The sequence below is a fragment of the Erysipelothrix aquatica genome (assembly GCF_009828825.1).
In the GTDB taxonomy this organism is placed as follows: domain Bacteria; phylum Bacillota_I; class Bacilli_A; order Erysipelotrichales; family Erysipelotrichaceae; genus Erysipelothrix; species Erysipelothrix aquatica_A.
In genome coordinates this window covers 1-115343 of record NZ_WTTA01000004.1, presented here as the reverse complement: position 1 = coordinate 115343, position 115343 = coordinate 1, and the positions used below count along the sequence as shown (strand labels likewise).

Genomic DNA, 115343 nt, shown 5'->3' with positions numbered 1-115343 from the left:
AGTATACCTACGCATAGATAATGCCCGTATTTTAATGCACCGCAAAGATAACGGTGTTTATACGCACACGATTGCACAAAATCTTCATGGGATAATTTATAACTATGAAGTGCATGTCAACGGGGACGTCAATATCACGACAGATATTTACGCAAAAGCATCGATGCCGAATGGTTCTGCCAGTGTAGTGGTTGATTTTAATCAAATGCATCTTGAAACGAATCCAATTGAGTCTCGCTCAGGGGTCATTTTGGAAACTCAGGTTCGTGATTTTTCAATGGACCCGAATGTTGCATTTAAGTATCGTGGTAAGTTCCTTGGCATGCTGGAGTCTTATGGCGACTATGGGATGCAACATATCCTCGATATGGGAGTCAGCCATATTCAGTTAATGCCAATCAATGATTTCGGAAGTATTGACGAACTCAATCCTTTGGAAAACTATAACTGGGGCTATGATCCAATGCAGTATATGGTATTGGAAGGATCATACAGTACCGATCCCAATGATCCACTTCGTGTCATTTCCGAGTTTTCCACATTGGTGAATGGTTATCACAAACACGGTATAGGAGTTAATGTTGACGTTGTTTTTAATCATGTCTATGAAGTCGCACCATCAGCGTTTCATCAAACGGTCCCATACTATTACTTCCGTTACGACAATGTCTTTGAACTTTATAATGGAACATTCTGCGGAAATGAGGTTGCCTCAGAGCGTCCTATGGTTCGAAAAATGATCGTCGATGCATGTCGCTATTATGTTGAGACATTTAGAATTGATGGTTACCGTTTTGATTTGATGGGCATAATGGACATCGACACCATGCTCGCAATTCAAGAAGCCATTCCGAATACAGCGTTATACGGAGAAGGATGGCATATGGCATCAGGACTCCCTGATAGTCTTAAAGCGAGTATGGAAAATACTGCGAGCTTGCCAGGTATCGGCCATTTTAATGATCAATTCCGTAATCTTGTAGGCGGCGATACTGATGCTCGTAATTTAGGGTATGTAGATACAGGGCTAACACCGCTTATTAAAGAAAGTATTCTGGGGAGTGGTAATCTTTTTGCTGATGCTGCTTTAAGTATTAATTACATTGAATGTCACGATAATTATGCACTTGCGGATAAAGTCGTTTTAAATCATAAACAGGTTGAAGCAATCGATGTCTTAAATGCATTGGTGATTTTATCGAAGGGTGTTCCTTTCATGCAAATCGGTCAAAGTTTCTTCCGAAATAAACAACAAAATCATAACTCCTATAATTTATCAGATGCGGTCAATCGGATTGATTGGTCTTTTGTGAAGACATATCGTGATTATCATGAAAATGTGAAGCGATTCATTGAATTTAGAACAAAAAACAAAAATTATTCTATAAATTTTGTAGGCGATGAAATTGTGTTCAAAGGTACTCATGGAGCGATATCTGTGACACCCAATAATGTTATCTTCATAGACGAATAATGTAAACGTATACATTTCCCCCTTTACAAATGCAAAAGTCTTGCTATAATAGGTTTAAGAAAACGATTTCCTAAATCGTGAGGAGGAAGAAGTAGTGAAACGATTTGTTAAAGTTATGACGGTACTTATGGTATCACTAGCACTAGCAGGATGTTCATCAGGCAAGCCAGCATCCGAAACAATTAATCTGAAAGTATGGGGTTCCCAAGATTCTCAAGAGTTCCTATCAAAACGCATTGAGAAGTTTAAAGAACTAAACCCGGACAAGACATACAAGATTGAATTAGGTGTTGTTGGAGAACCTGACGCACGTGATTATGTAACACAAGATATCGAAGCTGCAGCAGATGTCTTCGCATTTGCTAATGACCAAATCACAGACTTGGTTGAAGCAGGTGCATTATATGAAATCACTAAAGACAAAGAACGTATTGTTAAAGACAATGTTCCCGGATCAGTCGATGCAGCAACAATCGATGGTAAACTTTATGCTTACCCAATGACTGCAGATAATGGATACTTCATGTACTATGACAAAAATGTCTTTACAGAAGAAGATGTTAAGTCATTGGATTCAATGATCAAAGTTGCTGAAGCGAAAAATAAGAAAATCTTCATGGATGTTTCAAATGGCTGGTATAATGCATCATTCTTCTTAGGAGCTGGTGGAAAACTTGCTGTTGAAAATGGCAAACAAGTCACAGACTTCAACAACGCACGTGGACTTCAAGTTGGAGAATATATGCGCTCATTTACAGCTTCACCAGCATTCTTAACGGGTGATGATACAGTCTTACAAGCAGGTATGGGTGACACAATTGCAGCTGGTGTATCAGGAACATGGGTTGCAGAATCAATGGAAAAGACATTGGGTGATAACTATGCAGCGACAAAACTGCCAACATTCAACATTGGTGGTGAAGACGTTCAAATGGCAAGCTTCGGTGGCTACAAACTCATGGGTGTTAAAACAAAAACAAAACATCCAGTTGAAGCAATGGCTTTAGCAGACTTTTTAACCAATGAAGAAAGTCAATTAGAACGTTTCAACACATTGAAACTTGGACCATCAAACATTAAAGCTGCAGAAAGTGAAGCAGTTCAAGCTAACGTTGCATTAAGCGCTTTAGCAGAACAAGCACAATTCGCACACAGTCAAAAGAGTGTCCTTTCAAACTACTGGACACCATCTGAAGCATTCGGCCTTGCACTTGAAGATAAGAATCCTGCACCTATGCAAGAACTCTTAGATCAAATGGTCAAACAAATTCAAGAAGGTGTAATAGAGTAACAATTAGGGGCGTAAGCCCCTTTATTTATTAAGGAGAACGTGAAATGGAGAAACTAACTCTACCGTTTAAAAGGTATATCAACGGATTTGGTAAGGGTGATACAGCCACACGATGCGCATACTTTATCATGGGTTCGGGGGCCTTCTTAAGAAAGCAATTTATAAAAGGATACCTGTACCTATCGGCACAAATCTTATTTGTGTTGTATATGCTACGATATGGTGTAAACCAGCTTTCAGGACTCGTGACATTAGGAACTAATGTCCAAGGAAAAGTCTTTGACGAAGCATTGGGGATTTATATTTATACTGAGGGTGATAACTCGATGCTTATGCTTCTATTTGGAGTATTTTGTATCTTTATCATTTTAGGATTCTTACTGATTTACTTTACTAGTGTTAAAGGTGCAATTAACAATCAAAAAATGATTGAAGAAGGGCACCCTTTACCAACATTCAAAGAAGAACTTAAAACACTTCTTAACGAACGCTTCCACATTACAATTTTAGCATTACCAACAATTTTGACTTTCGCATTCACAATTGCACCGCTAATTTTTATGATTTTAATTGCATTTACGAACTTTGATAAAAATCACCAACCTCCAGGTAATATCTTCGGATGGGTTGGAATCAAAAACTTTACGGATATGCTCTATAATAATAAAATCATTTCTGGAACATTCTTTGCATTATTGAAATGGACCTTTATTTGGGCAATCTTTGCAACATTCTTGAACTATATCTTTGGAATGCTGTTAGCGATGCTTATCAACGCCAAAGGCATTAAAATTAAAAAATTCTGGCGAACAATTTTTATTGTCTCGATTGCGATTCCGCAATTTGTAAGTCTAATGATAATGAGTCAACTTTTACACGATCTTGGTCCTGTTAATGTCTTGCTTCAGAACTGGGGTATCATCAACGAACCGATTCGCTTCTTAACGAACGGTACACTGGCCAAGATAACGGTTATTGTAGTTAACTTATGGGTTGGGGTTCCTTATACAATGTTAATAACATCTGGAATCCTAATGAACATTCCGCAAGATATGTACGAAAGTGCACGAATTGATGGTGCCGGACCGGTCCGCCAATTCTTTAGTATTACGTTACCGTACATGTTAAGTGTTACGACACCCTATCTTATTACACAGTTCATTGGTAACCTCAATAACTTTAACTTAATTTATCTATTAACAGGTGGTGGTCCATTATCCTTGAACTACTACCAAGCTGGTGAAACTGACCTCTTAGTAACGTGGCTCTATAAGCTAACGCTTACAGATAAAAACTACGCACTTGCGTCAACGGTCGGTATTATTATCTTCATTATCAGTGCAGTATTATCATTAGTAGTCTTTAGAAGGGTTACATCGAAGGAGAGTGATTTCCAATGATCCGAGGTATAAAAGCAAAACGCCGTGCAACAAGTGCGGCAGGCCATACTGTCCTAACAATTCTGAGCTTTATCTGGTTACTACCAGTAGCATGGGTTGTCATGACATCGTTCCGTGGAGAAGGCGGAGCATTTACAAGTTATATTATTCCGAAAACATGGACATTCGATAACTATACGCGTCTGTTTACAGATACAACATTATTTAACTTTCCACGTTGGTTTATGAACACGTTGATTGTTGCGATCTTTACCTGTGCGATTTCGACTGTTATTACGCTCGCAACATCGTATGCATTTTCTCGATTACGCTTCAAATTGCGTAAACCCATGATGAATGTGGTATTAGTTATTGGGATGTTCCCTGGTTTTATGGCGATGATCGCAATTTACTATCTCATCAAAGCAATTGGGTTGGACCAATCACTAGCGGCACTTGTACTTGTTTATTCAGGTGGAGCAGCGATGGGTTACTATATCTCAAAAGGATTCTTTGATACGATTCCAAAGGCTATCGATGAATCAGCGATTATTGATGGTGCTACCCGTAACGATATTTTCTGGAAAATTACATTACCACTTTCCAAACCAATTATTGTCTATACAGTCTTAACATCATTCTTAGCACCATGGGTCGATTTTATTTTTGTAAGTTTTATCATGCGTGACAACTACAATAACTATACAGTTGCTCTTGGACTCTTTGAGATGTTGAAACGTGAGAATATCTATCAATACTTTACGCGCTTCTGTGCGGCAGCGGTATTGATTGCGATTCCAATTACAATTCTCTTTATCTTTATGCAAAAATACTATGTAACAGGTGTTACCGGAGGCTCTGTTAAAGGATAATGAAAAAATTGAGTTTACTTCTAATCTTAGTCTTAATGATTTCAGGATGTGCATCGTCACAGACATCGTATGTCCATCCTGAAGTACCTTCAGTCTATTACGAAATATTTGTTGCATCGTATTATGACAGTAATGGTGACGGTATGGGTGATCTTGATGGTGTTCGTGAGAAACTACCATATATTCAAGAGACATTGGGGATTTCAAATATATGGTTCATGCCAGTTATGCCCTCACCGTCATATCACAAATACGATGTCACCGATTATAAGACAATTGATCCTCAGTATGGGGATATGGAATCAATGAAAAATTTATTAATCGCGATGGAATCTCGTAATATGACCTTGATTCTCGATTTGGTACTCAATCATACATCTATTGAACATCCATGGTTTACCCAGGCAGTTGCTGCGAAACAGACCAACACATGTGATACAAACAAATACTGTGATTACTATAATTTCAGTGATACGTGGCAAACGGGGTACCGTGAATATGCACCGGGTATCTGGTATGAATCTGTGTTCTCTGAACATATGCCAGATTTAAATTTGGATAGTTCAGAAGTACGCCGAGAAATCTCGGATATCGTATCATTTTGGCTCGACATGGGTGTTAAAGGCTTTCGCCTTGATGCAACCAGTCATTACTATGCTGATGATGTAGCACGTAACAATGAATTTTTAGATTGGCTCAATACTGAAGTGAAAACACATACAAAAGATGCATACATCGTTGCAGAAGCATGGATTCCGAATGCTATTGTAACGGATATGTATGCATCAAATATTGACTCTTTCTTTAATTTTGGACTTAGTCAAGCAAACGGTATGATTGCAAAGAGTGTGAAAAAAGGTGACGGTCAATCACTTGCACAGTTTGTTGCAGAATATAATCAAGCAATTAAAGCTAATAATGAAAATGCTTTAGATGCGCCCTTTTTATCGAATCATGATCAGGGTCGATCCGCAACATACTTTAATGATGTCGATCAGCAAAAAATGGCTGCATCATTATACTTGATGATGCCAGGAAATCCGTTTGTTTATTACGGAGAAGAGATTGGGATGAAGGGAAGCGGTGTTGATGAGAACAAACGTTTGCCCATGGTCTGGTCTCAAAAAGATGCAACGGGTCAAACGAAAGCACCACAAAATGCGGACTACACAGTACCTTTTGATTCATCAGTTGCTGATCAAGAAAAGGACAAAGCATCGTTACTTAATCATTATGCACACGCAATTAAAATTCGGAACAAGTATCCGCAACTGGTTACGAGCTCACCCACTGCGGTGACATCCAGTGCAGCATTATACGTCATGAAACATGACGATATTACGGTTATTCATAATTTATCGCAGGAATCACAAACACTGCCAGGGTCGTATTCCATCCTAGATACCATTCAAGGATCTGCAAAAGCATCATCAGATGGATTGCAAATCGAAGGTATGAGTAGTATTATCGTTAGAGACAAATAAAACAAAAGATATGTGATACTTGCTGAAAAAAACGTGATTTTCCACGTATTTACAGTTAGAATGCTATAATTAAGCAGTGTAAGGGAGGCAACACATGGCCAGTATAAATGATGTCGCTAAAAAAGCAGGCGTAGGAGTTTCAACTGTTTCAAAAGTTTTAAACAACTACAATAATATTAGTGATGCAACACGTGCAAAAGTACTTGCAGCAGTTGAAGAACTCAACTATGTGCCAAACTCCATTGCATCTGCCTTATCATCTAAGCAAGGTAAAAGGGTGGCGTTGGTCATCTTCATCAACAACCACCGCCAAGCAATTGATGAAATTAATATGCAGTATCTCTTCGGGGCGATGAATCATTCCAAAGAACTTAAAATTGAAGTAATACCTGTCTTTTCTAATCTTCTTGAAGGAAAGAATGCGAAAGAAATTCTTCAGCATTTTAATTCACTTCGAGTGAGTGCAGTTATCTACTATGGATTATCGAAAGAAGCTGTCTCGTACAAAGAATTGATAGATATGGATGTGTTCCCAAGTGTTGTGGTTGATGCACCAATCATTGGTCCACGAACCAGTTATGTCATGGTTGATCATGAAAAGGCCCAATACGATATTGCAGTCAAAATGATTAAACGTCATAAAGCGAAACGTATTTTGTATTTGGCTGGACGTCGTGATGGTTATGTTACAGACTTAAGGATGCAAGGCGTTGTGAATGCTTGCGATGAGTTGGGTGTCACCATGAATGCGCAGTATGCAAACTTTAGTGAGAAACGGGCACGTGAATTAGCGAAACAACACGCACTAAAATCAGATCTTGTGATCTGTGCTTCAGATCTTACTGCCATTGGGGCTGTACATGGACTGAAGGAAATCGAAGAATTCCGCCCAGTTTGCGGATTTGACGGGATTACACTATTAGGGTATATTAACTATAAAATTGATACGGTACGTCAAGATTTCTACCAGGTATCGGTAAATGCGATGAATGCAGTGAGCCACTTACTCCAAGGAAACCCATCTGAGGAAATCTTAATGGACTATGAACTGACTACGATATCATACGATGATGTCATCATGTAATAACTAGGGCGAAAGCCCTCATTATTAACATCTTTTAGAAAACGTTTTCGGAGGAAACCCATGATAAAACAAGAATTAGAACATATTTTAGATACGGATATGCGTACTGTGTCGGTCGATAAATTATACGAAGCTGTGCTAGAAATTGTACAAAATCGTATTGCTAAAGTACCAGCTGTGACGGGCGAACGCAGCGTTTACTACATGTCGGCAGAGTTTCTAATTGGAAAACTATTATCCAATAATTTAATGAATTTAGGCATCTATGACGAAGTTCGCGATGTGTTAGCTGCGAATGGTCGCGATATTTCTGAAGTTGAAGATTATGAACCAGAACCATCACTAGGAAATGGTGGATTAGGACGACTTGCAGCTTGCTTTATGGATTCAATCGCAACATTAGGACTGAATGGCCAAGGGCTCGGTTTAGTCTACCACTACGGTCTGTTTCGACAAGTATTCCGGAATCGTCTTCAAGCTGAAGAAAAAGATACGTGGTTGGACAAACCAGGTTGGTTACGTAAGACTGATTTTACAGTGCCCGTTCAAATTGGCGATGTCGCAGTAACGGGTCGTATGTATGAAATTGACGTACTCGGATTCAACGGTGAAAAAGCACCGCTTCGTTTATTCGATCTTGAGTCAATTGATGATTCAATCATTACAGAAGGAATTCGTTTTGATCAGCGTGCTGTCGACAAGAACTTAACATTATTCTTATATCCAGATGACTCAACCGAAGAAGGTTTACGTCTTCGCTTTGCACAACAGTATTTTATGGTTTCGGGGGGACTTGCGTGGATCTTAGAAGAACACAAGGACCATCTTGACCGTTTAGATTCTTATGCAACCATTCAAATTAACGATACACACCCATCGATGGTCATCGTATTACTTTTAAAAGCCTTGTTGGCAGATGGTATCGCATTTGATCGTGCCGTTGAAATTATTTCAAACACCTGTGCGTACACCAATCATACAATTTTGGCAGAAGCACTTGAAAAATGGCCACTCGCATACTTTGAAGCAGTTGACGCAAGTTTAGTGCCATTATTACATCAACTTCAAGATCTTGCGGCAGCTCGAAGCAATGATGCTCGTACTGCAGTTATTGATCACGAAGGACGTGTACATATGGCGTCACTCGCAATCCATTTCAGTAAATCAACGAATGGCGTTGCGGCCCTACATACAGAAATCTTAAAAAGCAGTGAACTCAAACCGTTCTATGATATGTATCCTGACCGTTTTAATAATAAGACTAATGGAATTACATTCCGTCGTTGGCTCCAACATACCAACCGACCACTAACTGAATTTATCGAAACACGTATTGGTGATGGGTTTAAACAAGATGCTATGGAATTACTGAAGTTAGAGCGTTTTGTGGATGATGAAGCAAGCCTTCAAGAATTATTAGCAATCAAACATACGAAGAAAGAAGACCTTGCAGCATATATCGAAAAAACGGAAGGTATTAGCGTTAATGCGGATGCTATTTTCGATATTCAAATTAAACGTCTTCATGAATACAAACGCCAACAAATGAATTTACTCTACGCAATTCACATGTATCATGAAATTAAGGCAGGATATGTTCCAACACGTCCACTTACAATGTTCTTTGGTTCGAAAGCCGCACCTGCTTATACTATCGCTAAGGATATTATTCATGCACTACTCACTCTATCCAAAGTGATTGCGGATGACGAACTCGTAAGTCAATACTTACAAATTGTCTTTGTGGAAAACTACAATGTATCAAAAGCCGAAATGTTGATTCCTGCATGTGATATCTCTGAGCAAATTTCGCTCGCATCTAAAGAAGCAAGTGGAACAGGAAATATGAAATTTATGTTGAATGGCGCTTTAACATTGGGAACTATGGATGGTGCTAACGTTGAAATCAGCGAGCTTGTAGGCGATGAAAATATTTATATCTTTGGTGAATCCAGTGATACAATTATCGAACACTATGCGAAAGCTGATTACGTATCAAGAGACTATTATGAAAAGAGCCCTCAAATTAAACAGGCCGTTGATTTTATCAATGGACCATTAATGCTTGCAAGTGGAACAAAAGAAAATCTTGATCGCTTGCATCACGAACTAATTAGTAAAGACTGGTTCATGACTTTGATTGACCTTGAAGCATACATTGCAACTAAAAACACTATGATTGCGGACTATGAAGACCGCATGACCTGGGCTAAGAAGACATTAATTAATATTGCACGCGCAGGTTTCTTCTCAAGCGACCGTACGATTGCGGAATACAATCGTGATATTTGGAAGGTATAGTATGACACAGATAAGACGTGCTGGTGTCCTGATGCCGGTGTCCAGTTTCGAAGGGACACTTGGCATCGGGGACTTTGGATCAAGTGCTTATACTTGGATTCAAAATCTCGCAAAAACAAACGCAACTATTTGGCAAATCTTGCCACTCAATCCTGTCGGATATGGAAACAGTCCATACCAAACGTATTCATCATTTGCAGGCGATGAAATTTATATATCGATCGAGAAGTTATATGCAACTTTGCAACTCGAGTTTGACCAAGAACCTGTTTTTGGCAAGCGCGTCAATTTTGGAGCTGTTCGCACTTTGAAAACAGCATACCTTCGTAATGCATTCCAACATTTTAAGAAAGACGCATCTTATAATGACTTTCTTGAAGTGGCGGCAACGTGGCTTGATGAGTATGTGACATTTATTGCTCTCAAAAAATTGAACGATAATGCGTCATGGACAGAATGGAAAGTCCTGGAAGTTTCAGAGTCCGAGCTCGAATACGAACGCTTTGTTCAATATGTATTCTACATGCAGTGGATGGACCTTAAAAAGTATGCGAATGACTTGGGCATTCGTGTCGTTGGTGATATCCCGATTTACTTAGGTCATGACTCTTCTGAGGTGTATCATCATCGTGATCAGTTTTTATTGAACCGCGATGGTACACCAGCTTGGGTTGCTGGTGTACCGCCTGACTATTTCAGTACTGAAGGTCAGTTGTGGGGAAACCCTATTTATGATTGGAAAGCGATGGCGCGTAATGACTATGCGCTTTGGGTAGATCGTTTACGATGGAATCAAGAAATGTTTGACGTGATTCGGATTGATCACTTCCGTGCTTTTGATACCTATTGGACCATACCGGGAGAAAGTGAAACGGCACGCATTGGCAAATGGAAAATTGGTCCACGCAATCATTTCTTCGATGCTATGTACCGTCAAATTGAAAATTTGGAACTTGTGGTTGAGGATTTGGGTGATTTACGACCCGAAGTCCTTGAACTTCGTGATGACTACGATCTCATGGGTATGAAGATAATTCAATTCAATCTCAACCCGCATGAGCTTGAAGCCAATGCCCTAGTTGATTCGAATATTCTTGTTTACACAGGAACGCATGATAATCAAACCATGGCAGGTTGGACAGACGAACTCACCATCAAAAAATACAAAGAAATTACCAAAAATCTTAAAGATCTCGGCCACGATTACCCATCGTTATGGCAACAAGTCGCATCGTATACACTCTCATTAAATGCGAACTGGGCGATACTGCCGATTCAAGATCTTATGGGACTTGATAATGAAGCACGAATCAATGAACCAGGAACAATTGGGTCTCCTAACTGGGAATGGAAACTCGATTTAAATACCGACCTCACTGATGCCTTTCAATTTCTAGCAACGCTTGTATCAGCGTTTGACAGAGTTGTTGATTAAAAATATACAAACTCCTTAAAAGACCTACACCTGTAGGTCTTTATTATTCCCCGCATAAACTATATAATATAAAAAAAAGGGGGCTTTATTTATGTGTACAAGCGTTTCATTAAAGAGTCGCGATGATTTGCATTTACTTGCACGAACCATGGACTTTTCCTATGATCTCTCACCAGAGATGACGATAATTCAGCGTGATTATCCACTGAAATTTGGTTTGCTTGATCAACCATTGACCAATCATTTCGCATTCTTAGGTTTATCTAAAAATATCGGCGATCATATCATGGCAGACGGATTGAATGAGCATGGACTTGCAGCTGCAGTACTATATTTTGAAGGGTATGCTCACTACAATGATCAAAAAGAGGGTGCACTCAACCTTATGTCCCATGAAATTGTAAACTGGATACTTGCGTCGTATACTTCGATTGAAGAAGTGATAGAGGCTTTCGGTCGTATTAATATTACCAATGATGCCAATCCGATGTTAGGGATTGCGTCGCCATTGCACTGGGTATTTACCGATGCAACAGGACGCAGCATTATCGTAGAACCGTTAAAAGATGGGCTTAAAATCCATGAAAACAAACTGGGTGTTATGGCTAACAGTCCGGATTATGACTGGCATAAAACCAATATTCGTAACTACATAGGCGTTAATCCAAAACAAGTAGAACCTGTTGAACTCTTTGAAGAAACCTTTAAGCCATTTGGTCAAGGATCGGGTACCTTTGGGTTACCTGGCGATTACAGTCCACCTTCACGATTCATTCGTACGCTCTTTGCGAAATTAACACGCGTGCCAAACTATGGCGAGGAAGATCTCGTCAACAGTGCGTACCATATTCTTAGTGGTGTTGATATTATGAAAGGATCCGTTGTGACACAACGAAACTCCTTAGACTACACGCAATACACAACATGTATGATGACAAATACTTGTACGTATTACTTTAAGATGTACAACAACTCACAAATCGTTCGCGTAAATCTAAACGACTACACGTTGGATGGGCAAGATGCCTTAAGTCATCCTGTACCAACCCAACAAGTATTTGGTTCAATAAAATAACACAATACAGACAAAGGCCACACGGCCTTTTTGTATGTCTCTTTATATGAAAGTATCATTAGACATTGTTTATGGTAAGGACACTGTCGTTAAACTATTAAAAAAAGCAACACATGTCGCTGTGTTGCTTTTTTTATATTTATGAATCTATAAAACTTTACTGAGGAATTCTTGAGTACGAGGGCTTGTTGGATTATCGAAAATTTGTGAAGGTGTTCCCGCTTCTTCAATAATACCGTCGTCCATGAACAATACGGTATCACTGATGTGTTTCGCAAAGTTCATTTCGTGTGTCACGATCACAATCGTCATTCCTGAATCTGCTAATTGATTGATAACATCCAAAACATCTTTTACCATTTCAGGGTCTAGGGCACTGGTTGGTTCGTCAAAGAGCATGACGTCAGGATTCATCGCCAAGGCACGCACAATCGCTAACCGTTGTTTTTGACCACCTGATAGTTTCGTAGGGAAAGTATCGGCCTTGTCAGCCAATCCAACGCGCTCTAGGAGTTCTAATGCTTGCGCTTTAGCGTCTGCCTTAGAAATACCTTTCTCAAGTGTAGGAGCTAATGTAATGTTCTCAAGTACCGTTAAATTGGGGAAGACGTTGAAGTGTTGGAAGACCATTCCAATTTCTTGACGAATTTTGTCTAGTGATTTCCCTTTAGCACTTAAGACTTGTTCTTTAAATTCAATCGTTCCATCTGTCGGAACTTCGAGAAGATTCAAACATCTTAGAAACGTCGATTTACCCGATCCTGAAGGTCCGATAATTGAAATAACTTGACCTTTATTGATGGTGAAGTCGATGCCTTTGAGGACTTCGAGGTTACCATAGTTCTTTTTAAGATTTTTAATTTTGATGAGTTCGTTAGTCATGGTTTGTTTGTCCTTTCTTTTCAAAGTATTGAACAACTTTTGAAAGTGAGAATGTCAGAATAAAGTAGATAACCCCAACAATCATTAATGCTTCAAGTTTCATGTGCGTTGCAGCTGAAACAATGGATTGTGATGTCATTAAACTGTTAATAAAGAAGATAGATGCCAATGATGTTTCTTTGATCATGGTGATAAATTCGTTACCGAGTGCTGGTAAGATATTTTTAACAGCTTGTGGCATGATTACTTTAATCATCATGTTGCGATCAGAAAGACCCAAACTCTTCGCAGCTTCAAATTGTCCTTTGTCAACAGCTTGGATTCCAGCACGGAAGATTTCTGCAACGTAAGCACTGGAGTTGAAGATTAAGGCAAAGATGACCCACATTTGATCACTGATTCCATTAGGGAAGAATTGTGCCCCTCCAAATACGAATAAGTAGAGTTGTAAGAGAATTGGTGTTCCACGTACCAGCTCGATATAGGCGGTCGCAAACCATTGTAACGGTTTAAATTTCGACATTTTAGCGAGGGCAAGTAATGCTCCGCCAATTGTCCCAAAGAAAACAACGATTAAGGATAGCCAAATTGTTCCCAAAGTTCCTTGCCAGAAGACATTTCCATAGGCACCTAATAATGTAAAGACATTTGGTTTTGCAGCACCCAGTTCACCAACCTGTGCCGATAATGCTTTCGCATCACTTAACCATTGTGTATAAAGACCAGCGTCTTTTACTGCGATAATACTTGTATTTACGGCTTCAAGTAATTCTGGTTCACCCAACGGCATGATAACCATTGTTCCGATGGCATCACTAACCGCGAAGAGTGTATCACTAAGTTTAAGTTCTGGATTGTTGGCAAGGAAACCTTCACCGGATTTACAGCTTACCGCGACAGCGTCTGTCTTGCCAGCTTTTAGTTCTAATGCACCATCTTCTAGCGCTGTAACGAATCGAACGTTAGCCCCAGGGAGTTGTTGCTCTGTATATTGTTGTTGGACCGAACCATTTTGAACAGTAACGGTCGCATTGTTGAAATCATCAAGGGATGTGAATGTGTTGTCGGAACGAACGAGGAAACCTTGGCAAAGGGATTCGGAGTTATCGTAGGGTTCACTGAACTGAATAACTTTAGCCCGGTCATCTGTATACGTAAAACCGGATAATCCGATATCAAATTTACGTTCTTTGACAGCTGTCGGGATGTCATCAAAATTCATCGCTTTAACAGTTAACTTAACCCCTAAGTCATCCGCAATTTGTTGGGCCAGATCGATGTCAGCACCCACGTATTGATCTTGACCTAATTTGGAAGGATCAATAAATTCGAATGGTGCATAGTCAGGGGACGTTCCAACAATGAGTTCTCCACGTTGTTGAATTTCCTCAAGCATATTTTGAGGTGGTGCGGTCTCAGTTGATGTTGTATTAGCACCACACGCTGTGAGGACTAACACCATGATGAGACTTAATAATAGTTTCTTCATATTCTTTCTCTCCTTATAATAAAAAAACTCTAGACAAGATTTGTCTAGAGACGAAGTTATCGCGGTACCACTCTAATTGCTAAATAGATTATTTAGCCACTCTTTTTGGTAACGCAGTATCTGCGGGTTGTGCTACTTCAGTTCACATAACCATCTCCCAAGTGCGGTTCATTATTGTTGAGTCACTAAGCTTCCACCATCCTTAGTTCGCTATCACATCCCAATAATTACTCTCTTGTTCCTTGATGTTATTGATGATCTAGAAATAAAAAAATCTCTAGATATATGTATCTAGAGACGTCATTAACGCGGTGCCACTCTAATTGCTTATCATGTATGATAAACCACTTTCCTATAACGCTAGGTTGGCGATTAGACCTACTAAGTTCAATCTAATATCTCCCAAGTGCGGTTCAACTTATTATTTCCTACCAGGCTTCCACCATCCCTGACTCGCTTAAGGCATTTTTAAGTTTACTCTCTTGTTCAACGATTTAAGAGTAATATACTAGGTTTCACTTGGATTGTCAAACTTTATTATTATTTATTTTGATGTGATTTTTGAGATGACGGATCGAACCATCTCTAAACGAACCTCTTGGTTGGCGATATCTTCGTTTGAATAATGTGTTAGATCAATGCCAATCACACGGTAGTGATGCTGCAAGTAAAAGTTAATTGCAGGGACATTACACGTCTGTGTTTCTAATACCACTTCTCGACAACCACAGGCTTGCGCAAATTCGTATGCGGTGTTCATAAGCAGTGTTCCGACACCTTGTCCACGAGCGTGTTCGACTACCAAAATTTCGGATAATCGTAATCGTTGATGCCAAGGTTCTACACCAATTTCGAGATACCCAACTATCTGCTCATTGTCATCTACTGCCGCAAATACATGGGCATCTTCAAGATGATCTGGAAACAGCGCACCTGTAAATGATTTATTTACTGGGTTCGGAAACTGTTTTTTTACCAAGCGCACACTGAATAGTTCTTGTGGTTCCACGAGAACATCATAATAGGCATCTGTAGTGTAGTTAAAGTGTAAGACAACGCCTTGATACGCTTGACGGTCTAAGGAAATTATTTTCATAGGGACGCACCACTTTCTATCTGTACAATCATCATACCAAAAGTGACGATTTATTCACACGTATTTAAGTGTCCTCAGTTATAATGAGGGTATGAAAATATTTCTATTAGAGGATGACGCAGGCATCGTATATGGATTGCGCAAGTATTTTAAAAATAACAACTGGGATCTTACAGTTGCTTTTAGTATTCAAGAGGGAGAACGGTTATTAAACAATGCTTTTGATATCATCATTTTAGATGTAGGCTTACCGGATGGGAATGGGCTTGATTTTGCACGATATGTTCGAAGCCAGTTTGAAACGCCAATCGTCTTCCTAACAGCTTTGGATGACGAAATTACCATCTTAGAAGGATTCAGTATTGGGGCTGATGACTACATTACAAAACCTTTTCGCTTAGCGGAATTAGATAGTCGTATTCGCGCTATTGCGAAGCGCTCTTTGGCACTACGGATTCATGATGGCGATATAACCATTAACTTGAGTAACGCAACAGTGTATCATAACGAAACACTTATCATGCTTAGCGTTCAAGAATATCGATTACTTGTAATGTTTGTGGAGCATAAAGGAGAAATTGTAAGTCGAGAAAAGCTAAATCAGATGTTATGGCAAGGGTCTCAATTTATAACGGACAATGCGCTTACAGTTACGATTAAAAGGCTTCGTGAGAAACTTGCGAATATACGGGTTATCGAATCCGTTCATGGAAAGGGATACCGCTACTTATGAAACAACTTCGAAATCGTGATGTAAAAAAATTTCTGACCCAAGTGAGCATTGGATTTCTTGTTGCAGTTGTTATTGAATATCGATTTCCGTTTGTGGGGCTCGTTTTTTTTGCAATACTCTCGATAATCTGTTTCTACCAGTTTGTACGCCAACGAAACCAAGCAATCGAAGGCGTGGTCGCATACTTGCGAACATTGAATAACGGTGATTATCACCACGATATTCAGGCTTATGAAGAAGGGGAGTTGTCAACATTGCATGCCGAGTTGAATAAAACAATGATTGCGATGAAAGGAACAGCATATCAACTACAACTCCAAAAACAAGGATTGAAGAAAGCGATGGAAGATATTTCGCATCAGCTAAAAACGCCGCTAACTGCCTTATCTATCATGGTGGAGGTCGAAGCATTAGAACCAGAACTTTCTGAGACTATGACTCTACAACTTCGTCGTATGGAAAACCTCGTTTTGTCTTTAAATAAAATCGTTCAATTAGAGACACATATGATTGCATTCAAGATGGAACCCATTTCGCTAAATAATTTAATGGCACAATTACTTGCGGCAATAGAACCGCAACTTTATGAAGCGAAACTGACCGTCAATAATTCAATCAATGACACGTTGATTCAGTGTGATTACAATCAAACGTATGAGGCAATATCGAATGTTCTTGTAAACAAAATAAGATATGCGCAAACGATGATTACGATCCAGACCCGCAAGAGTGGAAGGACAATAGAAGTTGTCATTAAAGATGATGGTGTTGAAATTTCGCCGCGAGATCGCGAACGGATTTTTGAAAGATTTTATAGTGGAATGAATAAGGCGCCAGATAGTGTTGGTATCGGACTATCTATGGCTCGAGAAATTATGCACCAGCAACACGGGGCTCTTTATGTAGAAGCAGATAATGCATTTGTTTTTCGTTTTTTAAGTGTGACGGAAGCGTCATAACTAGAGGCGTTTGATTGATTTAAGATTGGGGTACCAGGAGGGAATACAATGGAAATACTAAAAATTGAGAGTTTGGAAAAAGTATACAAGACCCCAGAGTATCAAGTGGATGCGTTACGATCGGTATCATTCTGCGTACAAAAAGGAGATTTTATCGCAATAACTGGTCCGAGTGGTAGTGGAAAATCAACACTACTTCATATTTTAGGCGGCGTTGATCAACAAACGGGGGGAACCGTAACCATTGATGACTTACAAATAGAAACTTTGGATGATACCAAGTTGACACTTTTTCGTAGACGTCATATCGGTTTGATCTATCAGTTTTACAATCTTATTCCGATGTTGTCTGTAGAAGAAAATATTCAACTACCTATTTTACTGGATGAAGGAATTGTGGACAGCGACTATTACAACGAACTCATTACCCTGTTACAACTTGAAGATCGACTTAATCATTTGCCCAATCAATTATCAGGAGGACAACAACAGCGGGTTGCGATAGCACGTGCGCTAATGAATAAGCCATCTTTATTGCTGGCAGACGAACCGACCGGAAATCTTGATCAGGAAAATTCGCGAAGAATTATGACCATGTTACGGTATGCGAATGAAACCTACAATCAAACAATCATTTTAGTCACCCATGATATCGATATTGCGCGAATGGCTGATCGTACAATTCATATCGAAGATGGGAAGATCGTTTATGATGGTATCAATCAATGACCATTCTTAACAAACTTATGAAACGTCAGTTGGGTAACAATTCGTTTACAGCCGCTATGACCATTTTGAGTGTCGTACTGTCAGTCGCTTTACTGACAATGGTTGGGATGATCACACAGACAATTTATGATGCTCAAATGCATAATCAGTTCAGTTACACCGAAAAATGGAATGCCCAATTAAGCGGAACGGATTTACCCACTACTATAAGTCAAATGGAGCCATCAATTGATACAGTTGCTTATAGTAGACCGCTCTTAATCAAGCATGGTAACAATATTATTCGGGGCGTAATGAGTGATGCTAATTTTGATTTAATCCGATCTGATAGTGATATAAAATACAATGGCAATCGGAACTTTGTATCGGGTCGTGCTCCGCTTAATGAAACCGAAGTCGCTTTTGGTTCTTACTTTGTTGACTCTATGACTCTTGGGGATACGGTTGTCGCAGTGTTGGATAATGGGGAACCAATTGACATAAGTCCGCTCACAGTTGTCGGTTTCTTTGAGAATGATGCGGGTAAGGGTTATAGTTACTACAGTCAATTAACCGACCCAAAGATTGCAACGAAAGCAGATATTATCTTCAAGTCGGATGTTCGAAACATTGATAAATTGGTTGCGTCTGCAATCGACAACAGCGGTGAAAATACACATGCCACGTATAACCAGAGCTACAATCAAGAACTCAAAATGATGGATGGCGTCGCTCAAGAAAAAATACTGGCGATTGGTATTGCTGCGGTAGTGATGAGTTTCTTCAGCCTTGCCACTTTCACGATGGTTCAGAATGCATTCTTTGCCAATATGAGTCGTCGGCAAAAGGACTTTGGTTTACTTCGAAGTATCGGTGCGAGTAAGAAACAGATTCATTCAATGATGCGAAAAGAAAGTTATGTGCTTGCCACTCTAGGAATCATCTTGGGAATTGGTGTAGGAATCTTAATGACGCGAAGTATTCAGCTTATTTATAACAATGCATCTACACTCACAGCAACTCTGAATATGGAAAGTTATGCTCCCTTTCATATCAGGTTATCATGGCAATTAATTGGGATCTTGATGCTTATTGGTTTCATTTCAGTCATGATACCGATTGAATTCATGGTTGCTAAAATATATCGGATGACAGCATTAGAAACAATAAGAGAATCGACACGTTATAAACGCAAATGGCATTTACCCCTTTGGGTGCGATTGAGCCGTAAAGAACCCATTCGTCTAGCTGGAAAATCAATGCAACGTGACGGTCATAAGTATCGAGGAATTCGAGTCGCAATTGTGATTGTAGTGATGCTTACAGTTTTTGTTGTCTCATTATTCCAAACGGTATTGAGACACGCAGTTCCCCAACCGGTTGTTTATAATATGTTCGCTCAATGGGATAATATCGGTGAGGGACAAGATCTAGATACGCTTGTGCAACAAGAGTCTTATGTTCAAGAAATTGTCAAAGTCTTGCATGAGAGCGATCATACCAATCAAGTAGTGATTACAAGAACACTTCCAATCAATATATCAGAACTGATGAAGGGAGACATCGACTACTCTGAATCCATTTATAATGCGGGCTTAAGTGAATCTTATACTGTTGTAAAACAAGTGAATCCGATGGAGATGACAGTTCTAGATGATTCGTTTTTTGCGTCGTTATTCCAGGAGGCTTCATCAAACGAACCAATGATTGTGATTGATAATTATTATGAAGGTTATCTGGAAAAAGAATCTAGATATGTTCAATATGCGGGTCCGATTTTGGATTTTGAAGGCATTGAAACGGTGACATTGACAAACAGCGATTATCAAAATGTTAATGTTAAAATTCATCAAGTTATAAATGAGGACAATACAAATTTAAATATACTTAGAAAAGGTCATGGACAAATGGCTAGCCCTATCATTTTGACAAACATGACAACATTCAATGAGATTAATAAAGTGCTTGCAAGCCCCTCAACGTATGAAGAGAACTACAAAGCGACATCCGAAACGATATTTAATATATCCAGTAGTGATGCGATGGCGACCGAGGAATTATTAACGAAACATTTTGCGGAGCTTCATATTGATAATAATCAAGCGCGTTATGAGTCTCGTGAAATCGTACTTTCAACTGTGGATAATATCACAAAATTAATTACAGGAATGATTGGATTTATCGTTTTTACAAATTTAATAAGTATGTCAATAATTCTCTATCGGGAACGTCGCAGTGAATTTGCAATGATGCGATCGATGGGCATGACGCAAGCACAGCTAAGTAAAACAGTAATGGTAGAATGCGCAATCGTAACAGTGCGTCCCATGATGATCGGATTAGTGCTCGGTGTGCTTGGGTACTCTACAATGATTTACATTATAAATAAGGATCTGCCTGTGATGGATCAGATGACATTTTATCTCGATATGCGAAGTATTGTGTTACTCGCAATTGCAATTTTAGTGATATGCATAATTAATGCTAAAGTAGCCATGCGCACTCTTGAACGACATAGTATCATCGAAAATTTGAAACGACTTTAGTCGTTTCTTTTTTATGTCATACTTTTGCCCTATTTGATGTGTATGCTATTGGCGAGGTGAACTATGAAAAAAATAACGACAATACTATTACTAATGGTTTTGCTGGTGGGTTGCACCCCAAGCCAAGAAACGGAGCCTATAGAAGCACCAAAGCAAGTGGTTCAAACAAAGGAACATGATCCATATCGAATTGATTATGATACAGTCTCTGAAACAGATACAACGCATGACATCAAAGTGATTGAAACAACGCAAACATTCAATTCGCAAACGTTGAATCGTTATATGTATACCGATAAGGACAATAATGACTATCCGGCTGGTTATCCGATAGTTGTAAAAAAAGATACTGCATTAACATTGAATGTGGAGAATCAAACGCAAACAGATACGAATATTCACTGGCACGGTTTATCCTTACCCAATGATCAAGACGGTCCTGCTTTACTGATAAACCCTCAACAGTCCTTTCAATATCAGTTCACGCCTGACTATCAGGGGACCTACTGGTACCATTCGCATAATCGCCCGGTTCGAGACCAAGTTGATTTTGGGATGTATGGGCCGTTGGTTATTTTAGAACCAGAAGATGCAAAATATACGATAGATCAAATCCTAGTGATAGATGACTGGGCTGTAAATCAAGTCAGTGGACATATGCAAATTGAGGGTGATACGGATACAGTTAATGGAAAAACAGGATCTGAAATTGAGCCGATTGCTTTTAATAATACGGATTTAGTGAAGTTACGATTTATTCAGGCAGCAACTGCGAAGAGTACAGTCATCAACTTTCCATTTGAGGTTAATGTAACGCATACAGATGGGATGCCACTTGAAGCTCCTTTTAAAACAACCGTATTGGAAATTGCACCAGGAGAGCGCTATGATATTGAAATAACCCATCAAGGAAATACAGATGAAACATTTGCAATCACCAATGATCGTAATCAAGGCTTTAAGATTCCTTTGATTTATGAGGCAAAGGAAGGGGGAAATCCTCATACAATCACAAATCAACAACCATCGCTTTATCAAATCGATGAAACTGCAATTCCACAACAACCCAATGTATCAATACGAATGGGTTCAACCATGAGTCGTGGTATGGGTCATGAGTGGACATTAAATGATGAGGTTTTCCCCAATACGGAATCGTTCAATCTGCAAAAAGATACTGTTTACCGTATACGTTTTACCAATGAAAATCGTATGAATAACCATCCGATGCATATCCATGGTGCTCATTTTAAAATCTTAAGTGTGGATGGCGAATCTGTTGAAAAAACAGTGTGGAAAGATACCATTGACGTACCAGCGGGGAGCTATATAGATGTTGCAATCCAATTTAAAAATCCAGGAGAGTGGATGCTTCATTGTCATATTCTAGATCACGAAGATGGGGGTATGATGACAAGTATTATTGTGGAATAAAAAGTACATGAGTGTGTTACTAAAATATAGTAACAAGCTTAAATTTGTGGTATGATACTTCTACTATGGGTCCGCTTCTCGGTGTGTAATGACCCTTAATTTTGATTTAGAAATTAAGGAGGCATTATGATACAAATAGAGCATATTTCTAAAACTTATAAAGTACCCATCCGTGAGGGTGGCATCAAAGAAGCAATCCGTGCCCTTTACAATCGTCAGTACCAAATCATTCAGGCTTTAGACGATATTAGCTATACCATTCCCAAGGGTCAAATTGTTGGTTACATCGGTCCAAATGGAGCGGGTAAAAGTACGACGATTAAAATAATGACAGGCATTCTACAACCAGATATTGGATCATGCACCATCAACGGTCGTGATCCTTTTCGTTCGCGAAAAGAGCACGCCCAACAGATTGGGGTTGTCTTCGGCCAACGGACACAGTTATGGTGGGATATTCCCGTTATCGATTCGTTTGAACTACTCAAAGATATATATGCGATTTCGGATGAAGATTACCAGCACCGATTGGCGGAACTTTCGAGCCTCTTAGACCTCGATCCGTTATTAAAGATACCTACTCGACAATTAAGCCTTGGGCAACGCATGCGATGTGATATTGCTGCTGCATTAATTCACAATCCAAAGGTGCTATTCTTAGATGAGCCAACAATCGGTTTGGATGCACCTTCAAAAATAGCAGTTCGCCAATTTATTAAATCAATCAATAAACGCTTTGAAACAACAATCGTTCTAACAACTCACGATATGCAAGATATCGAATCGCTAGTCGACCGAATTATATTAATAGGTAAGGGTCGTATTTTATTTGATGGTACGATGCGCATGCTGAAAAATCAGTATGAACTCGAAAAGCAAATCAAGATTCGTTTCAATGGCAGGCTCATGGAGCATTCGAGCTATGTTATTGAGTCGCAAGATGGCCAAGCAGCAACGCTTCGTGTTATCGGTGCCGTCAGTGATGCGGTCCGTGTTCTAAGTGATACCGTTGATATCGTGGATATGGAAATTGTAAGCACATCTTTAGATGATATTATCGTCAAGGCGTACGAGGCATATCAAATATGAAACTGTATCTATCGTTTTTTAAAATACGTTTTAAAGCGGGTCTTCAATACCGTGCTGCAGCCCTATCGGGAATGATAACTCAATTTGCATGGGGCTTTATGCTTATTGTGATGTTAGGGGTCTTTAACGGTAGTACGATGACACCCACTGATTTATCAACGTATGTGTGGCTTAATCAAGCGTTACTTGCCTTAACTGCGATTTGGGCCATGGATAGTAGTGTCTTCGAAACGATTGAAAATGGTGATGTCGCTTATGAAGCAGTCAAACCGGTGAATCTCTACACACTGTGGTTTGTTCGCAATGTGGCCCATCGCCTGTCTCGTTGTGCATTACGATTTGCGCCAGTTCTTCTGATTGCAGTGTGGTTACCAGAACCCTTCACATTACGGTTACCATCAACACCTACCCACTTCTTAGGGTTTCTTCTCTCACTAGCACTTACAGTCACAATTGAAGTCGCGATAACAATGTGGATGTATGTCTTTGTTATGCATACGAAGTCATCATTGGGCATCCGAACATTCTTTGTTGCTTTGTTTGAAATGTTTTCTGGAAGCAGCATTCCCTACGCATTCTTTCCGATTGCATTCCAAAATATCCTCAAATTAACCTTCTTTTATGGTTTGCAAACAGCTACATTTAATCTTTATCTTGGACTTGTAAATCCACTTTCAACACTGAGCATTCAATTCTTTTGGGCCTGTGTCCTGATTGGTACGGGGTATGTTGCAATGCAGCACAAACTCAAGTCATTCGAAATCGTGGGAGGATAACATGAAACTGTATTTTAAAATCGTTGCAATGCACGTTAAGTCACAATTACAACATCGAACCGCATTTCTTGCGTTATCTTTAGGGCAGGCTTTGTTAACGTTCAGTGGCATTTTTGCAGTTATTATTTTAGCGACCAATGTTACGACCGTTGCGGGGTTCAGTACACCAGAAATTTTGCTCGCGGGTGCAGTTGTAACTCTATCATTCGCAATTGCAGAATGTGTCTTTCGAGGGTTTGATACCTTTCCACGGTTGTTGGGGAACGGTCAATTTGATCGTATCCTCGTCCGGCCTCAAAATGTGCTGCTTCAGGTCTTAGGGAGCACAATGGAATTAAGTCGGTTGGGAAGAATTGTGGTTGCGAGTATTATTCTTGTGGTGGTCTCTCAGACTGTAGTGCTGTACCATATCTGGTTGCTGGCAATCATGGTTGTATCTGGGGTCGTTCTTTTTGGTTCTTTATTTATAATTTATGGATCCTGTAGTTTTTTTACGACTGATTCTTTGGAAGTGTTTAATATATTAACGGATGGTGGCCGTGAGTTTGGACAAGTGCCGTATGGTTTGTATGGAAAAAATATTCTGAAAGTACTGACGTTCATACTCCCTTTGGCATGTTTCCAGTATTATCCATTATTGGTTGTGCTTGGACGCGATGTTCCGACATACTTTCAATGGACACCGCTTGCGTGCTTTCTTTTCGTAATTCCCGCATTGTTAATGTGGCGCTGGGGTCGCCATCACTACCGATCAACGGGCTCATAAAAAAAGACTGGTATCACATTATTGTGATTGCCAGTCTTTTAATAAATAACCAAAGTAGTGAATATCGTACCAAACATCATCATAGCGGAATGCTTCCCGTTTGGTTCCTTCATGCGTGAAGCCTAGTTTCTCATAAACATGACGAGCTCTCGGGTTAAAGTCAAAGACATCCAACTCAATACGATGCAGTCCTAAAGTTCCGAATGCATAGTCTAATAGAAGTTGAATTGCTTCGCTTCCATAACCAAAGTTTGCATGTGCTGGGTCTATAAGAATTCGAAGATTGCAAATATTTAGGATTTCGTCCCATTCGTTCAAGACGATTTCCCCAACAACAATGCCGTCTGCAACAATAGCTAAATCAAGTCTGTCTGTTGCACTTGGTAGTGATTGATACCATGTTGTATACCGTTGAAGATCTGCTTCGGTGGGTGTTCTTTCAGCATCCTTGGATGTAAAGGCACTTCCGGTTAAAAAGGTCACTTCCGGAATGTTGATGATTTCAATCATTCGTGAAATGTCCTCAGTTTGAAAACGACGAAGTTGAATATTTTTGCCGATTAGTGTTGGTTTATTTTCGAAAATAGTTTCGGTTGTTTCGCCATCCATCCGTTTTGATAACGTTAAGATGTCGTCGATGGATTGAGCTCTTATATCCATAAACAGAATTGTTTGAAAGACCGATAATTCTTCTGCACTTAAGACATTAAATTCTGTCGGATAAGTGGGTGCAGTGTCCGGTGCTTCAAGACACTGTTGTTTGAGGACGAGATAATGATACATTAAATTGGGTTCGATATGAGCGCCTTGTTTGATGCGTGTATCCAGTAAATCTCTAATTGTTTTTTGATGAATTTCTCCGAAAGGGAAAACGTGCTTGAAGTAATCTTGAGCATCTTGCTCTTGTTGCTGTTTGGTTCGAAATAGTTTTTGTAAGTCCATAAGGTCACCTCTACCTTAAGTATACAAATTATGCGCTATACGCTGCAACATATTCTTGTGCATATGTGTTTAAGCGATTGAGTGTACTTATAATGTCGTGTTCAGATGTTGCAGGGTTGGTGCTGCACATACGAACTACTGTTTTTGATTCCAACTCAGTTGTGAACACGCCCGCATAACCAGAATCAACGATTGACTTAGCGATGCTTGCATTTAATGCATCGTTTGTTTCTTTTGAAAACTCTGGATGGTTGTAACGGAAGTTAATGATTGCAAAATGTGGTCCAGAGACAAGTTCCCAGTTTTCCATGGTACTAAGTGTTAAGGCTCCAAGTTCTGCTAAAGTTTGCCCATAGTCAACACGACGGCTAAACTCATCCGTACCAAGAACTTGCAAGGTAAGCCATAGTTTTAAGGCGCGTGCAGGGCGAGTTAGCTCAATTCCAAGTGATGAAAAGTCAACTGAGCCGCCATCAATATCTTGAAGATATTCCGGTGTTGCACTAAAACTGTTGAGAAGGTCTTGTTTATCTTTGACGATAATCATGGCACAACTATAAGTTTGAAAAAGCAATTTATGAGCATCCCAACTGACGCTATCCGCACGTTCAATACCTCCTAGGTGATGGCGTTGCGTCGTGGATAACAAGAACGATGCACCGTAAGCACCATCAACGTGGAGCCAAATGCCATATGATGCTGCAATATCAGCGATGGCATGAAGTGGGTCAACAGTACCCGTGTTAGTTGTTCCTGCAGTTGCGATAATTGTCGCTGGGACAAGGCCGTTCGATAGATCTTGTTCAATCATTGTTTGAAGCTGATGGACGTCTATTTGGAAGGCATCATTTGTGGGAACAAAACGTAATTGTTTGCGCGTGTATCCGGTAATGTACAACGCTTTTTCGACGGAGTGGTGGGTTTGGTCGGAAAGGTATACAACACCAAGATGACGATTATCTTCGGATAATACTTTATCACGGCCAACAATTACGCCTGTCAAGTTGGCCATTGAACCGCCAGAGACAAAGACACCACCCGCTTTTTCAGAAAAACCAATTTGTTGCGCTAACCATTGGATGACGTTTTCTTCGATAGTACTTGCAGATGAACTGTTAATCCAGTTACTTGCATGGACATTGAACGCTTGCGTCATGACATCGCCTAACCATGACAATTTTGATGCAGGTCCGGGGATAAACCCAAATGCACGGGTATGGTCTTGCTTTAGAATGTGTGGGTAAACGTCTGTGAGTAATTCTTGAACGACTGCATCGACGCTTCGTCCTTCTTTGCTAAAGGTTTGGTTGGTAAAGTACGCAATGATGTCGTCAGGTGCAACACTACGCGCCGGTGCATCGGTTGTATCATTAAAATAGGCGTTAATAAACGCAAGCGCTGCCTCATAGACTGCTTGATCTTCAGTTAGATTTAAATTTTTCATAGGAACTCCTTTACAATGCTTTCGATTAAATATACCATGTCCGTATACATAAGAAAAATTAAACAAATTAATGTGACATATAAATTTCGTTTATGGGAGGTGCTTATGGATTTACGACACATTCAATCTTTTGTTAAGGTTGTGGAAAAACAAAGTTTTAGTAAGGCAGCTCAAGAATTAGGTTACACACAAGCAGCTATTACGATACAAATTAAGCAACTCGAAGAAACACTCGGTACGAAGTTGTTTGACCGTATTCATCGTAAAGTTCGGTTAACAGAAGATGGGGAAGCATTTATCTTTTATGCGAATGATATTTTACGTACTTTTAATCGTGCACGATCATTCAAAAATGATGAAGAATCAGTAAAGACGATTATCCGTGTTGGAACTGTTGGATCGTTAGGAAGTCATTTTTTTCCAGATTTTATATACACATTCAGTCAACAATATCCGTTGGTTGAATTAAAAATAATTATAGGAACGACTAAAAGTTTGACAGATATGATTCACCGCAACGAGATAGATATCATGTACACGATTGACGAACTCATTTATGAGCCCGAACTTGTAAACATGATGCGAGAACCGGAGCCCATTTACTTTGTGACAAAAGATCCAAACATTAAAGCACAAAAATATTCTTTAGATGAAATTAGTGATTATCCGTTTTTACTCACAGAAAAAGGCGAAGCGTATCGGTATGAACTCGAACGTCATCTTGCTCATGAATCCGTCGATTTGAATGCGATTGTGGAAGTTGGGGAAATTGGCATCATTACAAAAGTTCTCAAAAAAGGACTCGGAATTGCATACCTTCCATATTTTTCTGTAAAAGATGATGTTGATAGTCATGCGTTGAATATTGTGGATGTTGATATTCCCAATGTCACGATGTGGCGTCAAGTTATGGTACATGAAAAGAAGTTTTTAAGTAAAGGAATGAAAGACTTCTTAGAAACGATTACAAAAATATAAAACACCACGATAAGTGGTGTTTAGTCATGCTTGCTTTCACGATATGTGAAGTAAGATCCAATTCCAGCTAATGCAGAAAGGACAAGTAATCCTTTTGAATTAAAGAGGACGCCAGTTCCGAGCAGAACAGCAGCAACTGTGCCATTGATTTTTGCGTGTTTTCGAAGGCTTTCGCTATCATCTTTAGGAAGCGGCATCGTAATTCCTAATTTCTTGTTAATTGCATGTACTTTTTGGTTTATTTCGCGGATCATTATTTCTTCTCCTTTGTGATGTGTGGTAACGTGGCCCGAAGCATGAGTTCATATATATCGGCTTTATTTGTTGTGGTCTCATGACCACTTCTAAGTGTAGATAGTAGTGTATTCAATGTGTCAAATGTAAAGGTATCCGAGATTATAGAGGTAAGTCCGCAGGTTTCAAGGGCATCTTCAAAACTTGAGTAGTTGCTTTCGAAGAGACGATTCACTTGTAGCGGGTCAAGTTTCTTCAAGAACAGTTTAAAGTCGTGGTCGTTAAACGTATACAGAAAAGGCTTTGAGTCATATTCATGATAGAGCATCACATTGAGAGCAATGAATCCTTCAAGCGTTGGTTGGCGGTGGGTGATGTCATGCGCACGTTCAGATAAATCGCTTTGAATACTCAAGAATGCCTCATAAAAAAGTTCTTCTTTATTCTCAAAGAGTAAATAGAATGATCCCGTAGCAATATTGGTTGCTGAGGTAAGGGCAGCGATACTTGTCTTTGTGTAACCTTTGTCAATCCATGATTGAATACACGCCTCTACTAAGCTTGAGCGTAGTGCTTGTTTCTCTAAGTCGGTGAATCCTTTAGGTCCAGTTTTCATTGTTCCTCCAATTGTGAATATATCAATAACAATATTCATAATTAAAGTATACGTTGTAATAGAACACAATTCAAGTATAAAAAAACCACCATGATGTGGTGGTTGTGTTGATTATTGGTGAGTGATTGCAGGTGTTGCGCTGTATTCATATAAGTAAGCGACACCATTGGCAGTAAATGTGAATGCGAGAGGATACGAAGAGTCTTTAACGACCTCGATGTCTTGAATATCACGAAGCGTAACATTAAGTGTGTTTATAATGTCATTGAGGATTGGACTATCTGTTGTTTCGAGGTATCGTGAGTCAAACTGTTGGAGCTCGTGTAAGGCATCAAACTCCTGAATGACACCATCTTCATAGTGCTTGACACGAAGATCGAAAGCATCGATATGTTGAATGTAGAGTTTTTCCCATAGGTTTTCACGCGTTTCGAGTTTTTCATACTCTTTAACGAGCAGCTCGGCGAACGCTGTTGAGAAAGCACGGTCATAATAGACATGACCTAACATACACCATGTTCCTTCACCGATGATGACATCAAGAATTTTTCCATCTGCATCAGCGTTGACATAGTACTCGCCCGCTTCAGAAACGTCATGTTTAACGACAGGATATGTTGCATGAAGTTCATATGCGTGAAAGACGTTTTCTGTAAAATAGTTATCGGATGAACAAATATAGGTGTTTTTCAATTGGTCCAAGACAAGCATGAGTGTGGATGTGTTGTTGTAGCGATTGAAATCATGATTTATGATAATCTTGACATTGAACATTTCAGCGAGGTATTCAAACAATTCATGTTTATAACCGAGAACCAGCGTAATATCTGTAATGCCAACTGCCTGAAGTTGCTTTATTTGACGTTCGATTAGAATTTCATCCTTAACATTTAGAAGTCCTTTTGGTTTTTCAAAAGAAAGTGGTGCGAATCGTGATGCCATACCCGCAGCCATAATAACGGCGTTATCGACTTTATAAGGTTCGAGTGCATTTAAACCAGCATCTGTAATGTTTAGATCAGCATCGATAAATCCCAATTCAAATAAGTGTTGCGATTGCGAATCGGAAGTATGAAGTTTGTTCTCATAAGCATTTCGTAAGTATGTAAATTCTGTAACGTTCATAGTAACTCCTTGAGGCAGTGCCTTTGTATTCTATGGATATCTTACACCAATCAATTATGAACTTCAATCACGCATCACATGTCTTATTTGATATACTGTAAGAAAGGAGCCTATCATGAAAATTAAACGTATAGAAACTTTGGACCAACCGCAAATTGCGATGCTTGTTAGGATTTGGGAACGGTCAGTCTTTGAAACTCATGACTTTCTAAAGGTCGGAGATTTTCGAAAATTTAAAACGATGATTCCGACATATTTTGAACACACAGATAGTGTGATTGGTGCGTATGTGGATACGCAGTGTGTAGGTTTTGCAGCACAGAAAGGTGATAACTTGGATATGTTGTTTGTTGATCCTGATCACTTTGGTAAAGGTATCGGCAAAAAATTACTCTCGGTCATGGAAACGATGGGCGTAAAAACACTGGATGTGAACGAAGACAACCCCAATGCACACGCATTTTATGAAGCGATGGGCTATCATGTTGTGCGTCGTAGTGCGGTAGATGATAGCGGTAATCCATACCCAATTCTTCATATGGAAAAATAAGCAGATTCTGCTTATTTTTTTATTGCTGTGGAAGATTTTTATGTGATTTAATATTTGTCAAGATTTTGTGATATGATTAGCATACAAATTAATAGTAAGTATTGGGGTAAGAATATGGGTAAAATACTGAATTCAAAAGGACGCACTGAATTTTCATTCAATGCCTTTAAAAAATGGGTTACGAACTATAAGCTTTTTAATATGCTGCTGGTTGTTGCGCTGGTGTTAGTTGGATATACATTCTGGGATGAACGTCCCAATTCGATGCGAACACCGTTTTATAAAAATACCCGCGACTACAATAATGTCACGGGAAGTTACGATTTTAATGCGTTTTACGAATTATTGTCACAAGAAAAAGGTGCAGCCGTCAAAGATGTACACTTTAAGCTCGAAACACCTTATTGTTACGATACCAACGATGTTTCCCTGTGCATTAAGGGATATGAACTATTCCAAACAGAGAAACACGTTCCGTTAACATCAGTCTATAAATATAATAAAGCCAGTTACTTTGTAATCGTACGTTTAGAGATTGCAAATAGGCGCGATAAGCCAATATCAATAGACAACTTTTACCAACATTATGGTGATGTTTCAGATTTCACCAGACCATTAAGAAATGAAGAATTCGAGATCCCTAACAATTTAGGAAACTTTGGCCGAGACGACAAACTAAAAGTCGACCAGCATCAAAGCTATGAAGGCTATTTGCTATATCCACTCACAGCGGAAGCATATCGCCAACTCTATTTTGAGGGGAGTTACTGGCTCAGTATGCCAGATGTTGTGGATACATCCAAATTAGATGCTCGAAACCTGATGGGACTATCTGAAGTCATTGAGTTACCGATGGTCGAACCTGTCATGGCGTCCCATTTCGAAACAGTTACGAATTTACCAACAGAACAAACGAAACGGACATCGAGTTTTTCAAAAGTATCCACTCATTATGAACCTAATGTAACAATCACCAATAGTCAAGAAACTTTGGCTGTTGAAGTACAGGTAATTGAAGAAGGATATACTGAATACCGTCCGTATTATATTTCGAAACGTAAAAACAGATCGTATTTATATGGGAAGACAAACTATCAAACCGTGAAGGTTCGCCTCACGAATTTAGGAATGCCTTCGATTGATACACAAGTTCTCACTGCATCATTGGACTTGGCATCGAGCAATTTCAAATCAACGGGTTATTTGGTTTCAACGCGAATGCAAGTTGAAGCGAATGGTACCGCAGATTTAATTTTTGAGTTTTCTAGGGATGAACGTGGAACCAATGCCCTCATTCCGAATGAAACATACCGTTTTATTTTATCAAATGACAGAAAGGACATTCTGCTTGAAGGTGAAGTCAAGCTAGAGCAATAGGGGGAAAATAATATGGCAATAATCGATATCGTAAAATACGCGGGTGATAATCAAGAATTCGCATGGAAGTTTCCAAATGATGCACTTTCAACAAAATCACAACTCATTGTGAATGAGTCACAAGTGGCGGTGCTTTTTAGAGGTGGAAAGGCCTTTGATATTTATGAACCAGGACGTCATACGCTCAATACTGAAAATATTCCGTTGTTGAATGCAATCATCAATTTACCATTTGGTAAAGAATCACCATTCAAAGCTGAAATATGGTATGTCAACATGGCACATGTATTGGATGTAAAATGGGGAACGCAGACGCCTGTGAATATCCAAGATCCGAAATATGGAATTTACGTACCAGTAAGTGCTTATGGACAGTTTGGGATGACAATAAACGATCCGAAGACATTCTTGAAAAAGATGGTTGGAACAGTACCAAGTTTTGGTCGAGAACATATCACCAAGTATTTCAGAGGGATGTATACCAGTCATGTTAAGGATGAAATTTCGACCTACTTAATTGAAAAAAGAATTCCCGTTTTAGATTTAGGTGCATACCTGACAGAATTGTCTGCCTTTATGAAACAGCAAATGATGTCAGAATTTGATACGTACGGCATCGAATTATTGAATTTTTATGTGGAAGACATTAGTACTGATGATGACGATGAAGGCGTTGTGCGTTTGAAACAGGCTTTATCAAAACGTGCTGAAATGGATATCATTGGTTATGAATATAAAGAAGAAAGAACCTTTGATGCTTTAGTTGGCGCTGCACAAAATGAAGGCAGCACCGGCGGCTTCATGGGAGCCGGTATTGGCTTGGGCGTAGGAAGCGCGGTTGGACAAAATCTGGGTGCCGCAATGAATGAAGTTACGCAAAGTGTTTTGAAAACTGAGACCCGAACATGCAGTAACTGTAACCACCCTGTGAACGAAGACGATAAGTTCTGTGCTAATTGTGCTCAAACTCTACAAGCTCCAGAACATCGTTGCGCATGCGGCGCTGTCGTAGGTGAACACCAAAAATTCTGTCACGAATGTGGACAAAGTTTGCACAATAAATGTACGGCATGTGATGCACCCCTCAAGCAAGATGCAAAATTCTGCCCTGATTGTGGGAAAGCGGTGGTAGATGATGAAGCGTAAAGCAGATGTAGCGTTGATTGCGGGTATCATATGTATTGCGTTCACGGTCCTCGTGGGTGTGCTCACTGATTTACTTGAATCCAGTTTCGTCGTTTGGGTGCTGGTTGCCGAATTCCTTGCGACAGGTCTGACATACCAATCCCTACAAAAAACTACACTTGCCAAAATAGCAGTAATGCCAGTAATGCTTGTATATGTACTATTCGCAATTGTCTTTTCGGCAATTATATACGCCATTCCAAATGTTAGTGAAGCTGTTTTACATATTGGCGAAGCAGCACTGCTTGGTGGTGTCATTATTGCTTATTTAGTCATTAATACAACCGGGAATAAAGAGGTATAGCTATGGCAAAACTCATTGATCGAAAAAAACATTTACGACGGAGTGAATCAGGCAAGGTTCTAAAAAAACAGGCCCTGAGAAACTTAGGAATCGGTGTCTATGCGTTTGGTATGTTTACATGGTATCAACAAGTATTTGGTGATTATTACTATAGTTATGAGATCGGAAGATATTTTGCATTTGTGTTTATTGCAGTGGGCCTTCTCATGATATACCGAGCAACACGCTATAACTTACAAATCGATATGTACAATCAGTATTATTATTGGATTTATCAAAATGAAATGTTTACACTTCAAGAACTTGCGACTGCTAGTGAAAAATCAGAAACAACAATTATTCGTGAGATTAACACTTTAATTAATGATGGCTTTCTCAAAAATATTCATTTGAACACGAAAGAACGAACGATTGAAGGTGCTTTCGTAACATCGGTTAAAGAACAGATTCAACGGAAAGTAATTCGTTGCAGTGGCTGCGGTGCGCGAAATGAAGTTGTAGAAAATGAAACACGAGAATGTGAATATTGTGGTCGTAAACTTGTGTATGATCATCAATAAAAAACAACCCACTCAATACCTTGAGTGGGTTATATTTTTGCTAGAATATAAAAAAACACGCAAATTATCGCGTGTTTGGATTTCATCATGGGGCGACCGACGGGACTTGAACCCGCGAGTGCCGGAGCCACAACCCGGTGCGTTAACCAACTTCGCCACGATCGCCATGTGCTTTGACATTATAGCCCAAATACGTTCCGGTGTAAACAAAAAATAGTAAAAAAATGAATGATCATCCATGAATTAAATATTGATCATGTAACGTTCCGCTTTGATGGCAACTCAAACAGCAAAAAAAAGAACAATTAAGCATCCTAATATTTGATACAATAAACGGTAGAATGGGGAATAATTATGACTAATTTTGATTTAATCCAACTTATTAATGAAGGCGTTCCATCAGTCCATATCGAATGCGACCATGACACATTTCTCGAAATTCAGAAAAAACTGCCACAATCCAACCTGATTACTGTTGCATTTGATGATGGCATGTATGAATTTATGAAAGTTGAAAAACTTTTGAATTTTTATAAAGATATTAATAACGCTTCCGTCGATGTATACGATGTTATGACATGTTTTGATTTGCATCGCTATACTCAACAAAAAGTATCGAAACTTGAAGCAGGAGTTAAACGGCGCCTCATGATCGCGCAGGCATTATTCATGAATCCCAAACTCATTCTTATTGAAGACCCTCTCGCCAACCTCGATAAAGAATCGGCCAAAATAATTGTAGGTGCACTTGAAACAATCAGTGAAACAACGCGAGTCATAACCACATCTCCATCATTTCGCAATGTCTGTTTGATGCCCGGGAATTTATATTACAGTCGCAACGAAACAATTATTCCGATTTATGAGTCTGTCCAAAATATCATGCCGACCATCCAAACTAGCAATACACTAGTCGTGAAGAGTAAAGGCAATGAATATGTTATTGATATTCAAGATATTTTTTATGCAGAGAGCATCGATGCAGTGACGCATCTCTATGTAAAAAACTCGCTGATTCCAACCCAGTTCACTTTGGAAGAGCTGGAGACACAACTGCAGGCATATCAATTTTTCAGATGCCATCGCTCTTATTTGGTTAGCATTCCAAAAGTTACGGAAATCCAACAATGGACCCGCAACAGTTATGTATTGGTCTTATCAGGTCAAAGTGATGTGGAAATTCCACTCAGCAAGCGCCGATATAGTGAGTTCAAAGCCGTGCTCCACTCAGGGCAATAATGCGCCACTGAGCGGATCTTCCGCAGTATTCACCGCGATTCTTGCGCCATTCGATGAAATAGCCTTAAAAATGAAAACAGAACCTCTATACTGGATTTAGGCAAACAAGCCAGGAGGTTTATGTATGAACAAAATCGTATCCATTAACGATTTATCAATCACTTTCAACACTAAAAAAGTTTTGAAACACATGTCTTTTGATGTGTACGAAGGTGAAATATTTGGTTTCTTAGGACCGAGCGGTGCTGGTAAAACTACAACGATAAAAGCCCTAACGAAACAGTTACGTGTCAGTCCAAATACAATTGAACTATTTGGGAAGACGTTAGAAAATCATAATGCATCGGTCTATGATCGTCTTGGAATTATGACAGACAGTAATGATGTATATGACGCACTCAGTGTGTACGACAATTTGAAATTCTTCGCAAATCTAAAAAATGTTGATCTGCGACAAGTCGATCAACTGCTTAGAGAAATTGGCCTTTATGATGATCGGAAAACACTGGCTAAAAAACTATCCCGCGGTATGAGACAACGTCTTATCCTCGCTACCGCCCTCATTCATCAGCCAGCACTGCTTTTCCTCGATGAACCAACCGCAGCCTTGGATCCGAAAACAACGTCTGATATTCACATGCTATTTCAACGTATTAACCAAAACGGCACGACGATCTTCTTAACTACACATTCAATGGAAGAGGCAGACAAGTTGTGTGATCGCATCGCATTTCTCGATAACGGTACAATTGTTGAAATGGGAACATCCGAAGCGCTGAAACTAAAATATGCCCAAAATGAAGTTGTTGTTCACTATAACGACGGCACATACAAACGGGTAACTAAAGACCAACAAGGGCTCAAAGAACTTGCAAATGAAACTAAAGTTATTAACACAATTCATTCCGTCGAGCCTAACTTAGAAACAATATTCTTAGCAGTAACAGGGAGAGATAATTATGACAATGCGTAAATGGAAAGCACTCATTCAAAAAGACTTTAAACTAACATTTAGCAATAAAAGTTTCCTGGTCATCATGCTTATGCCAGTAATCTTTGCAGTTTTTTATACAACCATCCTACCGATGCCACCAGGACCCGAAGCCGATATGATTATCTTAATTATGATTACGGTTCTGGGCTTAATGATGCTAGGTTCCTCTTCTATGGGTATGTCCATTGCAGAAGAAAAAGAAAAAAAGACCCTACGATCACTCATGCTATCGGATGTATCAGGATTTGAATTCCTAGTAAGCAAGATGATTGTTGTCACGATCCTCTTTACATTAATACAAGTCGTGTGTTTCATCATTGTGGGAGTCTCCATGAGTTATTTACCTTATTATATATTGTTGGTTTTTATGACAGTACTCTCACTATTGTTTATCAGCTCGATTATTGGCTTGATTGCACCGAATCAACAAGCAGTCGGAATCTATGGATTACCTGTTATGTTATTGACGGCAGCACCAATGTTTTCCATTATGGGTGATAACCCCGTAGTGTTAACAATCAGTAAGTTTTTACCGACAGGTCCTATTACACTCATGCTATTTCACGAAGTAGACCCAAGCTTGGTGTATCCGAGTTGGTTGGGTTTTGGATCAATGATTTTATGGATTATCATCGCAGTACTTGCATTTACGACCTATTACAAACGAAAACAACTCGATAACTAGACATAATAAAAAAGCTCCCTTCTTCAAGGGAGCTTGTATTTTTATCATGGGGCGACCGACGGGACTTGAACCCGCGAGTGCCGGAGCCACAACCCGGTGCGTTAACCAACTTCGCCACGATCGCCATATGCGTTGACATTATAGCCCATAAAAAATCGTTTGTAAATAGGGTATATTAAAAATAACGAAATATGATATAGTTACTGTAATAATGGAGGAAAAACACGATGAAAATTGCAGTGATCACAGACTCATCCGCGGGAATTTCTAAGGCCCAAGCTGAAGAATACGGAATCTACGTGGCACGTATGCCAATAACCATAGATGGAAAAGAATATATGGAAGAAGAAGGGATTTCACGTGAGGACCTCATTGCAGCAATGCGACGTGGTTCAGTTGTTGGGACATCTCAGCCACCTTTAGGTGCTATGATGGAACAATTTGAAACACTTTTGAAGACATATGACCATATTATCTTTCTACCTATTTCGAGTAAGTTGAGCGGAACATTTCAAACGGTCTCAAGTATTGTTGATGACTTTGATCGACGGATAACTGTAATTGATTCGAAGTTTGTGGCAGCTCCATTACTTTTATTATCAAAAGATGTAAAACAGATGGTGGATAACGGGATGACACCGGATGCGATTAAGCGCCAAGTGGAACACAATGCGGATATGTTCGCACCCTTAATTCCGGAAGATATTCAATATTTAAAACGCGGTGGTCGAATTACGCCAACAGCAGCAGCAATTGCGAATCTACTTAAAATCATTCCAGTACTTAAAGTTGCGAATGGCGAAATTGACTTGCTAGAAAAAGTCAGAACCCATAAAAAAGCAGTTAAAGTAGGCGTTGAAAAAGTAACGGAAGGACGTAATCCAGAAGCATACCATTGGGTTGTTTTAGATGGTGACTGCGATCCGAAGTTACTTCAACAAACAATTGATGATGTTGAGAAGATAACCGGCCAAACAGTTATCCGTGAGCTGTTGTATCCAATCGTTTTGGCACACACAGGACCTGGATCGATTGCAATCGCAGCGTACAAAAAAATTATTTAAAAGGAGTAAATCATGAATTTAATTGAAACAAATCTAGTTGCAGCACTAGAAAACATCATAGCTGAAGCATTTGGTATCGAAAACGAACCAGGTTTAGTTATGTTAGAAATTCCAAACAAATCAGAAATGGGAGATTATTCATCCAATATTGCGATGCGTTTAACAAAACGAGTAGGCAAAAATCCGCGCGAGATAGCAACAATAATCACAGAAGCAATTGCGGAAAATCCAATGATCCAAAATGTTGAAGTAGCAGGGCCAGGATTTATAAACTTTTTTATGAAACCATCTGTTTTGGGTGATATCATTAATACAGTTTTAGATGCTAAAGATAATTATGGTCGTTCAACGGTTGGTGCCGGACAGAGTGTCTTGGTAGAGTACGTGAGTGCGAACCCAACAGGACAGTTGCATGTTGGACATGCACGCGGTGCTGCGTGGGGTGATTCCTTAACACGTATTATGACATATGCAGGATACGACGTTCTACGTGAATACTACGTAAATGACCTTGGAAACCAAATCACAATGTTGAGTCATTCTTTGTATGCGCGATATCAACAGGCTTATGGTATTGAAGCAGTGATGCCAGAAGACGGATACCATGGTGAAGATATCAAACAAATCGCCCAAGATGTTATTGCACGTGAAGGTGATGCATGGCTTACAAAACCACAAGAAGAATGGGAACCATTCTTTAAAAAAATAGGTATTGAGTTTGAACTGGAGCGTATTGAACGGGATCTTGGCAAATTTGGTGTTTCATTTGATTCATGGGTTAGTGAAAAATCCGTTTACGACAATGGAAGTGTTGTGCGCCGTCTAGAAGAAATGAAGGCTAACGGCGAAACCTATGAAAAAGATGATGCATTATGGTTTGCATCAACAAAATATGGTGATGATAAAGACCGAGTCTTAATCAAATCAGATGGGTCTTACACATATCTTGTACCAGATATTGCTTACCATCTCTATAAACTAGAGCGTGGTTACCAACGCTTGCTAAACCTTTGGGGTGGTGACCATCATGGCTACATTCCACGTATGAACGCAGCCCTCGAATCCTTTGGATATAAAGATGTCATGGATGTTGATATTATTCAAATGGTTCGCCTTGTGGAAAACGGGGAAGAAGTGAAGATGTCTAAACGTACAGGAAATGCTGTAGGTCTTGTCGATCTAATTGACGATATTGGTGTTGATGCAGCCCGTTACTTCTTTGCAAGCCGTGCACTACAAACACCACTTGATTTCGATTTGGGTCTTGCTCGTACACAATCAAATGATAACCCGGTATTTTATGCACAATACGCGCATGCCCGTATTGCATCAATTTTACGTCAAGCAGGAGATGTCAATCGTGTGGAAGTCATTGATCTATTGACACATCAAAAAGAAGTAGAATTACTTAAACACATCAACGAATTTAGTTCAGTGGTTGCAGACACCGCGAAAAACCGTACCGTTCATAAAATTACAAACTATATTCAAGAATTAGCGGCATATTTCCATAGTTTCTATGGAGAACTTAAAGTCAATGACCCAAGTAATCCAGCTTTAACACAACAACGTCTAAACTTACTTGTGGCAACACAAATTACATTAAAAAATGCACTCAATCTTGTTGGGGTTTCAGCACCTGAACAAATGTAGTTGCACATCCTAGTGTATCAGTGTATTATATAAGTATCACAAGGAGGTCATGGCATGTCGTTAAATAAGAGTACGGTAGCAATCTACCGACAAATAATTGACTACTTTCAATATGAAATAGCATCAGGCCGTGCTGTACCAGGGGAACGTATTGATTCGATTCGTAACTTAGCACTTAAGTTTAAGGTGAATCCAAATACAGTACAAAAAGGCTTAACAGAATTAGAACGTGATGGATTTATCATCACAGATAGAACAAACGGAAAATTTGTGACCGAGGATGAAGTTAAAATTCAAGAATTGAAACAGAAACTAACGCACGATTTAACCGTTGACTTTGTTCAAAGGGCGAAAGATTTAAATATAGGCAGCGAGGCACTTCTTGAAGCAGTCACGCTGGTGTGGGAGGAATAATATGAATCAACCATTCTTAAGTATGCGTAATGTATCGAAACAATACGGATCATATCCTGTGCTTCGAGGCATTAATTTAGAATTAGACGGTGGTAAGATTATCGGTTTGTGTGGACCTAATGGTTCCGGAAAAACAACGATGATTAAATCCATTATGGGATTACTCAGAGATTTTGATGGCGAAATTTTAGTCCAAGGTAATGAAATTGGTGCAATTTCAAAAGCAAAAATCTCATATCTACCTGATGTAGAATATTTAGAACCAACACTTACAGGAATCAATGCAGCAAAACTGTATAAAGATATCTACCCTGACTTCGACATGGCAGTGTTAGAAGACTTGTTCTTAAAACTAAAACTGGATCCAACGATGCCAGTATCCAAAATGTCAAAAGGGATGCGTGAAAAATTTCAACTCGCATTGTGCTTGTCAAGAAAAGCTGATATCTATATTTTTGATGAACCGATTGCAGGGGTTGACCCGGCATCACGCGATTCAATTCTAGATACAATTCTTGGTAATTATGCAAACGATGCATTATTGATTATTGCAACGCACTTAATTGCTGATATTGAGCCAGTTTTGGATGAAGTTGTTTTCCTTAAAGAAGGGCAAATTCACCTTCACCGAAACTGTGATGATCTACGTGAAGAGTACAATGCATCGGTTAATGATGTATTCCGTGAGGTGTTCAAATGGTAGTCAAACTTGAAAAAAACGAAATTAAAGCAACAGCAAAATCATTCTTGCCAGTGCTCATTATGACGATTATTGGTGCAGTCTTTGCAGTAATAATTGGATTCCAAATGAAAGATGTAGCAAGTGGTCTCGAACTTACGACATTCGGATCCATATTCTTGGGCGTATCGGTGCTTGTAATCTATGCCATGATTATTGCATCAGTTGTACTTACCTATAAAGCAATTATTGATATGCTTTACAAAGGTATTTATAAAAAAAGTGCCTATCGCTTATTTACATACCCTGCGTCTTCAACAGAGATTTTTATTGCAAAAACAATTACAGCATCATTCTGGAGCCTCGTCTCATTTGCAGGAATCTTTGCTATTTACTTTGGAGCAATCAGTATTTTCTTCATTGATGCTTCAATGTGGCGTCAAATTACCCAAATCTTTAGTTTCTTATTTGGAGCTATCTTTGAAGGAAATGCAACCTTTGCATCATTCCTCATTGTTGTAGGGCAATTTACACAAACAATCCTATGGGTAACCGTATTATTGTTTGCAGGAAGTATTGCGAACTCAAGCCGATTCAGAAACAATCGTGGTTTGTTAACATTTGTATTCTTTGTCGGGATGTACTTCTTAATTTCAATTATGTCAAATTTATTATTACCAGGAACGGGATTTGACATCATCAGTATTGAAAACGGTACAGGTGGTGGAATATCAAATGCATACCAAGTAATATCATTGATTAAAGATGTAATCTTCATCATTGTTAGTGGTGTTGGTACAATTTGGTTCTGGAATAACAAACTCGAAATTTTAAACTAAGATAAAAGAAAACTCCGGTAGCAATATCGGAGTTTTTGTGTGCTTAAAAATCTAAGGTCATGTAAGGTTTGTGGTCCAACGTAAGAATCGATAACGATGAATCGCTAAGATACCCGTAAGAATTGGGGTGTCCGCCCTTAGGGAGTGCAATTGATCCAGGATTATACATCAGTGTATTGCCAGACTTTTCGAGAACGGGAATGTGCGTGTGTCCAGAAACGAAAATATCAGCATTTGATTGAGGTCCAAACGTGTTCGGGTCTACCAAATGTCCATGGGTAATATAGATCTTTTTGTTGTTGAGTTGCGTGAGTGTGTAGTCTTGCATCATTGGAAAGTTCAACAACATTTGGTCGACTTCAGCATCACAGTTACCACGTACTGCTAAAATGGGAACTGTAACAGCATTTAGTAAATCAGCAACCGTTTGTGGATTGTAGTCATCCAAAATTGGATTTCGAGGACCATGATAGAGGGAATCACCGACCAAAATTATTTGATCAAAAGGCAAAGGTGTTGCCAAAACCTCCTGTAACCGCTGGTGACTTCCGTGGATATCGGAAATAATTAATGTATTCATCGTAATACCTCCTAAAACTATTATAAAAGAAAATGTGAAGTCGTGTAACACAATTCACGAAATTGACATAAACTATGAGTCTTAGTATGCTAAAATAACTACAGGAAGTGAACATATGAAAAATACAACCAAACAGTCAAAAGGACTTGTGCTCTTTATAACAATACTATCACTTGCAATAATGGGTGTTGGGGGCTTTTATATTATGAAGGGATTTCAAGGGAACAAAAATAATTCCGGTGTGGGAACCGTAAGTCAAAATAATTTTTACACATTACGTAAAAACGCGACACCGCATCAAAAAGAAATCTATGATCAATTATCGGATGCATTAAACCAAGACGTACGTGACGATCAAAAGACTGCTGGGCTTGTGGCTCAGAGTTTTGTTGCGGACTTCTACACATGGACGAACAAAACAAAATTTAACGATGTTGGGGGACTCCAATTTATTCACCAAGACATTCGTAAACCAGTCTTTGATCAAGCGCTCGATAATTTTTATGGAGATATGAACTATTACCTTCAAAAAGGAGACATTGCCAATACGTTGGAGGTCAGTCAGTCAACGACGAAACCAACAAAGAATGTCAAATTCTTAATGCAGGAAGAAGAAACAGATTCAGACGGTGAAATCAGGAAGGAAGCCATCACAGTTGATGCTTTCCAAGTTGAAATCACATGGACTTACAAAGATGCAACTGCAGTGAAAACTGCAGACTTCCAAAAATCATCAACTATAACAATCGTGAAAGATACCGATGGCTTATACTCAATCGTGGAGGTAACTGATGGACAACCAACAGACACCAACAACCAAGCCTAAATTTTCATTATGGGACAATATATACGTTGGGATGGGAGTTGCGCTCATCAGTAACGGACTTGTTATCGCATTACTCTTTATTGTAGGTAACTATATGAAGATTCATGCGGAGTACTTTACGTGGGCAGTGGGAATTCTTGTAATTCTTGCATTACTTCTTAATATTACATTCCTCGTGGGATATGCAAAAAATAAACGCGTATTTCGCATCGTAACGGTTGTCTTTGGGTTAATTCTAATAACCGTGGGAAGCGTTGCAACATACTACCTTTACCGTACGGATTTCCTCATTAATCAAATTGTTAATACGACAGGTCAAGAAAATGTCGAATATGTCGTTGTATCCATTGATGGTACATTGACAGAAAATGATTTAGATGGAAAACGAGTTGGATTTGTTACAAGTACAAATCCAGGGTTTGCACCACTCATGCAAGATACAGTTCACCGTTACTCACGGACAGTCGAGTTCGTTGAGTATCCAAGCAACAAAGAACTCGTCCAAGCGGCGATTGATAAGGAAATTCCATTTGCTGTATTACCAAAAAACTATACACGTGTCGCGGAAACAGTTGATGCTCCGGTGAATCCGTTTGAACAATCAAAAGCGATTATTCAATTCTCTACATCGATTACATCAGATATTTCTAGTGTCGATGTTATTAAAGAACCGTTTACCATGCTTATGCTGGGAAACAATGACAACTTATCAGACTCAATCATTCTTGCAACATTTAATCCACAGACAATGAAAGCAACGATGACAAGTATTCCACGTGACAGTTATGTTCCAATTGCATGTTACCCTGGACAGTCATCAGATAAAATCAATCACGCCCGAGGCATCAGCCGTGAATGTATGATTGATACTGTAGAAAACTTCTTGGATATCCAAGTGGATTTCTATTTCGAAACAGACTTCTATGCATTAGTTAAGATTGTGGACGCCTTAGGTGGACTTGACATTGAATCACCGCATCAATTTGCGGGATCATTCCCAATTGAAGGGTCAAATCCAGTAGAATACGATGATATCACAGTACCTGAAGGTCTTAATCATTTAGATGGTAAGCAAGTTGTTACTTTTGCGCGTGAACGTCATACGTTCCCTGATGGTGACTTTGCGCGTCAACGAAACCAACAATATGTAATTCAAGAAGTTGCGAAGAAAATTATCAACACCAGAAATCCGAATACACTTGTAAATGTTCTTGATGGAGCGAAAGATAACATCTCGACGAACATGTCAGTGAGTGATATGACAGGTCTTATGGGCTATGCAATTCAAAGCATTCAATCATCACCGCTTGAACCTATGGATACATTTAGAATTACACAATCACAAGTTTTAGGTATTCCAGACTTCGTGGGTGATGCGTCTGTAGTTCGTCCATACTCCACATACGTCAATAACACTCGCACGTTAATCGACCAGAACATGGAAAAAGAACCACGCTTGCAAAATGATACATCCTTTGGTTTTACATTCTTAAAACCTTATAATGCCTTCACTCAGAATCCAGATTTAGAACCATTTGATGGACTTTTCTGGTCACCAAGCGGTCCGACTGGATTGCCAGCGTCAGAACGTGAAGAAACGACACAGCAAGAGCAAACTCGAGAACCGCAAACAAATAATCAAAACGGTTCTCAACAGAATACACAAACAGAACGTCCGACAGACAACGAGGAAGAAGCGGTGGAAGAGACAAAACCGCCGGTTACGAAACCAACAGAACCGGAAACTGATCCCGATACGGACAATGAGAATCAAAAACCTGACGATAACTCAGATACAGATTCAACAAATAATAATTCAAACTCGTCTAATCAAGCACAAAAGCCAACGAATCGTTAGCACAGAAATTGTAATTTAATGAAAGCAAAACCGTCGTGTGCACGTCATTGCAGCGATGGTTTTATTTCTATAAGGAGGCAACCGATGCGACACCGAAAACAACCCAAAGCTAAGCGTTTTTTTGATGCACCATTCTATGGTATTCTCATAACCTTTTCAACCAACATTGTGATAGCGATGATGATCGTTCTCGCAGGTAATTATATGAAAATCCATTCGGAGTACTTTACGATGGGAATTGGAATATTGGTTATTCTAGCACTTGTCTTAAATATCACGTTCTTAATCGGATATGCAAAACGCGTTCGATTCATGCGAACTATCAATGTTTTCTTTGGGATTGCGTTACTGACAGTGAGTGGAGTTGCTACTTATTATCTATATAAAACAGATTCTTTAATAAACCAAATTATCAACATTTCGGGAGAGGAAAGTATTGACTACGTTATTGTCTCAATTGATGGAAAAAAAACAGACAAAGATTTAGTCGGCGCTAAAGTAGGTTACATTCAAAGTGTCAATCCAGAATTTGAAACGCTTATTCAAGAGAATGTACAGCGATACTCACGCACTTCGGAACTGGTCGAATACAAAGATACCAAGAGTTTGGTGGATGCAGCCCTTAACAAAGAAATTCCGTTTGCGGTACTTCCTAAGAACTACACGCGACTTGCTGAAACTGTTGACGCACCCACGAATCCATTTGAACCATCAAAAAGCATCGTAAACTTTTCAACATCTGTATCATCAGAAGTATCTAAAGTTGATGTTGTAAGTGAGCCCTTCACCTTACTCATGCTAGGAAACAATGATAATCTATCCGATTCCATCATTCTTGCAACATTTAATCCGAACACAATGAAAGCAACAATGACAAGTGTCCCTCGTGATAGCTATGTACCTATAGCATGTTACCCAGGCCAAACTTTTGATAAGATAAATCATTCACGCGGTATTAGCCGTGAATGTATGATTGATTCCGTGGAGAATTTCCTTGATGTTGATATCGATTTCTACTTTGAAACAGATTTTTATGCTCTTGAGAAAATTGTCGACGCACTTGGGGGACTAGATATTGAGTCGCCATTACAATTCGCAGGGTCATTCCCAATTGAAAACTCAAATCCAGTAGAATACGAACCAATAACAGTACCAGAAGGCATGAATCATCTTGACGGTAAACAAGTTGTTACATTTGCCCGTGAACGCTATAGCTTCGCTGATAATGATTTTGCCCGTCAACGAAACCAACAGTATGTCATTCGAGAAATTGCGACAGCTATTATTAATACTCGTAATCCCAATACACTTGTAAACATTTTGGACGGAGCGAAAAACAATATTTCAACGAACATGTCCGTTAAACATATGACATCCCTAATGGGATATGCAATCACAAGTATCCAAACATCACCATTGGAACCGATGGAAACGTTTAGAATTATCCAATCACAAATACTGGGAGAACCCGATGAAGCACCGAATGGTGCAAGCGTAATTCGTCCATATACTACGTATGTACATAATACGCGAACACTCATTGATCAAAATATGGAGACAACTCCGCAGCTTCAAGGTGATACAGCCTTCAGTTTCACGTTTTCAAAACCGTATGATGCGTTTACTCAAAACCCTGACTTGGAAACATTTGATGAACGCTTATGGTCGGAGAATGAGTTAAAGAGTAATCGGGATCGTTCAAAAGATAAGTCCCTTGCGAATCAAGAAACCAAGATAAATGGCACCAATGATTCTAAAACCTCACAAACGAACTCTAAGAATCCACAAAGCCCAAAGAGTACGAAAAACGAAAATATCGATAGTATGACGGCAAGTGGAGAAGTCAAAGTACCAGACTTTAGTTCTATGAGTCGCGATGAAATCGAAAAATGGGCGATTAAGCATAAAATTGACATCGAATTTGCACAATCAGAACAGAGTTCAGAAATGTTTAATGACGGCCAATTTTGGTCGCAATCGAGTCTTGAAGGTGATGTACTACCGCAAGGGTCCACAATTGTGATTCATTATGTTGTGAAATCATAGAAATGTGTTCACATTTGTAATCGATCGTGCAAAAATAAATAGAGAAGATAAGGAAGTGATGCCACTTCCTTTCGTCTTTGTTGAAAAGAAAGTCGGACTGTACGATAATAGTAACGTTAAAACAGGAGAAGTTTTATGAAACACGTATTTATTATTAATCCAATTTCAGGACTGGGGAATGTAAAAGATGTTGCTGGTTGGGTTCACGAATATTTTGAAAAATGTAATGAAAGTTATGAAATTCGTTTTACGGAATCTGTTGGTCATGCGCAACGCATTGCGTCTGAATATACAGAAGCAGTCATCTTGTATTCTGTCGGTGGAGATGGTACAGCTCACGAGATTCTGAACGGAATGCACTTTGACTCACAACTCGCAATAATTCCTGTGGGGACAGGTAATGATTTTTGGCGGATGATAGGAGCAGATAAAAAGAATATTAAAGATGTACTTTATCGAACAATCGAAGGTGAAGTCCATAATATTGATATTGGAATCGCGAATGGTCACTATTTCCTAAACTGCTTAAATATTGGAGTAGACGCGGATGTGAACAAACGCGTTAACGCGGTTCGTACAACCATCTTCCCCCGTTCACTTGTATATATCTATAATGCAGTGATTGCCCTTGCGGTAAAAAAGAAAACGCATTTGGATATTACGATGAATGGTAAGACACAACGATTCGATACGCTCCTCACTTCAGTTATGAATGGAAAGTGGTACGGAGGTGGCTTCAAGAGTGCTCCCTTAGCAGATATTGAAGACGGATTGTTGGATGTGACTATTGTGAGTGATGTTCCTTTTTGGAGATTGCCGAAATTATTTCCGATGTACTACAAAGGAAATCACTTGGGATTGGATGTTGTAGAGACGCAAAAAGTTACAGAATTACATATTCATGCAAATCATCCAGTTACAGTCGGATATGATGGAGAAGTCTTTGAATATACGGATATTGCGATCAAAGTATTGCAGGGAAAACTCAAATTTAGAATGCCCGTGGGCAACAACACTTAATTTTTGAGTAGTTGTGGTATAATATACAAGCTTAGGAGGTAATACACATGAAAAACTTAACAAAAGCTAACTTCAATGAAGAAATTTCAGATGGCGTTGTACTAGTAGATTTTTACGCTGACTGGTGTGGACCTTGCAAGATGATCTCCCCGATTCTTGCTGAACTATCAGAGGTACATGCTGATAAAGCTACAATCGTTAAAGTTAACGTGGATGAGGAAGGCGAACTTGCACAACGTTTCGACGTTATGTCAATCCCAACGCTTATCTTGTTCAAGGATGGAAAACCTGTTGGTCGCAAAACAGGATTCATGCCAAAACCAGAACTCGAAAAATTCATCACATCAGCTGAATAATTAAAACACCAACAATTTTGTTGGTGTTTTTTTTCATATGTATTGCATTTCAAAAATGAATATGTATAATAAAACTTGTGTTTAAGGTTACTAATATATTTGTTTAGCAATACTAAACAATCGAGGTGTACATGGAAATCGGGAAAAAACTCAAACAATTACGCATAAAAAACGGATTAACGTTAGAAGAGCTAGCAAGTCGTAGCGAACTGTCGAAAGGCTTTTTATCGCAATTGGAAAATGATTTAACATCGCCATCAATCGCAACGCTTAGTGATCTTGTAGAAGCGTTGGGTACGGACTTATCAGCATTCTTTAAACAAGAAAAAGAGGAACAGATTGTTTTTAAATCAGATGACTACTTTATTGATGAGAATGAAGACCATACAATCCACTGGATTGTTCCCAATGCACAAAAAAATGAAATGGAACCCATCATGCTTGAACTTAAAGCAGGTGGTGTATCAAATACAATCGAACCGCATGAAGGTGAAGAGTTCGGCTATGTACTGCAGGGAAAAATACTTCTTAAGTATGGTGAAGAAGAACTCACTGTATCTAAAGGACAAACATTTTATATTAACGGGAGCAAAACGCACGTGATTGAGAATCCGTACCAACAAACGGCTCGACTCATTTGGGTATGTACCCCACCGATTTTTTAAGGAGGAAACGCATGGAAAACAAACCATTGATTCAATTTCGAAATATTGTTAAGAGCTTTGATGACCAACTCGTCTTAAAAGGAATTAACCTTGATATTTTTGAAAATGAATTTGTAACACTACTGGGTCCATCAGGATGTGGCAAAACAACATTACTGAGAATTCTTGGAGGATTCTTAGAGCAAAATTCAGGAGAAGTTTACTTCGATGAATTAGAGATTACAAAACTTCCGGCCTACAAACGTGAAGTCAATACAGTTTTTCAACGATATGCACTCTTTCCACATTTGAATGTCTATGAAAATATCGCGTTTGGGCTTCGCATCAAAAAAGAAGACGAAAGCATCATTAAACAAAAAGTTGAACGTATGCTTGAACTTGTAGGCCTTGTTGGCTATGAACACCGCAGTGTTACAGCAATGTCCGGTGGACAACAACAACGGATTGCGATTGCGCGTGCGCTTGTAAATGAACCAATGGTTTTACTTCTTGATGAACCCTTGGGAGCACTCGATTTAAAACTACGTAAAGAAATGCAACACGAACTCAAAGCTATTCAGCAAGACGTAGGAATTACTTTCGTTTATGTTACCCATGATCAAGAAGAAGCATTAACAATGTCAGATAAGATTGTAGTCATGAATGCAGGTGAAATTCAACAAATCGGAACTCCAACAGATATTTATAACGAACCAGAAAACCGCTTCGTTGCGAACTTTATTGGTGACTCAAATATCTTTGAAGGTATCATGATTCGCGATAACCTTGTTGAATTTGACGGCACTCAATTTGAATGTGTTGATCACGGATTCGATGAAAATGAAAAAGTCGATATTGTTATCCGACCTGAAGACATCGATATTGTGGATGTTGAACTCGGAAAGTTAACAGGTATCGTTGATTCGATTCTCTTTAAAGGTGTTCACTACGAAATTGTCGTAAAGACAGACAATCGTGAGTTTATTATTCATACAACCGATATATCTGAAGTAGGAAAAGAAGTAGGCATCCACTTCTTCCCCGAAGATATCCATGTTATGTACACGATGGAGTCTTATTAGTGAAAAGCTATCGTAAGTTAATCACACCTTATGCTGTCTGGATGTCACTCTTCGTAGTACTACCGATGTTTATCATCCTAATCTACGCATTGACAACAAAAGGCAATGATGTTGTAACCCTACAATTATCATTTGATAACTTCAAAAAATTCTTTGATCCAGTCTTTATCAAAGTCTTACTCGAGTCCCTAAAAATTGCGACAGTAACAACCGTTATTTGCTTAATTATAGGATACCCGCTTGCATATATCATTTCGCGCCGTAGCGAAAAGATGCAAACCCTTTTAATTCTCTTGGTCACGTTACCAATGTGGATTAATATGTTAGTTCGAACCTATGCTTGGATTAGTATTTTGTCAGATGTTGGTATCATTAATAATATTCTTGGATTCTTTGGTATTCCGCCAATTAAAATGATGTATACCGACTTCGCCGTAATTTTAGGTATGGTATACAACTTCTTACCATTTATGATTATTCAAATTTATACCGTGTTATCCAAGATGGATGAGTCACTCATTCAAGCAAGCCACGATCTTGGGGCAAATCGATTCCAAACATTCAGAAAAGTCATTTTCCCACTATCACTTTCGGGTGTTATTTCGGGAATTACATTAGTGTTTTTACCATCATTATCAACTTTTATTATTCCGAAATTTCTCGGAGGCGGAAGCTACGTCTTGATTGGTAACCTTATTGAGAACCAATTCATTAATATTGGAGATTACAACTTTGGATCAGCCATCTCACTCATTATGGCAATTCTCATCCTCGTTTCGATGCACTTTGCACAACGTGCCGACAAGTCGAATACTGACGAAGTGATGAAGGGAGGGAAAATCTAATGAAAAAAGAACGTAAATTTGGAAGTATCTTCACACTTGCAGCGATGCTAATCTTCTTCTACGGTCCAATTATCGTTATGATTATCTTCTCGTTCAATAGTTCGAAATCGTTGACATCATGGACAGGTTTTTCAACAGACTGGTATTCCAAACTTTTTGAAAGCCGCGATATCATGGATGCAGTCTCTAATTCGGTAAGCATTGCAATTATCGCAACAATCATCTCAACAATCGTAGGAACTCTAACAGCAATTGGTATTTCACGACACAAACCAATAGTTCGTAAAATTTACCTTAACATCAACAACCTTCCGGTGCTTAACCCAGAGATTGTTACTGCGATTGGGTTAATGCTACTCTTTATATCCTTGCCGATGCTCGACAAAGGATATATGACAATGCTTATTGCCCATATTACATTCTGTACACCCTATGTCATTCTAACCGTACTGCCAAAGCTTCGATCATTAGATCCAAGCATCGCAGATGCAGCTATGGATCTGGGTGCAACACCCTTTGCAGCATTACGCAAAGTAATTCTGCCACAACTAACACCAGCAATAATTTCCGCTGCACTAATTGCCTTTACCATGTCATTTGATGACTTCGTGATTTCATACTTTACAACAGGTAATGGTGTCAGCAATATTTCAATTTATGTCTATACAATGTCAAAACGTATTAATCCAATGATTAACGCACTCTCAACAATTATTGTTGTTATTATCACGATAGCTCTCATCTTAATTAACGTTCTCCCACTCATCGTGAAAAAGAAAGATAAACGAAAGGTCGAAACCATATGAAAAAAATTCTAGTAGGACTTGCAGCACTAATTGTGCTTGCAGGATGTGCATCCGGCACATCAAAAGAAACACAAACACTCCGTGTATTTAACTGGGGTGAGTACATTGATGAAACACTTATCACTGAATTCGAGAAAGAATTCAATGCAAAAGTAATCTACGATCGCTTTGAATCAAACGAAGCAATGTATACAAAACTTCAAGATGGTTCAAGTTATGATATCTTAATTCCTTCAGACTATATGACACAACGTATGCGCGAAGAAGGGTTGCTTCAAAAAGTTGATTATTCTAAAGTTCCAAACTACGCAAATGTTAATCCAAGTCTAAAAGGACGTCACATGGATCCAAATGATGAATATACAGTGCCATACTTCATGGGAAGTGTTGGAATTGTTTATAATAAGAACAATGTTGACCAAAAGGATTTAGATACACTTGGATGGAACATTTTCATGGATCAAAAATATGCAGGTAAAACATATTTCTACGATTCAGAACGCGATGCATTCATGGTTGCTCTAAAAGCGAATGGATACTCCATGAATACAACAAACCCAGAAGAATTAGAAGTAGCATACAACTGGTTAGTTGAAATGCGCCAAACAATGTCACCAATTTATGTAACAGACGAAGTTATTGATGGAATGGCTACAGGGGTCAAAGACCTTGCTGTAGTGTACTCAGGAGATGCAAGCTATATTTTATCAGAGAATCCTGATATGGCTTTCTATGCACCGTTACAAGGAACAAACGTATGGTCAGATACAATGGTTATCCCAACCAACGCACAAAACCCAGAACTTGCACATGAGTGGATGAATTTCATGATTAGCGAAGATGCATCGACACGTATCTCTGAAGAAGTCGGTTATACAAGTCCGTTACCTACAGTTGTGGAGGCATTAACAGCACCAGGTGCTAAATATGCTGAGGTAAGCTCATACGTGCCACGTGATGGTTATGAGAAGGATGAAGAGTTCTTCTATGACGCAAACATGAAAGTTATTCTTTCGGATTACTGGCAAAAAATTAAAGCTGTTTAAGTAGTGATGTGAGGGTTATGCACAGGAGTTTATGTGCGTAACTCTCGCTTTTTATTAGCGAATCATAGCTCACCAATTGAATCGCGAAAATAAATGTACAACCTATTAAATGTAATACATACAAATGCGCGTTTGGCTCGCTAATATAGCGGATATATTAAATATTCGAATTCTCAATTTAAGATTGCAAATCTTCACTAAATTATAAAAAAATTAAATAATTATTAATCGTATCAGCATGCTAAAATGCACTGTTTAGCGGGTTATTGATAGTGTTGGGAAAATATTGCAAAAAAACGTAATTCTTTTTCAATAATATGCTTGCATTTTGTTTCTGTTATTGTATAATGTAAAAGCAGTCAAGGAAACGGCAAGTCAATCGCAAGATTAAAAGTCGATCAAATGGTTCCTTAGCCAAGTGGTAAGGCAACAGACTGCAACTCTGTCATCGTCGGTTCGAATCCGATAGGAACCTCCAATATGGGGATGTGGCGGAATTGGTAGACGCAACGGACTTAAAATCCGTTGAAGGCAACTTCGTATGGGTTCAAGTCCCTTCATCCCCACCATTACTTTTAATTGGTGGATCCACAATTCAATAAACGATGTACATTCGCGCTCGTAGCTCAACTGGATAGAGCACTTGATTACGGCTCAAGAGGTTATGGGTTCAACTCCTGTCGAGCGCGCCATATTAGTCGGGATGTAGCACAGCTTGGTAGTGCACCTGGTTTGGGACCAGGGGGTCGCAGGTTCGAATCCTGTCATCCCGACCATTTTTTTAAAAACATATTTATACATGGCGGGTTAGCTCAGTTGGCTAGAGCGTCCGGTTCATACCCGGAAGGTCGCGAGTTCGAATCTCACACCCGCTACCATTTATCTAAAACAAACTACTGTAGTATTGGACCCTTAGCTCAGTTGGTTAGAGCTACCGGCTCATAACCGGTTGGTCGTAGGTTCGAGTCCTACAGGGTCCACCAAATAAAACAAAATTTCCTTATGGAGGAGTACCCAAGTGGCTGAAGGGACTGGTCTTGAAAACCAGCAGACGTGAGAGCGTGCGGGAGTTCGAATCTCCCCTCCTCCGCCATAAATTTTGCTTGATTTGTTAAGTAAATGTGATATAATGGTGTAGCAGTAAAAATTACATATCGCGGGATGGAGCAGTCTGGTAGCTCGTCGGGCTCATAACCCGAAGGTCGTAGGTTCAAATCCTTCTCCCGCAACCAATGGCCCTGTAGCTCAGTCGGTAGAGCAACGGATTGAAGCTCCGTGTGTCGCCAGTTCGATTCTGGCTGGGGCCACCATAACAAATTGACAAACCTTTCTAATTATTTAGAAAGGTTTTTTTGCATTATAGGAGGTGGTAGAAATGCCGAGAAAGCCACTGGTTAGTATGGTTTCTAATCTAGTGAAAGATGAATTTAAGTCATCAGGAATGACGGTAAATGGATTTGCAAACATGGTTCGACTAAACAGGCAGACAATTAAAAGACTGCTTAACGAATCTCAATCATATCTACGTTCTGATATTATAGATCAAATTCTTAACAAATTTGAGGTATCTTACACAGAATTAGAAAAACGTTATGGTGAATATGAAAAAGAGTAAAAGAAAAGAGCCATTAGGCTCTCAGAACTCAACCAGTTCAATTTTACAATCCATATCGGTATTGGAAGTACCAGATAAGGAACGTTCACCATAAACCTTGACAATTTAATAAAATTGCAAAAGAAATATGGTTCCAAGCGCGAGTTTTTTCAACACGTCAACTTTCTAATATATTATACGATAATTTGAAAGTTTTAGCAAATAAAAAAACAAAAAAACATCATGGCAAGCCATGGATGTGAAGTTATCTAAGGAAGGAGTACGCACTTTGCTTACATACAACTACTACACTGATATACAGCCACTTTATGAAGTTCCTATTTTTAATCAAGAAACAATAATTGCTAGTTCAGAATCTATGGAAAATATTGAGTCTTTATGGAAAGAATATATGGATGATGAAACGGTAAGAAGATATAAATACACGGACAGAGAAGCAGGTAAAAAATATGAACATCGTTTTGGGTACACATTGACAATTCTTTTACCACAGTCTATTTTGTTGGAATCGTATAGCAGTATTGCTCATAGTGTTATGAATGAGTTATTGAAGACCCATAAAAAGGTATCATGGATTGCTGAAGCAACTAAACAAGGAGAAGGGACTTATATTACATTTACTTTATGCTTAGCAAAGCGATATAAAGCAGATAAAACAGTTAAGGTGTTTTACACTCATGATGTATATAAGCACAAAACTAAAAAGCACTTTATTAAGGAAGGTCATCCTGATGCCTATCTTACACACAAAGCAGGTGATTTAAAGTCTGAAATTCAAACAAGTTGGAGTAACAAGATTCGATTATTTGAAATGGAGAAAAAGGAATTTATTGATAATTTTATACCCATGCTTAAAAGGGTCGTGTGCAGAGCTATCAATAAGGTGAAAAAGATTAAAACTGGTAAATACCTTAAATATATTAAGCACACACTTCTTGCAAACAAGAAAAAGACAGTCTACTACAACATTAATGTTCGTTATTACAATGACTTCGTTGCTGATGTTAATCTCAAACTGAGGTATTGGGAAAACGCTATATACTCAGGTGCTAAATATTACCAGGAAGAAGACCTAATAAGAGATTGGAATGCATTGAAGCAGCGGTTCATTGCTTATACCAGAAATCGTAAGTTTAAGCTAACTACCTCAGGTAATAGGACAATTAAACTTAGTTTAAATCCTTGGATCAATACAGTTACATTTAGAGAAAATATTCAGTCAATACATGAATTATTTGATGAACAACTAGACAATATACTATCCAAGTATATATCAGCTTAATAGAGAAAGGAGAACTTATGAAAATATTAGTAATTCAAACAACACCAACATCTTGGATACACAAATTGCCTACAAATAAAGAGTTAAATGTCAAAACATTCTGGGATAAATGGGAACTATTAAACAAAATGTGCTTAAAAAAGCATAATCGCAGCCTATCAGATATGATCCGTAATGATAGCCGATTATCAGTTGGGTATGATTCGCTTAATAAAGAGCTAAAAAAATACGACTATAACTGGAATAAGGTTATCAATAATCCAAGAATACGAGTTTTAGAAATCGAATTATAAACGTTGTGAGCAAATTTGCTCACGAGAGGAGAACATATGACACGTGAAGAATATGAGAAAGAACTCAAAGAACTAAAGAAACAGAGAAAATTTAAAAATAAGGTGTTAATTCTAATATTGTTGATGCTGATTGTTGTAGCTTCAATATTAATAATTGAAAATTCATTTAATCAATTTATTGGACTTGGAATGACATTTGTTTTCGTTCTCATCCTTGCTCTTAGTTGGATACAGTATGAAGGTAAACGGATCCGTTTAGAAAGCTATAACAATGAATTTGTGGGGTTATCTTATTCACAATTGGTTCAGATTGAAGAAGAATTGGACTATTCTCACTTAAGAGAAGACAAGCGCTACTATCAAGTCTTACAACATATCAAATATATGGATGAGAAGAAATTTAATAAAGCCGTAGAAGATGCAAGAAATGATGCAGAACTTGTTATAGATAGTATTCTAAACGGTAAAGAAATCAAAATAAGTGAAGAGATTATCGAACAAGAGAACTCTGAATACACTGCGTGGCGTAACGAACTTTGTCATGAGATTCATAAATTGAGACAACTAAAGAATGAAGTAGCAAATTTGCTTGAATTAGACTTATCCCCATCAAATACTCTCGATGAGATAACTCGTCTTATTGAGTCGAACATTAATGAAGATAATCTTCTATTAATTGCCCGTGAAATCAATAACAGTGGATACTTAAAAAAATGGTATGAGGAACATTCAGACACCTTGAATAATAAAGAAAAAAGAGGATAAAATATGGAATTTATAAACAATGTTTTTACAATTTTGATTAATTTAGTGTTTATAGCTGGAGTGATTGCAATGGTTATGGAACGTATATTGAAAGTTATGAATCTAAAAGACAACAACTGACAGGATTAGGACTTCTTGTAGTGATTGTAGCCTATGTCATTAGATGTCTGATGTAAAAAAGGAGAACAAGTACATATGGAATTGAGGAAGGGCAATAAAGAGACAGAAGCAGCAAATATCGCACATATTCTACTTAAACGAATGGATGAACTTGAGAAAGTAATTATTGAGTCAAAAGACTTAGGCGAAGATTGGGAATTATTTGATGAATGTAAATACCTAATTAAACTAATAACCTATGAAAGACAAGGAGATTATCATGAGTAAAACAATAGCACTATTAAACATGAAGGGTGGCGTTGGAAAAACAACATCTAGTATCAATATCGCAACAGGACTTGCAAACAAAGGAAATAAAGTGCTTCTAATTGACTTTGATCCACAGGCAAACTCAACTGACATCCTTCTTGATATTCAACAAGAAGAAATATTTATCAATGATGAAGTATCCAAGGCAATAAACAACTTTGATGCAACAGCTCTTAAAGAAATACTTATGAAGCTCAATAAGTATGAGTATTCAGAAGTGTTTATCGACCAGATGCTCTTTGACCCAAGTATTCGTCAAACATATCAAACACAAGTAGAAAACTTACACATCATACCATCACGACTTGAACTCGCAAATGCAGAAAAAACAATTCGTAATGGTAACGAAGCGATTCACAACAGACTCTGGAATGTTATTAAGGGTGTTAAAAATGATTATGATTACATACTCATTGACTGTCCACCGATTATCAATGTACTAACAATCAATGTTTTGAATGCAGTAGATGAGATCATAGCTCCGATTAAGATTGATCGTGGAGCAGAAAAAGGACTAATAATGACAATTCAAGAACTTATGGTTATTGCTACAAGCTATGACTTGGATATTCTTATCCGTCCACTCTTCACGATGGTAAATAATAACAACACACAGAAACGAAGACTTGAAGTGTTGCGTTCTTTCCAAAACAACATTGTGAGACCTATTGAATCGCAAATTCGTTTCCAAGACAAACCAGTTAATGAATCATCATTTAAAAATAAACTTGTTATAAACGATACTAAAGCAAATGTCGGACAAGATTATCGTGATGTGGTTGATGAACTTATTGAGTTATGGAAATAATCATCTTATCTAAAAAAGAATATATAATGTGTGAGCAAATTTGCTCACGAAAGGAGACCTATTAAATGAGCATATTAAATGAAATGATTAATGATACAACTCGTGATATGCAAGTGTCTAAAGTTATGCAACTTGATATTGATGATATTGAACGTAATCCCTTAAACACTGCACCCATGAATTACTTAGATGAATTAGAAGACTTGATAAGGGTAAACGGTATTATTGAACCATTGATTGTATATAAGGTGGATAATCACCAATACCGATTACTCGCAGGGGAGCGTCGCTATACAATTGCGAAGCGATTAAACTATTCTGTATTACCAACAATTATCGTACCGAAACCTAAAGACGAAGTAGAAGAAATGTTGCTTATTTCTTTACACAATGTTAAACGACCTGATGATATAGAAACAATGCGTGAAAAGATTAAAAGACTTGATGAGATTGCAAGTTTGAAACGAAGTCGTGGTGACGAAGACATGAAGGGTGTTCGTAATACTGAATGGATATCACAACAACTTTCAGGATTATCCGCACGGACTGTACAAGAGTATTTAACAGGTAAGTACTCAGAAGACGCTTTACAAACAGAAGAAACAAAGGCGAAAAACGAAGCAAAGAAACCTAAACTTAAAACTGTTGTGAATCAAATGATGAGGCTAAGAAAAACGTTGGAAAACGTTCCTTTATTGGAAATGGACTATAACTATAAAGATTTGAATGATTTTGAATATGAATGTAGTGAACTCTTTGGATTTCTAAGTCGCAATGGTGCAGACATCCTTAGGGCTAAAAAACAAATGCAAGATAATGCTGACAAAAAGCAAATGCTGGAAGACAATGAAGAACAATTAACTTTACACGACTTTGGTGTGTGAGCAAATTTGCTCACGAAGGGAGATTAGACTATGGTAAAAATATTTGATTACTTGGCATATGTGTTCTATTGGATTTGGGATAGACTCGTCGATGCACTTAGTTTATTTCTATTTATTGACTCGTGGATCACAAAACCATTTTATATGTTTTTCAATTATGAACGACCAGATACCCTTTTAGGAGAAATGTTTATGTTGATTGCTGGTCTAATCTACCTTGTTGTTGTCTATGGATTCATTATCTATGGATTGTATCGATTACAAAAATCAATTCGGAAGTTATTTAGAAAGGGGAAACGATCATGAACTACTTTAAAAGAATGTTACCAGTATTGGGAGCAGCGGTTGTCGCGACTTTAATCTACTTTCTATCATTACTCTTTGATGAGCCAGTCAAAACTGTCATTATTGGCATTGGTGCATTAGTCTTCCTGTCAGCTATCTTTTATACCTTCTTTACTGAATCCATTCAAGCTGCAAGAGATGTGAGGAATACATACAGAAATGCCAAAGGTAAAAAAGATGACTGATCTCATAAAAAAACTGACGCGAAGACTTAGTAATCATGACAGTATTGAATTATCAAGACATGAAATGTTTGCTATCGCACAGGGTATTGAAGATGATTACAGTGCTAAAAGAGCGGTGAGCAATTATCTTCTGAGCTACATAGAGAATGGAAATAAGTACTTAATCGAACAAAACAATACACCATTCAGCAACTTATATCTGAAACTTAAAAATAATGAACTAACAGATTACGAGCTGGCTCAGTTTATTATGATACTATTGGAGGTCATAAAAAATGAAAAATCCATTCATTGATAAAAATGATGATTGGGAAATTATCAAAGCAGTAAGACTTGATATAAAGAAGCCCGAACACGGGGTACGTGAGTTATTTGATCTCATCTTGTCAGGTCACGGACAAGTTGGAGTTCTTGATGGAAAGATAGTGTACATACCAAGCAAAGATTATCACATTTATTATATGAACACGTCTTCTTCTGTAATTCGTATGACAGATGGACATGGTGAACCAATGAGTAATGAAATGAAACTTGCATTATTAGAAGACTGGCAATACTGGGAAAATGAAGTTCTTTCTTTAATTATTGCGAAAATGAACAATGCTTTATCAAAGGTAACTTCGAAAGAAAGAATAATCTATTTAGAGAGCAAAATAATTAAACTAAATAGAAGTAAAATTATTGAAAAGTACACCATAAGTAAATGGACATTTTATCAAATTATAGCAAAAATTGATAAACGTATTATTCATGAATTTAAGTTATACTCTGATAAAAGAGATGAAAATGCATTAGAATTTATTATAAAAACGTTTCAAAAATATGACACAATCACAAAAGAAAGCCCTTGTCAAGAGTTTATTGAAAATACTTTAGCCTGTAGAGAACTCATTAAAACCCTTTATACAGTGGATTAATTCATAAATCACATAATGTGTCCGGTAGTGACCGGACAACATTATATAAAATATGGTATAATATACTTAATAAGAAACGTCAAGAAGCGTGTAAGTAAGTATATTATGCGCTTCTTTTCTGTTCATTAAGGTGTGTGAGAAACTAAAGAAGAACGCATTTCGAAAATTGAATATTCTATTGTAAATGATAGACTATAATTGTAAATATGAAGGAGGAGCACAATGTCAAATCCATACAAAAAAAGAGCCGAGTTCAAATCAGACAAGGATCATATTAATCATGATTAAGAGACGAAATACTGCAATGGTTGAGATACTAAAAATGATTGATCGAGATGGGGGTGAAACTCGAAAGCGCATTTCAGTATATATTCCCGAATCATTTAGAGACAAACGAAAACCAAAACAGATTGTAACACTTCACGATAAAATTCTACTAGAAATCAATAATGTTGAGTATATAGGCTTAGTGGAGGATATCTATTATGAATCAGATGATAGTCTTTCTTTTAAAGGAAAAAACGCTAAAGGCGTGATGAAAGGATTTAGGTATGAAGAACCTTAAAATGTTGCTTAAAACTACAAAAAATAAAGTGTTTGTTGGACTCGTTGTCGTTTTTATGATCGGCGCTGCTGGTTTTATATTAAGAACACTAGCAAAACCCATAGCAGATCCTGTTATCAAATTTAAAGATCACCTTGTACTTGAATATGGCCAAACTTTTTCTGGCGAGACAGATGAAGCAAATGACATGCTACCAGGTGTGAGTGAAGAATCTTTGATTCAAAAAGAACAGTCACATTATGATACACTCTCTTTCAATGAAATTGAAGGGGCTGACCCTTCAGACAAAGCAAATGTGATTCCCTTTGATACTAAAACACTCGGTAAGCATCAAGGGTTTGTATATGCGCGTCTTGATAAGACAGTTAAAGTGTTTCCATTCAACTACGAAGTGAAAGACACCCATGGCCCCATCATTGAAGGTGATGATACTGTGACTCTTACCCATGATGAAGCCTTTGATATCAGTAAATATAAAGCACACGACATTGTGGACGGAACATTAGAAATTAGTGTTGAAGGGATGAAGGACGATGCAGGAACATTTGACATCACTTTAAGAGCGACCGATACTAACGAAAACACAGTTGAGAAACGTGTAAAAGTGACACGTCATGAAAAGCCTGTTGAAACACCTTCCGCACAAAATCCCTTAGAACGTTACGCAAGTGGTGAAACACAGCAAGCCTCACGTTCCGATGCAAACAGTGGAAGAAGTTCTGGAAGCAAGTCAAATGCTAACGCAAGTACCCCCGCAACTCCAAGTAAACCAGCGGCACCCAGCAAACCTGCTGCACCTGCAGCTCCAAGTAAGCCAGTAGCTCCCACAAAGCCAGCACAACCCGATGATGATTTTGATGGTACATTATATAAATCATACGGTAGCTTTGAAGCATGCTTTGCTGTGGCAGATGACCTTCTGATGGAAAAGACTTGGTCAGATGATTGGAACCAAACCTATTGTAATGATCGTGGAGATTTGTTTTATTGGAAGTGGGCTTAACACTAAAGAAACAGTTCAATCATAAAAGAAAGGATTAGATGATAATGATCTACAGGAAGCGTAGTCCGTAATTACAAAGACATATCTTACAGATAAAAAATTAAAGAGCACATTAAGCGAGCCTAAAAGCTCGCTTTTACTTTGCATGCATTTATAGAAACAAGGAGGTTAACCATGCAGAAACTACTTAAAAAGATGGGTATTACCCTACTGACATGTCTATTAATATTGACAGGCTTTGTCACTAATATCGCTGCTGACAGCAGTGAGATGTATCATAACGAAGATACAAGTGTTGTCGTAAATGTAAAGCGGCACCTGAAAAAAGATGAACTACAACTTGAATTTGAGATCACTTCTGATGAAACAATAACTATTGATGCGATTAAAATCGATGATAGGACAATCAAAGGCAATGACTATCGATACTCACATGCAGTCGGTGAAAATGGCCAGTATAAATTTACAGTGAGCTACACGCGTACTGTTCTGTTAGAAAAAGAGAATACGGAAAATCAAACAATTCAAAGACAAGAATCCTTTGATTTTGTCGTAACTGTTGATGAACTCAATCAAAAGGAAACAGAAGCGTCACAGACTCAAGAAGACAACGCTACTGATGAGGATGAATCTGTAGCACTGAGTGAAATTTTGGATATTGATGCACCACTGGATGTGGTAGTCCCTGATTCAAATGAAGTCATCACGCTTCAACCTACAGCGCGAGCACGCTCAGTCTCAGGAGGATATCAATTCAGAGCAGCAGGTGGCCATGTTGTGACGGTACGCTCTCTTGGGATTGGTAGAGCCGGAGCCAAACGTGTGATTGATGGTTATACAATTTGGGATTATCGATACCAGGATATGCCTGCAATCTATGTCGATGGCAAATTAGCGTATTGTTTGGAACCTTTGATTGCACCTGCTAGAACCTCAAATGCTTCAAGTATCAGTTTGAATGATTTGACGACACTGAAAGTAAGTGATGTCTCTTCTAGAAGTCTCACGCTTACAGAAGCACAAAAAAACCGTATCACCTACATTGCAAACTATGGCTATGGGTATGATACCCATACTTCCGACTTATGGATTTGGGCAACGCAAAGAGCGATTTGGGAAGAATTAGGCTGGGAAGTCTTTGCACCGGATGCACCCAATACCGATGGCATGGTCCGTGAGATTTTAAATCTCGTGGCAACACATAATGACAAACCAAGATGGGATAACACAGTATTGGATGTGAAATTAGGAGAGACTATTGATTTATCAGAACGTATCGTATCACAATTTGATATTCATAGCACATCCGGCTTAACGATACTTGAACATCGTGGCAGTACTTTAAAAGTACGCATCGATTCAAAAAATGCCTCATTGCTGCTTCGCAAGAAACAAGGGATTGAAACAGGAACTTCAATTGTCTATTCGGATGGGAATTCGCAAAAGGTAAGTGTCTTCAAATTGTATGACCCATTAATATCAAGAATTCGATTTGAAGTCAAATCAGGACACCTTGAACTTACAAAGACCAATAATTTCAAAGAAGTGCTCTCGGGTGTAACTTATGCATTTAGTGAACATCGTGATATGAGTCATCCTTTCGCAACCCATAAAACAGATGCACAAGGTAAGATTCTCATTCAAGATATCGATGCTGAAAAAGTGATTTACTATCGTGAAACAGACACGGTAGAAGGACATGTTTTGGATGACACAATTCACGGTCTTACGATTGTATCAGGCGAAACAGTACGTAAAGCACATACTAACATCGCCATTGAAGGGCAAGCAAAGCTCATTAAAACCGATGGACATCGTAAACTCTTAGAAGGTGTTGTCTTTGGTATTTACAAACAGGATGGCACACTTGTTGAAGAGAAGACAACGGACGTCAATGGAGAGATCCTTACGTCAAAACTCCGTTATGGGGATTATTACTTTAAAGAACACCAAGCGCTTTATGAATACTGGCCGGATGCAACGCACATTCCTTTTGAAATTAGAGAACATGACGAAGTCAAACATCTTACGATGGCCAATACACTCATTGAAGTCCATGTCGAGTGGCAAAAGACAAATGAAGATGGCGAAGCGCTTAAAGGTGTAGGTTTCAAAATTCGTAACACTAAAACTGGTGAATTTGTAACACTTGCGCATGCCGATGGGAAACATATTATTCAAGAAGACACCTGGTTTACAGATGCTAAAGGTGAGGTATTTATTAAAGGCCTTATTGGTGCTGGAGAATATGAACTTGTTGAAGTGTTACCACTGGATGGGTATCAAACCATTGACCCTATTACATTTAGTGTCGATGCAGATCAAACCTATATTGATTTTGGGACACTGGTAGGTTTATCACTTGATGTAGGCGAGATTGTTAACTATCACAAGAGAGGCCATCTCAAAATTACAAAACTCGATATGGATACAAAAGCACCATTACCTGGATTTGGCTTCAATCTCTATGATATTCAGAATAACCTACTAGGTTACTATGAAACCGGTGATGATGGCACTGTAACCATCGAAAACTTAAAATACGGGGTATATACTGTTGAGGAAATCAAAGTGAATGGCGAGTATGGGATAGATCCTCAAAAAGCACGTCAAGATGTCTTCATCGAAACTCATGGTGAAACCTATGAACTTACCTTTGAAAACAAACGTTCTGATATTAAAACATCCGTCTCCTTTGTGTCGCGTGATCCAAAAGCACCACACATGGTAACGTTGCGTGATCGGGTTTCGTATACTGATTTACAAGTAGGGCAAACCTATACGGTTACAGGCTTCTTAAATGATAAAGATACAGGGGCACCGATTCTAATTGATGGTCAAAAGATTGAAGGGTCTACCACATTCACCCCGACTGAAAAAGATGGGTTTGTGGATGTGGATTTCACCTTTGATGCACGCCGTGTATCTGCAACGCGTATTGTGGTCTTTGAAACATTATGGCGTGGTGATCAAGAAGTTGTGGTTCACCATGATATCAACGATATCGATCAAACCATCAATATCCTTACATACCGTATTTTAAAGAAAGACATTGGTACAAAAGAAATTCTTAAAGATGCAGAATTTACACGTTGGGATCAAGATGGCAATGTGATTGAAGTCAAACGAACCGATGAAAATGGTATTGTAGAGTTTAAGTTATTCCAAGGTGAAATCAATACTGCGAAAGAGACGGATGCACCGCTTGGTTACCTATTAAGTGAGGAAATCGTAACAATGGACACAACAGTTCATGAAGATGGAACGCTTTTTGAGATTGAATACTTTAACACACCAAAACCAGCAGTGATGTTACCTTCAACTGGAGTTGATAACACCACACTCTTGTTTGCCTTACCATTAACGCTATTTGGAATGTTCTTAGTGATTGTTGCAATCATCAAGAAACGTCAAACAAGTACTGCTTTTAGTACATCGACACCTTCATTTAACGGAACATCCAAATTCTATGAACAGTTTATTCATGATAAACCAAGTAAAGAGAATAGTTATGTTGTTGGAAAAACTTCACGAGGAGTTGAAAAGAGATATGACGTAAAAATTATTGGAAATTTAGCCGCAAATCCTGAGCTTACAAAATACGGTGAAGGGGAAGATGATGTGTGTTCGTTTGCAACACTTGCTGTTTCGCGTAGAAGTAATCGTGATCGAGTCGATTGGGTCGAATTTGTGGTTTATGGAAAACTCGCTCGTGATCTTACGAAGTATAAGAAAAAGGGAGACACCATTCTTGTTGAAGGAGAAATCCAAAGCTACAAAAAAGATAAAATGACCGAACAAGGATTTGTTGGTAATCGTATCGTATACCTAAAAAATGTAAGTTCAAATGAAGCAAAACCAAATACAGTTGAAACTAGCAAAGAAGAAAAAGAAGAATTTAAAAAACCGACTCTTATTGAAAAAGCAGCAGGTTTCTTTAAGTAGTGAGCAAATTTGCTCACGAAGGGATGTGATTTAATGAAAAAGATTTTGAGTTTCTTGGCGATACTAGCTTTGCTTTCTGGATGTTCTCAGAACAAATCACTTGAGGTGGAATTAAGTCAAGATACTTTTGAAATTCATAAAGTAAAAAATACGTGCGAGCTTGTAAGCACTGTTAATGGTAAAGAAGTTGAAAGTATCGAAGCAAATAACAATACCTTAATATCCAATGGCAATGTTATTCATTGCTCTGTTGTTGATATGGATGCAATTGGCGAGAAAACAGTCATCTATAAGATGGATGGACTTCAAACAGAAAAGACCTTTCAATTAGTTGATACAACCTCACCATCCATTCACTTCGATCAAGACAGTATCAGTGTAGAAGAAGGTAATGAATACTTTAAACTTTTAGATGTCATTAAAGTCACTGATAACTATGACAAAGATTTTTATGTTGGACTTGATGGTGCTTTTGATATACATCAAGCAGGAGAGTATCATGTAAAAATTCTTGCTAAAGACTCTTCAAACAATGAAGCTGAAAAATCTTTGGTTGTTAATGTCAAACCAAAAGAAAAAGAAGTAGTGACTGTGATTGAGAAGGAAACAGTTTATGTTCAAGGTCATGGCGGAAGTGGTACAACACCAAACCCAGCGCCAGCAACTGCAAGCACAGAAACACCGTCTAAAGGCTCGAAACCATCAAACAAAGACTTCTTACACTCAGATGGTTACAACTTAAATACCGCTTACTCAGCGTGCGTTGCATACGCACAGGAAGTTAACGCAAAAGGATGGGGAGTATCTTGCACATCCATTGATAGTGATAAAGGATACTCGCTAGGAATGCGTGCAACAGTACAATAACAATTCCGTGAGCAAATTTGCTCACACACATGAAAGAGGAGAAATATAACTTATGAAAAAAATCAGTAAAATGTTGTTATCTATTGGTAAAACAATAAACAAGAATAGAAAAGACTTAGTATTTCGCTTAAGTCTTGTTGGAACAGGTCTTTTTTTGAGTACAACAAACGTATTTGCGGCAGGAGTGGATGAACAAGCGTTTAAAGACCTTATTGATTCATTCCTTAATCCATTAAAAAACTCAATACTTTATGCAATTCCAGCAGCGGCAGTCATTGCGATTGCTATAATGGCAATGCGAAATTTCTTTAAAAATGAAGAACAAAAAGAAGAGTTTGATTTAATTGGTAAGATCATTAAAACAGGAATTATTGCAGGGCTTGCACAGAGTGCAGCACTTGTATTAAAAATCTTTGGAGTTGTGTAGTGAGCAAATTTGCTCACTACTTTTCATTAAGAAGGGAGTGATGGCATGAAACTCATTACGGATGTAATCCGAATGTTTATATGGGGTATCGTTTGGGCGGTACTTCAAATATCAGATTGGATATATGGAATTACAATGAATGTAGCCTCCTTAGATGTTGGTGATTTTTCAACGTTATGGCAATGGTGGGGTGCGCTATCGATGCTCATTGGTACATTTGCTACATTTAGAATGTTAATGCTTGTCTTTAAATACTTCTTTGATACAGAATATCAAGATAAGATTGATGTGATTAAAATAGGGTCAAGAGTTCTTATGGTTAGTTTTGCGATTGCATTTATGCCATTAGGAGTTAAAACACTAACAGCAGCAGGAAGTGCAGCAGTTACAAACATGGGAGTAGTGTTTGGATTTAAGGGCGATAGTGTTCCATCAACGATTATCATATCGTCACTACTTGATGAAAAAGCAGAAACAATTGTTGAAGGACAACCCGTTACCATCATGAAAGAATTTAAACTTGCTGATATTGATATTAATATCTCTGGCGAGGGCGACAAGGATTATAAGTTTTTTAATTCTATGGGCGACCTTTTTATAGCGATGATTATGGGTGGAGTTGCTGCCGTATTCATACTCCTAATTGGAGTTGATGTTGGTAAGAGAATTTTCTCAATTGCAATGCTTGTCTTAATTAGTCCCTTGCCAATATCAGCTTTAATTAATCCAGAAGATACAAGTTTTATTCGATGGCAAAAACTAATACTTAGTGATGTCTTTTCAAACTTTGTTCAAGTGTTATTACTTAATTTTGTCCTTGTTGCTTCATCATCACCTTGGTTACGAGAACAAGGTGCGTTCGCTGCACTCTTAGCGTTTATAGGTGGACTCTTTGCAATCCTTGGAGGAGTATCTCAAATAAGCAGTATTATAGGTGGTGAAACGGGGACACAAGGCACTCTTCAACAACTTGCTACCCTACGACAAGCAACTCGTGGAATGGGTGGTGGTCGAAAAGGTGGTGGCGGTATGATAAGTCGAGGACTATCAAGTGCTGCATCACTTGCGGGAGCAGCGGTAGGATATGTAGCAGGGCGTATGCTTGGTGGAGAGTCCATGCGTTCCATGAACTCTAACAAGAATCGAAGTGGTTCATCAAACAAAAATGGATTTAAAGGTTCAGAGGCTCGTAAAGGAACGAACAATTCGAGAATGCAATCCAATGTAGAAAAGGTTGATGGTTCAAAAACACAATTTAATGATTCAAATAATCAAGGAAGTGGCTATGAATTTGGTGCTACCAGCAATGATTCGATGACTCAAGGTCAAGTAAATGAATTTGAGGGTGGCAAAGAAGGAAGAACACAAGAAAGTGTCAACAATTCATTTACTGATGGTTCATCATCAAGTGTTAAAGGCAACTTTGAAGCAGGACACAGTGAAAGTGCTTCTGGTACTAGCCAATCTAAGAGTTCTTTTGAACAATCTGAAAAACGTTCAAGTGCTTCATCAAATCAAGGCACACAAACGGGAACACACACTTCACAGAAACAAAGTTATTCAAGGCAAGGTAGTTTTGCAGATCGTTACGCTGAAAAAGCGTATAGCACTAAAGGTAGTAAATTTGCAAGAGTGGCATCTAATTCTGGAAGGCACGTGTATCAGTCTTCTGTTAATCGATTACAAAGAACGATGCCAGCACGTACTGCAAGAGCATTAAAAAACTTAGCAAGTGTACCAGAACATCACCAACAAGGGGGTGAATAAAAATGAAGTTTTACAATCCCGATAATTTTAAACAAGGAAGTCTTATTTTAGGACGTTTTAAGGCACGAGAGCTAGTATATTTACTTGTTTCAATGATTGTCTCAGTAATACTTATTATCGTGATAGGGCAAGCTCTAATAGGTCTTGTAAACCCAATGATACTTATGTTATTTGTGATTATTGCACTGTTACCCGTTGGACTGGCTTTTTTCTTTACAACAGCCAAAACGGGGTATCACAATGCGCTTTATTATTTCAAAATAAAAATGCGATTTAAAAAGACCCAACGCAAGTATATGTGGGAAGGAATCCAATACGATGATGAAGAGGAATAGTTGTGAGCAAATTTGCTCACGAAACGAAAGAGGTGGTATGTATGGGTCTTAAAATAACATGGGAACCCAAACCCAAAACAGTTAAACGACAGATTAAAGATGCAAAGCGGCTAAAAAAAGGCGTAGCATCAACTTTGAAATGGATGCAAGTAGAATCCATTGAAAGCGACCATATTGTATTAAAACATGGTGGTAAAGAAAAGTTTGTAAAGGGAATTAAATTACAGCCTATCAACATCTTTATTGAACCGCAACACGTGCAACAGATGCGGGTAGGAAGATTAAGAAATGTCTACAACACAATTCCATTCAAACTGTACCATTCGTTTGTTTTCAACCCCGTCAACTTAGATCATGAATTAACCTACATTGCTCGTAAGTTAGAACGGGAACAAGATGAAAGTGTTCGTGAACTCTTGCAAGATGATATAAACAAAATGCTCTTATTCATTGCCTCATGGTATGAATTGGAGTTTTTTATTACTATCCAAGAATCTAGTATGAAAAAACTCAATGAACGTTATGAACAGCTTGAGTATCAATTTGAACACGCTGGCTTTAGTACCACAACATTAAACCGTATCGATTATGAAAACTACACAGCCTATATTTTTGAGAATCAAATGATTAATGACTTCTTGTTTGGACATGGAGCATTTGAAATCCTTAATGATGAAAACATCAGTAAGTTTTCTGATGATAAACTCAGTTCAAAGGATATGGAAATAAAATGGAATGAGGGACAAGAAAGTGATGAGAATGGAAAAGAGGTACAATCATGAGCTTAAAAAACATCTATGAAAAAAGCCGATTAGCACCAACCAACTTAAATATAAAAGATGACTATTATGTGCTGGGTGATCGTTATATTCGTAACTTATTGGTAGTAGGATTGCCAACAGATTTTGATTTAGGAATGTTGTCACTTTATTGTAGCAATCAAAATGTTAAACTCTTTATGATTACTGAGAAACATAAGATAAACATAACTAAAGCACTACGTAAAGAATTAAAATCAAAACGTAAGGCATACAAAGAAACGCGTGATGATAGTGAAGCAAAACGACTTGAAATTGAGATTAACTCATTAAAGGATTTTATTGATGAAATCGCATACTCTCATGACAAATCTCATAACGTAACGATGGTCTATTCAATTGCTGCAAACTCCAAAAAAGAACTCGACCAAGAAGTGAGTGATTTTAAAGAGTCCTTGCATCAAGAAGGATTTAAAACTGCAACACTTCATAGTGTTCAAGCAGAACTGATGAAGAATACAACTCCGCTCTTTATGGATGATGATATTCCAACAGTTATGAAAGAAAATTATGGAGTCGTAACACCATCAACCAGTGTCGCTGGATTATTTCCTTATACCTTCCAAACACTTAAAGATACTCATGGTTTCTTATATGGAAGAGAACTCAATCAATCGGGAATTGTTTTGTTTAATCCACTTCTTTATAATGAGGACAGAAAATCATCTGTATCTCAAGGACGATTGAATAATAACATCGTAATTCTGGGCGGTTCGGGTTCGGGGAAGACAACTGATTTAGGGCTTATTGTCCGTCATGCAATCCGTGAAAAATTCCGTATTGTATGGATCGACCCAGAAAATAAAAATCGTTACCTAACAGAGAAGTATAATGGTAAATACATTCGCTGGGGAACACGTAACGCACGTATCAATATCTTTGATTTAAAGCCTATTTCATCAGAAGAAGGTGAAGATGTAGACCCATATGATACTGAACTTGCTATTTATGCAGCAATTCACGAATTTAAAACAGTCTTAACGCATTACAAAAAAGAAGTAACAGAAGATATGTTAGATAGTCTTGACCGTATTATTATCAGAATGTATGAACGTAAAGGGATTACCTTTGATAAGAGCTTTAAGGAACTGAAAAGCGAGAGTTTTCCAATCGTTCAAGATTTAATTGATGAAATTGAGATTAAAATAAACGAAATTAAAAAAGATGAATCACATAGAGTTGACTATGACACCTTAAGGCGACTGTTAAAGAAACTTGATTCTATGGTTACAACAGACCGATTTTATTTTAATGGACATACTACCTTCAATATTGAAGATGTAAAAAGCGGGATGTTATCATTTGGTGCTAAAACATTTGCTGAAAAAGCAAGTGGGTTGTCTGATGCAATGAACTTTATTATGTTTAGATATGCTTGGAGTTTATGTCTTGATGATACGATGCCAAGTATTTTTATTATTGATGAAGCGCATCATTTCATACTAAAAGGACGTAATGCTGAGGAAGTTTCAACGTTCTATCGCCGAAGTCGTAAGTATACAAATATATCTGTTATTGCATCACAAGAACCGCAAGAACTTGATAGTGATGTTTTAGTAGATGGTGTATCACTGAGAGTTCATGGTCGTGCTATCCTCAATAACTCATGTTATAAAATCATTAAGAAACTGAATCATGGTGCAGTCACAAGTCTAAGTCATTTAATGGAATTAAACCCAACCGAACAAGAAAGAATCAAGGCGTTTGGACAGGGGGACTCCTTATTTGCTTATGGTGATCGACGTATCTTAATGACAACAATTGCTACTGAAAAAGAATTATCGGCAATTCAAAATGAATATTAAACAGAAACTTAAGAAGAAAGCGATGTTGTGGGGGACTTCCGCTGCATTATCGCTCTTGATGTTTGCTTTGCCTATTTTTGCTATTGGAACAGTTGTAGCAGTACCGGTACAAGCAGTATCCGATTTCTTTGATGGTATTGGTACTTTTTTGTTTGGTGATGGAGAAACAGATGCCGATCAGTTAATTATCATCCTACAATCAGCAATGGGTAACTCTGAGACTCAAGCACAAATTAAACAAGTCTATACTTCAAAACTTGAGAATGCAGATGCACCCATTCCACTTCATCAGCTTGTTGTAATTCAGTTCATTACAGGAATAGAATTTGAAGATATGAGTGATGAACTTTTGGATACAATGATCGAAGCTTCAATTACACGAGCGAATAAAACAGAAGTGGATGATGAAGGCAATGAAATTGTCAGTGAAGAAATTGGACTCAATGAACTGAGTCTATATGTCGATAACTTAAAGAGGCATGAGCCTTTTAAATCAAAATTAAGTAGTGTTGATACTTCAGCAATTGTTCAGATTATAGAGCGTGTTGGAAGTGTTGACGTAAACTCGAGTATCCCACAAGAAATCATTGATAAATATAAAGGGAAACTTCTTTATCCTTTCAGACAAAAATATGGTGTAGGGGACAGTGTTGGTATCTATTATCCAAGTGGCGTAGCAGAGATGCACAATGGACTTGATATCCAGGCGCCTTGTGGCGTAAACGCTTATGCAATGGACGATGGTGTTGTCAGCCAGGTAGGTAACTGGGATAACCTAAGAGGAAACTACATCTTTTGGGAAAATGGAGACATGCAATATCGTTATCTTCACTTCCAACAACCCGTACCTCATAGAGTCGGAGATACAATCAAGAAAGGTCAATTCATGGGTATCGTAGGAAATGAAGGGTATTCTTTTGGGTGTCACCTTCATTTGGAAACAAGGCTCAATGGTGAAGTCCTTGATCCATTACAAATACTTGATGCACATAATCCAATTTTTGAGTAGTGAGCAAATTTGCTCACGAGAGAGTTGAATGTGGTATTTAATATGATATAATATTAATAGTTAAGGTATCCGACTACCTGTGAAAATCAAAGGCTCGGCACAGTAGGACTCATTAAAGAGTCACGCGCAGTTTAAAAGGCTGCAAAGGTTATCCGCCTAGAGGGAGTAGTCACTCTAAAGAGTTAGGGTATCGGGATCCCTGGGGAAGCTCCAAAAATCGGCATGTAGTGTCATCTACGGGTGATAAGGGTTAACAATTAAACAAAAGACCCACAAAGAAGGACATCTAAATGGTGTCCTTTTTTCTATTATCTAAACTTGTGAGCAAATCTGCTCACGCCTATTATATTATATATAGATAAGGGGTGAAGTTGTGTGGTATAGAATTGATGAAAACTATTTGAATCATCTCAAAGAAGAAGGTGATGAACGGATACCAGACCAAGATTATGGTATTGACAGCTATAAACCGTTTTTCAAGCTCTTCACAATCAAAGATATGACGTATGTTACACAGATTAATCACTTTAGAAAAAGACATCTTCATATACGTGAAGACTTAGATTTTACTAAATTAAAAGATAATACAGGAAAAATACTTGGAGTTGTCAATCTTAACTATATGTTTCCAGTCTTAGAAAAACATCTCACAAAAATGGAACAAAAAGACATTGAAGCTACCGTCTCCCAGAAGTGGAGTGATGAAAAAGTTCAAAGTTATATGAATATGTTAGAAATAGAAAAACAACAAATCTACGACAGGAATATTCATGAGAAGGCAGTCTTGCTCTATAATGAAAAACAACTCAATCGTTTAGACCCGTTCATGAATAAACGCGTACTCGATTACACACATCTTGAGAATAAATGTGTCGAATATGAACTACATCAACATTTTGATAAAGAAGAAATATCAGTAAGCTCATCAATGGGCTTAATTTTTGCAGATGTAGATGATGAACGCTACACCATCAAATATGATGATATTAACCGACTTCATTTAATAAAAGAAGTTCATGAAATAGCTTTGGAACTTGATAAAGATAAATCGATTGAAATTGACATCTCAAAAGATGGTGGTAAATTATTGTGAGCAAATTTGCTCACGTTTTATTTTGGAAAGGAGAAGTCACGTGTCACTTATTGAATATTTAAACACGGTTACCGTTGAAGAGGTTAGTGAGTCATTATCTCACATCGCTAATCAATTTGGAGAAGTTGTAGCTTTTGGATTTATGATTCTATTTCTAATTATTATCTTATTGTTAGTGGTTTTATGGAATCAACGTAAAAATAGAAAAAACATAGAACTGATTCTAAAAAATCAAATTACAATCTATGAACGAATTGAAAAAAGAGAGGAGCTTAATTCATGAAAAAAGAATCCAAACAAGAAATTAAACACGAAGGTGTAATACTGCTTGATATTTATGACCTGGTTACGAAAGAAGAATATGACACGATTGATGTTCAGGACTCAAGCGTAAAAGAAGAAATTTACGCGCATGAAAGTGGTGAGGAGTCATGACACAAAAAATTAGACTAAATTACGCTCAACAAAAACTAGTAGATCGTATCCTTGAACGTCTTCAAGAAGGTGAGATACCTTGGAAATCACCTTGGAAACACGTTAATGTCGTACCTTACAATGCAACCACCACTACAAAGTACAAAGGATTCAATCAAGTATCTTTAATGATGGAAGCTTTTTCTAAAGGATATCAAGACCCACGCTGGTGTACCTTCAAACAAGCAAAAGAGAAGGGTTGGAGAGTTAAAAAAGGGGAACAAGGCGTAAGCTTGTATTATCCGCTGCTCTATAATCATGAATTGAAACGCTTCTTGACTGCAAAAGACTTTGAAGGATTGGATGATAAACAAAGTGGCAAATTAAAAGCAGCATCAACACTTAGAGATAAATCATTTACAGTGTTTAATGCAGAACAGCTTGTAGGGATTGAAAAACTACCTCAAGCTGAACTTGCAGGTGTTCCATTTATTAATTTGATTGTACAACAAGTGATTACAGACTTAGAAAAAAATATGGATTTAGTAATTGAACATGAAGAACAAGATCGTGCTTACTATAATACAGTTGATGATAGGATTATGATGCCTCATCAAAAACAATTTCTCAGTGAACAAGGATACTACGCAACACTCTTCCATGAAATATCTCATGCAACAGGACATGAGGCGAGACTCAATCGAGATTTAAGTGGTAGTTTTGGAAGCCCTGAGTATGCTCAAGAAGAATTGGTTGCAGAATTCTCATCACTCTTCTTATCTCAAAAACTAGGACTTCCACAAGAACAAAGTGAAATCGACAATGGGAGCGCCTATATAGCCTCGTGGATGAAAGTTTTAACAGATAACCCAGAAGTATTAGCCCTATCTATAAACAAAGCAAATCAAGCTTACAACTACGTCTACGATAAAGGGAATATTAAGTCACTTGAAGATGCTTTAGATAAGATACATGATGATGCCAAGGAAAATCTCAAAAAAGTACGTCACAATTATGATAAGAGCGATAAAGTCGATGTAGAAGTCCTGAAGCGTGATGTATTAATTACAGATTATGCTCAACTTGAACTAGGACTCAATCTAACGCAACATGGAAAAAACAGAGTAAGTACGCAAGAACATGATTCTCTGGTAATTTATACCGACAAAAATGATTTCTTTAGATACTCTACTCAAACTGGAGGCGACATTATTAACTTTGTAATGCACTTCAAAGAACTAGACTTTAAAGAAGCACTTAATGATATTCAAGGTTTTTATCAAAAGTATCAGCCAAGTGTTCAAGAGACAAAGACACTAGATGTACCAAAAGATGAAAACATCATTGGAACAATTGAACTTCCTGAACCTGCAAAAAATAATAAGAAAGTCATTAACTATTTGTCTCAAACTCGTTGCCTTCCAGTAGGACTCATTCAAGATTTTATTGATGAAGGTTATCTTTATCAAGACAGTCATGACAATTGCGTCTTTGTGGGTAAATTTGAAGATATGAATGTTAATGCAGTAAGAAGAGCTGCAAACAAATCAAGTAACTTTAAAGCAGATGTAGAAGGATCATACAAGCAGGGTGGATTCTACTATGGCAACGATTCAAAAACTCTGATTGTTACTGAAGGTGTTATTGATGCAATGTCTTTGATGGCAATCCGAAGTGACTATAAGTCGTTTGATTATTTGTCAGTGAATGGTGTTGGCAATACGCACAATGCACTCAAGTTTCAAATGGACAAACGAGAAGGAAAAGAAAAGTATGACTGTGTAATTTTTGCGCTAGATAATGATGATGCAGGACAAGACGCCACTTTGAGAGCTATCAAGTTTATGAACAATGAATATCCTGGTATCGAAGTAGAATACACTTATCCAGAATCTAAAGATTGGAACGCAGAATTAATCCATCAAACAAAAAAGCACGATGACCCTACATATCAACATCATCACAGTGTCTCTTATGAAGTAGGAGGGAAATCAATGTGCTGAAGGTTGTAGGGTTTGTATCAAAAAGAATCGATTTAGTTTACGCGATTGAAGGGATTGAACCAGTCCCTTTAATTGCTCTTCATGTCTTAACAGATGATGGATTGATAAAATTAATTGCAATGGGAGATCAAGCTCAAGATTTGTTTGAAGAAGCAAAAAAAGGAATGAAGATTGAAGTCTCCTACGATGATACAGAAACATGGAATGCTCTTCCTGATGGAGATACACCATCACGAGGGAAAATACTTAACTATAAATTATTGTCGTGAGCAAATTTGCTCACGATATTTTAAGAAAGGAATTTATTCATGAGAGCGAGCATTAAACAAAGAAACGATTTGATTCAAAAAATGATTGATGAAGGTGGTGAGCTAATGTGCTTTAAGAAGTAAGAAGACTCTATGATATTAATGGCAATAAGATATACTTTGATGAAAACGGAATGCCTGTTAAACGGAGTATATGGATTGCAGCAATAAAAAATTGTGTAGGAATAATAACACCACTTATTTTATTCAGTTTAATGATTCTATTGCTTGGGAATCTAAACAATTACGAAGCAATATTTTCTAACCAAAATCTAGGAAGTGCAGATGAAATTAGGGAAGTAATGAATATCCTAATTTTAGTGATTATAGCAATAGGAATACTTTTAAGATTGATGTTTTATATGTTTATGAAGATTAATAGTGAATACAGATTCCAAGTAACTTTATCAGATGCCCTAATAACAACATTTGCTTTTTTCTTTATTATGACTCTTGCTCCGATAATGACAATGATAACAAAAATCATTTTAGTCGCAGTATTATCGTCATCGATAATATACAAATTCGCTAAACGATTACATGGACTCTCTACTCTTAAAACATGGAATCCTGATAGATTAAAGTATTATGATGGAGGATGAGTGAAAATAATTGACACCATTAGAACCGAATGACACAATCCTATTTTTGTTTGAAACCACAATTTATCGATGACCCGATGACTTGTGACGGCGAAGCCGAAATGTCAGACTCACTTTACGTGAGTATCGGGAAGTGAGAAGCGCCGCAGGCGAGAAACGAAACTAAAAATTGCAATTTAAGATGTTTGACCCATTCACAGTGTGAATGGAAAAAGCGGCTCATATCCGTGAGCAAATTTGCTCACAGAAAGGAGGATTGAAATTTATGGGAATGTACACAGAGTATGGTGCGAAAATTAAATTGAAAAAGGAAGTCATCCCAGAAGTCGATGCCATGATACGAAGCATAGATACTGAGGCTGACTTCTGGAATGATGACAAAGGGAATATTTATCACTTTTCAAAAAGAAAGAGTATTCGTGAATATGCCAAAGACTTCAGGGCGGGATTTATTAAATTAGAAATAGAAGATGATGTGTTAATTGCTTATGGTGATTTAAAAGATTACACATCAACTATAAATAAGTTTGTTGAATCGGTTATTTCAGAATTTGCGGAAGATATCATTTTTTCATACTCTCATTATGAAGAAGATACTGATGATAGATTTGGAATTGAATACAAACTGAATTGCGGGAATATTATTAAGACTACCATATCAGAATCAAAATGTATTGAGAAAATTAGAGAATATAATATGTATTCGGATTATGTTAGAATTGGCGAAGAGTTGGATGGCTATAAAGAAAAACTTTAAGTTATTGTGAATATTATCTATGTGAGCAAATTTGCTCACTAAAAAATCCAAGGTGTACGGTTGATGAATAATAGAAAAGAAAGAAATTTTTGGTATGAAGCAATTAGTGAATTATATCGAAATGATTGGGATCATACAAAAGATCATGCAATGGTGATATTAGGAATTCATGATCCAAAATCACCAATACTAATTTCTATATTGACGAGTATAAATCATATTGAGAAAAACCAAAAGCTAATTGATGCAGATGAATCCTAAGGAATAATTGGTGTTAATCATATGATTTATTCTATGTCTTGAGTACGAGCATAAGGAGTTTGTAACACAAGTCTGTGTTACAACTCGGGAGAAGAAGTGGGCAACGCCCACTTTTTAAGTGCATAAAGAGATGTTTACAAATCAGTGTTTTTTTGTAAACAAATAATGGGAGGTAAAAATGATAAATACAAATAAAGTTTCTGCATATAGATTTAATCAGAAAACAAAAAATATGTTGGAAAAAATAGTTGCTTATGAAAATGCAAAAGTAACAAACAAGAAAAATAAAGTTGTCTTCAACGAACGTGAAATCGTTGAACGTGCAATAGAGTCACTTTACTATCAGACGTTTTCTGATAGTTCAATGCAATCAGTCGTGCCGAAAATATGGACTGAAGTTTCAAACAAAGCAGGACTTATGATTGAACCCTTAGTTCTAAGATTTGCACAAGTATTAAATATTATTACTTTAACAGAAGAAGTAAATCGAGAAATGATTGCTGTGTTAATGAGACAAGCAGGATTTGATATAGAACCCCTGTATCGTCCAAATAATATTTATGATCTTACAGTTGAAGATGAGATTATTTTTGAAACATTTAGAGCTGCTATTGATAAAAAAAGTCGTGAGCAAATTTGCTCACAAGGAGAAAATCATGAATAAACAAGTTAGGCAACACAAGCAATTTCGATTAAAGAAAAAATACATTGATATGCTAGAAGAGATTGTTGAGTATCAAAACAACCTTCCTGAATTTAAAGAAAGTGGAGCAATCAGAAATGATAGGGCGGTCATTGAAGATGCCATTGAATATTATCACGCTTATGTAATGGGTGGTGATATGTTTGATTCCCTAATACCTGAAGTCGTTGAAGATATCGCAAAAAACATTAATGAAAACTTGAGTGATTTTCTAGACACTTTAGAACCTGCATTACAGAACCAACTAGAAATCCAAAGCCTAAACAAAGAAATGTTAGGTGTAGCGCTTCGACAAATGGGATTTGAAATTACCAATATTGATGAAGAAGAACTACACGCTCAATCGAAAGAAAATGAGATTGTATTCTTTGAGTTTGAACAAGCACTAAACAAAAAGAAAAAAATGAACTAGTAAAGGAGTTTAACTTATGTCAAAACCACATCTTGTAAATATGAATATGTTTCTTGAGAAAGGCAAAGCTTTTCCAAAGAAGTTAGATCCTGAAGGGAAAAAAGGACTCGTAACAACAGAGTCGGCAATCGGGTATTCAAAATATACAGCTCGAAGTAATTCAAATGAGAATACTTTTGAAAAAGTAGATTTTGCACCAGGTGGTTATTATGATTATACAAACAAAAGATTTGGAGCAACACGTACCTTTACCAATGAAGGATGGAAAGATAGCAATCAAGACCTCAAGCAGTTTCGGAATTATGTTGCGAAACATTTTCAAGATGATGGTGATATTCTTTGGATTCCAGTTCAATCATATAAAGACTTTACGACTGCAAACCAGTATGGGCTTTTCACGCAAGAAGATTATGCGGACATCACGAAGAAAAGTTTAGATCGTTTCTTTAAGTATGTTGGACTTGAACCTAACAACATGATTTGGTGGATGAACTATCATAACAATAAAAATCATCCCCATGTGCATCTTGCTTTTCTCGAAAAAGATAAGACGCGTACTAAAGGTACGTTCACACAAGAAGAGCTTATTCAGTACAAACGTTTTATTTTAACTGAGATGAAGGAACGGGAACGTTTAATATTGGGAAACGATAATAAAATGCTTGCTACGTTTAAAAACATAGATTTTGAAAAACAAGCGATTAAGAGCAATGCGCTTGACCTCATTAGCAGCAAACACAGTTCAAACATTAACTCATTGATCGTTAAGTTATCTCAAAAACTTCCCGATACAGGACGACTTCAATATGGATCATCGCACATGATTCCGTATCGAGAAGATATAGATATTATTGTCGAACATATTCTACATCATGAGAAAATACGAAATGAATATGACGCGCTTAAAAACACCTGGTTAGAGCTGGATGATGATTATTCCAAAACCTTAAATGAAAACATTACAAACATGGTTGATGCAGAAGATGGTAAACTCAGAAAGCAAATAGCTAACCTAGTTCTAAAAGAGATTAAGAACAAGACGTTCGCTGATGTTGAATATCATGAACCATCTGTGAGCAAATTTGCTCACGAAAACGACAATGATGAAATATTATTGCCTTATCATTTAAATGCAGATGATTTCATTGAGGAAGATGTAGCCGATATCGAACCAATAGAAAGCTCGTTTGAAACACCAGGTGCTTTTATGGAATGGACACAAGACTATAAGTCAGCATTGGGCTACCTTTATGGAAGTATGGAACAAGAACGTGATTTGTTAATTGCTAAAGAGATGCTACAAACAGAATCCAACAAAGGTAACGTTCTTGCAACGCATGACCTTGCAAAAACAATCCTTTTGTTAAAAGAAGAGAACGCGCAAGGAAAAGCCTTTGATTTATACAAAGAGTCTTTAGAAACGTTTGAAATACTTTTGATTGAGAATGAACTCAATCGTGATGACCCATCTAAAGAGAAATCCTATAAATATATGTTCAAGTATCTCAGTTATCGAATTGGAAAAATGTACCTATATGGATTAGGGACTGAAGTGGATTACGAACAAGCGATTAGAAACTTAGCCAATGCTGATAATAAGTATGCCCTTTATTCTTTAGGGACACTTTATGAACGAGGTTTGGTAGTGAAAAGTAATATACAAGCTGCAAAGAATTATTATCTCAAAACAGCAGAGAAAGAGAATCCTTATGGAAGCTATGCTTATGCGCGACTTAAAGAAAAAGATAATGTCACTGTATCGCAAGACTACTACACTCAAGCGTATGAAGGTTTTAAAAAGATGCTAGAATCAACTAATGACGACCAGTTACATTACAAGGTGGGTATGATTCTTATTGATGGTAAAATGGGTCATATCGATATACCTGAAGGAATTAAACATCTTAATAAAGCAGTACTGAGAGATAATGAGTATGCGAAGGTTCAATTTGTTAAAACGGTTGAAAAGTATCAGCTTGAAGACAAACTTGAACAAGCTAGTGAACTCAAACAAGAGCTTCTTAATAACAACAATCAATCGATGTTATATTATGAAGGATTTAAACTTACCAAGAGTGAAGACGTTCATGAATTAATGGAAGGGATACAGTATCTTAAACGTATTGAAGACCATGAAGACGAAGATAGCGCATGTTATCGCTTGTATAAGAGTTACCGTGACTTGGACTCAGAACAATCATTTCACTATCTAACCTTAAGTGCAGGGCATGATAATGAATACGCGTTATATGATCTTGCGAAATATCATGAAGACAATGACAATGTTGAAATGTCTCAGAGACTTTATAGAAAGTCATTCAATATCTTTCTCTTGAAAGCAAACGAAAGTAGAAGTGACATTTTTACACATAAACGACTGGCGCATATGTTTGAGAAAGGCAAGGGAACAGATATTGATATCCATAAAGCACTTCAATATTACCAATTCGCCTATGAAGCAGGGGACGTTAAAACAATCTATGACATATCACGAGTCATCCTTCAAAATAAAATGATTAATAATTATAAGGACATCGAACAAGAACTCAGTGCATCTGAATTTAAAAATGATCCTAACGCACTGTACTGGAGATCACGAATTTATCTGGATAAAGAATCAGAATTCTTTGACTTCAATAAAGGAATAAAGCTTCTCAATAAAGCTTCAGAATTCAGCGATGAACCTTATATTAAACAGTCAGCGGACTATTATCAAAACATAAAATCAAATAGTGGGTATTCTGGAAGCGTACTGGATTCTACTTTATCTCTGATTAAACGCAATGCGAAACAGAATGAACGTTTACTCGAGCGTGGACGTGAAGAATACTTAGAAGACGGATTAGAAAAAGAGAAAAGAGGGAAATCACTCTAATGAAAATATTAAAATGGTTATTAGAATGGCTGGTAATGGCGGTCATTCTTTTTTTAGTGATGCTCAACATCCTTAACTGGTTTGAATTTGTTCTCCCAGCAGTAGAGGCTTCTGCATCATCAATACACTTTTACACCTTTGATATTAACTTAATGTTTGAACCACAATATAGAAGTTATCTTGTTGTGTATACTTTAATGGTTGGTATTGGGTTTGTAATATCTTTGTTTAATAAGATTGATTATCAGCGTAAAATTGGAGTCAAAACTTCCTATGACAAGAAGAGCTATGCGCGGCTTCTTACAAATAGAGAGCGTCGTAGAGGGACAAAACTTGTACGTTATCAACCTTATACTTTAACGCGTCTTGTCAATGTACCAAAGTATGTTGAAACACTTGATATTATCAAACAAAAGTTACTTAGTTTACTTGGGCTTGGAAGATTACTTGATCGAGAAGATGAATCAGTCAGTAAATCAAGAGAAATTGTAATAAGACAAGGTGATGTAACTGAAGAAGGTTTTTGGAAGTCTTGGCTTCGATTTAAGAGCATCTTTTCAAAACGCTATAATAAAATCGCACATCATTTCTTACTTCCAGCAACAAAAATATGGAATGAAGTAAAAACAGACAAAGATGGAAATGAAATCATAATCGGTGGACTTCCTGTCATGGCAATGCGACAGTACTTTCTTTATGGTAAGTTTGATAAAGTGTTCTTTATTGATGGTGATCTTCATACCTTGTTTGTTGGTTCAACAGGACGTGGAAAAACATATACCTACGTATTACCAATGATGTATAGCTACATTGCAGCTGGCGAAAATATCGTTGTGCATGATCCAAAAAGAGAAATTGATGCTTATACTCGCAAAAAGCTTGAAGAGAATGGCTATAACGTTATTGTAATCGACTTTGTAGACCCTTTACAATCTGATGGATGGAATCCTTTGGAAGTTCCATACAAGGCTTGGAAAAAAGCAATTGATGATGAATTTGCAAAAGACAAATGGAAATATGATGAAGAAACAGAAACTTACACTTCAGTCCAACTTATTCCTGATCGTTTGTCTTCTGATTACCAGGTACAAGAAAAACACCTTGAGACCATAACGATCACTAAAGAAAATAAGTACAAAGAAGGGTACAAGTATGCAAACGTCAGTGATGCAACGGAGCTTACAATGGCAGTTGCTCAAGCGTTGACCTGGGAAGAAGATGCAAAAGACCCATTCTGGCATGAAGGTGCAGGAGATATGTTTGCAGGTGGTGCTTTATTTGCAATGGAGGAAGGTATTGATGAGTATGTTAATGCTAAGACTGCTCGATACCTTATTGAGCTGGGAGATGATGCTGATGAGGCGGGTGTACCACTTCTTAAGAAATACCTCCGTAAGTATCGAGACATTGACTCAGAATCGACACGTAAGCTTGCAACCTATTTGAATGCTGATGGGAACACCAAGCCATCGTTAAAATCCGTATTTATGAACAAGGTATCACTTTTAACTGCTAACGATAACATTATGAATATGACGTCAACGTCTACTTTTGATATGGAACAAATTTTTAGAGAAAAGACTTGTGTCATCTTGAAGACTCATGATGAACGATCTACCTACTATCCACTCGTAACAATCTTTTTTAAACAACTTTATGAGGTAGGGATTAAGGTAACGCGCGAACGACCATCTGAGCAACGACTCGAAATACCGATGAACTGGATTATTGATGAGTTTGGATTACTTCCTGAGATTAAAGACATTGAGGCAATCTATGGTGCTGCTCGATCTCGTAGTTTTAGAATCAATGCTTTCATTCAAACCTTTGAACAACTTCAAGATAAGTATGAGCCAAATGTAGCTGCAATCATTGAGGATAACTCATCGAACGTTATTTACCTGGGTTCTCAATCCGTATCAACTCGTAAACGATTTAGTGAGCTTGCAGGGAATGAATTAGTCTATGATAAACGTAAGAAAGACTATATTTCAAGACCTGTCATAACTCCAGAACGTTTAAGATTATTTGAAAAAGGACGTTCCCTCATTAATACGATTGAGTGGAATCCGTATATTGCGAAACTACCACCTTATACGCGCTACTCTTTTGCGAAAAAGGCAGCATGGGAGTTTAAACCAGAGATATCAAAAACTTCTGAATACTTTAACATTCAAGTCGAATGGGTAAGACGTAATAATGAAGCCAAAACAAAGCGAAAGAAACAACATCAATCTTCAGGGGCAAAGGAAACCAAATGGAGTGATACCGAAGGCAAAACAAAGACAGTTTCAATGTCTAAAGAAATATAATGAAAACCCGTAACTTTTTTTATTGAAGTTACGGGTTTTTTGTTGTGACTGTGTTATACTAAAAATATATATAAAGGAGGAACTGTCATGTTAATTACGACAACAGAGTCAGTACCAGGAAAAGAGTACGAAATTATAGAGACAGTGTTTGGCATCACTACTCAATCAAAAAATATGTTTAAAGACATAGGAGCAGGGTTTAAAAGCATGGTTGGCGGTGAAGTAAAATCATATACCGAGATGCAAGAAAAAGCTCGTAAAGATGCAGTAGATAGAATGCGTGAAAATGCGATTTCCTTAAATGCAGATGCAATCGTTATGGTTCGCTTTGACTCTTCAACTATTGGTGGAGATATGCAATCAGTAATTGCTTATGGTACAGCCGTTAAATTTAAATAATATTTAATTAGTTGAAGACACCACGTAGGTGTCTTTTTTTGTTGTGGGAAAATTTACTCGCAAGATTATTCAATGATACTTGTATTTCTTATCGATTCCCAGGGTAAAGATAGGAACATCCGCAAATCCTTCAAACTTACTGCTAATACTATCAAATAAGTTGCCATACTTATCTCTATCATTGAGTTGAATAGTTTTTATCTTGCATTTTAAGAATGAAAGTTGAAGAACAGTGTCAATTTCGTTCTGTGTCATTTGAGGAAGTTCTTTTACTCTCTTATTTGTCGTTTTCTTATTTATATTAGTAGATTGCACTAATTCATCCAACGCAAAAGCAATACCTCACTTAAATCTAAAAGGGCGATCGTGATAATCGTTGTAGTTAGTAAATTCCTTTTTATTTTTTCTCATAGTCATCATCTTTTTTGCAATACCACTCACCCACCAGCGCGACTGCCAACTAAAGCGCTTCTTTCAATTGCTCATCCAACTTTAAGCAACTGCTTAAATATACAAACATTGTGGATCCATATTTTCCATTATGGTGTTGGTGACTTCATCACCCGCACTCGTGCATTATACATCTAATTATAGAGTGACGATCCAATCGGATATGCGCAAAAGCATTGCATTTTCTTTTTGTAAGATTGAACCGAAGGATTCAATCTTTTTTTTAACCATCACTCTGAACCTTTGCCACCCGTACCTTACCACTTGTCGTTACGATTTCAAAATTCGTAAATTTTTATTAAAAAGTAAACCCTTTTTTTGAATAAAATTTTACTCTCAAGCATCATTCCATCACAGATCCATTCGCTATGCTCATCCTTCAACCGCACTCGTGCGACTTACGGTCAGTGATTCCATGTTGTTTTGCAATCTCTCTTTTCCAAGTGGTGCGGATTGGGTGGCAAAGGAATTAAAACCGAATGCCTAGAAAGCAAAGCGAAAAACGCTTGTAGGGTGTAAAGTTATGGGTTTAGACCATAGAATTAGTGTTAAAGATAGAAGTGGCGAATTATTGAAAGAATACTGGTTCAGAAAAGTCAATTGTCTTCAAGGGTATATGGAGGTAAAATACAAGGTTGAAAACTGTGTTGATGAAATAATGACGTTTGATGATATTTGTTATTTGAATGACGTAGCAATAAAAATACTGGAAAGCCGTTCGATTGAACTGGGTAAAGTATTGTTGCCAATTCAAACAGGTTTCTTCTATGGAAACTATGAGTATAATGAATTCTACTTTGATGATATAGCGACTGTTTTAGGAGCAACGTCTGATATCCTAGAAAACTTCAATGAAAAAGACCATCACCTTGTATACTGGTGTTGGTACTAAAGCAGATAGATAATTCGAACGTAAAGGTTGTATAAATTGAGTATATAAGGAGCAAGAAAATGAGTAAAAAATATATTGATGATTTTATAAAACTACCAGTAAGCAAAATGGCTCAAAAAATGAGTGATATTACGTATTTACATGAACATACTGAAGTACCTAAAGCCCATTATCAAAAAATACTTCAGCGAGAAGTGATAGAAATGATGGCACAAGATAGCACGATGGAATGTGTATTATTAAATGCGGTGCTAGGCCAATTACTATCGCTTCAAAAAGAGAGTCCGAAACTCTTTCTAAAAGCCTTAGTGTGTATGGAAAAAGGGATTAAAATTGAGAACATGAATAATCGTATCTTTGATAGTTTAGAAATTACGTATCAAGAGTGTGAACATCATAAAGAGATATTGAATGAAGATATCAGTGCGTGTTACGATTATCAATTCGAAAATCATAAAAAAGTAGAAAACGAAGAAGGAAACGATAAGACCTTGTCTTAATTGAATACATTATAGAACCCGTGAGTGGCTGCATTCACGGGTTCTCTTTGTCTTAAAAGAAAAATCTCGGGGTCACCTCGTTGAAAATTCTTCCAATACACTATTTTAAAGACCAATCACCACGTTCTTTTATAACGGGTGTTCCACCACGTAATACTTTAAAATCAGTGTATCTAATTTTCAACGAGACGACCCAATGATAAGATTTTATAGAATGTTATCAAAGTCTCTTAAGTATCTAAACGAATCTTATTTTACAAGACTTAACATGAACATTGGCAATTTGACGATAATAGACTATACTATAGCCATAATACACTGTAGTGAAAAGGGAGGATATATGAAAAGCAAAAAGATATTTATAACTTTTTTGGCATTAATGTTAATGATTGTATGGGGATCTAATCCAATTGGTGCGGCTACATCAACCGCGAACGGAGAAACCGTGAGAAATTCATCTGATGATGTTAATGGGATCAATAAACTGCAAGCAAACGAAATACAGCCCATTGTAGAATATAGCTTTGACAATTCAACGTTTATTGACTTGAAAGGAAACTCAGAACATTTTCTTTTTAGCTCAGAAAATGATGGTTTTAATAGAAATAACAATGAGAGCATATTTGGCGTAGATGATATTGGAAGTTACTGGCAATGGAAATCATCTCTTCCAAGAGGAGGAGGTTTCCAAGTTAAAATAGATAGAGAGATTAAAGCTGAGTATGCAATAGGTATGAAGTTTTCCTTCGATGATGTAAAGGGTATATGGAAAAAAATCATTGATTATAGGAATTCAACTTCTGACCGAGGATTTTATCTTTATAATGATGGCTTATTGCAATTTTATCCACATACCGCAAGTAGTTACAAAGTATCCGATAATGAAGTAGTTGATTTGATTGCAATTAGAAAAGTTGAAGATGAAAATGCAGTATTTACCGTCTATTTAAGAAATCAACAAGGAGAATTAGTCAAACAACTAGAAATTAGAGATAATAATAAAGATGCAATTCCTGTTGTAACAGAGGACGGTAAAACAATTCTGGGGTTTTTCTTTGATGATATAATTACTGCTCGAGAAGCTACTTCAGGAGGGAAAATTTATCAATTGACAATTTGGGATAAAGCAATAAGTGTGGAAGACATTCTTGAAAAAATAGATAATGGTATAGTCAATGTTAATTATAAAGATAAACAGGGAAACATCTTAAAATCCGAACAAATAGATGGACAAGTTGGAAGTCACTATAATTCTTCAGCATTAAATTTCGAAGGATACCAATTATCTGAAATGCCAGCAAATGCAAGCGGTCTTATAACAAAAAACACACAGACGGTAGATTTCATCTATGATAGAATCTATACCATTACTTATACTGACGGATCTAACAATAATGCTTATTTTGAAGATCAAGTTTTCGCCAGCATTGTGGAACAAGAAGAAACGCCTAAATTTAACGGTGAACCGATACGAATTGGATACAGTTTCGACGGTTGGGAACCAACAATTAAAGAAACTGTTACCGAAGACTATGTGTACACTGCTAAATGGAATATCAATCGATTTATGGTTAAGCTTGAAACAGGAGAAGGGACAGCTGTTGAACCGATAATGGTAGAATATAATAAAACTTTCCCTCAACCAACGAATCCGTTTAAAGAGAATAGTATTTTTAAAGGGTGGTATACGGACGAATCGTTAACACAAATATATGATTTTACATTGCCTGTAACCATGGATCTAGTGTTGTATGCCAAATGGGATAAGGTTGCAAGTGATGACAAACCATTACCACCCGTTGAATCTGATAAATCAACTGATTCAAACAAGCCAATCGCGCAAGTAAATCCAACAGAAAATCACGGACAAACTCCAGGTGAAACACTTCCAAAAACTGGAATTGCAAATACTCAATTAATCGGTGGCTTAATAGTTACGTGTTTAGGAATAGTAATGATTGCATTTAATAAAAGGAAGGATTAAGAGGATAATCATTTAACTACATATCGAGCAGATGCTCGATATGTAGTTAGTACGATAGTATTGAATACACAGAAAAGCACCGCTTATTTGTACAAACACTTCTAAGAAGAACATACAATAAGCGGTGCTTTTTGATTGCGTGATTCAATATAAATGATTTAATAACACTCTTGGACTGATTCAAGTGCTAAGAATATAAATGATTCAGATTAATTTCATGCGCTACAGATAACAACTGTTCTTTTAAGAATAAATTATCTGTATTTGTAATTATTTATTTTTTTGAAAATAGCTATATTATAAATTGTTGCTATCAGAGAGGCTACTGCAATCAAAAGAGAAATAACGTTGCTAAAAGTAATGTTGCTTATATCAAATGAGAGCGCAAGTTCGTGAGTAAAAAAAGCAAAAATAACTACGAACACTATTGCGAAATTCAAATTGTCTTTCATAAAATTCCTCCCTTTTCATTACAGTGTATTATGGTTATAGTATAATCTATTATCGTGGAATTGCCAATGTTCATGTTAAGTCTTGTAAAATAAGATTTGTTTAGATACTTAAGAGATTTTGATACCCTTCTATAAAATCTTATCATTGGGTCGTCTCGTTGAAAATTAGATACACTGATTTTAAAGTATTACGTGGTGGAACACCCGTTATAAAAGAACGTGGTGATTGGTATTTGAAATAGTGTATCGGAAGAATTTTCAACGAGGTGACCCAATGATAAAAAATATAATGAATGATATAATGTATTTAGCAAACATTACGATAAACATATAAGGAGGATTCAAATGAATCAAGCAGAAAAAGGAGCACTCACTATTATTCTTTATGGAATTATCTTTTTAACAGTTGGGAAAACTCTATAAACAAAGATATGCGAAGTCACGTTATTGCTTTAAAATTTAAAAAAAGGCGAAATTTCATGAGAAAACATGGACATAGAATTAAAGATGTAAACCGTACTTGAATGTTTTAGTTTGACTCGAACAGAAAAAACCACAACACTGGTTTCATCCTGCGCAAACGGAACAAAATGAAGGGGGGAATGTTGTGGCTTTAAGTTCCCAGAAAGAATATCTAAAATGATAACGAGGAAATATATCTGGGAATGCTCTAATGAAGGCATGTATTTGGATACATAAATTCATTATGTAGAGACACCTCGATTATAGATGGATATTGCTTTTCTATCAAGTGAAAGTATTGGTTTTCACAAAAGTTTTACATGGAATCTTGCTGTTTGAAAAAATGCTAGGATATGAATGTACCAGAAAAAAACGAGAACTCATCTTTATACATTATAGTCATTAAACTTACCAGGTTGGTAAAAAGTAATACGGAATAAGGGTAGCCTTGATCCCTTTAGCTCAGGTTCATAAGCGTACTTTGTGATTTTATCTGCCTTGTTTCTATAGTGCTATAGCGATAAAACATCGTATACCGTTCTATCTTCAGTCATAATTCCAATGATTGAGATTTCATTATCGAAATCCCAATTTCCCCGATTATAGATCCTATCAATTTTTAAATGTACCTTAAGTTCTTTCAGTGTAAAAAAATGTCAAGTCATCATGAAGTTCTTTTTGTATATATAAGCCAAAACATTCTATAGTTTATGCTTTTTGTAATTGAACAGTTCAAAGTTAAACCCAGGATACAGTTCAATAATATCTCTTTGATCCTAATTTATAGTTACTGTATTATACTTGACTGATGTGTGCGAATGGTTCCATCGGTATAGGAAAAGATATAAGGCTACATATATCTGAAGAGGAGACCTATAATAGAGGTCATGTATTAGAAAGTAATTAAAAATAATCTAAGTTCTAACACTTCACTATATTTGCCTCTTAATTCTGGAATTTTATTGAACACAATAATGAATAGTATAATTGGCATAAATCATGTGTTCGAGTGCAAAAACATTGAAATTATAAAAATACTAATAAAGTGTTGACTCTAAATCAATAAAAATATTTGGCAATTTTATGACAATAGGTTATAGTGTAATTGTTAAATGGTGGATATGGGCCATTTAACACTGTATAGATCGTATAGGGGCAATCTATACTCTTCCCTGGCGCATATTTATTATAATGAATATGCGCTTTTTTATGTGAATTTTTGAGATTGATAATTATCGAGATAAGAGTAGTTAATAATCATTTTGACGAGATTAACCAAAATTTGAAGTTCACCTAATTCTTGGCAATATCTATGCATTTAAAATTGTGTAATCTGAAATATACTTTGTTTCGTATTTTTAAAAAACTTGAAATAAAGAATTTAGTTTTCTTCTACACTGAAGTAAATAGATAATTTAGCCAACATATTATATTGATTGGTTGATGTTATATTTTCTTATTTACCCATATTATTTCAATCTTGTCATAGTTATAAGAAAATCAGTTTGTTTTGCGTACATTGATTCATTTATTCCGCAATATAGTTAAACCAGTACTTAGATGAAGTCTATAATAATCTAAGCTAATTAGAACAAAAGTGACATAGATGTTACTAAATGAAATTCGTATATAAATTATTAAAAACATTAAATAGCGAACTCGCTAAATGGTCAAGTAGACGTAAATCGATTAAATTAAGTTGAAAATATGAATATTTTCAACTTAATACGCAACAATACAGTTGAAAAACAAAAATGTATTATCTATTTCTAATGTAAAACTTGACAAATCCAAAATGAAGTGAAATAATTCTAGTTGCAAATGATTCGCAACTAGAAACGATGAAGCACGAATTTCGGAAAGGGAAGGCTTGCAAGCAAGCTTAACAGAGATGTATTGCTGGATGAGTATCGAAATATGGATAGTCTACAAAAGATTGCTAATATCCTTCATAACCGAACCAAATATTAAAATTGGAGAAATCATTAACCAGCGTAGAAAAGAGATTAAAATTGATTAGGGGCATAAATTTAAGCAAGACTTTATAAGCCAAATCTAATTAATATCATACTTTCAAAATTAATGATAGTTTCCGGATCGCGAACAATAATAAGGAGTAATCGAAAATGAAAAGTAAAAAGAAAAATTCAATATTAATTATTATAATTACATTGATTCTTGTTGGTTGTTCTAATAAAAGTAATGTTAGTGATGAATCGTATCATCAAAACAATATTATAGACAAGGATCAAGGAATAGAAAAATCAAATTCTAATCCACGGATTGTCGCAGGTAGTAAGACGATTGCCGAATATTTGGCGGTTTTTGATCAAGAATTAGTTGGTGTTGCAGAACAAAAGGATTTACCAAGTCGATATGTAGATGTAGTTAAAGTTGGTTCTCCAAGAAAATTGAATTTGGAGATGATACTAAGTTTAAAACCTGACTGGGTAATCGCAAACGAATCGGTTAAGAAGGATATTGATCCAGTTTTAAAAAATCAAAAAGTAGAGACACTGTATTTGGATTCATCAACTTATGATTCAGTTTTTGATAACATTCTTACAGTTGGAAAACTCCTTGGGAAACAAGAAAAAGCAGAGACTCTGATTAGTGAATTAAAATCTAAGGAATCTTCACTGAAACAAAAAGCTAATGCGTTGCAAGGGAAATCTGTAGTACTATTATTTGGAACTGGTGATAACTTTCAATTAATGACAGAACACACATATCTTGGCAATTTACTGAAACTTTTAGGCATGGAAAACATAGCAAAAGATGTGGGTGGTGAAGAAAATAAGTACTTACCTTTCAGTTTGGAAGGGGTAGTGGCTAGTAATCCTGATTATATTTTAACACTAGCACATGGAAATCAAAATCAGGCAAAAGCGATGTTTGAAGAAGAATTTAAAAAGCAACTTTGGAAGCAAGTGCCAGCAGTACAAGAAAATAAACTCTTTCATTTGGACGATTCAAAATATCCTGTTACAGGTAATGTTCATGTAATGGAGACACTTGAAGCATTAATGGAGTTAATGCTTCAAGTAACTGACTAAAATGTTGATATGTTTAAAAATAAAATAAGTCTAATCGTTCTGTTAATAATACTATTTGTTCTAAGTATCACCACAGTACTTTCCTCGATTGCGTTTGGTTCTATTAAGATCAATTTTACCGAAATATATGAAATTATAGTAAAAGGACAGCAAACACGAAATTATCAGATCTTAGTCAATATAAGACTTACACGAGTAGTATTCGCAATTGTAGGAGGAATGAGCTTGGGTATTTCTGGGTTGCTGCTACAAATTGTCTTAAGAAATCCTATGGCCGACAGTGGGTCTTTAGGGATATCATCTGGAGCATTATTTGCTACAACTTTAGTGTTATTAGTAATCCCACTCAATTCTGATTTAGTCCCATTAGTTTCATTCGTAGGTGGAATGGGTTCTTTTTTCTTGATACTTCTAATTTCTTGGGAAAAAGAACTTACACCAGTGAGGTTGATCTTAACTGGAGCTGCATTAAATGCAATTCTGCGCGGTGGACAGTCGTTATTTATTACATTATATAGCGACAAACTACAAGGAGTAATAACTTGGCAAAATGGCAATCTAGCTGGAAAGACATGGCAAGAGTTCTGGCTATATTTGATGTACATTATCCCTGCATTTATCACCATAACTTTATTGCATAGAAAGATCAACGTATTAAATTTATCAGAGCAAACGAATTATAGTTTGGGAGTTCCGATTGCTAAGTATAGAATGATTGTAGCTACCTTGGGTGTATATATATCTGCGATAACTGTTTCACAATTGGGGATGATTGGATTTGTAGGTTTATTAGTTCCTCATATGGCTAAGAGCATTGTTGGAAGTAGTATGAAAAAGTCGTTGCCTCTTACTGCGATATTGGGGTCGAACTTGTTATTATTAGCTGATCTATTATCAAGAACGATAGCATCTCCAATAGAAATTCCCATTGGTACAGTTATGTCAATAATAGGAGGTCCGTTCTTCCTTTATTTAATTTCAAGAAGGAATAAAAAATATTAATGAAAAAGAAAAGCATGTTAACAGGTGAAAATTTAAGTTATCAATATAAAGAAAGTAAATCAAAAGTCGTCAAAAATGTAGACATAGCAGTTTATAAAGGAAAGTTTACAGCCATAGTCGGTCCAAATGGTTGCGGTAAGACAACGCTTTTTAAGTTATTAATGGGTGAATTAAAGACTGATGAAGGTATTGTAAAATTTGAAAATGAAAATATTTTAAACATTAAACCGAAAGAACGGGCGAAGAAAATTGCAATTGTACACCAGCGTAATCAGGCAATCGAAGGTTTTACCGTGAAAGAGGTAGTTGCTATGGGGAGGATCCCATACCAAGGAATTTTCAAATCTTGCACTGAAAGAGATGAGATTATTCAAAATAATGCTTTGTCCTTAGTAGGTCTCGAAGATTTAGCTAATAAATACTGTACTCAATTATCTGGAGGGCAACTTCAAAGAGTGTGGCTAGCTTTAGCGTTAGCACAAGAACCTGATCTAATACTACTTGACGAACCAACAACATATTTAGATATAAAATATCAAATTCAACTCATGGAAATGATTAGGGAACTTGTTGACAACCACGGAATTACCTGCCTTGCAGTACTCCATGATTTAAACCTCCTTATAAATTATGTTGACTATGTTTACCTCATGAAAGAAGGTAAATTCGAGGATTCGGGACCCACTGATAAAATTATTAATTCCAAAAATTTACAGAGTTTATTTGGTGTGAAAGGAAACGTTTTGAAGAGTATTGGTGGAAGAAAAGTTATTGATTTATATTTAAGTAAGGAAGATGAATATGTACATAAAGATGTTAAGTTTGGCGCAGTCTTATAGGTTTAGGGCCTCAATAGAAATATTTATAAAATTTTTCGACAGTTTTGTTTTGCTTACAACGATACTTGCTGTGTATAATTTATTCCTGAATCGATTACACTATTTTGTCGGAATCATTGTCCTTTTGTGTATTGTAAAAATAATAGCACTAAGCAAACAGACTAACTTCATTATCAAGTGGTCTCAGAGTTCTGTAGATAACATTCTATTAAAATATATTGAATCAGTCTATAAGAATTCTCAATGGGGAATTAAAGATGAAGAAATGGTAGAAATAGTTTCTGGAGATATAGATTCTTTAAAAAAAATTGCTGTCTTTTACGAAGAAATAATTCCACAGTTTGTTTTGATAAGTATGTACTATTTGTGTTTATTTGTAGTTTCTGTGTATTACAGAAGTACTATTTTTCTTATATTTATTATTGTAATAACTTTAATTCATTCATTTCATTTATTAATTAAAAAGTATCGATTGAAAATATACAAGGCTCGGGAAAGTAGCTACATAAATATTAAATCTAAGTTTATTGAGAATATTAAAGGATTAAACACTATCATGATGTATGATGTGGATGATTATTTTCAGAAGATTTTTGAATCTAGTGCAGAAAAATACAGAAAAAATACGATGGATTCGTTATCAGTAAATCTATTGGAATCTAACATCAGAATAACTATCGCAAATGCGGGCATAATAGTTGTAACTTTACTACTTGTGAATATGGATAAAATTCCTTTTGAAATGAAGACTTTGATGTTATATCTCAATATTTTAATCTTCATGTCTACAAAAAAGTTTGCATATGCAAACAAACAAATTAAAATGATAGAACCAGTACTAAAACGAGTTTTAAGCTTAATTAATAGTGTAAATAATTATAGTGTTGAAAAGAATAAACAGACTATAGAAACTACAATTAACTCTATTAGCCTGCATAACCTTTCCTTTTCATATAAAAAAACGAAAAGAATACTTGATAATGTCACTTTTGAATTTAGGAAAGGAAAATTATACAGTATTGTAGGTGAAAATGGAGCTGGTAAATCAACTTTAGTCGCTTTAATTAAGGAACGAATGCTAGTGGATGAAGGATCAATCAAAATTAATTCTATGAATATAGGAGAAATAAAAAGATCATATTTAAACGCACAGATTGCAGTAATTCCAAAGACAAGTTTCTTGTTTAACGCGACAGTAAGAGATAATCTGATGCATGCACTAGATAGTAGTATGAAATTTGATGATGCAATTGAACAACTAAAGTATTATAAACTATTAAATTTTGTACATACATTGCCTGAAGGATTTGATACAAATGTAGGTGAAAATGGTTGTTTACTTTCTCCTGGTCAAAAACAGCAATTAGTAATTGCGATGTTTATAATAAAAAATCGAGATGTGTATATCTTAGATGAGGCTACTTCTAGCATAAATCCTGACAATTCAGAAATAATATTAGATGCATTAAATAAACTAAAGAGAGATAAGATCGTAATTAATATTACTCATAAGTTTTCTGATATACAAAAAGCTGACGAAATTGTATTTATTAATAAAGGGGAAATAAAATATGGATCCCACCAGCACTTATTAATGGATGAGAGCTATATGAGCTTGTGTAAAAAGTTGGGAAGGGAGTCTTGATGAAAAATCTTATTAAATATGCTAAAAATTATCAATTGGAAATTTTGGCATCTAGTATTGGTGCCTTTATATATGCTTATGGCTATGTAATGATTATTTATAGCTCATTTGCCCTCTTGTTAAATTTCAGTTCTATTACTCATACAAATATTTTTATCATTGCTTTCTGGGCAATTGCAACAGGTATTGGGAATTCCATTGAGCATTATTATGGTCATGATATTGCATTTAGAGTATTAAAAGACTTCAGGTCTATGGTATTTCGCAAAATTAGGGTACTAGGACCACAGATTGTTGATAATAAGGATTCGTCAGAATTACTAAATCTTATTGGTAAAGATATAGATAATATAGAAGTGTTTTACGCGCATACTATCGTACCGCTAATAAAAATGTGCTGCTACATGGTGGGAATATTCATTTTTTATCTCAAATTAAATCTGCTTATCGCGGTAACAATCACAGCTACCAGTATCGTTGTTATATATCTATCAAACATCTTATTCAAAGAAGAGGCATACGATTTAAGCAAAAAATATCATCAAAAGAATGGACGTCTACATAGGAATTTACACGAGTTAATAGAAGGAAAAGATTCAATTATTCAGTTGAACATACAAGAAAAATTGAGTGAAAATATAAACAGAGATTTGACTTTACTCAATGCTTTAAAAGTAGAACGGCAGTACTATCAAGATAAGAGAATTAGAACACTTAATACAATATATTTGGTAGGATTTGTACTTCTGATATTATGTTTGCATAACACAATAGGCATAAATAAATTAAACATAAGTTATTTACTAATTTATCCGTTTGCATTTGAACCTTACAAGTCAATTACCAAACTACAAGTAACTTTGAGCAACGCTATAGTTGCGGCAGATAATATGTTTGCATTTCTAAATCTTAAGACTTCTTTTGAAGAAAATGGAAAGTGCATAAAAATAGATGTTTATCCTATTGAAATTGAAAATCTAGATTTTATTTATCCAGGGACTAAGGAACTTGTTCTTAAGAATATCAATCTAAAGATAGAAAAAGGCGAAAAGATAGGGATCTATGGTGATAGTGGAGCAGGGAAATCTACATTGGTTAAAGTTTTGATGAAGTGGTATCCATATAGTAAAGGGAGCATCAAGATTGGAAGAGTTGAACTTAGCGAGATAAAGCAAAGTGATGTAATGAGAAAAATTAGTTATATGCCGCAGAATCCAGATTTTTTCACGTATAGCATTAAAGAAAACTTAAGAATGTTTGATGAAAGCATTAGCGAAGATGAAATATTGAAAGTTTTAGTCGAATTAAATCTAATTGAGAAAATTGAAACTTTAGAAAATGGAATAAACACAATATTAAGTCCCGATAATTTTGGTTGGTCAAGCGGTGAACTACAACGGCTTGATTTGGCAAGAACACTATTGCATAAATCAGAAGTTCTGATTTTAGATGAACCATTGAGTAATATTGATAATAAAAACGAGTTTAAAATATTAAATTATATTACAAAGTATTATACTGGGATAGTAATTATTATTTCTCATAGATTAGAAGCCTTTACTATTTGCGACAGGATTTATCAAATTAACAATAAAAATTTAGTGAAAAAAATTTAGGTTGTAAACGTAGTTTATATCAATATTGTTATTATTCTAAACAAAAAAGCTTTAAATATATATTAGTTTTGTTGTCTAAATTGTAGGCTTGAAGTTGAACGGGTACTATCTTTTCATCCAATCAGAATAAGATATATTCAGGATATTTTGGAATGTGATATAAAAATCGAAACATCTTAATTAATTCGTGACAAGTAAAGTTAAAAAAATTACACATTTTTGTAATTCAAATTCGGTGTCACAATAAACTGAATGAGCATTTGTATGTACACAGTTGTATAGCTCTTCATATTCTAGTGTTGGTGATAAATCATCAGCACTTTTTATGCATAATTTTGAATATAGTACTAGACATTGATGATTTGTATGACTTACCTAAGCTACACACTCTATGACAGGCGATCGACTATATATTCGAATCTACCACTATTGTGCTTAATTCAATATTACATATACCACGAGTTTAGATAATCATGACTATCAAATTAACAGCTAAAAAGTATCGGCAGATTTAATTGATCAGTCTAAATCTCGCATCGGTAAACCGATGTTCACTTATTCAAATAGAGAGTTAGAAGCATTTAACAATCCAATTAATGTAATAGAGTGTATCTCTTTAATTGGATATCGAAACATCTATAATTCTAGATCAATAGTTTTACTAATATCAAACCCTTGGTACAATTATGAATAAAAGAACCATCATCATATTTTTATGACGATGGCTATAATTCTAAATATATTGGATTATTTATTCAACACAAAATTTAAAAGAGCCGATTATAATTATTACTGGAATTGATAATATATTGAAATTTATTATTTTTTTAACTTGTCTTTAATATCTTCGATTACATTTTCAGTTGTTTCTTTAATATCTTCAATTACGTTTTCTGTTTTATCTTTAATGTCTTCAATCACATCTTCTGATTTTTCTTTTACGTCGTGAGCTACTTCTTTAACCTTACCAATTGCTTGATCAACAACACCTTCAGTCTCTAATTTTTCATTGTCAGTCACTTTTCCAATAGTTTCCTTAGTTTTACCTTTAATCTTGTCGCCTATACCTTTATCAACCATATATATACCTCACTTTCTAATAAAATTATAACATGAATAAATTTATTATGTAACTAGTATAATTATTTTGAAAATCCATATCTGAGTGAAGACATCTAGTATTGACTGGTCTTTATTCGAAAAGAAAAAACACCAAACTAAGTCTGATGTTAACCAATACTTAATTGCACTGATTTCACGATATGAATAATTATACAATCTTACGTTGCCATGCATTGCCATTTGTTTTTCTATAGTTGCTGTTAACAAAATCGCAGTTTAATAAGAAATCATACATTGATAAAGGATCCTTTCACTTAAATTTAACTTTCTACTCGTATTCGCAGTATTACTTAGTTTATATCAAATTTTGATGCGTGTATATAATTTTGTTCTGTTTCTCATTATTAATAGATACCAAAGTTAATTTTTCAAGAAATTCAATTACCAATGAGAAGAGTAAACTGAATGCTTTTTCAATGTATTTGCTCCATATGTACGATCAATAATACAAAGTGAGTGTTTTGATAGCGTTTAAATATTTTGAGACTTATTTATTCAATTAAACCGCACTCTGAGCATGAGAAAAAACTTGCCAACATATATAACTCGCCCTCTATTGATTTTAGGATTTATAAACCAATAAGGAATTTGCCTTTAAGGACCCAATCAGCGCCAATATAGTCGAAAATGGTTTTATCACAAGATATAATTTGAGATGAAAATATTGTTCGGAAAATATCTAAATGTAATAATCAACTAAATCTTTCGTTTCATGCTACAGTATGGACAATTACTACTCACTAATTGAGAAGTTCTATTTTTAACAGTAGCAATCCATCGATGATTTTTTTCACACTTCCAGTATACCCTTATATTGCTCCCATAAGTGATACTTGTAGGTAATATAGTGTTCTTTTCGAAATCCCATTCTTTAATTAGTTGAGGGTGTGTAGTGTTCAAGTCGTTAAAGTTTATTAGTACCTTCTTGTTCGAGCAAATAGGACATTCTTGTCCATTTGTCCTTTTTTCAATCGATGTAATCCAAGAGTGTCCATGGATGCATTTCCATGAAACCTTCTTTTTACTTCCGAAGGAGACTTCAGACGGAAGTAAAAAATTACAGCTGAAATCCCATTCGTCGATTAGATATGGGTGTGTAGTGGCTAGATCATTATAACCATTGAGAATTTTTTTATTTGAACATATCGGACATCCTGTGGGAGTTCGTCTCGATTTATTTGTTCTGCTGTTTAAACTGGCTATCCATTCATGTCCTTTGCTGCATATCCAATGTATTTTTCTTTTACTACCATACGTTATAGTGCTTGGAAGGATATCATTTTTGTTATAGTTCCATTCTTTGAGCAATTCAGGATGAGTATCATTAAGGGTAAGTATCGACATGAAGCAACTCCTATTCTTACATCGGAGAAAACAATTCTAATATACTGATTTGGTTTAGTTTTTGTGAAAATGTGTAACGATAAGCACCAAACAAAAATTGAATAAATTCTTTTATCGCAGACCGCACATCATAAATACCTATGTATAAAATGAACTTTAAAGCTCTCTATTTGCATTTAAAGTATAGCCCAAACCTCTAATTGATCTGATCAAATTATTTCCTAACTTCTTTCTGATATTTCTTATATGAACATCAATACTTCGATATATTTTATCTTCATTTTCTTCATTGTTTTTCACATGAGGTTTTAATACCATATACAATTCTTTTCTAGAAACAGGTTGAGTTAGTCTTTTAAATAAGTGTTTTAGTATTTCAACTTCGTAATTGGAAAGAGACACTTCTACATTATTCATTTTAGCCATTCTTTCTGCTGTGTAAATTGTCCACCCTCGAATTATAAAGTTAGTGCGGTCATAATCATCATTTAAGTTTTTAAAGTTTTGGATATACTTTTCCAAGTGGATTTCAATGGGGTTACCATAGAAAGAGTAATTTAACGATTTTCTCTTTATTAAATACAATTCAATCTCTTTAGAGTATTCGAAGACGTATAAAATGTTTGCTAGAGGATTAGTATGATAGATTATCTTTTCTAAATCGTCTAAATTGCCACTAAGATCCGAGGGTATTAAATTTATGATGAAGCCATCAAAGTGGATAGATGTATTTTGTGCAAGAGCACTTACAAATGAATCGAAGTTATATATTTCAACAACATTATCGCCCATTCTAGACGTATACATAGACTTGAACGCATTACCATACTCGGTTCTTATATTAATAAAACATATTTTTTCCATTGATTCCTCCTGAAAATTAAACGTATCGGAAATTAGAATAATCAACAAGTTACAGAAGTTTCTAAAAAAGAACGAAAAGTTTATCCTCAATTAAAAATAAGCAGATGCAAAAAAACAGAAAATAATAGCGTTCTTAATTTTCATATTTTAGTTATATTATTATTATACATTTTATTTTTAAATATTGAAATTTTTTTGGATTGTTTGTGTATTTTATTGTTTATTTGTGAGTGGTGGTTCATTTTTTAAAAAAAATAGTAAATTAATTGTGAAAAAACACTCATTATGTTAATATATGAGCTATGTTTTGATTTAAAAAGGAGGATCTATGAGACCAAACAAATCTAAAAAACTACTAAATGCTTTATTATCTATTATACTGTTTTCCATGCTCTTTATGCAAAGCTCATTAAATTTTATGAATGTAGCAGCAATCTCGGAGGATATAGAATCAGAAAAATCGTATGTAGAAAGTAAATATCCCGAGTATACGATTGTAGAAGTCGACGATAAAAAATATATCGATCCTAAGGATGGATATACACCACCAGAAATTAGTGAAACAGTAACAACAACAACTGATGGCATTTATACAACTGAAACAAAAATCACAAAAAATTCCTGTTCTGTAAATTTAGGTGCTTCAGCTGTTATAGATAGAAATTTAGATGATTATTCTAACAATGGTTTTCTTTCTAAAGTCTTGAAGGATAAGTATCCAGCGTATATGTCATTACACCATTGGCAGCAAGGTATTTCGAATAGTAATGTATTGAAACAAATGTGGCGACCACTATTCACCACTAAGGTGGGTATTCAGAATGCAATCATGAAAATTACACTGCCATATGATGGTTTAACATATGTTGATGCAACAGATTGGGCAATCACGCGGTATCTCCCTTCTACAGATATAGACGGGGCTAACCATCCTTATCAGACTAAAATTGAAGTGGTATCGATGAACCAAATAGACAATGAATTGATTTTTGATTTAGGGACCATCCCTGCAAACAGTGCCATCAGCTTTGTTTTGACAAAATCATTTGCTACGGAAGTAAATCTATCTGAAAATCTTTCAATAGGATCGATTGAAGTTACAGGATCGTGGGTAAAAGGTGAGTTGGATAATTTTAATTGGGATACGTTAGCGAAGCCGTGCAGCGAAACAATTACAGAAAAAACTACTACTCCCTTAATTCCTTTAGAACCTGTTGTTCCGGTTGATCCAGTAGACCCGGTTGATCCAGTAGACCCGGTTGATCCAGTAGACCCGGTTGATCCAGTAGACCCGGTCGATCCAGCAGACCCAGTCGATCCAGTTACCCCTGTAAAACCTGGTATACCAAATGAAAATCAAAATGATTCCACGATAGGTGAGCAAACACTTCCAAATACCGGTGTGGGCAATGTACAACTTGTGCTTGGACTTACAACATCTAGTCTGGGTGCATTGTTAGTTTTTTTGTCAAAGATTAAAAAATAAGATTAACTATTAACTTTTTAAATGTCCAGAAATGAAATTAGAAACTAAAGAGAGGCGTAATATTGTATTATATCTCATAATATAATGGTACAAAACCGACGCTCTTTCCTTAATTCAAATTTCAACCGCACCAGCACAGGTGCGGTTGTTTTATAATAATAAAAGGAGCCCACCCGACTAAAAGGAGCTCCCATATGAAGTATAAACAATTAGATAAAAAAATGAAAGTTCAGATTGATGTTTTATTAAGCATTGGTTATTCAATGCGAAAAGTTGGACGAGAACTTAATATTTCTCATTCGACAATATCACGTTATAAAAATAATGTTTACTCGAAAAGAACCGTGGATATTCGCAGGGAAATATTCGAATCTGATTGATTACCTAAATTCTCATTATGAGCCGAAAGTACACTCAGTTGAAGTCTGCTTAAGTAATTATAAACGGTATCACCCTTATAAACCTATAGTATCAGCTCAACAGGTTTATAACTGGATCAATCAAGGTAAACTAATTATTACTCCTGATAAGATGTGATATAAACGCCGTAAACGTAATAAACCTCTAAGTGGCATGATGAATCATTTCTTTTGGAATATGGATACTAAAACTGTACTCCCAATAGGTCTAAGGCCCAAAAACATCGAGAAACATGATGAGATAGGTCATCTAGAGATTGACTCAATTATTGGCAAATAGAATGAAGAGACAGCCATAATTTCAATTGTAGACCGATGTTCAAGAATGACTTGGCTTATCAAAGCTGAGTATCGCTATGATTACTATACGTCATCATTAATCTATAAATTCATAGAGAAAAATAAAATTGTTACAAAATCTATAACTGTTGATAATGGATTTGAATTTAAGACTATGGGTATCACGGCCAAGAGACTTGGTGTCAAACTCTATAAGTGTGATCCGTATTGTTCTTTTCAACGTGGAACGAATGAACGAGCGAATGCGATTGTTCGAAGATTCATTCCAAAAGGACGGTCACTATATAATTTAGGGCAACAGTATCTCGATGATATTTGTTTTAAAATTAATTCGATGCCACGAAAAATATTTGACTTTAAAACTTCCTATGAGATAGACTTTAAGAAAAGTCAAAGTGGTGCGGTTGAGATTTGATAAAAGAAAGAGCGGCGTAATATTGTATTATATCTCATAATATAATGGTACAAAACCGACGCTCTTTTAATAGATTCGAACACTCCTAGCTTATAAGTTGATAAATTATTTGTTCAATTACTAAACATGTCAGAAAATCTAATATCATATGTTTTGTTTTTTTTAGTAAAGAATTTCTATTTTAATTACAATTTTGATAACTAAATATATTTAGAATCTTATTTGAATCTAACTTGACAGACAGTGCTAAGAGCCATATTAAACTTTATTGTCATATTTTCAGCAAGAAAATCAAAATATATTTGAGCGTATTTGATAGTTTATATTCATAGTTGACAGAGAGATTAATTGTGATTAAATTTACAAATTTCGACTTAATTGTTACGTTTTATTTGTTATACTGTTAGAATTAAAAATATATAGAAAGGGTGATTATAATGAAAGAGTTTAAAAATATCTTCATTGGTTTTGGTAAAGGCGCAAAAACACTTGCAAAAGAACTTTCCAAACATGGAGAATCTTCATTGGTAATTGAAAAGTCAGTGGAAATGTATGGGGGAACATGTATCAATATCGGTTGTATTCCTTCCAAATCATTAATACTATCTGCTTCGGAAGGTAAACCACAAAATTTGGCTGTTTCCATTAAAGATGAAACTACTCAATTACTACGTAAAAGAAACTATCATATGCTTTCGGATGACAAAAATATTACTGTTCTTGACGGGACAGCACGATTTTTATCTGACAAAATTGTTGAGGTGACTGATGCTTTAGGTAATAGAGTGAAAATTACCGGCGATAGAATCTTCATTAATACTGGCTCCGTACCAGTAGAGCCGAAGTTAAGTAATTTAATTCAAAGCGAGCATTATCTGGATTCAACTAAAGCAATGGAATTACTTGTCACACCAAAAACCATTGTAGTAATTGGAGCAGGTTATATTGGATTAGAATATGCCTCAATGTTTAATGATTTTGGGAGTAAAGTGACAATTATTGATGAAAGAAACGAGTTTATGCCTAATGAAGATCATGATGTTGCAGAAGCAGTATTACAATCTTTGACAAAAAAAGGAATTGAGATTAGGTTGGGAGTGAAACTTAAAGAAGCTGAAGAAACTGATGGAATTTTGAAGTTAACCATTTCTACTTGTGATGGAAGAAATGAAACCATTTATTCGGAAAAGGTACTTGGAGCAATAGGGAGAAAACCAAATACTGAACATTTAAATCTTGAAAAAACAACAATTGAGGTTAACGAAAGAGGGGCAATAGTTGTCGATAAGTATCTTCGAACCACAGCAAAGGGGGTTTGGGCACTTGGTGACGTAAAAGGAGGATTACAATTTACTTACATTTCACTTGATGATTATAGAATCGTACTTGATTCCTTGTATGGAGACGCTCGGCGAACTACAGAAAATAGAGGAAATGTTCCCTATACACTCTTTATAACTCCACCGTTATCTCATGTTGGAAAAACTGAAAAAATTCTGACTAATGAAGGTAAGACTTTTGATGTTTACAAACTCGATGTTTCTAGAATACCTAAATCACATGTGATTGGTGACAAGGAAGGATTATTTAAAGTAATTGTAGATCCCCAATCAAGAAATATTTTAGGTGCAACTTTATTTGGGAATGAATCTCACGAAATGATCAACCTATTATCCCTAGCAATCGATTTAAAAGTGGATTACCATACATTGAAAAACAGAATTTATACTCATCCCACAATGACTGAGTCACTAAACGATCTCTTTTAAAACTTGAGGGTTTCTAAATTAATGAATCTCAATGACATAAGAAATTGAGCTTTAGCATATAAAAAATCACAACAAATTACTAATGATTCTTGCTTTGCAGCTGGATCAAGTTTGTTGTGATTTATTTTCCAGAATACGAATAGGTTGATCCGTATAAGTAAACGGAAATACTTCGTTGAAAGACGTATTGTCAAGAATAATAAAAATGAAGAATATCTATTTAATAGACAACTATACTATAAGTGATGATAAATTTAATTGCAATAATTACTGATCAAATCTGTTATAAAAATTAAGGAATAGGTGTGAATGATGATTTATTGACTACATTTTTGAGGTCAGTGAGCATAGTGATAAATTTTTTGACCTTTAAGTGGGACACTGTAAGCACTCATCAATTCCGAAACAGTCACAAATTCAAAGCCCTGTGCTTTCAATTGTCGAGCTGCACATTCAAAACCCTCATAAGTTGAATTATAGATATCGTGCATTAGTACGATGTCTCCTTTAGAAGTATGTCGCATGATTTCAGTACAAACCGCTTTCCCGTTACGTGATTTCCAATCTTTTGTATCTACAGACCAGTTTACAATTGGATTGTCAAAATAGCTCATCACTGTTTCATTTACTGCGCCATAAGGTGGTCTTAACAATAGCGTACCTTCACTATTTAAAATTTTATGAATTTTTTGTGACGACTCATTAATCTGGAATAAAATATCTTTTTTGGAAATTGTCGTTAAGTTTGGATGATCATATGAGTGATATGCAATCTCATGTCCTTTTTCTGCTGCTGATTTCACGATCTCAGGATGTTTCTCAAGTAAGGATCCGAGTGTAAAGAACGTTGCTTTTCCACCAAGCTCTTCTAAAAGGTTTAAGACTTTCTTTGTCACTTCAAAGTGAGGTCCATCATCAAATGTCATTGCAACCAGTTTTTTGTTTCGATCCATCTTACGTGGAATGTATACATAAGGTACTTGTGTTGGTTGTTTCGCATCCTTGAAATAACCTTCAATATCCGCACGTTCTAATGTAACGTCACCAAATGCGAGAGATTTCTCAGATAAATAATAGGATGCTTGTGATTTCAATGTCTCATAAGCATTTAATAACATGATTTGATCATATGACTTTGGCATGCTCTTAAATGCGATATGCTTTAATGCATCATCACGCATGAGTTCACTCAACGGATACCCTGCACCATCTTCTGTTTTCAATGTCATCATTTCTGTTGAGACTTCCGCATTATCCACAGACCATACGAAACGAAGCGTTACGGCTTCTGTATTAATATTCTCTGCTTGATAATCCAATTTTGCTTGTGTTTCTGCATCTGGATTCATGGCTTCAAACGTTGTAACGTATGTGGATACCTTTTCTTGAATCACCTCATTGAGTTCTTTTTGTTTAAACTTAGGATAGTATACAATTGCTTGATTTTTACCCGTCTTATACTTCTTGTACTGCATTTCACCTGATGCTTTTTCCTTCGTTTCTACCTTCATCCAGGATGGCATTGAAGATTTCTTCAAATAGAATAATCCTGCCGTACCTAACCCAAGAACTAATAATAGAATGAGAACCCACGCTACAGGTGTTAATTTACGTATTCTTGAATGTTTCATAATTTTCTCCCACATTCGTTACTTTTAACCAATTAATGGTTTATGTTTTCAATCACAAGTAGAAATAATTGGAAATAGTTAAGATTTATTATTTTTGGTTTAAAATAATTGTATTCATAAAAAGCACTTGTGGATGTTCCCATGTCATAAAACTGGGTCATATGTACAAAGTGCTTTTTAAGTATCACAAGTTGCTAAAAAATCATACTTGTCAACACTATAAGGAAATTTAATTTATTGTAATGTTAGTCTTTCTTGTTAGTAAATGCAATCATTAATGCTCCTAAAAAAGTAACGATGAACCCACCAATTAATTGAGTATTTGCAATTCCAGTTTTTGGTAGAGTTTGTGCATCTTCTTTAGAATCATTTTGTTTTTCATTTGTCGTTTCATTTGTCGTACCAGGTACTATAGGGGTAACTGGATCGGCTGGATCAGCTGGATCAACTGGTTCGACTGGATCAACTGGTTCGACTGGATCAACCGGATTGGAAGGTTCTAAAGGAATTAATGGAGTTGTATCTTTTTCCCATTGTGCCTCATAAGTAGTTTGACCTATCACAATGTCTGACATCATAGGAGTCCACCCTATGAAAGTGTAGCCTTTTCTTATGGGGGTCCCAATAAATTTAGGTGTTGTTGCTCCTTGTATAGTTGTGAAAACTTGATCCTCGAAGATATTTTCGTCTTCAACTCCATCAGTGTAGGTGACGGAAACTTCTTTAGCTAATTTTTTATATGTAAATACAATTTCTTTAGAATTTTTTTCAAGGAGCCCATTTGTATCACCAGTTGTAGAAGTCAATTCATAATTATTTATTAGCTCAGCATCAACATTGTAGGCATCACCAATAAATCCTGAGATAGTAAGAGCATCTCGCAAATTATTACCATCTTCATCAACATATCTAACTGTTAAGTCAGCTGCTGTATTTTTTACAGAATAATAATGAACATAGATTGATCTAGCAAAAGCTCCCCCCTGGAATTCAACAATAATAACGTGTTTGCCTGCATTTTTGTTGTATTCCTTAGGTATTACAATCGTATCCCCTTGAATTGCTTGGTCAATTTCAATAGGTTGTGATTTATTGATAATTTCGTCCCAACTATCACCATCATTATACTGTGCTATCGATAATTGGAGTTGATGTTCCCCTTCGGTATGTAGTTTTGCAAATGTTGAATAAATACCTAATGGATTTAGAACATAATCAGTTTCATCTGACACTATTTGACCATCAACCGTCGCATTGTATTGTCCGTTTAGCCAAGTTTCATTTTTATTTTTGATGAATTCATACTCTTCTATTGTAATGTCAGTCAGATAATTATAGCCAAACTGGACTGTTTGCAACTTTTCTAAAGCGGTTAACCCCATTGGAAGTGTTGTTAGCTCAGCACCATATGCGTATAGAGTTTGCAAATTTTCTAATTTTGAATAGTCGCCAGGCATTGACTTTATTGGTGCATTTGTAACATTTAGGAAACTTAGGTTTTTCAATTGGGTTATACTTTCAGGTAAACTCGATAAATTGGTTAAGTTTATATTAAGTGTTACGAGTTCCTGTAGCTCTCCAATTTCCGAAGGGACGGGACCACTCATTGCTCTGTTAGATTGTAACGACAGTTCCTTTAAAGATTTTAATGACAATATTTCTACAGGGAATTCAGTGAAATCATTTCCAAACAAAATTAAATTTGTAATGTTTGAAAAATTTTCCAAACCTTTCAAGGAAGTGAGGCCTTTGCTAGAAATTAGCACATGATTTAAATTTGCTATATCGTGATCAGTAACAATATAATCAAGGTTTTCCTTTCCTGATAAAATAATTGACATTTCCCTTGCTAAGTTTTGATCGGGGAAAATGTCAGTTACTGTTTTTCCACTTGCGGTGGATGCAGCGGCACCGATTGGACTGGAACCCCATACAACCATTAATATCAATGCCAGAAAGGTTACAAATGTCTTTTTGCTTTTCATATGTCCTCCTTTTACACTATAGTGTATTATACTCATAGTATAGTCTATTGTAGTTAGATTGTCATTTTCTTTTGATTTAAAGTATATAAAAGTCTATTTTTTATATACTTTTAGAAAATATTCTAAAAAAATGATGTGAAGTGCAAAAAAAAGATGCTAATTAAGGTAGTTTTGTATTTTGACAAATAGCTTCTAATAATCTTCAAAAATAAACAAATTTACGAAAAATTACGGTGATGTAACTCTTGCAATGTTACTTCATTTATCAAACAAATACTTTATTTTATTGCTAGCATTAATGCAATTGTAGTGTTAATAAGAGTAAATTTTGTTGGATTCTACCAGATTAGAATATAATTATGGGTCGATGGGTCAGTGATTTATGCGGAAATTTCAAAAATTTTAAATTAGTGTTAAAAAATTACATATGTCATTTTATTATTAATCGATGCTACTGGTAGATTTAATATTTTATCAATCTAATGGAAAGATTAGCATCTTATTAGTTTCATTTTAGAGAAATTGATAAACTCGTGTCGACGTTTCTGAAAAGCTCAATCAATTTATTAGAGTCTTCTTCAAAGATTTGACGAGCATTTCAAACCTAATTAATTAACGTTTCGAATAAATTATGCAAAGCTTTTATCTGAAAGAATTGATGAATGAGGATTGATTATTTTGTGTAGAAATAAATAAATTTTATTCTAGGTAATAGAATGTGGTTTATTTACCTAGTCAAATCAAACTAGGATTCTACGCTCATTATACAGAACCTATAAACGTATAATAATTAATGAAAACGAAAGTATTATAAAGTTATGTAAAGAGTATCTGGTACTGAAGATGTAGAATAGATATCCCATATTACGAAACAAATAAATTTATAGTCAAACATGTGTATAAGAAATATTTTCAAAGTGACAATGAACGCAAATATCAATGATCATGTTGAAAAATGTAATTGTCAACAAATATTACTATTAATAAATAATATAGCTATCTCAATAATTGGCATGTAACTAATATATGTTTGCCAAATTGTAATTAGTTTGATATGACTAAATTGGGTGTAAGTAGAATAATTACTCTGTTGTTACTCACGTAAACATTTGTTAGTTTTTCAGTACTTCACGCCTCAATTATTATTGTGCATTTTCTTACGCACAAATTCTCATAAAATCCTCATAAATTGAATTGGAATTATTAAGGTTTACTAAATGCAGTAATTATAGCACAATAATAAAAGGAGGTGATTTAATGACGTATCAAATACAACTTGGATCGTGGATTTTATTTTCAGAAATACCAAATGTTAGAGTCTATGAGTGTATGGAAGAGTATGTAGTACACGCTGGTGAAAATCATGATGAACAAATTTGCCAATTTTCGTTAGCTGGTTCTGAACAAATATTGATCAAATCAATTGCTTGGGGAGTTAAGTTAGAATTTAATACCAAACACAAAAAGATTAATCTATTGCAATCAGGATATTTAGAATAATTTCAACTATGTATTACTGTTATACTACATACCAATGGGCAATGTGTATGGAAACTTTGATAGAGTCGATCTCTAAAAGTTTTAGCATTTCTAGTCGGAATAGGATTGCAAAATTATTACTAATATTCTTATTCTGAAAAGCAAAAGAATGAACTGAAATTTAAAATTTTTGGAATGATAAAATTTTTTTAACTGGAAATCATAGTAGTAGAAAAAACTATTAAACTCTAAAAAAACTACGAGAAAAGTGCGTGTAAGATGATAATAATTTGTTTATTATTATAGATCGTACTATTTGTAGTTTTTTTATGCAATTTAGTTTTCAGTAGCATAATTTAGTAAAGAAGTAATTAATATTGTAGATATTATAAACTCAAATTGAAAAAGCAATTTATAATCTCGATTAGTATTATGGGCTCGTAACAATTGTGAATTAGAGTATCCGTAACGATTAGTAAATTTTTCTTATATGATTGTGCTTTGGTTATTCAAAACTATTTATAGTAAATCTGTTAGAATTTTTATGTTCGTTCTATGAGTTTAAAATTTATATAGATATTTGTACATGAATTAAAGTGACTTGCGATCAGGCACATTATAATTTTAAAGTTAAGAATTTCTAAATAGAAGTAACGATGATTAGTTTTTACGCTGATATTTTATTGTATGAGAAATATTCATTAACCGTTAATGCATTTCCATGTTAACAATAAATTGCTATTTAACCCTTTTATTGTTAATATATGATTAAAATAGGAGGACATATATGAAGAGATTATATAAGGGTTTCTTTGTGATATTATTGACATTCACATTGTCATTTTCAAGTGTTTTTGCGAATTCAGACAATACTAGCTTATCAAATATAAATACAGATACTGCAGGTGTAACTGAGACGCTAGAAAACACTACTAATTCAGTAACTACAGACCAGGGTGATGATGAGCCAAAGTCTGAAACTGAACACGAACTTTCCGACCAACCAATGGTTGAGAATGCTTTAGAACCTAAAGATATTGGAGACGTTGAAAAAGAAGGGACTTTAAATATTGAAGCAAGGGCTGCAACTGCTGAGTTGCCTAAATTAGAGACAACAAACTCGATTGGAATTTCGCGATTTGAAATCAAAAATAATCGTGAATCACAAACTTACTTAGCTGGTGAAGAAACGTTAATAAACATTGGACTAGGAATGACAGATGAGAGTCCAGCACTTTCCAATGCACGAATCATTCTCCAAGTGCCTTTAAATCATGTAAACTCTATTACTGGATCGGATATCTCTTCTCAGACCTATAAAAAAATTTCAAAGGACAACGATTTTCATTATATTGAGTACGGATTAAGGCCAATTCAAGGTGGAGCAAATATCGATTTCCCTGTAAAATTTACAATGAATAACGGTTCGACCCCCGATAACTGGGAAGTTCCTGTTAATGCGAAAATTATTACGGATGATGGCACAACTTTAAAAGAAACGAGTGCTAACTATGTGTATACTGTAATGAAACCTAATTTACTTACCAAAAAAGTACTCATTGACTCAGTTTTCCAAACATCAGATATTTACACTGTCAACGCTGGACAAGAAGACACTAACAAACCAGGTTATTTATCGAACAATCGTGACGAGCTACAAAGTCTTGTTTTTTCATTTCAAGCTTCCTACGGAATTGATCAGTATGCACCTGGTAATAGGCTTTATGAAAAAGCAATAATACAGGATATTCTGCCACCTGAAGCGGTTTTTATAGCGGAAGATAATCCGGGTTGGACTTATGATGAAGCATCTAGAACCGCTGTTTACGAATACCAACCGACGAACCCTTTCAGGCTATCAACCGGTGCTCTTAAATACCGAGATTTTAGAGATGTTCAGCTCAAACTAAAGTTTCCTGGAGCTAAAGTGGGAGAATCTATCACAAACAAACAATCTGTTACCTTCTATCCGTCAAATATGTCGGACAAAGAGACTCCAACAACAATATCTGATGACATCATTTTCAAATTAAAGCCAACTCCAAAACCTGTTTCTTTTTTCGCGTCTAAACAACCTGCAAACGCTCGCTATTATGATGCGCCAAGTGGTAGAAATGCCATTCATTCCTGGTCATTGGGAATTGGGAATAATTCTATAAAAGCTGATTTTTCAGACTTGAAATTAGAAAATGTAGTTATTAAAGATCATTCACTGGATCCTAATTTGAAATTTAACAGTATCGGCATAGGGAGCTATGGCGTAGACACATTCGTCGGTTCATTAGATGTAATCGCGACGATGCATGATGGATCAATCCAAGAACTGGCCAAGAATGTAACGACAACCGTCGCAAGTAGTATTCCTTTCCCTGAAAATACAGCTTCTTTTGAAATTAAGTTTACAGAAGGGAGTTATTTGGTACAAGGAAAATCAATGTACTTTTATGTCTATACTGAATTAAAAAATAAAGAAATGGATGTTTTAGGCGAAAATGAACAAGAAAAACGCATGTATAATTCCGTAGAATTTTTGGGTAATTTTTCCAATACATCGACGATTAAAAGAACACTAACTAATTATACTAGGTATATTAAACCAGTTACAGAGCTTTCATTTTCTAAGAACATCAGTGGAAACCAAAGTTCGGCATTTTTGAATGATAATATTAATTATGAGTTAAAAGCAACTTTTTCTCGGGGAGTAAAAGATTTAGAAATTGAAGAACCAACAATCGTTGATTTACTGCCCCAAGGAATGGAATATGTAAATGGATCATCGGAATTCACTATGTATGTTTCAAATATTACTCAGGATTTCCCTGGGGGTGGAAGAAGAAACCTTGAACCAACAGTGATTCCTAATTACAAAGATTCAGGTCGTACAGGACTTGTTTGGGATATTGGAGCTTTCAGATTAGTGAGAGACGTTACATATAGTTCTACCATCTTCACAATAAATTATAAAGCAAAAGTGACTGAATTGGCTCAACAAGGCGTTAACACCAATGATGCTCGATTTGGCTGGAAGTATGAGAGCGCTCAAAATATTAATTATATAAATTCAGTTACTGGTGGATCAATTGTAGATGATACATATGATATCAATAATAATGGTGACACAAGTGACAAAGTGTTTCTAGCCACCAAAGAAATCAATTACGTTCCACCACGAGAATTAATTGTAAAAAAAGAGGTTAAAGGGTCATTAGACAACGTGTTCTTAAGCGATCCAAGTGAAGCGACAAGTGAATTAGGAACTGAATCGCAGTATCAATTCACTATTTTCAATAACTCGGTCGTTGACTATAATACGTTTTACATGTTGGATTTATTTCCGATGATTGATGACCGCACGGTTAGTGAAGACCAGAATTTAGAAGTTCCTGAAAGAGTTTCAAGGGGTTCCACATTCTCGCAAACCTTGACAAAACCTGTTACAGTTCCAGATAAGTTTGAAATTTTCTATACAACTGACACACCCGGGACGGATATGAAACAGTTTACGAGAGAAGGTACTTGGGTAAAAGAATTGGATGATTACTCAAAGGCCACTGCATTTTTACTCAAGCTAAAACCAGGTCAAACCTTGTCAAAAACGGAAGAGTATGTATTTACCGCAATATTTACCAATGCAACTAAGTATGACTTAATTGCAAGCGATAAAGCTGTCAATTCATTTGGGGCGGCTGTTAATGAAGGTTTAAGTTACACAGAATCAAATATGGTAACCAATAAACTGATATCATACTCAGTGGATGGGTATGTATTTGACGATTTTAATAAAAACGGTTTGTATAATGAACCAATAGATAAAGCTTTGAAAGATAATGTTGTACAACTGTTAGATGCAAATGGAAATGTAGTCCTTGATCTTGATGGAAAGCCGTATCATGCAACTACTGACGAGAACGGATACTATAAATTTGATGTGTACAGAACTGGTAATTACACAGTTAAAATCACTACACCATCAGGTTATGAACTAACCACGCCTACAGAAGGTGAGTTAGGATCAAGTATAGTTTCCAAAGAATCCGAAAAGTCTTCTCCATTCGAGTTGTCGAAAGCGAAACAAGTAGCCCGCATAAACGGTGGATATTACAAAGAAAAGAGTACTCTTATTGTTGAGAAGGAAGTACTAGACAGTAATGGTACTGAACTCGCAAGTGATCGCTCATTTAAATTTGAAGTCAAAGTAAATAATGTTCTTTACAGTGGAAGTGCTATTCTAGATGGTGAAACCATCCAAATTCAGAACGGGTCGGTCGCCCTAAAGAATCAAAGCAAACTTACCATTCAAAATATTGATAAAAACTCTTCCTACAGCATTCGTGAGATAGATACGAGTGGATACCTTGTGACTCCAGTTAACGGAGAATATGTGGGTACATTAGATGAAACAGAGAAGAGCTTATCTTTCACAAACAAATATGTTATTCCAAAGACATCGGTCACAGGAACAAAAGTATGGATTGATGGTCCAGAAACGCATCCAAGCATTGAATTGCAACTGTATCGTAATGGTGAAGCGTATGGCGAAGCTGTGAGCGTAGCAAATGGTACC

The 115343-nt window shown here is 36.3% G+C and carries 102 protein-coding genes, 11 tRNA genes, 1 pseudogene and 2 other annotated features (1 of these 116 running past the window's edge); of the genes and pseudogenes, 97 read left to right on the top strand and 17 right to left on the bottom strand.

The window, feature by feature from the left end; all coding sequences use genetic code 11:
• The 9 genes from GVV22_RS08910 to GVV22_RS08870 all read left to right on the top strand — a co-directional run.
• A protein-coding gene (locus tag GVV22_RS08910; RefSeq protein WP_159649770.1) for a hypothetical protein crosses the window boundary here: on the top strand, window positions 1–1474 show its 3' portion. Its footprint begins 281 nt before the window's first position; only the last 1474 of its 1755 coding nucleotides appear in the window; its start codon lies beyond the left edge, outside the window; the stop codon is at window positions 1472–1474.
• Window positions 1475–1568: 94 nt separating this feature from the next.
• Window positions 1569–2765, top strand: coding sequence for an extracellular solute-binding protein (locus GVV22_RS08905; protein WP_159649769.1), 1197 nt, complete (start codon window positions 1569–1571; stop codon window positions 2763–2765).
• 44 nt (window positions 2766–2809) lie between these two features.
• Window positions 2810–4165: a carbohydrate ABC transporter permease gene (locus GVV22_RS08900; protein ID WP_159649768.1), complete on the top strand. Its 1356-nt coding sequence runs from the start codon at window positions 2810–2812 to the stop codon at window positions 4163–4165.
• Window positions 4162–5016 (top strand): sugar ABC transporter permease, encoded by an 855-nt coding sequence (locus GVV22_RS08895; RefSeq protein ID WP_201287531.1) that lies wholly within the window; start codon window positions 4162–4164, stop codon window positions 5014–5016. Before GVV22_RS08900 ends, GVV22_RS08895 begins: the two co-directional genes overlap by 4 nt.
• Window positions 5016–6500 (top strand): alpha-amylase family glycosyl hydrolase, encoded by a 1485-nt coding sequence (locus tag GVV22_RS08890; RefSeq protein ID WP_159649767.1) that lies wholly within the window; start codon window positions 5016–5018, stop codon window positions 6498–6500. Before GVV22_RS08895 ends, GVV22_RS08890 begins: the two co-directional genes overlap by 1 nt.
• Window positions 6501–6594: 94 nt before the next feature.
• Window positions 6595–7584 (top strand): LacI family DNA-binding transcriptional regulator, encoded by a 990-nt coding sequence (locus tag GVV22_RS08885; RefSeq protein ID WP_159649766.1) that lies wholly within the window; start codon window positions 6595–6597, stop codon window positions 7582–7584.
• Between the two features lie 60 nt (window positions 7585–7644).
• The gene (gene glgP, locus GVV22_RS08880; RefSeq protein WP_159649765.1) at window positions 7645–9885 is read left to right on the top strand and encodes a glycogen/starch/alpha-glucan family phosphorylase; all 2241 of its coding nucleotides are present in this window, start codon (window positions 7645–7647) and stop codon (window positions 9883–9885) included.
• 1 nt (window position 9886) lies between these two features.
• The gene (gene malQ / locus GVV22_RS08875) at window positions 9887–11320 is read left to right on the top strand and encodes a 4-alpha-glucanotransferase (RefSeq protein WP_159649764.1); all 1434 of its coding nucleotides are present in this window, start codon (window positions 9887–9889) and stop codon (window positions 11318–11320) included.
• 91 nt (window positions 11321–11411) lie between these two features.
• On the top strand, window positions 11412–12395 hold the full coding sequence (locus GVV22_RS08870) for a choloylglycine hydrolase family protein (RefSeq protein ID WP_159649763.1): 984 nt from the start codon (window positions 11412–11414) through the stop codon (window positions 12393–12395).
• A gap of 147 nt (window positions 12396–12542) precedes the next feature.
• Here GVV22_RS08870 and GVV22_RS08865 read toward each other — a convergent pair whose 3' ends face one another.
• The 3 genes from GVV22_RS08865 to GVV22_RS08855 all read right to left on the bottom strand — a co-directional run bounded on the left by GVV22_RS08865 (window position 12543) and on the right by GVV22_RS08855 (window position 15862).
• Window positions 12543–13277, bottom strand: a complete 735-nt coding sequence (locus GVV22_RS08865) for an amino acid ABC transporter ATP-binding protein (protein WP_159649762.1) — start codon at window positions 13275–13277, stop codon at window positions 12543–12545.
• A complete protein-coding gene (locus GVV22_RS11060) occupies window positions 13270–14766 on the bottom strand; it encodes an ABC transporter substrate-binding protein/permease (RefSeq protein WP_159639493.1) in 1497 nt (498 codons plus the stop codon). Before GVV22_RS11060 ends, GVV22_RS08865 begins: the two co-directional genes overlap by 8 nt.
• 43 nt (window positions 14767–14809) lie before the next feature.
• Window positions 14810–15018, bottom strand: a binding site (T-box leader).
• 38 nt (window positions 15019–15056) lie between these two features.
• Window positions 15057–15265 (bottom strand) — a binding site (T-box leader).
• Between the two features lie 45 nt (window positions 15266–15310).
• Window positions 15311–15862 (bottom strand): GNAT family N-acetyltransferase, encoded by a 552-nt coding sequence (locus tag GVV22_RS08855; RefSeq protein ID WP_159649761.1) that lies wholly within the window; start codon window positions 15860–15862, stop codon window positions 15311–15313.
• 91 nt (window positions 15863–15953) lie between these two features.
• Between GVV22_RS08855 and GVV22_RS08850 the strand changes: the two genes are divergently transcribed.
• The 8 genes from GVV22_RS08850 to GVV22_RS08815 all read left to right on the top strand — a co-directional run bounded on the left by GVV22_RS08850 (window position 15954) and on the right by GVV22_RS08815 (window position 24873).
• A complete protein-coding gene (locus GVV22_RS08850) occupies window positions 15954–16595 on the top strand; it encodes a response regulator transcription factor (protein ID WP_159649760.1) in 642 nt (213 codons plus the stop codon).
• Window positions 16592–17554 (top strand): sensor histidine kinase, encoded by a 963-nt coding sequence (locus GVV22_RS08845; protein WP_159649759.1) that lies wholly within the window; start codon window positions 16592–16594, stop codon window positions 17552–17554. The genes GVV22_RS08850 and GVV22_RS08845 overlap by 4 nt, the downstream gene beginning before the upstream one ends.
• Window positions 17555–17602: 48 nt before the next feature.
• The gene (locus tag GVV22_RS08840) at window positions 17603–18283 is read left to right on the top strand and encodes an ABC transporter ATP-binding protein (protein WP_159649758.1); all 681 of its coding nucleotides are present in this window, start codon (window positions 17603–17605) and stop codon (window positions 18281–18283) included.
• Window positions 18280–20808: an ABC transporter permease gene (locus GVV22_RS08835; RefSeq protein WP_159649757.1), complete on the top strand. Its 2529-nt coding sequence runs from the start codon at window positions 18280–18282 to the stop codon at window positions 20806–20808. The genes GVV22_RS08840 and GVV22_RS08835 overlap by 4 nt, the downstream gene beginning before the upstream one ends.
• Window positions 20809–20871: 63 nt before the next feature.
• A complete protein-coding gene (locus GVV22_RS08830; protein WP_159649756.1) occupies window positions 20872–22242 on the top strand; it encodes a multicopper oxidase family protein in 1371 nt (456 codons plus the stop codon).
• Window positions 22243–22368: 126 nt separating this feature from the next.
• Window positions 22369–23331 carry an ABC transporter ATP-binding protein gene (locus tag GVV22_RS08825; protein ID WP_159649755.1) on the top strand — a complete coding sequence of 321 codons (963 nt, stop codon included), beginning with the start codon at window positions 22369–22371 and terminating at the stop codon, window positions 23329–23331.
• Window positions 23328–24107, top strand: a complete 780-nt coding sequence (locus tag GVV22_RS08820) for an ABC transporter permease (RefSeq protein ID WP_159649754.1) — start codon at window positions 23328–23330, stop codon at window positions 24105–24107. The genes GVV22_RS08825 and GVV22_RS08820 overlap by 4 nt, the downstream gene beginning before the upstream one ends.
• Before the next feature lies 1 nt (window position 24108).
• Window positions 24109–24873 (top strand): ABC transporter permease, encoded by a 765-nt coding sequence (locus GVV22_RS08815; RefSeq protein WP_159649753.1) that lies wholly within the window; start codon window positions 24109–24111, stop codon window positions 24871–24873.
• A gap of 18 nt (window positions 24874–24891) precedes the next feature.
• On the opposite strand, the gene GVV22_RS08810 is transcribed toward GVV22_RS08815, so the two are convergent.
• Window positions 24892–25815 (bottom strand): GNAT family N-acetyltransferase, encoded by a 924-nt coding sequence (locus GVV22_RS08810; RefSeq protein ID WP_159649752.1) that lies wholly within the window; start codon window positions 25813–25815, stop codon window positions 24892–24894.
• A gap of 28 nt (window positions 25816–25843) precedes the next feature.
• A complete protein-coding gene (locus GVV22_RS08805; RefSeq protein WP_159649751.1) occupies window positions 25844–27259 on the bottom strand; it encodes a pyridoxal phosphate-dependent decarboxylase family protein in 1416 nt (471 codons plus the stop codon).
• 105 nt (window positions 27260–27364) lie between these two features.
• Here GVV22_RS08805 and GVV22_RS08800 point away from each other — a divergent pair, with 105 nt between their 5' ends.
• Entirely contained in the window at window positions 27365–28237 is an 873-nt protein-coding gene (locus GVV22_RS08800) for a LysR family transcriptional regulator (RefSeq protein ID WP_159649750.1), read from the top strand.
• A gap of 20 nt (window positions 28238–28257) precedes the next feature.
• Here the strand turns inward: GVV22_RS08800 and GVV22_RS08795 are convergent, their stop codons facing one another.
• The 3 genes from GVV22_RS08795 to GVV22_RS08785 form a co-directional block, all read right to left on the bottom strand.
• A complete protein-coding gene (locus GVV22_RS08795) occupies window positions 28258–28491 on the bottom strand; it encodes a hypothetical protein (protein ID WP_159649749.1) in 234 nt (77 codons plus the stop codon).
• Window positions 28491–29087, bottom strand: a complete 597-nt coding sequence (locus tag GVV22_RS08790) for a TetR/AcrR family transcriptional regulator (RefSeq protein ID WP_159649748.1) — start codon at window positions 29085–29087, stop codon at window positions 28491–28493. Before GVV22_RS08790 ends, GVV22_RS08795 begins: the two co-directional genes overlap by 1 nt.
• A gap of 111 nt (window positions 29088–29198) precedes the next feature.
• A complete protein-coding gene (locus GVV22_RS08785; protein ID WP_159649747.1) occupies window positions 29199–30212 on the bottom strand; it encodes an NTP transferase domain-containing protein in 1014 nt (337 codons plus the stop codon).
• 115 nt (window positions 30213–30327) lie between these two features.
• Here GVV22_RS08785 and GVV22_RS08780 point away from each other — a divergent pair, with 115 nt between their 5' ends.
• From GVV22_RS08780 to GVV22_RS08760, 5 genes are all read left to right on the top strand, one after another.
• Entirely contained in the window at window positions 30328–30762 is a 435-nt protein-coding gene (locus GVV22_RS08780) for a GNAT family N-acetyltransferase (protein ID WP_159649746.1), read from the top strand.
• A gap of 114 nt (window positions 30763–30876) precedes the next feature.
• Complete coding sequence (locus GVV22_RS08775; RefSeq protein ID WP_159649745.1) at window positions 30877–32139, top strand: hypothetical protein; 1263 nt, start codon at window positions 30877–30879, stop codon at window positions 32137–32139.
• A 12-nt stretch (window positions 32140–32151) separates the two neighbouring features.
• Entirely contained in the window at window positions 32152–33285 is a 1134-nt protein-coding gene (locus tag GVV22_RS08770) for an SPFH domain-containing protein (protein WP_159649744.1), read from the top strand.
• Complete coding sequence (locus GVV22_RS08765) at window positions 33275–33628, top strand: hypothetical protein (RefSeq protein ID WP_159649743.1); 354 nt, start codon at window positions 33275–33277, stop codon at window positions 33626–33628. The genes GVV22_RS08770 and GVV22_RS08765 overlap by 11 nt, the downstream gene beginning before the upstream one ends.
• Before the next feature lie 2 nt (window positions 33629–33630).
• The gene (locus tag GVV22_RS08760; RefSeq protein WP_159649742.1) at window positions 33631–34188 is read left to right on the top strand and encodes a hypothetical protein; all 558 of its coding nucleotides are present in this window, start codon (window positions 33631–33633) and stop codon (window positions 34186–34188) included.
• Between the two features lie 88 nt (window positions 34189–34276).
• Here the strand turns inward: GVV22_RS08760 and GVV22_RS08755 are convergent.
• Window positions 34277–34353, bottom strand: a tRNA-His gene (locus GVV22_RS08755).
• Between the two features lie 189 nt (window positions 34354–34542).
• On the opposite strand from GVV22_RS08755, the gene GVV22_RS08750 reads away from it, so the two are divergent.
• From GVV22_RS08750 to GVV22_RS08740, 3 genes are all read left to right on the top strand, one after another.
• Window positions 34543–35427: a LytTR family transcriptional regulator DNA-binding domain-containing protein gene (locus GVV22_RS08750; protein ID WP_159649741.1), complete on the top strand. Its 885-nt coding sequence runs from the start codon at window positions 34543–34545 to the stop codon at window positions 35425–35427.
• A 124-nt stretch (window positions 35428–35551) separates the two neighbouring features.
• On the top strand, window positions 35552–36400 hold the full coding sequence (locus tag GVV22_RS08745) for an ABC transporter ATP-binding protein (protein ID WP_159649740.1): 849 nt from the start codon (window positions 35552–35554) through the stop codon (window positions 36398–36400).
• Window positions 36387–37106: an ABC transporter permease gene (locus tag GVV22_RS08740; protein WP_159649739.1), complete on the top strand. Its 720-nt coding sequence runs from the start codon at window positions 36387–36389 to the stop codon at window positions 37104–37106. Before GVV22_RS08745 ends, GVV22_RS08740 begins: the two co-directional genes overlap by 14 nt.
• Before the next feature lie 47 nt (window positions 37107–37153).
• Here GVV22_RS08740 and GVV22_RS08735 read toward each other — a convergent pair.
• A tRNA-His gene (locus tag GVV22_RS08735) sits at window positions 37154–37230 on the bottom strand.
• Window positions 37231–37333: 103 nt separating this feature from the next.
• On the opposite strand from GVV22_RS08735, the gene GVV22_RS08730 reads away from it, so the two are divergent.
• The 5 genes from GVV22_RS08730 to GVV22_RS08710 are packed head-to-tail and all read left to right on the top strand — an operon-like array spanning window position 37334 to window position 41755.
• Window positions 37334–38170 (top strand): DegV family protein, encoded by an 837-nt coding sequence (locus GVV22_RS08730; RefSeq protein WP_159649738.1) that lies wholly within the window; start codon window positions 37334–37336, stop codon window positions 38168–38170.
• A gap of 12 nt (window positions 38171–38182) precedes the next feature.
• The gene (gene argS / locus GVV22_RS08725) at window positions 38183–39823 is read left to right on the top strand and encodes an arginine--tRNA ligase (RefSeq protein WP_159649737.1); all 1641 of its coding nucleotides are present in this window, start codon (window positions 38183–38185) and stop codon (window positions 39821–39823) included.
• A 54-nt stretch (window positions 39824–39877) separates the two neighbouring features.
• Window positions 39878–40237, top strand: coding sequence for a GntR family transcriptional regulator (locus GVV22_RS08720; RefSeq protein ID WP_159639469.1), 360 nt, complete (start codon window positions 39878–39880; stop codon window positions 40235–40237).
• Window position 40238: 1 nt separating this feature from the next.
• Window positions 40239–40940 carry an ATP-binding cassette domain-containing protein gene (locus tag GVV22_RS08715; protein ID WP_159637402.1) on the top strand — a complete coding sequence of 234 codons (702 nt, stop codon included), beginning with the start codon at window positions 40239–40241 and terminating at the stop codon, window positions 40938–40940.
• Complete coding sequence (locus GVV22_RS08710; protein ID WP_159649736.1) at window positions 40934–41755, top strand: hypothetical protein; 822 nt, start codon at window positions 40934–40936, stop codon at window positions 41753–41755. The genes GVV22_RS08715 and GVV22_RS08710 overlap by 7 nt, the downstream gene beginning before the upstream one ends.
• Window positions 41756–41798: 43 nt before the next feature.
• On the opposite strand, the gene yfcE is transcribed toward GVV22_RS08710, so the two are convergent.
• Complete coding sequence (gene yfcE / locus GVV22_RS08705; protein ID WP_159649735.1) at window positions 41799–42335, bottom strand: phosphodiesterase; 537 nt, start codon at window positions 42333–42335, stop codon at window positions 41799–41801.
• A 115-nt stretch (window positions 42336–42450) separates the two neighbouring features.
• On the opposite strand from yfcE, the gene GVV22_RS08700 reads away from it, so the two are divergent.
• From GVV22_RS08700 to GVV22_RS08440, 53 genes are all read left to right on the top strand, one after another.
• Entirely contained in the window at window positions 42451–43161 is a 711-nt protein-coding gene (locus GVV22_RS08700; protein WP_159649734.1) for a hypothetical protein, read from the top strand.
• On the top strand, window positions 43127–45019 hold the full coding sequence (locus GVV22_RS08695) for an LCP family protein (RefSeq protein WP_159649733.1): 1893 nt from the start codon (window positions 43127–43129) through the stop codon (window positions 45017–45019). The genes GVV22_RS08700 and GVV22_RS08695 overlap by 35 nt, the downstream gene beginning before the upstream one ends.
• 84 nt (window positions 45020–45103) lie before the next feature.
• Entirely contained in the window at window positions 45104–47065 is a 1962-nt protein-coding gene (locus tag GVV22_RS08690; protein WP_159649732.1) for an LCP family protein, read from the top strand.
• A 135-nt stretch (window positions 47066–47200) separates the two neighbouring features.
• Window positions 47201–48085: a diacylglycerol/lipid kinase family protein gene (locus GVV22_RS08685; RefSeq protein ID WP_159649731.1), complete on the top strand. Its 885-nt coding sequence runs from the start codon at window positions 47201–47203 to the stop codon at window positions 48083–48085.
• Between the two features lie 47 nt (window positions 48086–48132).
• Complete coding sequence (gene trxA / locus GVV22_RS08680) at window positions 48133–48441, top strand: thioredoxin (protein ID WP_159637344.1); 309 nt, start codon at window positions 48133–48135, stop codon at window positions 48439–48441.
• A 131-nt stretch (window positions 48442–48572) separates the two neighbouring features.
• Window positions 48573–49106, top strand: coding sequence for a helix-turn-helix domain-containing protein (locus GVV22_RS08675; protein ID WP_159649730.1), 534 nt, complete (start codon window positions 48573–48575; stop codon window positions 49104–49106).
• An 11-nt stretch (window positions 49107–49117) separates the two neighbouring features.
• The gene (potA, locus tag GVV22_RS08670) at window positions 49118–50167 is read left to right on the top strand and encodes a spermidine/putrescine ABC transporter ATP-binding protein (protein WP_159649729.1); all 1050 of its coding nucleotides are present in this window, start codon (window positions 49118–49120) and stop codon (window positions 50165–50167) included.
• Entirely contained in the window at window positions 50167–51012 is an 846-nt protein-coding gene (locus tag GVV22_RS08665) for an ABC transporter permease (protein ID WP_159649728.1), read from the top strand. The genes potA and GVV22_RS08665 overlap by 1 nt, the downstream gene beginning before the upstream one ends.
• Entirely contained in the window at window positions 51012–51818 is an 807-nt protein-coding gene (locus GVV22_RS08660) for an ABC transporter permease (protein WP_159649727.1), read from the top strand. Before GVV22_RS08665 ends, GVV22_RS08660 begins: the two co-directional genes overlap by 1 nt.
• Window positions 51815–52864, top strand: coding sequence for an ABC transporter substrate-binding protein (locus GVV22_RS08655; RefSeq protein ID WP_159649726.1), 1050 nt, complete (start codon window positions 51815–51817; stop codon window positions 52862–52864). The genes GVV22_RS08660 and GVV22_RS08655 overlap by 4 nt, the downstream gene beginning before the upstream one ends.
• Window positions 52865–53268: 404 nt before the next feature.
• Window positions 53269–53342: transfer RNA gene (locus GVV22_RS08650), tRNA-Cys, on the top strand.
• A gap of 4 nt (window positions 53343–53346) precedes the next feature.
• A tRNA-Leu gene (locus tag GVV22_RS08645) sits at window positions 53347–53433 on the top strand.
• Between the two features lie 46 nt (window positions 53434–53479).
• Window positions 53480–53556, top strand: a tRNA-Arg gene (locus tag GVV22_RS08640).
• Window positions 53557–53563: 7 nt separating this feature from the next.
• Window positions 53564–53640 (top strand) — tRNA-Pro (locus tag GVV22_RS08635).
• 25 nt (window positions 53641–53665) lie between these two features.
• A tRNA-Met gene (locus tag GVV22_RS08630) sits at window positions 53666–53742 on the top strand.
• A gap of 28 nt (window positions 53743–53770) precedes the next feature.
• Window positions 53771–53847 (top strand) — tRNA-Ile (locus GVV22_RS08625).
• 21 nt (window positions 53848–53868) lie between these two features.
• Window positions 53869–53957: transfer RNA gene (locus tag GVV22_RS08620), tRNA-Ser, on the top strand.
• A 62-nt stretch (window positions 53958–54019) separates the two neighbouring features.
• Window positions 54020–54096, top strand: a tRNA-Met gene (locus tag GVV22_RS08615).
• Window positions 54097–54098: 2 nt separating this feature from the next.
• Window positions 54099–54174 (top strand) — tRNA-Phe (locus GVV22_RS08610).
• 65 nt (window positions 54175–54239) lie between these two features.
• Entirely contained in the window at window positions 54240–54479 is a 240-nt protein-coding gene (locus tag GVV22_RS08605) for a hypothetical protein (RefSeq protein ID WP_159649725.1), read from the top strand.
• A 268-nt stretch (window positions 54480–54747) separates the two neighbouring features.
• The gene (locus tag GVV22_RS08600) at window positions 54748–55761 is read left to right on the top strand and encodes a hypothetical protein (RefSeq protein ID WP_159649724.1); all 1014 of its coding nucleotides are present in this window, start codon (window positions 54748–54750) and stop codon (window positions 55759–55761) included.
• Between the two features lie 17 nt (window positions 55762–55778).
• Window positions 55779–56054, top strand: a complete 276-nt coding sequence (locus GVV22_RS08595) for a hypothetical protein (protein WP_159649723.1) — start codon at window positions 55779–55781, stop codon at window positions 56052–56054.
• Window positions 56055–56090: 36 nt separating this feature from the next.
• On the top strand, window positions 56091–56819 hold the full coding sequence (locus GVV22_RS08590) for a hypothetical protein (RefSeq protein WP_159649722.1): 729 nt from the start codon (window positions 56091–56093) through the stop codon (window positions 56817–56819).
• Window positions 56820–57014: 195 nt separating this feature from the next.
• Window positions 57015–57206 (top strand): hypothetical protein, encoded by a 192-nt coding sequence (locus tag GVV22_RS08585; RefSeq protein ID WP_159649721.1) that lies wholly within the window; start codon window positions 57015–57017, stop codon window positions 57204–57206.
• The gene (locus GVV22_RS08580; protein ID WP_159649720.1) at window positions 57199–58056 is read left to right on the top strand and encodes a ParA family protein; all 858 of its coding nucleotides are present in this window, start codon (window positions 57199–57201) and stop codon (window positions 58054–58056) included. The genes GVV22_RS08585 and GVV22_RS08580 overlap by 8 nt, the downstream gene beginning before the upstream one ends.
• A gap of 65 nt (window positions 58057–58121) precedes the next feature.
• The gene (locus tag GVV22_RS08575; protein WP_159649719.1) at window positions 58122–58940 is read left to right on the top strand and encodes a ParB/RepB/Spo0J family partition protein; all 819 of its coding nucleotides are present in this window, start codon (window positions 58122–58124) and stop codon (window positions 58938–58940) included.
• 30 nt (window positions 58941–58970) lie between these two features.
• Window positions 58971–59246 carry a hypothetical protein gene (locus GVV22_RS08570; RefSeq protein WP_159649718.1) on the top strand — a complete coding sequence of 92 codons (276 nt, stop codon included), beginning with the start codon at window positions 58971–58973 and terminating at the stop codon, window positions 59244–59246.
• Window positions 59243–59470, top strand: a complete 228-nt coding sequence (locus GVV22_RS08565) for a hypothetical protein (protein ID WP_159649717.1) — start codon at window positions 59243–59245, stop codon at window positions 59468–59470. The genes GVV22_RS08570 and GVV22_RS08565 overlap by 4 nt, the downstream gene beginning before the upstream one ends.
• The gene (locus tag GVV22_RS08560; RefSeq protein WP_159649716.1) at window positions 59463–59765 is read left to right on the top strand and encodes a hypothetical protein; all 303 of its coding nucleotides are present in this window, start codon (window positions 59463–59465) and stop codon (window positions 59763–59765) included. The genes GVV22_RS08565 and GVV22_RS08560 overlap by 8 nt, the downstream gene beginning before the upstream one ends.
• Window positions 59746–60387, top strand: a complete 642-nt coding sequence (locus tag GVV22_RS08555; RefSeq protein WP_159649715.1) for a hypothetical protein — start codon at window positions 59746–59748, stop codon at window positions 60385–60387. Before GVV22_RS08560 ends, GVV22_RS08555 begins: the two co-directional genes overlap by 20 nt.
• A 280-nt stretch (window positions 60388–60667) precedes the next feature.
• Window positions 60668–60952, top strand: coding sequence for a hypothetical protein (locus tag GVV22_RS08550; RefSeq protein ID WP_159649714.1), 285 nt, complete (start codon window positions 60668–60670; stop codon window positions 60950–60952).
• Window positions 60939–61955: a hypothetical protein gene (locus GVV22_RS08545; RefSeq protein WP_159649713.1), complete on the top strand. Its 1017-nt coding sequence runs from the start codon at window positions 60939–60941 to the stop codon at window positions 61953–61955. The genes GVV22_RS08550 and GVV22_RS08545 overlap by 14 nt, the downstream gene beginning before the upstream one ends.
• A 174-nt stretch (window positions 61956–62129) precedes the next feature.
• Window positions 62130–65900: a SpaA isopeptide-forming pilin-related protein gene (locus GVV22_RS08540; protein WP_159649712.1), complete on the top strand. Its 3771-nt coding sequence runs from the start codon at window positions 62130–62132 to the stop codon at window positions 65898–65900.
• Window positions 65901–65933: 33 nt separating this feature from the next.
• Window positions 65934–66767 carry a membrane lipoprotein lipid attachment site-containing protein gene (locus GVV22_RS08535; protein WP_159649711.1) on the top strand — a complete coding sequence of 278 codons (834 nt, stop codon included), beginning with the start codon at window positions 65934–65936 and terminating at the stop codon, window positions 66765–66767.
• 52 nt (window positions 66768–66819) lie between these two features.
• A complete protein-coding gene (locus tag GVV22_RS08530; protein WP_159649710.1) occupies window positions 66820–67194 on the top strand; it encodes a TrbC/VirB2 family protein in 375 nt (124 codons plus the stop codon).
• A gap of 45 nt (window positions 67195–67239) precedes the next feature.
• The gene (locus tag GVV22_RS08525; protein WP_159649709.1) at window positions 67240–68961 is read left to right on the top strand and encodes a hypothetical protein; all 1722 of its coding nucleotides are present in this window, start codon (window positions 67240–67242) and stop codon (window positions 68959–68961) included.
• A 2-nt stretch (window positions 68962–68963) separates the two neighbouring features.
• Window positions 68964–69296, top strand: coding sequence for a PrgI family protein (locus GVV22_RS08520; protein WP_159649708.1), 333 nt, complete (start codon window positions 68964–68966; stop codon window positions 69294–69296).
• Window positions 69297–69337: 41 nt separating this feature from the next.
• Window positions 69338–70078 carry a hypothetical protein gene (locus GVV22_RS08515; protein ID WP_159649707.1) on the top strand — a complete coding sequence of 247 codons (741 nt, stop codon included), beginning with the start codon at window positions 69338–69340 and terminating at the stop codon, window positions 70076–70078.
• On the top strand, window positions 70075–71919 hold the full coding sequence (locus GVV22_RS08510; protein WP_159649706.1) for a VirB4 family type IV secretion system protein: 1845 nt from the start codon (window positions 70075–70077) through the stop codon (window positions 71917–71919). Before GVV22_RS08515 ends, GVV22_RS08510 begins: the two co-directional genes overlap by 4 nt.
• Window positions 71909–72928 (top strand): M23 family metallopeptidase, encoded by a 1020-nt coding sequence (locus tag GVV22_RS08505; protein ID WP_159649705.1) that lies wholly within the window; start codon window positions 71909–71911, stop codon window positions 72926–72928. Before GVV22_RS08510 ends, GVV22_RS08505 begins: the two co-directional genes overlap by 11 nt.
• A 373-nt stretch (window positions 72929–73301) precedes the next feature.
• Window positions 73302–74021: a type III toxin-antitoxin system ToxN/AbiQ family toxin gene (locus GVV22_RS08500; RefSeq protein WP_159649704.1), complete on the top strand. Its 720-nt coding sequence runs from the start codon at window positions 73302–73304 to the stop codon at window positions 74019–74021.
• A 40-nt stretch (window positions 74022–74061) separates the two neighbouring features.
• Window positions 74062–74304, top strand: coding sequence for a hypothetical protein (locus GVV22_RS08495; RefSeq protein WP_159649703.1), 243 nt, complete (start codon window positions 74062–74064; stop codon window positions 74302–74304).
• Window positions 74301–74456 carry a hypothetical protein gene (locus GVV22_RS08490; protein ID WP_159649702.1) on the top strand — a complete coding sequence of 52 codons (156 nt, stop codon included), beginning with the start codon at window positions 74301–74303 and terminating at the stop codon, window positions 74454–74456. Before GVV22_RS08495 ends, GVV22_RS08490 begins: the two co-directional genes overlap by 4 nt.
• Window positions 74453–76438: a zincin-like metallopeptidase domain-containing protein gene (locus tag GVV22_RS08485; RefSeq protein WP_159649701.1), complete on the top strand. Its 1986-nt coding sequence runs from the start codon at window positions 74453–74455 to the stop codon at window positions 76436–76438. The genes GVV22_RS08490 and GVV22_RS08485 overlap by 4 nt, the downstream gene beginning before the upstream one ends.
• Window positions 76432–76707, top strand: a complete 276-nt coding sequence (locus tag GVV22_RS08480; RefSeq protein WP_159649700.1) for a hypothetical protein — start codon at window positions 76432–76434, stop codon at window positions 76705–76707. The genes GVV22_RS08485 and GVV22_RS08480 overlap by 7 nt, the downstream gene beginning before the upstream one ends.
• Window positions 76708–76880: 173 nt before the next feature.
• Window positions 76881–77348: a hypothetical protein gene (locus tag GVV22_RS08475; RefSeq protein ID WP_159649699.1), complete on the top strand. Its 468-nt coding sequence runs from the start codon at window positions 76881–76883 to the stop codon at window positions 77346–77348.
• Window positions 77349–77613: 265 nt separating this feature from the next.
• Entirely contained in the window at window positions 77614–78105 is a 492-nt protein-coding gene (locus GVV22_RS08470) for a hypothetical protein (RefSeq protein ID WP_159649698.1), read from the top strand.
• 63 nt (window positions 78106–78168) lie between these two features.
• Window positions 78169–78366, top strand: a complete 198-nt coding sequence (locus tag GVV22_RS08465) for a hypothetical protein (RefSeq protein ID WP_159649697.1) — start codon at window positions 78169–78171, stop codon at window positions 78364–78366.
• A gap of 178 nt (window positions 78367–78544) precedes the next feature.
• Entirely contained in the window at window positions 78545–79030 is a 486-nt protein-coding gene (locus GVV22_RS08460) for a hypothetical protein (RefSeq protein WP_159649696.1), read from the top strand.
• Entirely contained in the window at window positions 79023–79481 is a 459-nt protein-coding gene (locus tag GVV22_RS08455) for a hypothetical protein (protein ID WP_159649695.1), read from the top strand. The genes GVV22_RS08460 and GVV22_RS08455 overlap by 8 nt, the downstream gene beginning before the upstream one ends.
• Before the next feature lie 16 nt (window positions 79482–79497).
• Window positions 79498–82356 (top strand): relaxase MobL, encoded by a 2859-nt coding sequence (gene mobL, locus GVV22_RS08450; RefSeq protein WP_159649694.1) that lies wholly within the window; start codon window positions 79498–79500, stop codon window positions 82354–82356.
• Window positions 82356–84668, top strand: a complete 2313-nt coding sequence (locus GVV22_RS08445; RefSeq protein ID WP_159649693.1) for a type IV secretory system conjugative DNA transfer family protein — start codon at window positions 82356–82358, stop codon at window positions 84666–84668. The genes mobL and GVV22_RS08445 overlap by 1 nt, the downstream gene beginning before the upstream one ends.
• Before the next feature lie 87 nt (window positions 84669–84755).
• Window positions 84756–85067, top strand: coding sequence for a heavy metal-binding domain-containing protein (locus GVV22_RS08440; protein WP_159649692.1), 312 nt, complete (start codon window positions 84756–84758; stop codon window positions 85065–85067).
• 69 nt (window positions 85068–85136) lie between these two features.
• On the opposite strand, the gene GVV22_RS08435 is transcribed toward GVV22_RS08440, so the two are convergent.
• Window positions 85137–85322, bottom strand: coding sequence for a hypothetical protein (locus GVV22_RS08435; RefSeq protein ID WP_159649691.1), 186 nt, complete (start codon window positions 85320–85322; stop codon window positions 85137–85139).
• 718 nt (window positions 85323–86040) lie between these two features.
• Between GVV22_RS08435 and GVV22_RS08430 the strand changes: the two genes are divergently transcribed.
• The 8 genes from GVV22_RS08430 (at window position 86041) to GVV22_RS08395 (ending at window position 97965) form a co-directional block, all read left to right on the top strand.
• On the top strand, window positions 86041–86409 hold the full coding sequence (locus GVV22_RS08430; RefSeq protein ID WP_159649690.1) for a hypothetical protein: 369 nt from the start codon (window positions 86041–86043) through the stop codon (window positions 86407–86409).
• Window positions 86410–86468: 59 nt separating this feature from the next.
• Entirely contained in the window at window positions 86469–86909 is a 441-nt protein-coding gene (locus GVV22_RS08425) for a hypothetical protein (protein WP_159649689.1), read from the top strand.
• Between the two features lie 340 nt (window positions 86910–87249).
• Window positions 87250–88893, top strand: coding sequence for an InlB B-repeat-containing protein (locus GVV22_RS08420; protein WP_159649688.1), 1644 nt, complete (start codon window positions 87250–87252; stop codon window positions 88891–88893).
• 3040 nt (window positions 88894–91933) lie between these two features.
• Window positions 91934–92863: a helical backbone metal receptor gene (locus GVV22_RS08415; RefSeq protein WP_159649687.1), complete on the top strand. Its 930-nt coding sequence runs from the start codon at window positions 91934–91936 to the stop codon at window positions 92861–92863.
• A gap of 9 nt (window positions 92864–92872) precedes the next feature.
• Window positions 92873–93865 (top strand): FecCD family ABC transporter permease, encoded by a 993-nt coding sequence (locus GVV22_RS08410; protein WP_159649686.1) that lies wholly within the window; start codon window positions 92873–92875, stop codon window positions 93863–93865.
• Window positions 93865–94704, top strand: coding sequence for an ABC transporter ATP-binding protein (locus GVV22_RS08405; protein ID WP_159649685.1), 840 nt, complete (start codon window positions 93865–93867; stop codon window positions 94702–94704). The genes GVV22_RS08410 and GVV22_RS08405 overlap by 1 nt, the downstream gene beginning before the upstream one ends.
• Window positions 94667–96349: an ABC transporter ATP-binding protein gene (locus GVV22_RS08400; RefSeq protein WP_159649684.1), complete on the top strand. Its 1683-nt coding sequence runs from the start codon at window positions 94667–94669 to the stop codon at window positions 96347–96349. Before GVV22_RS08405 ends, GVV22_RS08400 begins: the two co-directional genes overlap by 38 nt.
• Window positions 96349–97965, top strand: coding sequence for an ATP-binding cassette domain-containing protein (locus tag GVV22_RS08395; RefSeq protein ID WP_159649683.1), 1617 nt, complete (start codon window positions 96349–96351; stop codon window positions 97963–97965). Before GVV22_RS08400 ends, GVV22_RS08395 begins: the two co-directional genes overlap by 1 nt.
• A gap of 819 nt (window positions 97966–98784) precedes the next feature.
• Here GVV22_RS08395 and GVV22_RS08390 read toward each other — a convergent pair.
• The 3 genes from GVV22_RS08390 to GVV22_RS08380 all read right to left on the bottom strand — a co-directional run bounded on the left by GVV22_RS08390 (window position 98785) and on the right by GVV22_RS08380 (window position 101295).
• Window positions 98785–99045 (bottom strand): CsbD family protein, encoded by a 261-nt coding sequence (locus GVV22_RS08390; RefSeq protein ID WP_159649682.1) that lies wholly within the window; start codon window positions 99043–99045, stop codon window positions 98785–98787.
• Window positions 99046–99783: 738 nt separating this feature from the next.
• A complete protein-coding gene (locus GVV22_RS11220) occupies window positions 99784–100431 on the bottom strand; it encodes a zinc-ribbon domain-containing protein (protein ID WP_159649681.1) in 648 nt (215 codons plus the stop codon).
• Between the two features lie 156 nt (window positions 100432–100587).
• Window positions 100588–101295, bottom strand: coding sequence for a winged helix-turn-helix domain-containing protein (locus GVV22_RS08380; protein WP_159649680.1), 708 nt, complete (start codon window positions 101293–101295; stop codon window positions 100588–100590).
• Window positions 101296–101623: 328 nt separating this feature from the next.
• On the opposite strand from GVV22_RS08380, the gene GVV22_RS11055 reads away from it, so the two are divergent.
• The 3 genes and pseudogenes from GVV22_RS11055 (at window position 101624) to GVV22_RS08365 (ending at window position 105684) form a co-directional block, all read left to right on the top strand.
• Complete coding sequence (locus GVV22_RS11055; RefSeq protein WP_236261944.1) at window positions 101624–102781, top strand: hypothetical protein; 1158 nt, start codon at window positions 101624–101626, stop codon at window positions 102779–102781.
• 194 nt (window positions 102782–102975) lie between these two features.
• A pseudogene (locus GVV22_RS08370) lies at window positions 102976–103915 on the top strand (IS30 family transposase).
• Between the two features lie 437 nt (window positions 103916–104352).
• On the top strand, window positions 104353–105684 hold the full coding sequence (locus GVV22_RS08365; protein ID WP_159649679.1) for an FAD-dependent oxidoreductase: 1332 nt from the start codon (window positions 104353–104355) through the stop codon (window positions 105682–105684).
• A 338-nt stretch (window positions 105685–106022) separates the two neighbouring features.
• Here the strand turns inward: GVV22_RS08365 and GVV22_RS08360 are convergent, their stop codons facing one another.
• Window positions 106023–107315, bottom strand: a complete 1293-nt coding sequence (locus GVV22_RS08360; protein ID WP_159649678.1) for a polysaccharide deacetylase family protein — start codon at window positions 107313–107315, stop codon at window positions 106023–106025.
• Window positions 107316–107560: 245 nt separating this feature from the next.
• Window positions 107561–109300, bottom strand: coding sequence for a MucBP domain-containing protein (locus tag GVV22_RS11000; protein WP_201290713.1), 1740 nt, complete (start codon window positions 109298–109300; stop codon window positions 107561–107563).
• 1257 nt (window positions 109301–110557) lie between these two features.
• Here GVV22_RS11000 and GVV22_RS08350 point away from each other — a divergent pair.
• Both GVV22_RS08350 and GVV22_RS08345 read left to right on the top strand, forming a co-directional pair.
• On the top strand, window positions 110558–110800 hold the full coding sequence (locus tag GVV22_RS08350; RefSeq protein ID WP_159649677.1) for a hypothetical protein: 243 nt from the start codon (window positions 110558–110560) through the stop codon (window positions 110798–110800).
• A 766-nt stretch (window positions 110801–111566) separates the two neighbouring features.
• A partial coding sequence (locus tag GVV22_RS08345; RefSeq protein ID WP_159649676.1) for an SdrD B-like domain-containing protein occupies window positions 111567–115343 on the top strand: 3777 nt, incomplete at its 3' end.

Bases quoted from the DNA above. Each gene is read 5' to 3' on its own strand.
- GVV22_RS08900 (WP_159649768.1), top strand. From the start codon at position 2,810: ATGGAGAAACTAACTCTACCGTTTAAAAGGTATATCAACGGATTTGGT.
- GVV22_RS08895 (WP_201287531.1), top strand. From the start codon at position 4,162: ATGATCCGAGGTATAAAAGCAAAACGCCGTGCAACAAGTGCGGCAGGC.
- GVV22_RS08890 (WP_159649767.1), top strand. From the start codon at position 5,016: ATGAAAAAATTGAGTTTACTTCTAATCTTAGTCTTAATGATTTCAGGA.
- GVV22_RS08885 (WP_159649766.1), top strand. From the start codon at position 6,595: ATGGCCAGTATAAATGATGTCGCTAAAAAAGCAGGCGTAGGAGTTTCA.
- glgP (WP_159649765.1), top strand. From the start codon at position 7,645: ATGATAAAACAAGAATTAGAACATATTTTAGATACGGATATGCGTACT.
- malQ (WP_159649764.1), top strand. From the start codon at position 9,887: ATGACACAGATAAGACGTGCTGGTGTCCTGATGCCGGTGTCCAGTTTC.
- GVV22_RS08870 (WP_159649763.1), top strand. From the start codon at position 11,412: ATGTGTACAAGCGTTTCATTAAAGAGTCGCGATGATTTGCATTTACTT.
- GVV22_RS08865 (WP_159649762.1), bottom strand. From the start codon at position 13,277: ATGACTAACGAACTCATCAAAATTAAAAATCTTAAAAAGAACTATGGT.
- GVV22_RS11060 (WP_159639493.1), bottom strand. From the start codon at position 14,766: ATGAAGAAACTATTATTAAGTCTCATCATGGTGTTAGTCCTCACAGCG.
- GVV22_RS08855 (WP_159649761.1), bottom strand. From the start codon at position 15,862: ATGAAAATAATTTCCTTAGACCGTCAAGCGTATCAAGGCGTTGTCTTA.
- GVV22_RS08850 (WP_159649760.1), top strand. From the start codon at position 15,954: ATGAAAATATTTCTATTAGAGGATGACGCAGGCATCGTATATGGATTG.
- GVV22_RS08845 (WP_159649759.1), top strand. From the start codon at position 16,592: ATGAAACAACTTCGAAATCGTGATGTAAAAAAATTTCTGACCCAAGTG.
- GVV22_RS08840 (WP_159649758.1), top strand. From the start codon at position 17,603: ATGGAAATACTAAAAATTGAGAGTTTGGAAAAAGTATACAAGACCCCA.
- GVV22_RS08835 (WP_159649757.1), top strand. From the start codon at position 18,280: ATGACCATTCTTAACAAACTTATGAAACGTCAGTTGGGTAACAATTCG.
- GVV22_RS08830 (WP_159649756.1), top strand. From the start codon at position 20,872: ATGAAAAAAATAACGACAATACTATTACTAATGGTTTTGCTGGTGGGT.
- GVV22_RS08825 (WP_159649755.1), top strand. From the start codon at position 22,369: ATGATACAAATAGAGCATATTTCTAAAACTTATAAAGTACCCATCCGT.
- GVV22_RS08820 (WP_159649754.1), top strand. From the start codon at position 23,328: ATGAAACTGTATCTATCGTTTTTTAAAATACGTTTTAAAGCGGGTCTT.
- GVV22_RS08815 (WP_159649753.1), top strand. From the start codon at position 24,109: ATGAAACTGTATTTTAAAATCGTTGCAATGCACGTTAAGTCACAATTA.
- GVV22_RS08810 (WP_159649752.1), bottom strand. From the start codon at position 25,815: ATGGACTTACAAAAACTATTTCGAACCAAACAGCAACAAGAGCAAGAT.
- GVV22_RS08805 (WP_159649751.1), bottom strand. From the start codon at position 27,259: ATGAAAAATTTAAATCTAACTGAAGATCAAGCAGTCTATGAGGCAGCG.
- GVV22_RS08800 (WP_159649750.1), top strand. From the start codon at position 27,365: ATGGATTTACGACACATTCAATCTTTTGTTAAGGTTGTGGAAAAACAA.
- GVV22_RS08795 (WP_159649749.1), bottom strand. From the start codon at position 28,491: ATGATCCGCGAAATAAACCAAAAAGTACATGCAATTAACAAGAAATTA.
- GVV22_RS08790 (WP_159649748.1), bottom strand. From the start codon at position 29,087: ATGAAAACTGGACCTAAAGGATTCACCGACTTAGAGAAACAAGCACTA.
- GVV22_RS08785 (WP_159649747.1), bottom strand. From the start codon at position 30,212: ATGAACGTTACAGAATTTACATACTTACGAAATGCTTATGAGAACAAA.
- GVV22_RS08780 (WP_159649746.1), top strand. From the start codon at position 30,328: ATGAAAATTAAACGTATAGAAACTTTGGACCAACCGCAAATTGCGATG.
- GVV22_RS08775 (WP_159649745.1), top strand. From the start codon at position 30,877: ATGGGTAAAATACTGAATTCAAAAGGACGCACTGAATTTTCATTCAAT.
- GVV22_RS08770 (WP_159649744.1), top strand. From the start codon at position 32,152: ATGGCAATAATCGATATCGTAAAATACGCGGGTGATAATCAAGAATTC.
- GVV22_RS08765 (WP_159649743.1), top strand. From the start codon at position 33,275: ATGAAGCGTAAAGCAGATGTAGCGTTGATTGCGGGTATCATATGTATT.
- GVV22_RS08760 (WP_159649742.1), top strand. From the start codon at position 33,631: ATGGCAAAACTCATTGATCGAAAAAAACATTTACGACGGAGTGAATCA.
- GVV22_RS08750 (WP_159649741.1), top strand. From the start codon at position 34,543: ATGACTAATTTTGATTTAATCCAACTTATTAATGAAGGCGTTCCATCA.
- GVV22_RS08745 (WP_159649740.1), top strand. From the start codon at position 35,552: ATGAACAAAATCGTATCCATTAACGATTTATCAATCACTTTCAACACT.
- GVV22_RS08740 (WP_159649739.1), top strand. From the start codon at position 36,387: ATGACAATGCGTAAATGGAAAGCACTCATTCAAAAAGACTTTAAACTA.
- GVV22_RS08730 (WP_159649738.1), top strand. From the start codon at position 37,334: ATGAAAATTGCAGTGATCACAGACTCATCCGCGGGAATTTCTAAGGCC.
- argS (WP_159649737.1), top strand. From the start codon at position 38,183: ATGAATTTAATTGAAACAAATCTAGTTGCAGCACTAGAAAACATCATA.
- GVV22_RS08720 (WP_159639469.1), top strand. From the start codon at position 39,878: ATGTCGTTAAATAAGAGTACGGTAGCAATCTACCGACAAATAATTGAC.
- GVV22_RS08715 (WP_159637402.1), top strand. From the start codon at position 40,239: ATGAATCAACCATTCTTAAGTATGCGTAATGTATCGAAACAATACGGA.
- GVV22_RS08710 (WP_159649736.1), top strand. From the start codon at position 40,934: ATGGTAGTCAAACTTGAAAAAAACGAAATTAAAGCAACAGCAAAATCA.
- yfcE (WP_159649735.1), bottom strand. From the start codon at position 42,335: ATGAATACATTAATTATTTCCGATATCCACGGAAGTCACCAGCGGTTA.
- GVV22_RS08700 (WP_159649734.1), top strand. From the start codon at position 42,451: ATGAAAAATACAACCAAACAGTCAAAAGGACTTGTGCTCTTTATAACA.
- GVV22_RS08695 (WP_159649733.1), top strand. From the start codon at position 43,127: ATGGACAACCAACAGACACCAACAACCAAGCCTAAATTTTCATTATGG.
- GVV22_RS08690 (WP_159649732.1), top strand. From the start codon at position 45,104: ATGCGACACCGAAAACAACCCAAAGCTAAGCGTTTTTTTGATGCACCA.
- GVV22_RS08685 (WP_159649731.1), top strand. From the start codon at position 47,201: ATGAAACACGTATTTATTATTAATCCAATTTCAGGACTGGGGAATGTA.
- trxA (WP_159637344.1), top strand. From the start codon at position 48,133: ATGAAAAACTTAACAAAAGCTAACTTCAATGAAGAAATTTCAGATGGC.
- GVV22_RS08675 (WP_159649730.1), top strand. From the start codon at position 48,573: ATGGAAATCGGGAAAAAACTCAAACAATTACGCATAAAAAACGGATTA.
- potA (WP_159649729.1), top strand. From the start codon at position 49,118: ATGGAAAACAAACCATTGATTCAATTTCGAAATATTGTTAAGAGCTTT.
- GVV22_RS08660 (WP_159649727.1), top strand. From the start codon at position 51,012: ATGAAAAAAGAACGTAAATTTGGAAGTATCTTCACACTTGCAGCGATG.
- GVV22_RS08655 (WP_159649726.1), top strand. From the start codon at position 51,815: ATGAAAAAAATTCTAGTAGGACTTGCAGCACTAATTGTGCTTGCAGGA.
- GVV22_RS08605 (WP_159649725.1), top strand. From the start codon at position 54,240: ATGCCGAGAAAGCCACTGGTTAGTATGGTTTCTAATCTAGTGAAAGAT.
- GVV22_RS08595 (WP_159649723.1), top strand. From the start codon at position 55,779: ATGAAAATATTAGTAATTCAAACAACACCAACATCTTGGATACACAAA.
- GVV22_RS08590 (WP_159649722.1), top strand. From the start codon at position 56,091: ATGACACGTGAAGAATATGAGAAAGAACTCAAAGAACTAAAGAAACAG.
- GVV22_RS08585 (WP_159649721.1), top strand. From the start codon at position 57,015: ATGGAATTGAGGAAGGGCAATAAAGAGACAGAAGCAGCAAATATCGCA.
- GVV22_RS08580 (WP_159649720.1), top strand. From the start codon at position 57,199: ATGAGTAAAACAATAGCACTATTAAACATGAAGGGTGGCGTTGGAAAA.
- GVV22_RS08575 (WP_159649719.1), top strand. From the start codon at position 58,122: ATGAGCATATTAAATGAAATGATTAATGATACAACTCGTGATATGCAA.
- GVV22_RS08570 (WP_159649718.1), top strand. From the start codon at position 58,971: ATGGTAAAAATATTTGATTACTTGGCATATGTGTTCTATTGGATTTGG.
- GVV22_RS08565 (WP_159649717.1), top strand. From the start codon at position 59,243: ATGAACTACTTTAAAAGAATGTTACCAGTATTGGGAGCAGCGGTTGTC.
- GVV22_RS08560 (WP_159649716.1), top strand. From the start codon at position 59,463: ATGACTGATCTCATAAAAAAACTGACGCGAAGACTTAGTAATCATGAC.
- GVV22_RS08555 (WP_159649715.1), top strand. From the start codon at position 59,746: ATGAAAAATCCATTCATTGATAAAAATGATGATTGGGAAATTATCAAA.
- GVV22_RS08550 (WP_159649714.1), top strand. From the start codon at position 60,668: ATGATTAAGAGACGAAATACTGCAATGGTTGAGATACTAAAAATGATT.
- GVV22_RS08545 (WP_159649713.1), top strand. From the start codon at position 60,939: ATGAAGAACCTTAAAATGTTGCTTAAAACTACAAAAAATAAAGTGTTT.
- GVV22_RS08540 (WP_159649712.1), top strand. From the start codon at position 62,130: ATGCAGAAACTACTTAAAAAGATGGGTATTACCCTACTGACATGTCTA.
- GVV22_RS08535 (WP_159649711.1), top strand. From the start codon at position 65,934: ATGAAAAAGATTTTGAGTTTCTTGGCGATACTAGCTTTGCTTTCTGGA.
- GVV22_RS08530 (WP_159649710.1), top strand. From the start codon at position 66,820: ATGAAAAAAATCAGTAAAATGTTGTTATCTATTGGTAAAACAATAAAC.
- GVV22_RS08525 (WP_159649709.1), top strand. From the start codon at position 67,240: ATGAAACTCATTACGGATGTAATCCGAATGTTTATATGGGGTATCGTT.
- GVV22_RS08520 (WP_159649708.1), top strand. From the start codon at position 68,964: ATGAAGTTTTACAATCCCGATAATTTTAAACAAGGAAGTCTTATTTTA.
- GVV22_RS08515 (WP_159649707.1), top strand. From the start codon at position 69,338: ATGGGTCTTAAAATAACATGGGAACCCAAACCCAAAACAGTTAAACGA.
- GVV22_RS08510 (WP_159649706.1), top strand. From the start codon at position 70,075: ATGAGCTTAAAAAACATCTATGAAAAAAGCCGATTAGCACCAACCAAC.
- GVV22_RS08505 (WP_159649705.1), top strand. From the start codon at position 71,909: ATGAATATTAAACAGAAACTTAAGAAGAAAGCGATGTTGTGGGGGACT.
- GVV22_RS08490 (WP_159649702.1), top strand. From the start codon at position 74,301: ATGAAAAAAGAATCCAAACAAGAAATTAAACACGAAGGTGTAATACTG.
- GVV22_RS08485 (WP_159649701.1), top strand. From the start codon at position 74,453: ATGACACAAAAAATTAGACTAAATTACGCTCAACAAAAACTAGTAGAT.
- GVV22_RS08475 (WP_159649699.1), top strand. From the start codon at position 76,881: ATGCCTGTTAAACGGAGTATATGGATTGCAGCAATAAAAAATTGTGTA.
- GVV22_RS08470 (WP_159649698.1), top strand. From the start codon at position 77,614: ATGGGAATGTACACAGAGTATGGTGCGAAAATTAAATTGAAAAAGGAA.
- GVV22_RS08465 (WP_159649697.1), top strand. From the start codon at position 78,169: ATGAATAATAGAAAAGAAAGAAATTTTTGGTATGAAGCAATTAGTGAA.
- GVV22_RS08460 (WP_159649696.1), top strand. From the start codon at position 78,545: ATGATAAATACAAATAAAGTTTCTGCATATAGATTTAATCAGAAAACA.
- GVV22_RS08455 (WP_159649695.1), top strand. From the start codon at position 79,023: ATGAATAAACAAGTTAGGCAACACAAGCAATTTCGATTAAAGAAAAAA.
- mobL (WP_159649694.1), top strand. From the start codon at position 79,498: ATGTCAAAACCACATCTTGTAAATATGAATATGTTTCTTGAGAAAGGC.
- GVV22_RS08445 (WP_159649693.1), top strand. From the start codon at position 82,356: ATGAAAATATTAAAATGGTTATTAGAATGGCTGGTAATGGCGGTCATT.
- GVV22_RS08440 (WP_159649692.1), top strand. From the start codon at position 84,756: ATGTTAATTACGACAACAGAGTCAGTACCAGGAAAAGAGTACGAAATT.
- GVV22_RS08435 (WP_159649691.1), bottom strand. From the start codon at position 85,322: ATGACACAGAACGAAATTGACACTGTTCTTCAACTTTCATTCTTAAAA.
- GVV22_RS08430 (WP_159649690.1), top strand. From the start codon at position 86,041: ATGGGTTTAGACCATAGAATTAGTGTTAAAGATAGAAGTGGCGAATTA.
- GVV22_RS08425 (WP_159649689.1), top strand. From the start codon at position 86,469: ATGAGTAAAAAATATATTGATGATTTTATAAAACTACCAGTAAGCAAA.
- GVV22_RS08420 (WP_159649688.1), top strand. From the start codon at position 87,250: ATGAAAAGCAAAAAGATATTTATAACTTTTTTGGCATTAATGTTAATG.
- GVV22_RS08415 (WP_159649687.1), top strand. From the start codon at position 91,934: ATGAAAAGTAAAAAGAAAAATTCAATATTAATTATTATAATTACATTG.
- GVV22_RS08410 (WP_159649686.1), top strand. From the start codon at position 92,873: ATGTTTAAAAATAAAATAAGTCTAATCGTTCTGTTAATAATACTATTT.
- GVV22_RS08405 (WP_159649685.1), top strand. From the start codon at position 93,865: ATGAAAAAGAAAAGCATGTTAACAGGTGAAAATTTAAGTTATCAATAT.
- GVV22_RS08400 (WP_159649684.1), top strand. From the start codon at position 94,667: ATGTACATAAAGATGTTAAGTTTGGCGCAGTCTTATAGGTTTAGGGCC.
- GVV22_RS08395 (WP_159649683.1), top strand. From the start codon at position 96,349: ATGAAAAATCTTATTAAATATGCTAAAAATTATCAATTGGAAATTTTG.
- GVV22_RS08390 (WP_159649682.1), bottom strand. From the start codon at position 99,045: ATGGTTGATAAAGGTATAGGCGACAAGATTAAAGGTAAAACTAAGGAA.
- GVV22_RS11220 (WP_159649681.1), bottom strand. From the start codon at position 100,431: ATGTCGATACTTACCCTTAATGATACTCATCCTGAATTGCTCAAAGAA.
- GVV22_RS08380 (WP_159649680.1), bottom strand. From the start codon at position 101,295: ATGGAAAAAATATGTTTTATTAATATAAGAACCGAGTATGGTAATGCG.
- GVV22_RS11055 (WP_236261944.1), top strand. From the start codon at position 101,624: ATGAGACCAAACAAATCTAAAAAACTACTAAATGCTTTATTATCTATT.
- GVV22_RS08365 (WP_159649679.1), top strand. From the start codon at position 104,353: ATGAAAGAGTTTAAAAATATCTTCATTGGTTTTGGTAAAGGCGCAAAA.
- GVV22_RS08360 (WP_159649678.1), bottom strand. From the start codon at position 107,315: ATGAAACATTCAAGAATACGTAAATTAACACCTGTAGCGTGGGTTCTC.
- GVV22_RS11000 (WP_201290713.1), bottom strand. From the start codon at position 109,300: ATGAAAAGCAAAAAGACATTTGTAACCTTTCTGGCATTGATATTAATG.
- GVV22_RS08350 (WP_159649677.1), top strand. From the start codon at position 110,558: ATGACGTATCAAATACAACTTGGATCGTGGATTTTATTTTCAGAAATA.